Source organism: Pannonibacter sp. SL95, assembly GCF_026672425.1.
Lineage (GTDB): Bacteria > Pseudomonadota > Alphaproteobacteria > Rhizobiales > Stappiaceae > Pannonibacter.
Map to the genome: position 1 here is coordinate 1,198,383 of NZ_JAPPRC010000006.1, position 112,034 is coordinate 1,310,416.

General features: G+C 64.2%; 107 protein-coding genes, 1 tRNA gene and 1 pseudogene (2 of these 109 cut by a window edge). 50 read left to right on the plus strand and 59 right to left on the minus strand.

From position 1 onward, the window contains the following. On the plus strand, positions 1-22 hold the 3' end of the coding sequence (locus OVA12_RS22390; RefSeq protein WP_268141487.1) for a CreA family protein. 464 nt of this gene lie to the left of the window's left edge; 22 of the gene's 486 nt are visible here — the last part of the coding sequence; its start codon lies off the left edge, out of view; its stop codon occupies positions 20-22. Positions 23-234: 212 nt separating this feature from the next. Here the strand turns inward: OVA12_RS22390 and OVA12_RS22395 are convergent, their stop codons facing one another. The 3 genes from OVA12_RS22395 to OVA12_RS22405 all read right to left on the minus strand — a co-directional run bounded on the left by OVA12_RS22395 (position 235) and on the right by OVA12_RS22405 (position 2,778). Continuing rightward, positions 235-579: an ArsR/SmtB family transcription factor gene (locus tag OVA12_RS22395; protein ID WP_268140928.1), complete on the minus strand. Its 345-nt coding sequence runs from the start codon at positions 577-579 to the stop codon at positions 235-237. Positions 580-728: 149 nt separating this feature from the next. Beyond that, the gene (locus OVA12_RS22400; RefSeq protein ID WP_268140931.1) at positions 729-917 is read right to left on the minus strand and encodes a hypothetical protein; all 189 of its coding nucleotides are present in this window, start codon (positions 915-917) and stop codon (positions 729-731) included. A gap of 145 nt (positions 918-1,062) precedes the next feature. Continuing rightward, complete coding sequence (locus OVA12_RS22405) at positions 1,063-2,778, minus strand: L,D-transpeptidase family protein (protein WP_268140932.1); 1,716 nt, start codon at positions 2,776-2,778, stop codon at positions 1,063-1,065. Between the two features lie 299 nt (positions 2,779-3,077). On the opposite strand from OVA12_RS22405, the gene cysS reads away from it, so the two are divergent. From cysS to OVA12_RS22440, 7 genes are all read left to right on the plus strand, one after another. Next, on the plus strand, positions 3,078-4,541 hold the full coding sequence (gene cysS, locus OVA12_RS22410) for a cysteine--tRNA ligase (RefSeq protein ID WP_268140934.1): 1,464 nt from the start codon (positions 3,078-3,080) through the stop codon (positions 4,539-4,541). Between the two features lie 248 nt (positions 4,542-4,789). Beyond that, on the plus strand, positions 4,790-5,281 hold the full coding sequence (locus OVA12_RS22415) for a GFA family protein (RefSeq protein ID WP_268140936.1): 492 nt from the start codon (positions 4,790-4,792) through the stop codon (positions 5,279-5,281). A 3-nt stretch (positions 5,282-5,284) separates the two neighbouring features. Then, entirely contained in the window at positions 5,285-6,247 is a 963-nt protein-coding gene (gene pip / locus OVA12_RS22420) for a prolyl aminopeptidase (RefSeq protein ID WP_268140938.1), read from the plus strand. 30 nt (positions 6,248-6,277) lie between these two features. After that, a complete protein-coding gene (gene cimA / locus OVA12_RS22425; protein ID WP_268140940.1) occupies positions 6,278-7,873 on the plus strand; it encodes a citramalate synthase in 1,596 nt (531 codons plus the stop codon). A gap of 22 nt (positions 7,874-7,895) precedes the next feature. Further along, positions 7,896-8,813 (plus strand): EamA family transporter RarD, encoded by a 918-nt coding sequence (rarD, locus tag OVA12_RS22430; RefSeq protein WP_268140942.1) that lies wholly within the window; start codon positions 7,896-7,898, stop codon positions 8,811-8,813. Between the two features lie 758 nt (positions 8,814-9,571). After that, the gene (locus OVA12_RS22435; protein WP_268140943.1) at positions 9,572-9,931 is read left to right on the plus strand and encodes an ArsR/SmtB family transcription factor; all 360 of its coding nucleotides are present in this window, start codon (positions 9,572-9,574) and stop codon (positions 9,929-9,931) included. Between the two features lie 45 nt (positions 9,932-9,976). Beyond that, complete coding sequence (locus OVA12_RS22440) at positions 9,977-11,878, plus strand: ABCB family ABC transporter ATP-binding protein/permease (RefSeq protein WP_268140944.1); 1,902 nt, start codon at positions 9,977-9,979, stop codon at positions 11,876-11,878. A 73-nt stretch (positions 11,879-11,951) separates the two neighbouring features. Here OVA12_RS22440 and OVA12_RS22445 read toward each other — a convergent pair whose 3' ends face one another. Beyond that, positions 11,952-12,395, minus strand: coding sequence for a MarR family winged helix-turn-helix transcriptional regulator (locus tag OVA12_RS22445; protein ID WP_268140945.1), 444 nt, complete (start codon positions 12,393-12,395; stop codon positions 11,952-11,954). 67 nt (positions 12,396-12,462) lie between these two features. Between OVA12_RS22445 and OVA12_RS22450 the strand changes: the two genes are divergently transcribed. Beyond that, on the plus strand, positions 12,463-13,044 hold the full coding sequence (locus tag OVA12_RS22450; RefSeq protein ID WP_268140946.1) for a hypothetical protein: 582 nt from the start codon (positions 12,463-12,465) through the stop codon (positions 13,042-13,044). Positions 13,045-13,073: 29 nt separating this feature from the next. Here the strand turns inward: OVA12_RS22450 and OVA12_RS22455 are convergent, their stop codons facing one another. Then, complete coding sequence (locus OVA12_RS22455) at positions 13,074-13,997, minus strand: LysR substrate-binding domain-containing protein (protein WP_268140947.1); 924 nt, start codon at positions 13,995-13,997, stop codon at positions 13,074-13,076. Between the two features lie 182 nt (positions 13,998-14,179). Between OVA12_RS22455 and OVA12_RS22460 the strand changes: the two genes are divergently transcribed. The 3 genes from OVA12_RS22460 to OVA12_RS22470 are packed head-to-tail and all read left to right on the plus strand — an operon-like array spanning position 14,180 to position 16,613. After that, the gene (locus tag OVA12_RS22460; protein ID WP_268140948.1) at positions 14,180-14,941 is read left to right on the plus strand and encodes an isochorismatase family protein; all 762 of its coding nucleotides are present in this window, start codon (positions 14,180-14,182) and stop codon (positions 14,939-14,941) included. A 23-nt stretch (positions 14,942-14,964) separates the two neighbouring features. Continuing rightward, on the plus strand, positions 14,965-15,711 hold the full coding sequence (locus OVA12_RS22465) for an SDR family NAD(P)-dependent oxidoreductase (RefSeq protein WP_268140950.1): 747 nt from the start codon (positions 14,965-14,967) through the stop codon (positions 15,709-15,711). Between the two features lie 26 nt (positions 15,712-15,737). Beyond that, positions 15,738-16,613: a pirin family protein gene (locus tag OVA12_RS22470; RefSeq protein ID WP_268140952.1), complete on the plus strand. Its 876-nt coding sequence runs from the start codon at positions 15,738-15,740 to the stop codon at positions 16,611-16,613. Between the two features lie 146 nt (positions 16,614-16,759). On the opposite strand, the gene OVA12_RS22475 is transcribed toward OVA12_RS22470, so the two are convergent. Continuing rightward, the gene (locus tag OVA12_RS22475; RefSeq protein WP_268140954.1) at positions 16,760-17,863 is read right to left on the minus strand and encodes a saccharopine dehydrogenase family protein; all 1,104 of its coding nucleotides are present in this window, start codon (positions 17,861-17,863) and stop codon (positions 16,760-16,762) included. A gap of 142 nt (positions 17,864-18,005) precedes the next feature. On the opposite strand from OVA12_RS22475, the gene OVA12_RS22480 reads away from it, so the two are divergent. The 4 genes from OVA12_RS22480 to OVA12_RS22495 all read left to right on the plus strand — a co-directional run bounded on the left by OVA12_RS22480 (position 18,006) and on the right by OVA12_RS22495 (position 21,336). Continuing rightward, on the plus strand, positions 18,006-18,446 hold the full coding sequence (locus OVA12_RS22480) for an Lrp/AsnC family transcriptional regulator (protein WP_106752417.1): 441 nt from the start codon (positions 18,006-18,008) through the stop codon (positions 18,444-18,446). A gap of 258 nt (positions 18,447-18,704) precedes the next feature. Continuing rightward, positions 18,705-19,628: a LysR family transcriptional regulator gene (locus OVA12_RS22485; RefSeq protein ID WP_268140956.1), complete on the plus strand. Its 924-nt coding sequence runs from the start codon at positions 18,705-18,707 to the stop codon at positions 19,626-19,628. Positions 19,629-19,709: 81 nt separating this feature from the next. Then, positions 19,710-20,426 carry a phosphatidylserine decarboxylase gene (locus OVA12_RS22490; RefSeq protein ID WP_268141489.1) on the plus strand — a complete coding sequence of 239 codons (717 nt, stop codon included), beginning with the start codon at positions 19,710-19,712 and terminating at the stop codon, positions 20,424-20,426. A 10-nt stretch (positions 20,427-20,436) separates the two neighbouring features. Then, positions 20,437-21,336, plus strand: a complete 900-nt coding sequence (locus OVA12_RS22495) for a CDP-alcohol phosphatidyltransferase family protein (RefSeq protein ID WP_268140958.1) — start codon at positions 20,437-20,439, stop codon at positions 21,334-21,336. A 284-nt stretch (positions 21,337-21,620) separates the two neighbouring features. On the opposite strand, the gene OVA12_RS22500 is transcribed toward OVA12_RS22495, so the two are convergent. The 4 genes from OVA12_RS22500 to OVA12_RS22515 all read right to left on the minus strand — a co-directional run bounded on the left by OVA12_RS22500 (position 21,621) and on the right by OVA12_RS22515 (position 27,449). Further along, on the minus strand, positions 21,621-25,151 hold the full coding sequence (locus OVA12_RS22500; protein ID WP_268140960.1) for an efflux RND transporter permease subunit: 3,531 nt from the start codon (positions 25,149-25,151) through the stop codon (positions 21,621-21,623). Then, the gene (locus tag OVA12_RS22505; protein WP_268140962.1) at positions 25,148-26,251 is read right to left on the minus strand and encodes an efflux RND transporter periplasmic adaptor subunit; all 1,104 of its coding nucleotides are present in this window, start codon (positions 26,249-26,251) and stop codon (positions 25,148-25,150) included. Before OVA12_RS22505 ends, OVA12_RS22500 begins: the two co-directional genes overlap by 4 nt. Before the next feature lie 34 nt (positions 26,252-26,285). After that, the gene (locus OVA12_RS22510; RefSeq protein ID WP_268140965.1) at positions 26,286-26,879 is read right to left on the minus strand and encodes a PadR family transcriptional regulator; all 594 of its coding nucleotides are present in this window, start codon (positions 26,877-26,879) and stop codon (positions 26,286-26,288) included. Positions 26,880-27,170: 291 nt separating this feature from the next. Further along, the gene (locus tag OVA12_RS22515; RefSeq protein WP_268140967.1) at positions 27,171-27,449 is read right to left on the minus strand and encodes a hypothetical protein; all 279 of its coding nucleotides are present in this window, start codon (positions 27,447-27,449) and stop codon (positions 27,171-27,173) included. A 41-nt stretch (positions 27,450-27,490) separates the two neighbouring features. Between OVA12_RS22515 and OVA12_RS22520 the strand changes: the two genes are divergently transcribed. The 4 genes from OVA12_RS22520 (at position 27,491) to OVA12_RS22535 (ending at position 30,309) form a co-directional block, all read left to right on the plus strand. Continuing rightward, a complete protein-coding gene (locus tag OVA12_RS22520; RefSeq protein ID WP_268140969.1) occupies positions 27,491-27,862 on the plus strand; it encodes a hypothetical protein in 372 nt (123 codons plus the stop codon). 76 nt (positions 27,863-27,938) lie between these two features. After that, positions 27,939-28,850 carry an allantoinase PuuE gene (puuE, locus tag OVA12_RS22525; protein ID WP_268140971.1) on the plus strand — a complete coding sequence of 304 codons (912 nt, stop codon included), beginning with the start codon at positions 27,939-27,941 and terminating at the stop codon, positions 28,848-28,850. A gap of 72 nt (positions 28,851-28,922) precedes the next feature. Beyond that, positions 28,923-29,804, plus strand: a complete 882-nt coding sequence (locus OVA12_RS22530; protein WP_268140973.1) for a helix-turn-helix domain-containing protein — start codon at positions 28,923-28,925, stop codon at positions 29,802-29,804. A gap of 142 nt (positions 29,805-29,946) precedes the next feature. Continuing rightward, on the plus strand, positions 29,947-30,309 hold the full coding sequence (locus OVA12_RS22535; RefSeq protein ID WP_268140975.1) for a hypothetical protein: 363 nt from the start codon (positions 29,947-29,949) through the stop codon (positions 30,307-30,309). On the opposite strand, the gene pobA is transcribed toward OVA12_RS22535, so the two are convergent. From pobA to OVA12_RS22605, 14 genes are all read right to left on the minus strand, one after another. Then, entirely contained in the window at positions 30,303-31,472 is a 1,170-nt protein-coding gene (gene pobA, locus OVA12_RS22540) for a 4-hydroxybenzoate 3-monooxygenase (protein WP_268140978.1), read from the minus strand. The two genes, OVA12_RS22535 and pobA, sit on opposite strands and share 7 nt — an antisense overlap. A gap of 347 nt (positions 31,473-31,819) precedes the next feature. Beyond that, a complete protein-coding gene (locus tag OVA12_RS22545; protein ID WP_442793930.1) occupies positions 31,820-33,877 on the minus strand; it encodes an ASKHA domain-containing protein in 2,058 nt (685 codons plus the stop codon). Positions 33,878-33,917: 40 nt separating this feature from the next. Continuing rightward, positions 33,918-34,259, minus strand: a complete 342-nt coding sequence (locus tag OVA12_RS22550) for a hypothetical protein (RefSeq protein WP_268140980.1) — start codon at positions 34,257-34,259, stop codon at positions 33,918-33,920. Positions 34,260-34,304: 45 nt separating this feature from the next. Continuing rightward, entirely contained in the window at positions 34,305-35,261 is a 957-nt protein-coding gene (locus OVA12_RS22555; RefSeq protein WP_106752071.1) for a methyltetrahydrofolate cobalamin methyltransferase, read from the minus strand. Further along, complete coding sequence (locus tag OVA12_RS22560) at positions 35,258-36,151, minus strand: methylenetetrahydrofolate reductase (protein WP_268140983.1); 894 nt, start codon at positions 36,149-36,151, stop codon at positions 35,258-35,260. The genes OVA12_RS22555 and OVA12_RS22560 overlap by 4 nt, the downstream gene beginning before the upstream one ends. 14 nt (positions 36,152-36,165) lie before the next feature. Then, entirely contained in the window at positions 36,166-36,471 is a 306-nt protein-coding gene (locus OVA12_RS22565; protein ID WP_268140985.1) for a virulence factor, read from the minus strand. 131 nt (positions 36,472-36,602) lie between these two features. Then, positions 36,603-37,277, minus strand: coding sequence for a DUF1638 domain-containing protein (locus OVA12_RS22570; RefSeq protein ID WP_268140988.1), 675 nt, complete (start codon positions 37,275-37,277; stop codon positions 36,603-36,605). A gap of 4 nt (positions 37,278-37,281) precedes the next feature. Next, on the minus strand, positions 37,282-37,980 hold the full coding sequence (locus OVA12_RS22575; protein ID WP_106752075.1) for a corrinoid protein: 699 nt from the start codon (positions 37,978-37,980) through the stop codon (positions 37,282-37,284). Positions 37,981-38,098: 118 nt separating this feature from the next. Next, a complete protein-coding gene (locus tag OVA12_RS22580; protein WP_268140991.1) occupies positions 38,099-38,521 on the minus strand; it encodes a type II toxin-antitoxin system VapC family toxin in 423 nt (140 codons plus the stop codon). After that, positions 38,521-38,766 (minus strand): type II toxin-antitoxin system VapB family antitoxin, encoded by a 246-nt coding sequence (locus OVA12_RS22585; RefSeq protein WP_268140993.1) that lies wholly within the window; start codon positions 38,764-38,766, stop codon positions 38,521-38,523. Before OVA12_RS22585 ends, OVA12_RS22580 begins: the two co-directional genes overlap by 1 nt. Before the next feature lie 75 nt (positions 38,767-38,841). Beyond that, positions 38,842-40,512 (minus strand): formate--tetrahydrofolate ligase, encoded by a 1,671-nt coding sequence (locus OVA12_RS22590; protein WP_268140995.1) that lies wholly within the window; start codon positions 40,510-40,512, stop codon positions 38,842-38,844. Between the two features lie 98 nt (positions 40,513-40,610). Further along, a complete protein-coding gene (locus tag OVA12_RS22595; protein WP_268140997.1) occupies positions 40,611-42,593 on the minus strand; it encodes a putative bifunctional diguanylate cyclase/phosphodiesterase in 1,983 nt (660 codons plus the stop codon). A 30-nt stretch (positions 42,594-42,623) separates the two neighbouring features. Continuing rightward, a complete protein-coding gene (locus OVA12_RS22600) occupies positions 42,624-43,106 on the minus strand; it encodes an oxidoreductase (RefSeq protein ID WP_268140999.1) in 483 nt (160 codons plus the stop codon). 347 nt (positions 43,107-43,453) lie between these two features. Beyond that, positions 43,454-44,500 carry a GlxA family transcriptional regulator gene (locus OVA12_RS22605; RefSeq protein WP_268141001.1) on the minus strand — a complete coding sequence of 349 codons (1,047 nt, stop codon included), beginning with the start codon at positions 44,498-44,500 and terminating at the stop codon, positions 43,454-43,456. Positions 44,501-44,846: 346 nt separating this feature from the next. Here OVA12_RS22605 and OVA12_RS22610 point away from each other — a divergent pair, with 346 nt between their 5' ends. Further along, on the plus strand, positions 44,847-45,659 hold the full coding sequence (locus OVA12_RS22610; protein ID WP_106752082.1) for a ferredoxin--NADP reductase: 813 nt from the start codon (positions 44,847-44,849) through the stop codon (positions 45,657-45,659). 48 nt (positions 45,660-45,707) lie between these two features. Here OVA12_RS22610 and OVA12_RS22615 read toward each other — a convergent pair whose 3' ends face one another. The 9 genes from OVA12_RS22615 to OVA12_RS22655 form a co-directional block, all read right to left on the minus strand. After that, positions 45,708-46,388: a TylF/MycF/NovP-related O-methyltransferase gene (locus OVA12_RS22615; protein WP_268141004.1), complete on the minus strand. Its 681-nt coding sequence runs from the start codon at positions 46,386-46,388 to the stop codon at positions 45,708-45,710. Positions 46,389-46,417: 29 nt separating this feature from the next. Beyond that, entirely contained in the window at positions 46,418-47,539 is a 1,122-nt protein-coding gene (gene neuC, locus OVA12_RS22620) for a UDP-N-acetylglucosamine 2-epimerase (protein WP_268141006.1), read from the minus strand. 16 nt (positions 47,540-47,555) lie between these two features. Beyond that, the gene (locus tag OVA12_RS22625; protein ID WP_326493929.1) at positions 47,556-48,596 is read right to left on the minus strand and encodes an N-acetylneuraminate synthase family protein; all 1,041 of its coding nucleotides are present in this window, start codon (positions 48,594-48,596) and stop codon (positions 47,556-47,558) included. Further along, positions 48,593-49,348, minus strand: a complete 756-nt coding sequence (locus tag OVA12_RS22630; protein WP_268141008.1) for an acylneuraminate cytidylyltransferase family protein — start codon at positions 49,346-49,348, stop codon at positions 48,593-48,595. The genes OVA12_RS22625 and OVA12_RS22630 overlap by 4 nt, the downstream gene beginning before the upstream one ends. After that, the gene (locus tag OVA12_RS22635) at positions 49,309-51,171 is read right to left on the minus strand and encodes a tetratricopeptide repeat protein (RefSeq protein WP_268141010.1); all 1,863 of its coding nucleotides are present in this window, start codon (positions 51,169-51,171) and stop codon (positions 49,309-49,311) included. Before OVA12_RS22635 ends, OVA12_RS22630 begins: the two co-directional genes overlap by 40 nt. A 100-nt stretch (positions 51,172-51,271) precedes the next feature. Beyond that, the gene (locus tag OVA12_RS22640) at positions 51,272-52,711 is read right to left on the minus strand and encodes a globin-coupled sensor protein (RefSeq protein ID WP_268141012.1); all 1,440 of its coding nucleotides are present in this window, start codon (positions 52,709-52,711) and stop codon (positions 51,272-51,274) included. Between the two features lie 374 nt (positions 52,712-53,085). Next, positions 53,086-53,160, minus strand: a tRNA-Val gene (locus OVA12_RS22645). A gap of 230 nt (positions 53,161-53,390) precedes the next feature. Next, positions 53,391-54,071, minus strand: a complete 681-nt coding sequence (locus tag OVA12_RS22650) for an HAD-IA family hydrolase (RefSeq protein ID WP_268141014.1) — start codon at positions 54,069-54,071, stop codon at positions 53,391-53,393. 76 nt (positions 54,072-54,147) lie between these two features. Continuing rightward, on the minus strand, positions 54,148-55,842 hold the full coding sequence (locus OVA12_RS22655; RefSeq protein ID WP_268141016.1) for a methyl-accepting chemotaxis protein: 1,695 nt from the start codon (positions 55,840-55,842) through the stop codon (positions 54,148-54,150). A 283-nt stretch (positions 55,843-56,125) separates the two neighbouring features. Here OVA12_RS22655 and rpiA point away from each other — a divergent pair, with 283 nt between their 5' ends. The 3 genes from rpiA to gor all read left to right on the plus strand — a co-directional run bounded on the left by rpiA (position 56,126) and on the right by gor (position 58,889). Further along, complete coding sequence (rpiA, locus tag OVA12_RS22660) at positions 56,126-56,818, plus strand: ribose-5-phosphate isomerase RpiA (protein ID WP_268141018.1); 693 nt, start codon at positions 56,126-56,128, stop codon at positions 56,816-56,818. A gap of 66 nt (positions 56,819-56,884) precedes the next feature. After that, the gene (locus OVA12_RS22665; protein ID WP_268141020.1) at positions 56,885-57,400 is read left to right on the plus strand and encodes a DUF2059 domain-containing protein; all 516 of its coding nucleotides are present in this window, start codon (positions 56,885-56,887) and stop codon (positions 57,398-57,400) included. A gap of 112 nt (positions 57,401-57,512) precedes the next feature. Further along, positions 57,513-58,889 (plus strand): glutathione-disulfide reductase, encoded by a 1,377-nt coding sequence (gor, locus tag OVA12_RS22670; protein ID WP_268141023.1) that lies wholly within the window; start codon positions 57,513-57,515, stop codon positions 58,887-58,889. A 55-nt stretch (positions 58,890-58,944) separates the two neighbouring features. Here the strand turns inward: gor and OVA12_RS22675 are convergent, their stop codons facing one another. Both OVA12_RS22675 and OVA12_RS22680 read right to left on the minus strand, forming a co-directional pair. After that, positions 58,945-60,294, minus strand: a complete 1,350-nt coding sequence (locus tag OVA12_RS22675) for a flavin monoamine oxidase family protein (protein WP_268141025.1) — start codon at positions 60,292-60,294, stop codon at positions 58,945-58,947. Beyond that, positions 60,284-61,861 carry a diguanylate cyclase domain-containing protein gene (locus OVA12_RS22680; protein ID WP_268141028.1) on the minus strand — a complete coding sequence of 526 codons (1,578 nt, stop codon included), beginning with the start codon at positions 61,859-61,861 and terminating at the stop codon, positions 60,284-60,286. Before OVA12_RS22680 ends, OVA12_RS22675 begins: the two co-directional genes overlap by 11 nt. Before the next feature lie 411 nt (positions 61,862-62,272). Between OVA12_RS22680 and OVA12_RS22685 the strand changes: the two genes are divergently transcribed. The 3 genes from OVA12_RS22685 (at position 62,273) to OVA12_RS22695 (ending at position 65,214) form a co-directional block, all read left to right on the plus strand. Then, on the plus strand, positions 62,273-62,833 hold the full coding sequence (locus OVA12_RS22685; RefSeq protein ID WP_268141030.1) for a response regulator: 561 nt from the start codon (positions 62,273-62,275) through the stop codon (positions 62,831-62,833). 72 nt (positions 62,834-62,905) lie between these two features. Then, complete coding sequence (locus OVA12_RS22690; protein ID WP_268141032.1) at positions 62,906-64,588, plus strand: NAD+ synthase; 1,683 nt, start codon at positions 62,906-62,908, stop codon at positions 64,586-64,588. A 254-nt stretch (positions 64,589-64,842) separates the two neighbouring features. Then, positions 64,843-65,214, plus strand: a complete 372-nt coding sequence (locus OVA12_RS22695) for an endonuclease domain-containing protein (protein WP_268141034.1) — start codon at positions 64,843-64,845, stop codon at positions 65,212-65,214. Positions 65,215-66,202: 988 nt separating this feature from the next. Here OVA12_RS22695 and OVA12_RS22700 read toward each other — a convergent pair. From OVA12_RS22700 to pcaD, 10 genes and pseudogenes are all read right to left on the minus strand, one after another. Beyond that, positions 66,203-66,529, minus strand: coding sequence for a hypothetical protein (locus OVA12_RS22700; RefSeq protein WP_268141036.1), 327 nt, complete (start codon positions 66,527-66,529; stop codon positions 66,203-66,205). A 353-nt stretch (positions 66,530-66,882) separates the two neighbouring features. Continuing rightward, on the minus strand, positions 66,883-67,698 hold the full coding sequence (locus OVA12_RS22705) for a lyase family protein (RefSeq protein WP_268141038.1): 816 nt from the start codon (positions 67,696-67,698) through the stop codon (positions 66,883-66,885). A 52-nt stretch (positions 67,699-67,750) separates the two neighbouring features. After that, positions 67,751-68,206 (minus strand): annotated as a pseudogene (locus tag OVA12_RS22710) (lyase family protein); the annotation flags it as partial. A 3-nt stretch (positions 68,207-68,209) separates the two neighbouring features. Beyond that, positions 68,210-69,415, minus strand: coding sequence for a 3-oxoadipyl-CoA thiolase (pcaF, locus tag OVA12_RS22715; RefSeq protein WP_268141040.1), 1,206 nt, complete (start codon positions 69,413-69,415; stop codon positions 68,210-68,212). Further along, the gene (locus tag OVA12_RS22720; RefSeq protein ID WP_268141042.1) at positions 69,408-70,187 is read right to left on the minus strand and encodes a CoA-transferase subunit beta; all 780 of its coding nucleotides are present in this window, start codon (positions 70,185-70,187) and stop codon (positions 69,408-69,410) included. The genes pcaF and OVA12_RS22720 overlap by 8 nt, the downstream gene beginning before the upstream one ends. Position 70,188: 1 nt before the next feature. Beyond that, positions 70,189-71,052, minus strand: a complete 864-nt coding sequence (locus OVA12_RS22725; RefSeq protein WP_268141044.1) for a CoA transferase subunit A — start codon at positions 71,050-71,052, stop codon at positions 70,189-70,191. A 77-nt stretch (positions 71,053-71,129) separates the two neighbouring features. After that, positions 71,130-71,756 (minus strand): protocatechuate 3,4-dioxygenase subunit alpha, encoded by a 627-nt coding sequence (gene pcaG, locus OVA12_RS22730; protein WP_161673729.1) that lies wholly within the window; start codon positions 71,754-71,756, stop codon positions 71,130-71,132. 2 nt (positions 71,757-71,758) lie between these two features. Continuing rightward, the gene (pcaH, locus tag OVA12_RS22735; RefSeq protein ID WP_268141047.1) at positions 71,759-72,514 is read right to left on the minus strand and encodes a protocatechuate 3,4-dioxygenase subunit beta; all 756 of its coding nucleotides are present in this window, start codon (positions 72,512-72,514) and stop codon (positions 71,759-71,761) included. After that, entirely contained in the window at positions 72,511-72,924 is a 414-nt protein-coding gene (pcaC, locus tag OVA12_RS22740; protein ID WP_268141494.1) for a 4-carboxymuconolactone decarboxylase, read from the minus strand. The genes pcaH and pcaC overlap by 4 nt, the downstream gene beginning before the upstream one ends. 55 nt (positions 72,925-72,979) lie before the next feature. Next, a complete protein-coding gene (gene pcaD, locus OVA12_RS22745) occupies positions 72,980-73,774 on the minus strand; it encodes a 3-oxoadipate enol-lactonase (RefSeq protein ID WP_268141050.1) in 795 nt (264 codons plus the stop codon). 132 nt (positions 73,775-73,906) lie between these two features. Between pcaD and pcaQ the strand changes: the two genes are divergently transcribed. The 6 genes from pcaQ (at position 73,907) to cysN (ending at position 81,195) form a co-directional block, all read left to right on the plus strand. After that, positions 73,907-74,833, plus strand: a complete 927-nt coding sequence (gene pcaQ / locus OVA12_RS22750; RefSeq protein WP_268141052.1) for a pca operon transcription factor PcaQ — start codon at positions 73,907-73,909, stop codon at positions 74,831-74,833. Positions 74,834-75,024: 191 nt separating this feature from the next. Beyond that, on the plus strand, positions 75,025-76,053 hold the full coding sequence (locus OVA12_RS22755; protein ID WP_268141054.1) for a TRAP transporter substrate-binding protein: 1,029 nt from the start codon (positions 75,025-75,027) through the stop codon (positions 76,051-76,053). 94 nt (positions 76,054-76,147) lie between these two features. Then, positions 76,148-76,645 (plus strand): TRAP transporter small permease, encoded by a 498-nt coding sequence (locus tag OVA12_RS22760; protein WP_268141056.1) that lies wholly within the window; start codon positions 76,148-76,150, stop codon positions 76,643-76,645. After that, positions 76,638-78,026 carry a TRAP transporter large permease gene (locus OVA12_RS22765; protein WP_268141058.1) on the plus strand — a complete coding sequence of 463 codons (1,389 nt, stop codon included), beginning with the start codon at positions 76,638-76,640 and terminating at the stop codon, positions 78,024-78,026. Before OVA12_RS22760 ends, OVA12_RS22765 begins: the two co-directional genes overlap by 8 nt. Positions 78,027-78,349: 323 nt before the next feature. Continuing rightward, positions 78,350-79,255 (plus strand): sulfate adenylyltransferase subunit CysD, encoded by a 906-nt coding sequence (gene cysD / locus OVA12_RS22770; RefSeq protein WP_268141060.1) that lies wholly within the window; start codon positions 78,350-78,352, stop codon positions 79,253-79,255. A gap of 2 nt (positions 79,256-79,257) precedes the next feature. Then, positions 79,258-81,195, plus strand: a complete 1,938-nt coding sequence (gene cysN / locus OVA12_RS22775) for a sulfate adenylyltransferase subunit CysN (RefSeq protein ID WP_268141062.1) — start codon at positions 79,258-79,260, stop codon at positions 81,193-81,195. Positions 81,196-81,557: 362 nt separating this feature from the next. Here the strand turns inward: cysN and znuA are convergent, their stop codons facing one another. Then, on the minus strand, positions 81,558-82,622 hold the full coding sequence (znuA, locus tag OVA12_RS22780) for a zinc ABC transporter substrate-binding protein ZnuA (RefSeq protein WP_268141064.1): 1,065 nt from the start codon (positions 82,620-82,622) through the stop codon (positions 81,558-81,560). A gap of 106 nt (positions 82,623-82,728) precedes the next feature. On the opposite strand from znuA, the gene OVA12_RS22785 reads away from it, so the two are divergent. The 4 genes from OVA12_RS22785 (at position 82,729) to OVA12_RS22800 (ending at position 86,701) form a co-directional block, all read left to right on the plus strand. After that, positions 82,729-83,634, plus strand: coding sequence for an ATP-binding cassette domain-containing protein (locus OVA12_RS22785; RefSeq protein WP_268141066.1), 906 nt, complete (start codon positions 82,729-82,731; stop codon positions 83,632-83,634). Further along, positions 83,624-84,448, plus strand: a complete 825-nt coding sequence (locus OVA12_RS22790) for a metal ABC transporter permease (protein WP_268141496.1) — start codon at positions 83,624-83,626, stop codon at positions 84,446-84,448. The genes OVA12_RS22785 and OVA12_RS22790 overlap by 11 nt, the downstream gene beginning before the upstream one ends. Positions 84,449-84,464: 16 nt before the next feature. Further along, positions 84,465-84,953: a Fur family transcriptional regulator gene (locus OVA12_RS22795; RefSeq protein ID WP_268141068.1), complete on the plus strand. Its 489-nt coding sequence runs from the start codon at positions 84,465-84,467 to the stop codon at positions 84,951-84,953. 125 nt (positions 84,954-85,078) lie between these two features. Beyond that, complete coding sequence (locus OVA12_RS22800; RefSeq protein WP_268141069.1) at positions 85,079-86,701, plus strand: MBL fold metallo-hydrolase; 1,623 nt, start codon at positions 85,079-85,081, stop codon at positions 86,699-86,701. Here the strand turns inward: OVA12_RS22800 and OVA12_RS22805 are convergent. Genes OVA12_RS22805 through OVA12_RS22825 form a run of 5 tightly spaced genes read right to left on the minus strand, consistent with a single transcriptional unit; the run spans position 86,698 to position 92,197 of the window. Then, positions 86,698-87,471 (minus strand): polysaccharide deacetylase family protein, encoded by a 774-nt coding sequence (locus OVA12_RS22805; RefSeq protein WP_268141071.1) that lies wholly within the window; start codon positions 87,469-87,471, stop codon positions 86,698-86,700. The two genes, OVA12_RS22800 and OVA12_RS22805, sit on opposite strands and share 4 nt — an antisense overlap. Further along, entirely contained in the window at positions 87,468-88,622 is a 1,155-nt protein-coding gene (locus tag OVA12_RS22810) for a glycosyltransferase family protein (protein ID WP_268141073.1), read from the minus strand. Before OVA12_RS22810 ends, OVA12_RS22805 begins: the two co-directional genes overlap by 4 nt. Beyond that, positions 88,619-89,749 carry a glycosyltransferase family 4 protein gene (locus tag OVA12_RS22815; RefSeq protein ID WP_268141075.1) on the minus strand — a complete coding sequence of 377 codons (1,131 nt, stop codon included), beginning with the start codon at positions 89,747-89,749 and terminating at the stop codon, positions 88,619-88,621. The genes OVA12_RS22810 and OVA12_RS22815 overlap by 4 nt, the downstream gene beginning before the upstream one ends. Continuing rightward, positions 89,746-90,966, minus strand: a complete 1,221-nt coding sequence (locus OVA12_RS22820) for a glycosyltransferase family 4 protein (protein WP_268141077.1) — start codon at positions 90,964-90,966, stop codon at positions 89,746-89,748. Before OVA12_RS22820 ends, OVA12_RS22815 begins: the two co-directional genes overlap by 4 nt. A gap of 16 nt (positions 90,967-90,982) precedes the next feature. After that, complete coding sequence (locus OVA12_RS22825; RefSeq protein WP_268141079.1) at positions 90,983-92,197, minus strand: glycosyltransferase family protein; 1,215 nt, start codon at positions 92,195-92,197, stop codon at positions 90,983-90,985. 186 nt (positions 92,198-92,383) lie between these two features. Here OVA12_RS22825 and OVA12_RS22830 point away from each other — a divergent pair, with 186 nt between their 5' ends. The 5 genes from OVA12_RS22830 to OVA12_RS22850 all read left to right on the plus strand — a co-directional run bounded on the left by OVA12_RS22830 (position 92,384) and on the right by OVA12_RS22850 (position 98,731). Further along, positions 92,384-94,987, plus strand: coding sequence for an ATP-binding cassette domain-containing protein (locus OVA12_RS22830; protein WP_268141081.1), 2,604 nt, complete (start codon positions 92,384-92,386; stop codon positions 94,985-94,987). 47 nt (positions 94,988-95,034) lie between these two features. Further along, the gene (locus OVA12_RS22835; RefSeq protein ID WP_268141083.1) at positions 95,035-95,493 is read left to right on the plus strand and encodes a cyclic nucleotide-binding domain-containing protein; all 459 of its coding nucleotides are present in this window, start codon (positions 95,035-95,037) and stop codon (positions 95,491-95,493) included. 45 nt (positions 95,494-95,538) lie between these two features. Then, a complete protein-coding gene (locus tag OVA12_RS22840; RefSeq protein WP_326493930.1) occupies positions 95,539-96,330 on the plus strand; it encodes an MBL fold metallo-hydrolase in 792 nt (263 codons plus the stop codon). A gap of 69 nt (positions 96,331-96,399) precedes the next feature. Continuing rightward, complete coding sequence (locus OVA12_RS22845; protein WP_268141087.1) at positions 96,400-97,770, plus strand: adenylate/guanylate cyclase domain-containing protein; 1,371 nt, start codon at positions 96,400-96,402, stop codon at positions 97,768-97,770. Positions 97,771-97,963: 193 nt separating this feature from the next. Continuing rightward, a complete protein-coding gene (locus OVA12_RS22850; RefSeq protein WP_268141089.1) occupies positions 97,964-98,731 on the plus strand; it encodes an SDR family NAD(P)-dependent oxidoreductase in 768 nt (255 codons plus the stop codon). A gap of 205 nt (positions 98,732-98,936) precedes the next feature. Here OVA12_RS22850 and OVA12_RS22855 read toward each other — a convergent pair whose 3' ends face one another. Both OVA12_RS22855 and OVA12_RS22860 read right to left on the minus strand, forming a co-directional pair. Then, positions 98,937-100,202 carry a lytic murein transglycosylase gene (locus OVA12_RS22855; protein ID WP_268141091.1) on the minus strand — a complete coding sequence of 422 codons (1,266 nt, stop codon included), beginning with the start codon at positions 100,200-100,202 and terminating at the stop codon, positions 98,937-98,939. Between the two features lie 98 nt (positions 100,203-100,300). Then, positions 100,301-100,726, minus strand: coding sequence for an organic hydroperoxide resistance protein (locus tag OVA12_RS22860; RefSeq protein ID WP_268141093.1), 426 nt, complete (start codon positions 100,724-100,726; stop codon positions 100,301-100,303). Between the two features lie 146 nt (positions 100,727-100,872). Here OVA12_RS22860 and OVA12_RS22865 point away from each other — a divergent pair, with 146 nt between their 5' ends. Next, complete coding sequence (locus OVA12_RS22865; RefSeq protein WP_268141095.1) at positions 100,873-101,409, plus strand: MarR family winged helix-turn-helix transcriptional regulator; 537 nt, start codon at positions 100,873-100,875, stop codon at positions 101,407-101,409. Positions 101,410-101,444: 35 nt separating this feature from the next. Here OVA12_RS22865 and OVA12_RS22870 read toward each other — a convergent pair whose 3' ends face one another. Continuing rightward, positions 101,445-101,954 carry a hypothetical protein gene (locus OVA12_RS22870; RefSeq protein ID WP_268141097.1) on the minus strand — a complete coding sequence of 170 codons (510 nt, stop codon included), beginning with the start codon at positions 101,952-101,954 and terminating at the stop codon, positions 101,445-101,447. A 56-nt stretch (positions 101,955-102,010) separates the two neighbouring features. Further along, the gene (locus OVA12_RS22875) at positions 102,011-103,039 is read right to left on the minus strand and encodes an LLM class flavin-dependent oxidoreductase (protein ID WP_268141099.1); all 1,029 of its coding nucleotides are present in this window, start codon (positions 103,037-103,039) and stop codon (positions 102,011-102,013) included. Positions 103,040-103,142: 103 nt separating this feature from the next. Here OVA12_RS22875 and OVA12_RS22880 point away from each other — a divergent pair, with 103 nt between their 5' ends. The 5 genes from OVA12_RS22880 (at position 103,143) to OVA12_RS22900 (ending at position 108,512) form a co-directional block, all read left to right on the plus strand. Beyond that, a complete protein-coding gene (locus OVA12_RS22880) occupies positions 103,143-103,775 on the plus strand; it encodes a TetR/AcrR family transcriptional regulator (RefSeq protein ID WP_268141101.1) in 633 nt (210 codons plus the stop codon). Between the two features lie 108 nt (positions 103,776-103,883). Next, positions 103,884-104,984 carry an alkene reductase gene (locus tag OVA12_RS22885; RefSeq protein ID WP_268141103.1) on the plus strand — a complete coding sequence of 367 codons (1,101 nt, stop codon included), beginning with the start codon at positions 103,884-103,886 and terminating at the stop codon, positions 104,982-104,984. Between the two features lie 246 nt (positions 104,985-105,230). Beyond that, a complete protein-coding gene (ilvD, locus tag OVA12_RS22890; RefSeq protein ID WP_268141104.1) occupies positions 105,231-107,066 on the plus strand; it encodes a dihydroxy-acid dehydratase in 1,836 nt (611 codons plus the stop codon). 40 nt (positions 107,067-107,106) lie between these two features. After that, the gene (locus OVA12_RS22895; RefSeq protein ID WP_268141106.1) at positions 107,107-107,955 is read left to right on the plus strand and encodes a hypothetical protein; all 849 of its coding nucleotides are present in this window, start codon (positions 107,107-107,109) and stop codon (positions 107,953-107,955) included. 224 nt (positions 107,956-108,179) lie between these two features. After that, complete coding sequence (locus tag OVA12_RS22900; RefSeq protein ID WP_268141108.1) at positions 108,180-108,512, plus strand: hypothetical protein; 333 nt, start codon at positions 108,180-108,182, stop codon at positions 108,510-108,512. 162 nt (positions 108,513-108,674) lie between these two features. Here the strand turns inward: OVA12_RS22900 and OVA12_RS22905 are convergent, their stop codons facing one another. From OVA12_RS22905 to gstA, 3 genes are all read right to left on the minus strand, one after another. Then, entirely contained in the window at positions 108,675-108,884 is a 210-nt protein-coding gene (locus tag OVA12_RS22905) for a tautomerase family protein (RefSeq protein WP_268141110.1), read from the minus strand. A gap of 28 nt (positions 108,885-108,912) precedes the next feature. After that, positions 108,913-109,287 (minus strand): nuclear transport factor 2 family protein, encoded by a 375-nt coding sequence (locus OVA12_RS22910; protein ID WP_268141112.1) that lies wholly within the window; start codon positions 109,285-109,287, stop codon positions 108,913-108,915. Positions 109,288-109,361: 74 nt separating this feature from the next. Beyond that, a complete protein-coding gene (gene gstA / locus OVA12_RS22915; protein WP_268141113.1) occupies positions 109,362-109,973 on the minus strand; it encodes a glutathione transferase GstA in 612 nt (203 codons plus the stop codon). Positions 109,974-110,133: 160 nt separating this feature from the next. Between gstA and OVA12_RS22920 the strand changes: the two genes are divergently transcribed. After that, positions 110,134-110,523 (plus strand): winged helix-turn-helix transcriptional regulator, encoded by a 390-nt coding sequence (locus OVA12_RS22920; protein ID WP_268141115.1) that lies wholly within the window; start codon positions 110,134-110,136, stop codon positions 110,521-110,523. A gap of 40 nt (positions 110,524-110,563) precedes the next feature. Continuing rightward, positions 110,564-111,916, plus strand: coding sequence for an Nramp family divalent metal transporter (locus OVA12_RS22925; RefSeq protein WP_268141117.1), 1,353 nt, complete (start codon positions 110,564-110,566; stop codon positions 111,914-111,916). Between the two features lie 57 nt (positions 111,917-111,973). Here OVA12_RS22925 and OVA12_RS22930 read toward each other — a convergent pair whose 3' ends face one another. Beyond that, positions 111,974-112,034, minus strand: the 3' end of a protein-coding gene (locus OVA12_RS22930; RefSeq protein WP_268141119.1) for an ornithine cyclodeaminase. The gene runs 1,010 nt beyond the window's last position; the window shows 61 of its 1,071 coding nt (coding positions 1,011-1,071); the start codon falls outside the window, past its right edge; the stop codon is at positions 111,974-111,976.

Genomic DNA, 112,034 nt, shown 5'->3' on the forward strand with positions numbered 1-112,034 from the left:
CGGCGATTTTGTCACGAAGTAATGTTGCGGCTTTCCCATGTCAGGGACTGCTTGTGTATTTTCTGCGCGCCGTCCCGGCCTTGTGCCGGGACCCGTGATGTTACATCTGACGGTAGACGCGATTGCCGCTCTGCACCCTGAAACAGGTCCCGGCACAAGGCCGGGACAGCACTGTGTAGGATTGCTGCGGCTCAGCGCAACGCTGCTGTGATGTTCCAGTTTCTGGCTCAGCCCTCAGACCGTCTCGGCCTCGTCAACGGCAACGATGGGCAGGCCCTTGGCGTCGACGGCGCAGAAATGCTTGAACAGCACGCCCATGACTTCGCGTGCCGCCTCGCTGGCAAGCCGGTAATAGATGGTCGTGCCGTCGCGCCGGGTCACCACGAGCCCCTGAGCCCTGAGCAGGCTGAGCTGCTGCGACACGGTCGGCATCCGCATGCCGGTTCGTTCGGCGAGTTCCCCGACGCTGCACTCCTTCTCCGCCATCTGGCACAGCAGCAGAAGCCGCGGCGCGGATGCGATCATTTTCAGGAACTGGGCGGCCATTTCAGCCTTGGCCTCAAGCAGATCAGGTTTCATGAAATTGAAAATACCAGAGATTGCCGATACTGGCAACTTAGCCCAAGTCCCATGATTACTGAAGTGTTTGACGCGCGCTTACTGCTTGTTTTTTAAGCGTTCCTGCCGCCGCCGCACCGCCTGCTCAGGCGCGGTCGGGCCGGTGCGGCTTAATGCCTCGACAAGGCCGGCAGCAACATCGGACCGCTGCCACAGCCAAGGCCGGAGGTCAGGCACATGCTCTTCTGCACGCTGACGGCCGGCGGTACGGCCGGACCTGAGACCAGAACCGCCAATCCCATCATCGGGAACAGCAGCACCGACATGACGAACGTGAACGAAGCGATACGCGATACCATGGGAAGCTCCGCTGTCTGCCGGGCCGCGCCCGGTCCATGACGACCTGATAGCGCAACAATGGCAGGGCGGGGCTGAACCCATGCTGAGACCGGCTTTCAGCTGCCGTTCAGCTTCGTGAACAGACGGAAAGAGGCGCAGTTCCGGTCAAAGGTTCTCCCGCATGGCACGGGCAAGCGCCTTCAGCAGCGCTTCATCGCGCTCATAGATGTCCGGGCGGAAGTGGGTCGAGCCGTCCTTGTTCATCCAGGCTGTCAGATAGGTCAGATGCACCGGCACCGGCTCCTTCAGGGTGATCACCTGCCGGTCGCCGCTGTCGCGTATCTTCTCCAGCTTCGCCCGGTCAAAGCCTTGCGCCGCCAGAAGGACCTCACCCAGGGCAAAGGGATCCGACACCCGGATGCAGCCATGGCTGAAATAGCGCTCCGAGCGGTCAAACAGCGCTTTGGACGGCGTGTCGTGGATGTAGATGTTGAAGGCATTCGGGAACATGAACTTGATGCGGCCGAGCGCGTTCTTGTCGCCCGGGTCCTGCCTCAGCTGGTAGGGCAGGCCGGTGCCCTTGAACGACGCCCAGGCCACGCTCGCCGGGTTCACTTCCGTGTCGCCCTTGAACACGCGGATGTTCTGGCCGGACAGCGCAGAAGGATTCTTGATCAGCTTGGGCAGATACTCGTTCACCGCAATGGACTGCGGCACACTCCAGAACGGATTGACCTCCACATAGGTCATGTTGCGCGAGAACACCGGCGTCGCGTGATAGGGCTTGCCCACCACAACCCGCGCCGTGTGGATGGTCTTGTCGTTCTTCACGACCTTTAGCACCTGATCGGCCAGGTTGACGAAGATATAGGTCGAACCGAGATCGTCCGGCATCCAGCGCCGGCGCTCCATGTTGAGCTCCATCTGGATCAGGCGCTGGGTGATCGAGGCATTGATCTCGGCCAGCGTTCCCGGCCCGATCACCCCGTCCACGGTAAGGCCGTGATACTCCTGGAACTGCTTCACCGCCTCCACCAGCGCCCCGTCATAGACGTCGCCGGTATGTGCGGCCGCATCCAGATAGTCCTCCTCGGCCATGCGCTTGCGCAGGGCATCGAGGCGTGGGTCCGTCATGCCCGGCTTCAGCGTCTCGCCCGCCGGCACGTGGGTGAAGCCGCCCCGCGCGGCCTTGTCCCGGTAGTCCGCCAGCCGCTGCTTCAGCCGCGCGTAGGAGGGCGACTGCGGCGCCAGCCCCTCGAGATAGGCGCCGAAATCCGGCGACTGGCTGACTGCATTCAGGAGATCAGCCGGGTCCGGGATCTCGGGGAAGATGTTGAGCGCCTTGCTGACCACATTCGGCTGCACCCGGCCGGAGGCCAGATGCGTGCCGTAGCGCACGTAATTGCGCGTCAGGTCGATGTCGAGCGTGGCATAGTCTTCAGCCGTTGCAGCCGCATCGGCGCGCCGGGCCAGATCGATCGGGGCATAATTGTCCGGGTTGAGCGCATGGTCATTGGCTGCGGCAAAGGCGGCGATGGCCAAATGGCCGTTTTCCGAAAGTCCTGCCTCCGCTCCTTCCGACAACACCCACAGCGGCTGTCCGCCGCGCGCCGCGTAATAGGCCGCGATGGCGGGATCCGAGACCGTGCCGAGCCGCGCCAGGATCGCCTCGGCAATCACATTGCCGATGCCCTGATCGGTCGTCGCTGCGCTTGCTGTTTGCGCTGCCGCAGGTCCAGGCACAGTCACGAGCACTGCGCCTGACAGCATCAACCCGGCAAGCACCGCAGCTGCGAAGCCGCAAGCGGTGTGGCGACGCCTCGGCGATGCGGCGGTCTTTGCTTCGCCGGTGATCCTTGCAAGTCGATACGTGCCTGTCATGTCGCGCCCCCCGGCCGGCCGGGCGATTCCCGGCGGGCAAATCCTAGCGTGTTGGCAGCCCCAGTCCAGTTTTCTGCCCCGATTGTGCCGCAAAAGGCGAGGCCTGATGGTTTTGCATCTCCGCTTGACCGCTGCCCTGAAACCGGTCAAAGGTTTTGCCCATGAACACGGCCAACCGGACCCTCATTCCGATCACCATTATCTGCAGCTAGCGCAATCGCTGGCTGTGGCCGTTCCCTTCTTGCGTCATTTTTCCAAGAGACGGACGTCCCGGCCAGCAGGCCAGGAGATGTTTTGTCATGACCCATGCGAAGCCGGACGCACCCGTCCTGCGTCTGACCAACACGCTGACCCGGTCGAAGGAGGAGTTCTCCCCCATCGATGCCGCGAACGTGCGCATGTATGTCTGCGGTCCGACCGTCTATGACTTCGCCCATATCGGCAACGCGCGCCCCGTCATCGTCTTCGACGTGCTCTACCGCCTGCTGCAGCATGTCTATGGCGCAGATCACGTCACCTATGTCCGAAACATCACGGACGTCGACGATAAGATCAACGCACGCGCCTTGCGCGATCATCCGGGCCTGCCGCTCAACGACGCCATCGCGCTGGTGACGAAGACCACCGCCGACCAGTTTCAGGAAGATGTTGCTGCTCTGGGCAATCTCGAGCCGTCGGCCCAGCCCCGCGCGACCAAATACATTGAAGAAATGGTCTCGATGATCGAGACCTTGATCGCCCGTGGTCACGCCTATGTGGCGGCAACAGAAGAGGGCGGCGAGGTTCTGTTCGACACCGGCTCGATGCCCACCTACGGCCAGCTCTCCAAGCGCAATCTCGACGACCAGCTCGCCGGCGCCCGCATCGCGGTCGATGCGCACAAGAAGAACCCGGGCGACTTCGTGCTCTGGAAACTGTCGTCGCCGGAAGAGCCCGGCTGGGGCAGCCCCTGGGGCCGTGGCCGCCCCGGCTGGCACATCGAGTGCTCCGTGATGAGCAAGGAGCTTCTGGGCGAGGTCTTCGACATCCACGGCGGCGGGCTGGACCTCATCTTCCCGCACCACGAAAACGAAATCGCCCAATCCTGCTGCGCCCATGGCACGTCGGTGATGGCGAACTACTGGATGCACAACGGCTTCGTGCAGGTCGAAGGCCGCAAGATGTCGAAGTCGGAAGGCAACTTCTTCACCATCCACGACCTGCTGCATACCGACGTCTTCGGCGGCCGCAAGTGGCCGGGCGAAGTGCTGCGCCTTGCCATGCTGATGACCCACTACCGCCAGCCGATCGATTTCTCTGTTAAGCGGCTTGAAGAGGCCGAAAACATTCTAAAATCGTGGGCCGACGCTAGAAAGGTCGCTTCGAAGCATAACTGGCAAGCGGTTGCAAACCGGTTGGTTGAGCCAATCCCGGATGCAGATTTCATTGACCTGCTCTCAGATGACCTGAATACCGTTAGTGCAGTTTCCTATATCCAGGCAAAGGCAAAGCTGGCGGCGAAAGGCGATTTTGAAGCTGCGTTCTCTGCTTTGAACTGCACCGTCTTTTTGGGCTTCACACTTGATGAGTCTGAAGTAGCCAACGATCTCGACAGCGTCATGGTCGACGCGCTCGTTGCAGAGCGTCTCGCCTTCCTCGAGGCGAAGAACTTCGCCGAAGCCGACCGCCTGCGCGGTGAGCTCACCGCCATGGGCGTCCTGCTCAAGGATGGCAAGGACCCCACCACCGGCCAGCGCACCACCACCTGGGAGGTCAAGCGCTGATGTCCGGGGTTCCCCCCACCCCCAACCCCTCCCCACGAGGGGGAGGGGAGCTGAAGCGCCTGCGCTTGGGACGTCAGCCAGGCGGCCCGAGGACTTCAGCCAGGGGGCAAGGCCTCTCCGCCCCCCTCCCCCTCGTGGGGAGGGGTGAGGGGGTGGGGGGCTGGCGCTCGCACCAGCACTTGCAATTGAACCAGGCGGAGATGTCTGCGGGCACGCGGTGTTGAAACAGATCGAGGGGAGGAGACAGCATGACGGAAGAACGATCCGGTGGATGCCAGTGCGGGGCGGTGCGGTTCAGGGTGAGGGGCAAGCTCGGGCATGCCTCGATCTGCCATTGCCGCATGTGCCAGAAAGCTTTTGGCGGCTTCTATGCGCCGCTCGTCTCCGTGCGCGAGGCAGACAGCGTAGACTGGACGCGTGGCGAACCGGCCCGGTTCCAGAGCTCCAACGTGGTTGCGCGCGGCTTCTGTTCGGCCTGCGGCACGCCGCTGACCTATGAGGCACCGGACGGCATGGCGCTCTCGATCGCTGCCTTCGACAAGCCTGACGATATCGTACCCGTCATAGCCTATGGCGTGGAGCGCAAGCTGCCGTACACGGATCGCATGGCGGAAATCGCCGAGCGCAGGACCGAAGAGGACGCCGCCGCCGTGGCCTTCCTTGCCTCGGTGGTCTCCTACCAGCATCCCGACCACGACACGACCGACTGGCCGCCGCACGCCCCCGCCACAAAGGACTGATCAATGACCGTTCTGCGCGACCTCTACCCCGCGATCGAGCCCTATGCGTCCGGCATGCTCGACGTCGGCGATGGCCATTCGATCTACTGGGAGCGTTCGGGCACGCCGGGCAAGAAGCCGGCCGTGTTCCTGCATGGCGGCCCGGGCGGCGGCATCTCGCCGGCCCATCGCAGCCTGTTCCATCCCGAGCACTATGACGTGCTGCTGTTCGACCAGCGCGGCTGCGGCCGCTCTACGCCCCATGCGGAGCTGGAGGCCAACACCACCTGGCATCTGGTCGCCGACATCGAGCGCCTGCGCGAGATGGTGGGCGTTGATCAGTGGCTGGTCTTCGGCGGCTCCTGGGGCTCGACGCTGGCGCTGGCCTATGCCGAAACCCATCCCGGGCGGGTGAGCGAACTCGTGCTGCGCGGCATCTACACCCTGACGAAGGCGGAGCTGGCCTGGTACTACCAGTTCGGCGTCTCCGAGATGTTCCCGGAGAAATGGGAGCGCTTCCAGGCGCCCATTCCGGCCGACGAGCGTCACGACATGATGGCCGCCTACCAGCGCCGGCTGACCCATCCCGACAAGGCAGTACGGATCGCGGCAGCCAAGGCCTGGAGCCTGTGGGAAGGCGAGACCATCACGCTGCTGCCGAGCCCGGCCAACACCGACCACTTCGGCGAGGACGAATTCGCCCATGCCTTCGCCCGCATCGAGAACCATTTCTTCATGCATGGCGGCTGGCTGGAGGAGGGGCAACTGCTGGCCAATGCCGGGCGTCTGGCCGACATCCCCGGCGTCATCGTGCATGGCCGCTACGACATGCCCTGTCCGGCGCGCTATGCCCATGAGCTGCACAAGCGCTGGCCGCGCGCCGCGTTCCACCTCATCGAGGGGGCCGGCCATGCCTATAACGAGCCCGGCATTCTCGACCGCCTGATCCGCGCCACCGACCAGTTCGCCGGCCTTCCCAGCGTCTGACCTTCACTAACAAGCATCCGGTATCCAGCCATGACCCGCGAGAAACTCTATCTGTTCGACACCACCCTGCGCGACGGGGCCCAGACCAGCGGCATTGACTTCTCGGTGGTGGAAAAGATTGCGATTGCCGAGCTTCTCGAGCGGTTGGGCGTCGACTATGTCGAGGGCGGCTATCCGGGTGCCAACCCGACCGACACCGAGTTCTTTTCGCAAAAGCGCACGACGAAGGCCCGTTTCACCGCCTTCGGCATGACCAAGCGGGCAGGGCGCTCGGTGTCGAACGATCCCGGCCTGCAGCTGCTGCTGGAGGCGAAGGCCGATGCCAACTGCTTTGTCGCCAAGTCCTGGGATTACCATGTCGAGGTGGCGCTGGGCTGCACCAACGAGGAAAACCTCGACAGCATCCGCGACACGGTTCAGGCGGCCGTCGCTGCCGGCCGCGAGGCGCTGATCGACTGCGAGCATTTCTTCGACGGTTTCAAGGCCAACCCGGACTATGCGCTGGCCTGCGCCCGCACCGCCTATGAGGCCGGCGCGCGCTGGGTCGTCCTGTGCGACACCAACGGCGGCACGCTGCCGGGCGAGGTCAAGGAGATCGTCGCGAGGGTGCGCGAGATCGTGCCGGGAACGCATCTGGGCATCCACGCCCATGACGACACCGGCCAGGCGGTGGCCAATTCACTCGCTGCCGTCGAGGCCGGCGTACGCCAGATCCAGGGCACGCTGAACGGCATCGGCGAGCGCTGCGGCAACGCCAATCTCGTGTCGCTGATCCCGACCCTGATGCTGAAGGCGCCATATACGGATCTGGTCGAGCTGTCGCTGACGCCGGCGCATCTGCGTGACCTTACGGCCATCTCCCGCGCCTTCGACGAGATGCTGAACCGCGCGCCGAACCGCCACGCGCCTTACGTCGGCGAAAGCGCGTTCGCCACCAAGGCCGGCATCCACGCCTCTGCCTTGCTGAAGGACCCCAAGACCTACGAGCATGTCGAACCGGAACTTGTCGGCAACAAGCGCAAGGTCCTCGTCTCCGACCAGGCTGGCAAGAGCAACCTGCTCGGTGAGCTCGCCCGTCTCGGCGTCGAGGTCGACAAGGCTGATCCGAAGCTTGACGCGCTGCTGGTCGAGGTGAAGGAACGCGAGGCCAAGGGCTATGCCTATGAAGCCGCCGATGCCTCCTTCGAGCTGCTGGCCCGCCGCATGCTCGGCAAGGTGCCGCGCTTCTTTGACGTGAAGTCCTTCCGCGTCATGGTCGAGCGCCGCTTCAATGCCATCGGCGAGCTGGTCACCATGTCGGAGGCCGTGGTGAAGGTGGATGTGGACGGCGAGACCCGCATGTCGGTCTGCGAGGGCAACGGTCCCGTCAACGCCCTCGACGGCGCGCTGCGCAAGGATCTTGGCAAGTATCAGTCTGCGATTGAGGGACTTGAACTGGTGGACTACAAGGTGCGTATCCTCGACGGCGGCACGGGCGCGGTCACCCGCGTGCTCATCGAAAGCCATGACCGTGCAACCCACCGCCGCTGGTTCACCATCGGCGTTTCCTCGAACATCATCGATGCGTCCTTCCAGGCGCTCGTCGATTCCCTCACTTATGCACTGCTGAAGGCCGAAGTCGCCTGAGGCATCAGACAGGCTCGAACTCATGTCGACTGAATCCCGCGCGACTGCGGCGTCTGACGAGACGCGCCTTGGCGTTATCCTCGCCCTGGCGGCCTATGGCATGTGGGGCGTGCTGCCGGCCTATTTCAAGCTGCTCGACGGCGTCGCGCCGGATGTCGTCGTGGCCCACCGCATCCTGTGGTCGACGGTCTTCGTCGGCGGCTATCTTGCCCTGCAGGGCCGTATCCCGGAGATTATCGGCATCCTGAAGACGCCACGGCTTGTCGGCCTGCTGTTTGCCTCGGCAGTGCTGATTGCCGCCAACTGGCTCATCTTCGTCTGGGCCATCGGCCAGGCCAAGGTGCTGGATGTGAGCCTTGGCTACTTCATCAATCCGCTGGTCTCCATCCTGCTTGGCCTCGTCATCCTGCGTGAGAAACTCACGCCAGTTCAGGCGCTCGCCGTTGGCATCGCCACCCTTGCGGTGATCCTTAAAACGGTGTTCTCCGGCGGTCTGCCCTGGGTGGCGATCTCGCTGGCGGTCAGCTTTGCCTTCTATGGCTATATCCGCAAGATCACGCCCGTCGGCGCTGCGGCCGGTCTCTTCATCGAGATCATCCTCTTGATGCCCTTTGCGCTCGGCTATGTGGTGTTCTTTGCACCCGAAAGCCTGTCGCCAGCCTATTTCACCGGCACGGGCCAGATGCTGGCGCTGGCCGGCACCGGCATCATCACCGCCGTGCCGCTGATCCTGTTCTCTGGCGCCGCCCGGCGCCTGTCGATGGTGCTCATCGGCCTCATCCAGTACATCGCCCCGTCCCTGCATTTCCTGCAGGCCGTGTTCATCTGGGGCGAACCCTTGCAGATGGCGCAGCTTGCCACCTTCTCGATGATCTGGCTCGCCCTCGCCCTCGTCAGCCTCGATTCCTTGCGCCGCTGGCGGCAGTCACGCGCCGGGTAGGGGAGAGGGCTTAAGCGACGGCAGGTCGAGCACCCCTCTCCCCCCTTGAGGGGGAGATGCCCCCGTCAGGGGGCAGAGGGGGGTAATCTGCCTCTCCAGGCCGATTTGAGATGGATTGTGTTGCAACGCTGCGCCCCCCCTCTGTCTGCTGGCGCAGACATCTCCCCCTCAAGGGGGGAGAGGGGGCCGAGGCCCGTTTATCTACTCGAGAAAAGACTGACAGATTGCCAGCACTCAGCGTTGCAATAAGAACCACGGCTGTCCACCTTGCGCCCCTCTCCCCCCTTGAGGGGGAGATGCCCCCGTCAGGGGGCAGAGGGGGGTAATCTGCCTCTCCAGACCGACTTGAGCTGGTTTGTGTTGCAACGCTGCGCCCCCCCTCTGTCTGCTGGCGCAGACATCTCCCCCTCAAGGGGGGAGAGGGGGGCGAGGCCCGTTTATCTACTCGAGAACAAACTGACAGATTGCCAGCACTCAGCGTTGCAATAAGAACCACGGCTGTCCACCTTGCACCCCTCTCCCCCCTTGAGGGGGAGATGCCCCCGTCAGGGGGCAGAGGGGGGTATTCTGCCTCTCCAAACAGATTAGAGCTGGATTATGTTGCAACGCCGCTACCCCCCTCTGTCTGCTGGCGCAGACATCTCCCCCTCAAGGGGGGAGAGGGGCAAGAGCCGCATGTTCAACGCCCCGAAATTTGCCTCCTTGGCAAACCATCACAATGATCGTATTTATACGATGAATTCAACGCGGCCCTCGACATGTCCGACCCTGAAAGCACCACCGGCTGCTGCCGCGCGAAGGATCCTGAGGTCCAGCGGCTGGCCGAACTGTTCCGTGCCCTCAGCCATCCGGCGCGCCTCGGCATCCTGGAAGAACTGGCCGCGCGTCCCGACGCCTGCTGCGGTGACATCGTTGACTGCTTGCCGCTGGCCCAGTCCACCGTGTCACAGCACCTGCAGGTGCTTAAGGAGACCGGTCTGATCAGTTGCGAGGTGCGTGGCCGCACCTGCCGCTACAGCCTGGATCTGCCCGCCGTTGCGGAGGAGCTTACCGCCGCTGCCGCCCTTCTTGCCCGCCTTGCGTCTCTCGCTGGCGCATCCGCATCCGAAAAAGACTGAACCGACCGGCCAAGCCGGCACCAGAGATCACGCCAGAGACCGATGATGACCAGCAAGACCCCGAAATCCGCCGCGCCGGCCGCAAAGGTCAGCGCCGACGAAGGCTCCACCGGCGCCACGCTCGTGGCCCTGTGGCCCTACATCTGGCCGTCCGACCGGCCCGACCTGAAGATGCGGGTCGTCTGGGCACTGCTGATCCTGGTCGTGGCCAAGGTCGTCACGGTGTTCTCGCCCTATTTCTTCGCCTGGGCCTCCGATGCCCTCACCGGCGAGACAGCGGGCCTGCCGGCTTTCCTCGTTGCCCCCGTGATGCTGGTGCTGGCCTATAACGCCGCCCGCGTGCTGGCGGTTGCCTTCAACCAGTTGCGCGATGCGCTCTTTGCCCAGGTCGGCCAGCATGCGGTGCGCGAGCTCGGCAACATCACCTTCGCCCACCTGCACCGCCTGTCGCTGCGCTTCCATCTTTCCCGCCGCACCGGCGGCCTCAGCCGCGTCATCGAGCGCGGGGTGAAGGGCATCGAGGCCATCGTCCGCTTCACCATCCTCAACGGCATTCCGACCCTGCTGGAATTCGCCATCATGGCGGGGCTGATCTGGTGGCAGTTCGGCTTCTTCTATGTCGTCATCGTCGCCGTGATGATCGTTGCCTATGTCTGGTTCACGGTGAAAACGTCGAACTGGCGCATCGCCATCCGCCGCGAGATGAACGACAGCGACACGGACGCCAATTCCAAGGCCATCGACAGCCTGCTGAACTACGAGACGGTGAAGTATTTCGGCAACGAGAAGATGGAGGCCGCCCGCTTCGACGTCTCCATGGCCTCTTACGAAAAGGCCGCCGTGCGCACTTGGACCTCGCTCGCCTGGCTCAACTTCGGCCAGTCCGCCATCCTCGGCCTCGGCACCGCCGCCTGCATGGCGCTCTCGGCCATGGCTGTCCTCAACGGCACCCAGACCATCGGCGACTTTGTCCTGATCAACGCGCTCCTGATGCAGATCGCCATTCCGCTCAATTTCGTCGGCTTCATCTACCGCGAGATCCGTCAGGGGCTGGCTGACATCGAATCCATGTTCTCGGTCCTCGCCGTGCCGGCCGAGATCGAAGAAAAGCCGGGTGCCAAGGCCCTGGCCGTGTCCTCCGGCGCGATCCGCTTCGAGGATGTCACCTTCCATTACGATCCGGACCGCCAGATCCTGAAAGGCCTCACCTTTGACGTACCGGCGGGTCATACCGTGGCCGTCGTCGGTCCCTCCGGCGCGGGCAAGTCGACCCTGTCGCGCCTCCTGTTCCGCTTCTATGACGTCACCGGCGGTCGCATCACCATCGACGGCCAGGACATCCGCGACATCACGCAGGAGAGTCTGCGCTCGGTCATCGGCATGGTGCCGCAGGACACGGTGCTCTTCAACGACACCATCGCCTACAACATCCGCTATGGCCGCCCCGGCGCCAGCCTCGAGGAGGTGCAGGAGGCCGCCCGCATGGCCCAGATCGCGCCCTTCATCGAGACGCTGCCGAAGGGCTTCGACAGCGAAGTCGGCGAGCGCGGCCTCAAGCTCTCAGGCGGCGAGAAGCAGCGCGTTGCCATCGCCCGCACCATCCTGAAGGCCCCGCCGATCCTGATCCTCGACGAGGCCACCTCCGCCCTCGACACTCACACCGAACGCGAGATCCAGACCGCGCTCGACCAGGTGTCGCAGAACCGCACCACGCTGGTCATCGCCCACCGCCTGTCGACGGTCGTCAACGCCGACCAGATCCTCGTGCTGGAGGCCGGCCGCATCGTCGAACGCGGCACCCACACCGAACTCCTCGCCATGAACGGCCTCTACCACTCCATGTGGAACCGCCAGCGCGAGGCCGACGAAGCCGAAGAACGCCTGCGCGCCGCCCGCGAGGCCGACAAGCTGGGCGTCGTGGTGCGGGGACGTCCCGCAGGGGAGTAAGGGCAGGCAAGTGAGGCCAGGGGACAAAGGCTCGGACCTGACTTGCAGGGTGCCCCACCGCAACGCCCCCCAATCACCGTCCCATCTCATCCATCCGCGCTGTCAGCCGGGTGAGGTCGGTGATCAGGTGTTCCAGGCCGTCCGCCGTCCAGCCGGCCAGCAGCCGGTCGAACGCCGGGGCGAAGCTGCGCTGGACGTCGCCGACACGGGCAAGGCCGGCGGCGGTGATGCGGGCCGGGCGGTTGCGGCCGTCGTGGGCATCGCGCAGGATCTCGACGAGCCCGAGGCTTGCAAATTTCTGCAGGATTTTGGTCACGGCCGGCTGGGTCAGTTCCACCGCCGCTGCCACCTCCGACACGCGCCCGGGCTCCCCGCGCCGGGCCAGATGCAGCAGCACCGCGAACTGCGCAAAGGTCAGGTCATGCGGCGCCAGCAGGCGCTCGATCAGCGCCTGGTACCGGGTGGCGAAAATGCCCAGCTGCTGGCCGACGCGGGCGGGAAGGGGAGGCTCAGACATCGGTGCCCTTGAAATGCATTCCGGGGAATGTAATATACATTCCATGGAATGCAAAACGGGGGATCCCATGTTTGCCGCGCTGTCTCGCTTGTCCTTACCGGTTCATCTCTTGGCCGCAGGGGCGGCTTTCGCCGCCTTCCAGGCGATCAAGGTGCGGCTTGATGCCAGCTACGCGGCCTCCCAGCACCCGGTTGACTATGCCACCGGCCAGCTTGCCTTCGATGCTGAGGTCATCGAGGGCTACTATGCCCACATGACCAGCGCCGGCTCGCTGGACATCTACTGGCAGACGCAGATCCTCGATTTTGCCTTCATCGCGGCCGTGATGGTCCTGTCGGTCCTGCTCGGCACGCTGGCTGCCCGTTTGGGTGGGCGGATCAACCGTCTGGGGACCTGGGGCTGGCGGCTTGGGGTGGCTGCCGCGCTGACCGGAGTTTCCGGTGCGCTGTTCGATGCGCTGGAGAACCTGTTGTCCTTCGCGATGCTCGCCCGGCCGGAGGCCATCGCTCCGGCTCTGGCGCTTGCCTATTCCTCCGCCGCAGCCGCCAAGTTTGCCCTGCTCACAGCTGCGATGGCTGCCTTCGTCCTGTCGCTGCTGGCCGGCGGCACCGCGCGGCTCGTCAAGGCAATGGGCCGGTCAGCCGGATAGCGACCGGATGGCATTCTGCGCCAATGTGGTCACGTCACCACCTTGCCAAGGTTTGCCTTGAGGAACTCGACCAGGGTCCGGGCTGCTGCCGACATGCCTCGGCGGCTCGGGAACATCACCAGAAGCTGCCCGCTCCGCGGCCGCAACGACGTCAACACCCGCACCAAGCGCCCGGCGGCCAGATCATCCCGGCACAGATACAAGGGCAGCCCCGCGATCCCCAGTCCGCCAAGGGCCGCCTGCTTGATGACAGCCAGATCGTTGCTTTCCAGCCGGACGTTGGTCTGCACCGTGATTGCCCTGTCATCTGCGGTGAGCAGCTTGAGCGGCCCCGCCGCCTGCTTGTTCGGCACGTAGGACAGGTATTGCACGGATGAAAGGTCCTCCGGCTCGTCAAGCTTGCTGATCGTACTGCGATACGTCGGGCTGCTGACCATCACCCACTCCGTCGTACAGGCATGGGTCTGCACCAGGCTCGAGGCTTCCAGCCGGTTGTCGACGCCCAGCCCGCGCACCACCACGTCGATCCGGTCTTCGACCAGATCAAGGCTGCGGTTCGTTGCAAGGATCGTCAGGCGGATGCCCGGGTAGGCGGCCATAAAGCGCGGCAGCAGGCTGGCGGAAAACACCACAGCCAGTTCCACCGGCATGCTGACGCGCAGCTGTCCTGTGGGTTCGCTCTGGCGGACCTGCAACGCCTCCAGCCCGGCCTGTGCTTCGCTCAGCATGTTGAGGCAATGCTCATGCAGCGCGATGCCTGCGTCGGTCAGGCTGAGCTTGCGCGAACTTCGGTGCAGCAGGCGTGTGCCGGCCTGCTGTTCCAGTGCCGCAATGCGCCGCGATATCCGCGACTTCGGTAGCCCGAGCACGTCGCCGGCCATGGTAAAGCCGCCGTGCTCGACGACCTGTGAGAACAGGAAAAGATCGTTCCAGTTGAGTGTCGAATTCTGCATGTGATGTAGATAGCATTGAATAAAAACGAAGTCGAACCCGGATCGTTCCATAGGTAGAACAGTTCGTTGCTTGGCGGATCGTTGTTCAGTCTCGTGATTGCCTCCATATCCTCACTCGAAACACGCCAGTCAGCGATCGACCCTTCTGCCGATCGCAAGGTCTGGCGCTTGAGGATAGCCAAATGAACAGACGTCATTTCTTAAGCACTGGCACGGTTGGGGCCTTGACGCTTGCTCCCGTTGCCGCCGGCATGATGGCCGGGGCTGCCAGCTCCGCATCCGCCGCCGGAACTCCCTCTGCAGAAAGCACCGCCATGACCACAGCCGACCACAACGACTTTCTTGCCATGTTGTCCCGTGACACCACGGTCCTGTTGCTCACCGATCATCAGGTCGGCCTGTACACCGGCGTTCGGGACACCACCGTCGGCGAGCTGAAGCACAACGTCGTCGCGCTGGCCAAGGCCGCCAGGGTGCTTGGGGTTCCGGTCATTCTCACGGCCACCATGACCGATGGCATGTGGGGCCCGATCATCCCCGAGCTGCTCGCCGCCCTTCCTGATGTCGAGCCGATTGTCCGCAGCAAGATCAACGCCTTCGACGATCCGCGTGTTGTCGCCGCAATCGAGAAGACCGGGCGTCGCCAGCTGGTCGTTGCCGGCATCTCGCTCGAGATCTGCGCCGCCTATCCGGCGCTGTCGGCCAAGCGCGCCGGCTATGATGCCCGCGTCGTCCTCGATGCCTCGGGCACGTTCTCGCAGGACAAGCGCATCGCCGGTCTCGCACGCCTCGCCGGCGCCGGGATCCCGGTGATGGACTACGCCAGCGTTGCCGTCGAAATGCTCGGCGACAATGCAGATGCCAAGGCGCACGACGTCTACGGCGCGCTCGACATGCCGTTTGCCACCCTGGTGTGGCAGGTCACCAGCGCGGCGGCGAAGTAAATTCGGGCAACCGGAGGTCGATCATGGCTCAGCAGCCAAGGGTCGCAGTCGTCACGGGCGGGTCGCGGGGCATTGGCGCCGCGGTCGCCCGCCGGCTGGCGGCCGAGGGGATGACGACAGTCATCATCTATCAGAGCAACAGCGAAAGGGCTGCGGCTGTCGTCCATGGCATCCAGGCAACTGGTGGTGTTGCAATCGCCATCCCTGCCGATGTTGCCCAGGTACTCGACATGCGCCGCGCCGTCAGGGACGTGGTGGCGCGGTTCGGCCGCATCGATGTTCTGGTCAATTGTGCCGGCATTCTTGAAATGCACACGATCAACGACCTTGATGCCACCAACATCGCCGAGGCCTTTGGAGTGAATTTCAATGGTGTGGTCTATGCGGTCCAGGCAGCGTTGCCGCATTTCCCGCCAGAAGGCGGCCGCATCATCAATTTCTCCAGCAACCTGATCTACCAGCCAAGGGTCGGCACCGGTCTCTATGCCGCAACCAAGGCGGCTGTGTCGGTTCTCACCAATGCGCTTGCCAAGGAACTGGGGCCGAAGGGCATCACGGTGAATGCCGTGGCGCCGTCTTTGACGCGCACCGACATGACGTCTGGCACACCGCCAGCCCGCCTTGAAGCTGTGGCCGCCGCCACGCCGCTTGGCCGGATCGGTGAGCCGGAAGACATAGCTGACATTGTCGCGTTCCTGGCCAGCAGCCAGTCGCGCTGGATCACCGGCCGCACCCTCCTTGCCGATGGCGGCCTGACCGACGGATTATGACCTTGCAACGAACCACGAAGCACTCCATGCAGCCGACCGTCCTGTCGAAGGTGGTCAAGGGCGAAGACCTCCGCATCGGCGCTGGCTTTACCGCTGAACACTTCGCGGAGGACGCCTTCGCCGGTGCGATTGATCCCGTTGTCATGGTCGATCATTTCCGCATGACGGCACCGACCTTCGAGCCGCATCCGCATGCCGGGATCTCCGCCGTCACCTATGTGTTCGAGGATTCGACCTCGCCGCATGTCAACTATGACTCGCTTGGCAATCATCAGCCGATCGTTCCAGGCGCGTTGCACTGGTTCGCGGCCGGACGCGGCGCGATCCATACCGAGCAGCCCGAAGGGGTGAACCCCTTCGTCCACGCATTGCAGATCTTCGTCAATCTGCCGGCGAGCAAGAAGCAGATGGCCCCCTATGCGGTTCATCTTGAGCCCTCGCAGATCCCTGAGTTTCTTGCCGAAGGCGTCCGGGTGCGCGTGGTTCTGGGCGAAAGCAACGGTGTCGTTCAGCCGGCGACGTCCGATCTGCCGGAGCCGTTTACCTTGCTGGACGCGCAGCTCGAGCCGGGCGCCGGCTTCAGCCACGTGGTCCCCCCGGGCTGGAACGCCATGGTCTGTCTCATCCGGGGCCGTGTCAGCGTTGAGACGCAGGACGGCGCCTGTGAATTGACCGCCGGCGAGGGCATCGCTGCAACCGCCTTGGCCGCCGCGCCGCTGGGCAGCAGTCGCTTGCAGTTCGTCGCGGGTCCGCAAACCCAGCTTGCGATCCTGAGTGGTCCTGCCCTGCGCGAGCCATTGATCAAGCAGGGGCCATTCGTGATGAACACGCAGGAGCAGATGCAGGATGCAATCCGCGCGTTTCGCAGTGGCCAGTTTGGAGAGCTCCGGCTGCCTGCCTGATCGAGCCTGACCGACAGCAAAACTGCCGCAGTCCGAGATTGCGGCCAGCGCTCCGGTTCCAAGTCTGCTGGTTCGCCCCCCTAGGTAGCGGCAGAGTTTGGAACCAGAGACCGCAGCGGTGCTGGGAGGCACCGCTGCGGTTAATCTCACCCCGCCTTGCGATGCCCGGCTTCGCTCTGCGCATAGGCGCTGCCGAAGCGGTTGGCGAGGAAGCGGTCCAGCGGGATTTCCTCCTGCCGGATGAAGCCGGATGACGGCAGCGCGCCATCGGACAGCATGTCGAGCACGGCGCAGATGCCGCTGGCGGTGGTGATCTGGATGGCGCTGAGCAGCTTGCCGGCGACCACGCCGCTGTAGATCTTGTTGGCGTAGGTTTCCTGCACCAGCCGGCCATTCTGACGGCCGCTGACGGTAACAAACACGATCACCACGTCTTGCGTCGTCGTCGGCAGCGCATTCTCCAGGATGTCCTTCAGAACCTCGCGGCGATGCCGGAGGCCAAGGTCATTCAGCAGCGCCTTCATGATCGCCGCATGGCCCGGATAGCGGATGGTCTTGTAGTTGAGCGTCCGCACCTTGCCCTTCAGCGTCTCGCACAGGGTGCCGAGGCCGCCGGAGGTGTTGAAGGCCTCATAGGCGACGCCGTCGAGCGCGAATTCCTCGCGTTCCTCCAGCGCCGGCACCTCGATCAGGTTGCCTTCGACGATGGCCTCGCAGGGCTCGATGTATTCGTTGATGACCCCGTCCGTGCTCCAGGTCAGGTTGTAGTTGAGCGCGTTGGAGGGATACTGGGGCAGGGCACCCACCCGCATCCGCACCGCTTCGAGACTGTCGAAATGGCGGGCGAGATCATGCGCCACGATGGAGATGAAGCCGGGCGCGAGTCCGCACTGCGGAATGAAGGCGGTCGAGGCCGTTGCCGCGATCTCCTTCACCTGCCGGGTGGACTCCACGTCCTCGGTCAGGTCCATGTAATGCACGCCCGCTGCGGCCGCCGCCCTGGCGATGCTGACGGTCAGGTGGAACGGCGCTGCCGACAGCACCGCGAACTTGCCCCGCAAGACCTCGGTCAGACCCGCTCCATCAGCGATGTCGAGCGCGACGGCGGTCACCGCCTTGTGTGGCTCGATTCCGGCCAGATCTGCCAGCGTCCGGTCAATCACCGTGACCTGATAGTCGCCCGTCGCAGCCAGGATGCGGGTGATGGTGGAGCCGATCTTGCCGGCCCCGATGACGGCTACATGCTTCATGCTGTCCCCTCCAGGATCATTTCCTGTCAGGATGTGCGAAACGCTGGTCGATTCACAGCGTTGAAACGGGCATAATGACGCTCGACTTCGGGCAATATGACGAAGAGAATATGCATAGTGACGACAAGGGGGCAAAGTCGACATGACCACGGTGACGATCACCGACGCGGACCGCGCGCTTCTCGACCTCCTTGGCCAGAACGCCCGCATGCCCACCGCGACGCTGGCGCGACGGCTCGGTCTCTCGCGCACCACCGTGCAGGCGCGGCTGGAGCGGCTGGAGCGGGAAGGGGTCATCACCGGCTATGGCGTGCGCCTGTCGGACGAGTACCGCGGCGGCTTCGTCAAGGCGCATGTGCTGATCACGCTGGCGCCGAAGTCCCTGCCGCGCGTGACGGCGGAGCTGAACGGCATTCCCGAGGTGCGCACGCTGCATTCGGTCAGCGGCACCTATGACCTCATCGCCATCGTCTCCGCCGCCTCCATCGCCGAGCTCGACCACCTGATCGACCGCATCGGCGAACTGGAGGGGGTGGAGCGGACGCTGTCGTCCATCATCCTCTCGACACGCATCCAGCGCTGACATGCGCTCCGGCGACCGGTGCCACATGGGCCGGGCGGGGCAGGGGGTGCCGGGCGAGACCTGACAGCCAGTGCCATGCCTGACGGATCGCCGTTGCGCGTTCCTGCCTTGCCCGTTGTTCATGGTGATTGCCGGTGTGCATCATGGTCGTCGCTCCTCTTGCGTCCGGACTGGACGGGTGACGAGGCGACATTCTCACTTTCGATGAAATCTGATAATCTGGCCAAAATCGGAATAACCTTTCGAAGGTATCGGATAATGCGGCTTGAGGATCTGCGCTTCTTCGTCAAGGCGGTCGCCCTCGGCAGCCTGTCAGCGGCCGGCCGCGAGATCGGTCTGTCGCCGTCCGCTGCCAGCTCCCGTCTGGCCGCGCTGGAGCGGGATGTCGGAGCCCAGCTCGTCAACCGCACCACGCGCCGCCTGCAGCTGACCGAGGCCGGGGAACTCTTGATCAGCAACGGCAGCGACGCGCTCGACCTCATTGATGGCACCCTGCGGGAGCTGGAAGCCGGCGGCGAAACCCCGCGCGGAACGTTGCGCCTGTCGTCGAACATGTTCTTCGGCCGCAAGCATGTGCTGCCCTATCTTGCCGAATTCCGTGATCTTTATCCGGATCTGAAACTGCAGCTCGACTTCTCCGACCGGATCGTCGACCTGATGTCGGAGGGCTATGACCTCGCCCTGCGCGGCGCGCCGCTGGCCGATTCCAGCCTGCGCGCGCGCCGTCTTGCCGGAAACCCCCGTGTCCTTTGCGCAGCGCCCAGCTACATTGCGCGCAAGGGCGCGCCGCAGAGCCCGGACGAGCTGAAGCACCATGACTGCCTCACCTTCCGCTCCATGCCGACCTGGTACTTCACCGGCCCGTCCGGCGAGATCGCCGTTCCCGTCGAAGCCTCGATCAGCGGCGACAATGGCGATTTCGCCTATGACGCTGCGATGCTGGGCCTGGGGCTGGCCATCAAGTCGCTGGCCCATGTCTGGGAGGATCTGCGCGACGGCCGGCTTGTCGCGGTCATGCCGGATTATCCGGTGACGCGCGTTGGCGCCATCTGGGCCGTTGCGCCGCCAGGCCGCGCCATGTCGCTGAAGGCGCGTGTGCTCATCGATTTTCTGGCGGCCAAGTACGGAAGCCCGGCCTATTGGGAGGCCGATTACCGGATCGGCGGCACAACAGCGGCCTGAGGCAATTTCAGGGTTCAGTTGCAGCTCCAAAGGCTCTAAGAGTGAACCCGACTGCGGCCGCGATGGCCGCCCCACGCTCAACTGGAACGCCCCATGTCGCTTGTCGATTCCGTCACCAAGGCCCTCGTCCCGATCCACCGCGAAGGCTGGCCCTTCATTGCCATCGCGCTTGCCGCGACGCTGATCCTCGGCTGGTTCATCGAGCCGCTGTTCTGGATCGGCCTCTTCCTTACCGGCTGGGTCTGCTACTTCTTCCGCGATCCGCAACGGGTGACTCCTGTCCAGGACGGTCTTGTCATCTCGCCGGCTGACGGCGTCGTGAGCCAGGTCGGCCCCTGCCGCCCGCCGCTGGAGCTGGACCTCGGCGCCGAGCCGATGATGCGCATTTCCGTGTTCATGAACGTGTTCAACTGCCATGTGAACCGCGCCCCGGTCAGCGGCCGCATCACCCGCGTCGCCTACAAGCCGGGCAAGTTCATCAACGCCGAGCTCGACAAGGCCTCCGAAGACAACGAGCGCAACGGTCTCGTCATCGAGCATGACGGTGTGCACATCGGTGTCGTCCAGATCGCCGGCCTCGTCGCCCGCCGCATCGTCTGCTTCGTCCGCGAAGGCGAGACGATCAACGCTGGCGAGCGTTTTGGCCTCATCCGCTTCGGCTCCCGCCTCGACATCTACATGCCGATGGGCACCGTGCCCAAGGTCGCTCTCGGCCAGACCATGATCGCCGGTGAAACCGTGCTGGCGGACCTGAAGGCCGCCCCGGGCGCCGCCGCGACACTGACCCGGATCAACTGAGGAGATGAGCGTGACCCCGCCCTTTGCCAGTTTCGAACCGGGCGACGAGAACAGCAGCCGGCGGCGGCCAGGCCGGTTCTCGAAGGTCCCGCTCCGTCTCATCCTGCCCAATCTGGTGACGCTGCTGGCCCTGTGCTCGGGCCTCACCGGCATCCGCATGGCGCTGGAAGGCCGCTGGGAATTCGCCGTCGGCGCGGTGCTCATTGCCGCCGTGCTCGACGCGCTCGACGGCCGCGTCGCCCGCCTTCTGAAAGGCACGTCGAAGTTCGGCGCGGAACTGGATTCGCTGGCCGACTTCGTCAACTTCGGCGTCACCCCGGCCCTGATGCTCTATGTCTGGCTGCTGGACGAGGCAAAGTCGCTCGGCTGGATCGCCGCGCTCGCTTACGCGATCTGCGCTGCCCTGCGCCTTGCCCGCTTCAATGCCGCGCTTGATGACCCGGACAAGCCGGCCTGGTCGGTGCATTTCTTCACCGGCGTCCCGGCTCCCGCTGGCGCGCTGACTGTCTTGATGCCAATCTATCTCGAGTTTCTGGGCCTTCTGCCGCATTGGCCGGAGCTGGCCCCGCCGGTGGCGCTCTACACGGTCTTCATCGGCTTCCTGATGATCAGCCGCCTGCCGACCTATTCCGGCAAGAAGGTCGGCACGCGCGTCCGCCGTGATCTGGTGCTGCCGCTGTTCGTTCTGGCGGTGCTGCTGGTCGCGCTAACGGTCAGCTATCCCTACGAGATGCTCGCCCTCGCCTCGCTCGCCTATCTCGCCTCGATCCCCTTTGCCCTGCGCAGCTATCAGGCCCACAAGCGCGCCGATGCCATCGGCCATCCCTTGCCCGAGAACTCGCCGGATGAGGACGACACGCTGACCGACGAAGTCCAGCCTGACCCGTCTGTGGAACGCAAGCCGGACTGACCGCGCCTCTTGCAACATCATCGCCCAAACAAAAACACCGCCGGATTGCTCCGGCGGTGAGGGTAATGAAGCGAGAGTTGGAGTCCACCGGCGTCATCCCGGCCAAGCGCAGCGCCGAGCCGGGACCGGAGAGTCGAGGCCTCGAGTTTTCGGATGAATTAGCCCCAGAGAGACGTTGGCTCTCCGGTCCCGGATCTCCGCTTCGCTGCGTCCGGGATGACGACAGAGGGTTTGTCATCAACCGCGCACCGCCGGATTGCTCCGGCGGTGTTTTGTTGTCTGGCTCACTCCGCTGCCTGGGGCAGGTTCATCGGCGGGGCGGGCGGGTCCTTGCGCTGGGGCAGGCTGACCACGGCCGCTGCCGGCGTGGCCGCTGCCGGTGTGACCGGAGCCGCGGGTTCCGCCGCAACCGGTACCGCGTCGCTCTCTGCTGTCTTGCGCCGGGCAAACCGCTGCCAGGTGCGGACCCAGGTGCTGGGCGCGGCCACCATCACTGGCACCATCACCAGCGTCAGCACGGTCGAGAAGCCAAGTCCGAACATCACCGCCGTCGACAGCTGCACCCACCACACCGAGGTGATGCCGCCGATCGCCGTCACCTGGTTGACGAAGTCCAGGTTGATCTGCGTCGCCATCGGCACCAGGCCGATGATCGTGGTGATGGTCGTCAGCATGATCGGGCGCAGGCGTTGCAGCGACGTCTTGAGGATCGCATCCAGCGTCGCCATGCCGTCCTCGCGGAAGCGGTTGAACGTGTCGAGCAGGATGATGGCGTTGTTCACCACGATGCCCGCCAGCGCCACGATGCCCGTTCCCGTCATGATGATGGAGAACTTCTGGCCCGTGATCCACATGCCCAGCAACACCCCGAACACCGACAGAACCACGGTGAGCAGCGTGATGAAGGTCTGGTAGAACGAGTTGTATTCCGTCAGCAGGATGATGAACATCAGGAACAGCGAGGCGATCATCGCCTTCATCAGGAACTCGCCGCTTTCCTTCTGGTCTTCATCGGCGCCGCGGAACTTCAGGTGCACACTTTCCGGCCAGGTCTGGGTCTTCAGCCAGCTGTCCAGCTCCTGCACCTTTTCGTCCGGCAGCACGCCGGCCGCCTTGTCGACCGAGGCCCTGAGCATCATCGAATACTGGCCATCACGCCGGGTGATCGACGACACCTTCTGTGCCGGTTCGCGGGTGACGAAGTTCGCCAGCGGCACCAGTCCGAGCGGCGTCTGCAGCCGGAGTTCGTCGAACCGGTCCAGTGTGCGCTCGGATTCCGGCAGGCGAACGCGGATGTCCACTTCGTCTTCGCTGTCGTCGGGCCTGTACTTGCCGATCAGTACGCCGTTGGTCACGAGCTGCACCATGCTGCCGACCGAGGCAATGCCTGCCTGATAGCGGCCTGCCTGTTCGCGGTCGATGGAAAGCTGCCATTCGATGCCGGGCAGGGGGCGGTCATCCTCCTGGTCCATCAGCCCGTCCATCTGGTTCATGTGCGCCCGGATCCGCGCCACCGTCTCGACAACGGTGTCGTAGTCCGTCGAGCGCACTTCCAGCTGCACGTCCTTGCCGGTCGGGGGGCCGCCTTCGATCTTGCGCAGTTCTACCTTGATGCCGGGCAGCGGTGCTGTCCGCTCACGGATCTCCTGCGCAATTTCCTCATAGCGCCGGCGGCAGCAGAAGTCGGCCAGATCCATCTGGATTTCGCCGATGACATCAGCCGGCTTGCCCTGAATGCCGAGGGCGTTGCCGCCGCCACCGCCGCCGCCAGGTGCGAAGGCGGAGGTCACCGCATTCTGGATGCCGGGCGTCGAGATGACGACCCGCTCCACATCGGCGACTAGATCCCGGGCTTCGGCAGACGAGAGGTTGCCACGGCCGGAAATCAGCACGACGGCCTGATCAGGCTCCTCGTCCACGAAGAACTCGACACCGCTGCTGTTGGCCGAAAAGCCGATGAAGATCCAGGTGCACAGGGCGATCATGCCGCCGAAGGCGAGCAGGTTGCCGACCGGATTGCCGGCCAGGAACTTCAGCACCCGGACATACAGTCCGCCGATGCCGCCGACTTCGCGCACGTCAAAGGCATGCGACCCGGACAGGATTTCCGCCTGGGCCTTGTCTTCGGCAGCCCGGATGGCGGCCCGTGCCTGCGACCAGCGCACGACCGGACGCAGCACCAGGAACGACAACACGCCGGCGACAACGAAGGCAAGTGCCGCCAGCGGCGTCACAAGACCTTCCGGAACGCCAAGCCCGAGCACCGGAGCTTCAACAACCGTCGCGGCCGCCAGTCCGGCGAACACCAGCGCCAGAAGCGTGGTTGCATGCCGGGAAATGAAGCGGGAGACGATGGCGAAGATACCGCCGGTGACCGGAATGAACACGGTTGCGGTAATCGTGGCGGCCGTCAGGACGATGATCACCATGATTGGCAGGTAGCTCATGAACTCGCCCGCCACCCCCGGCCACATCAGCATCGGCAGGAAGGCTGCCAGCGTCGTTGCCGTGGAGGACATGATCGGCATGAACATCAGCTTGGCGGCCCGGATATAGGCCTCCAGGTCGTCCATGCCTTCCGCAATCTTGCGGTCGGCGTATTCCACCATCACGATGGCGCCGTCCACCAGCATGCCAACGGTCAGCACTAGGCCGAACATCACCATGATGTTCACGGTGTAGCCAAGGCCAGCCAGGATCAGGAAGCCGACCATGAACGAGGTCGGGATCGCCAGACCCACCAGAAGGGCCGAGCGCACGCCGAGTGTCGCGATGATCAGCACCATCACGAGGAAAATGGCCGTCAGGATCGAGGATTCCAGCGAGCCCAGCACTTCGAAGATGTTGGCTGACTGGTCGAGCATGAAGTCGACCCGGATCGTCTCCGGCCAGTCCTTCGAGGTCTCCTCGACAACCTTGCGCACCGCCTCGTTGTTGATGATGACGTTGGTGCCGATCCGCTTGGTCACGTTCAGCGCGATGGCCGGGTTGCCGTTGACGCGGGTGTAGGACGTCGCGTCCTTGAACGTGCGCCGGATTTCAGCCACGTCCCCAAGCGTGACGACGCCTTCCCCGAACTGCTTCAGCGGCAGGGAGTAAACGTCCTCGGCGGTCTCGACGAGACCGGGAACCTTGACGTTGAACCGGCCCGCGCCGCTGTCAATGAAGCCTGCGGGAACCAGCTGGTTGTTCTGCGTCAGCGACGTCAGCAGCTCCTGCTGGGTGATGGCGTAGGATTCCAGCTTGCGTGTGTCGATCAGCACTTCCAGCAGCTCGTCCCGGTGCCCGGCAAGATCGGCCGAGCGGACCGTGTCGATGGATTCGATCTGGTCCTTCAGCTTGCGTGCGTGGGTGTAGAGCGTGCGTTCCGGAACATTGCCCGACAGCGTCACGGTGATCGTCGGGGCGAGGGCGAAGTTGGTTTCGCTGATCGTCGGCTCATCTGCCTCGGTCGGCAGCTTGGCCTTGGCCTGATCCACCTTGTCGCGCACGTCCGACATGGCCTCGTCCTTGTTGAACGAGATGTCGAATTCCAGAATGATGCCGGCATGGCCTTCGGAGGCGATTGCCGTCAGTTCCTTCAGCCCGTCCAGGCTGCGCAGCTCGGTTTCCATCGGCCGCACAAGCAGCCGCTCTGCGTCCTCCGGCGAAATGCCCTGCTGGCTGATCGAGACATAGAACACCGGTACGTCAATGTCCGGGCTGTCTTCCTTCGGGATCCCGATGTAGGTCACCGTGCCGGCGATGACGAGCGCCATCATCAGCATGAAAACCGTTTTTGGGCGGCGCAGGACCGCTTCAAGCATCTCGATCATTGAGAAACCTCCGCAACATCCAGCACCGGCTCGACCGTCTGGCCATCGCCAACGTAGTCCTGGCCGACGATGATCAACTTCACCGTTTCCGGCAGGCCGGCGATCCAGACACCGTCGGCTTCACCACCAATGACAGTCACCGGCATGAACTGGGCGGTGTTGTCATCGCGCACGATCCGCACGCCGACACGGCCAGCGTCGTCCAGTGTCAGGATGGCTGGCGAAATCTTGTGCGCTTTCTCGGCCTTGAGCGGCAACCGTGTCAGCGCCGTGGTGCCGTCGCGGGCAATCCCGTCCGGATTGGGGAACTCGATCTCGACACGGAACGTCCGCGTGTTGGGGTCAGCAGCCGGCGCGACGTAGCGCACCTTGCCCTTCGGCACCTGGCCAGTGACGAGATTGACCTCGGCCGGCATTCCGACCTGGATGAGGCCGATTTCGGCTTCCGGCACCTGGCCAATCGCGATCATCGGATCGGTGTCGACCAGTGTGCCACAGGCCGCGCCAATCGACAGGTGATCGCCAACCTTGGCCATCGGGCTTTCGACGACGCCGGAGACAGGCGCGCGGATGACTGTGCGCTCCAGCTCCAGTTCAGCCTCGCGCAGGCGCGCCGTGGCTGCGTCAAACCCGGCCTTCAGGGCTGCCACCCGGTTCTCGGCCGCAAAGCCTTTCGAGCTGAGCTGGCTGGCGGCATCAAAGTCCAGCTTTGCCTGCGCCAGCATTGCCTCGGCTTCCAGAACGCGGGCCTCGCGGGTGCCGCGGTCAAGCACGCAGAGCACATCGCCCTTGGCGACGGTTCCGCCTTCCCGAGCCGGGCGCTCCTTGATCTGGCCGCTGGTCTCGGCCCGCACGGTCACCTTGGCTTCGGCCTCGGTGATGCCGCGGATTTCCAGCGTGGTGATCCGGTCGAGCGCGGTCATGTTCCGCACCTTGACCTTGAACGGCGCATCCTTGCGGCTTTCCTGCCGGGCTGCGGGGGGAGGGGCAGCGGTTTCGCTGTCAGCACGGCCGCCAACAACCACATCGCCGCTCCACATCCAGAAGCCCACGCCTCCGGCAATGAGGGCCGCGAGCACATAGGACATCTTCAGTTGCATGACCTGAACTCCGTCATACGGAAAAAGGGGTGTTTCATTCAGCTGCCGTCGGCAGCTTGCAGCGATCTTGCTCAACATGGGCCAGCGCCACGGCATCGCTGCCGCTCCTGACCTCGGCCAGACGTTCAAGCTCGCTGCGGTTCATTTCGAGGTATCTGAGGTTCTGTTCCATGCAGGTGATGCCGCAGTTGATCGTCCAGGCCGTGGCCGGATGGTCGCAATCGGCGGTCATCTGCTTGAGCTGGTCGATTTCGGCCTTGATCTGCTCCATGTGCCGGTCGATGGCCCGGCGCACGACAGTCCCGCCCACCAGATCGGCGCACATGGCCACGAGCAGGAAGGGCGAGCGGAACGTGTCCTTCGCCAGCGGCTCGGACAGAAGCGCGCGCAGCTCGTCGCGCCCCCCTTCGGTGATGGAATAGACCTTGCGCGCCGGCTTGCCGTCCTGCGCCTCATGGCGGAACGTCACCAGGCCCTCGGCCTCCAGCTTGGCCAAGGTCGGGTAGATCGAGCCGAAGCCGGCCTCTTCGAAGTAACTGAACTCGCCTTCGGTCGAGGCCTTCCGGATTTCATATCCGGTGGCATCACCAAAATTGAGAATGGCCAGGCAAAGTCTGCGCACGCTCATGATCCTGCTCTGCCCCGTGTCCGGCTGTGACAGGTGTCCCGCCCGTCAGCATCCATGTTTCGCCTTTGTCGGCCCTTGCGGGCACCGATGGCGACCGGGTCCGCCCGTGAGGACAGGTTTTGTCCGTCTGGGCGGTGCTCGACCGGCCGTGATGTTCTGGACTGGCGCTTGCGTCAGACCGTTTCGTGCTGCCTGATCCGCCGCTCTTTGCCGCGAGCTTGCGGGGGCCGTCTCTTGATTTCGTCGCCGGGAAGGCCATCTCTCGTCTGCGGCGTTCCCGCCGCAGTCGGCTCAGCCTGCCGCAACGATCCTTGTACGGTTCAATGCCAATATCGGATCGATATATATCAAAACAATATAGCTTGGCAAAATATTCAGGTGCTGCCTGGTTTCAGGTGCAGCCAGAGAGGAAGCGTTAGCCCTGCTTGCCGGTGTGATGGCTTCTGTGGTGGATCGCCGCGCATCTTGCGCCTTTTGCACCATTGCCGAAGTCAAAAAGCTGGCGCATGCTCTCATGGTGCTTCGCGGTCGGCTGGCCCGGACACCGACAAAAAAATCAGGCAGCGCCACGCGTCTGCCCCTGTGCGACCAGACCCGGATCTGGAGGTCCCATGATGACGACTGAGTTTTCCTTTCTGCAGCGCCAGGCTGATCGCCTCCTTCCGCAAAACCCGCTGTTCCGCCTGCTGGCAATCAATGGTGTGATCGGTTTCGGGGTGTCGATGCTGGCCTTCGGTGGCCTGCTCGTGAGCAACGCAGCGGGCCTGCGCGATCTCATCGCCAACGCCGAGGATCCGGTGGTCCCCCTCGTGCTGCTTGCCTTCGGCCTTCTGATCACCCTCGGCTCTGCCGTCATGGGCACCGCGATCATGTCGCTGTCCTCTGACGATGACACCGGGTCCGGTCGCCGGGACCGCATTGAGGGCGAGCTGATCCCGATCCGCGTGCACGCCACTGTGCGCCGCCCGCTTCCTCGCGACTGACAGCGCGCATCTGCGTCTTGCCAAAGCCGCGCGGGTCAGGTTCCATAGCCTGAATTTGCAGAAGGAATTCAGGCGCATGGACGCATCCTATCCCCGTGACATGGTCGGCTACGGCCGTGCCATTCCCCATCCGCACTGGCCGGGCGAGGCCAATGTGGCGGTGCAGTTCGTCGTCAACTACGAGGAAGGCGGCGAGAACAACATCCTGCATGGCGATGCGGCCTCCGAGGCCTTCCTGTCCGAGATCGTCGGGGCACAGCCCTGGCCGGGCAAGCGCCACTGGAACATGGAATCCATCTACGAATACGGCTCGCGCGCCGGCTTCTGGCGGTTGTGGCGCATGTTCACCAGCCGCAACATCCCCGTCACCGTCTATGGCGTCGCGACCGCGCTCGCCCGCAATCCGGACGTTGTCGCGGCCATGAAGGAGGCCGACTGGGAAATCGCCTCGCACGGCCTCAAGTGGATCGAGCACGCCGACATGCCGGAGGAGGTGGAGCGCGCCCAGATCCTCGAGGCCATCCGCCTGCATGAGGAGGTGACCGGCTCACGCCCGATGGGCTGGTACACCGGCCGCTGCTCCATGAACACCCGCCGCCTCGTCATGGAAACCGGCGGTTTCCTCTATGACAGCGACAGCTACGCCGACGATCTGCCCTATTGGGTCGAGGGCCCGAACGGGCCGCATCTGGTCATTCCCTACACGCTCGACGCCAACGACATGCGCTTCGCCACGCCCCAGGGCTTCAACACCGGCGACCACTTCTTCGACTATCTGAAGGACAGCTTCGACACGCTCTACCGCGAGGGCGAGGAGGGCAGCCCGAAGATGATGTCGATCGGCCTGCATTGCCGCCTCGTCGGTCGTCCGGGCCGGGCAGCCGCGCTCGCCCGCTTCCTCGACTATGTCGCCGGCCACGACAAGGTCTGGCTCACCCGCCGCATCGACATCGCCTGGCACTGGCACGCCCACCACTCCGCCGGGTGAGGGCATTTGATGGGGCTTTGGGCGGTTCATGCCGGATCGCCCGGCCCATATCCTCCAAACCCTGAGCCCGCCATGCCGTCGCCCGCGTCCCTTCCCAGTTACCACCTCTACGGCGAGACCGAGGGCGCGGCGGAGTTTGACTTCTTCCACATCGAGACCATCCGCGCCCGCTCCCGGGCGCTCGGCTGGCAGCTCGAGCCCCATGCCCACGCCCATCTGGCCCAGGTGCTGCACATCACGCGTGGTGGCGGGCGGCTGGTGGAGGAGGGGAGCGAGCGCGAGATCCGCCCCGGCGGCCTCTGCTTCACCCCGCCGCACACGCTGCATGGCTGGAGTTTCCAGCCCGACACCGAGGGCTATGTGGTCTCCTTCACGCCGGACTATCTCGTCTCCGGCGGCACAACCCGATCGGAAGCCGAGCAGCGCGCGCTGACCTCGAGCGGCAACACGCTGATCCATCCCGAGGCCGATGGCGTCCGCCTCGGCTTCTACTGCGCCGAGATGGCGGCCGAATTCGACACCGGCCGCCGCCGCCGCGCCCTGTTCCGCCCGCTCGTGGCCTTGACGCTCCTGGTGCTGTTTCCCGGCGAAGGCCCGGCCGTTGCCCCCGATGCCGCCCCCGGCTTTTCCCTGTTCCGCTTTCGCCAGCTGGTCGAGGAGCGCTACCGCCAGGACTGGAACGCAGAGCCCTATGCCGAGGCCATGGGCCTCACCGTGCAACGGCTCAACCGCTACTGCCGCCTGTTCATCGGCCGCACCGCGCCCCAGGCGGTGCGCGAGCGTCTCATCATCGAGGCGCGCCGCCTGCTCGCCTTCTCCGGCCTCAGCGTGTCCCAGGTCGCCTATGAGTTGGGTTTCGAGGATCCGGCCTATTTCTCCCGCGTCTTCCGCAAGGAGACCGGCGAGGCACCGGCCGATTTCCGTGCCCGTCACCGCGACGACGGCCCCGCCTGATCCGTCGCTTCCGAAATTAGCCAATCGTCAACATTAACGATGTTTTAACAATTTGAGTTAATTTCGCGTAAAGGGTGTGGGGTTGGCTGCCTGCCTGCGTTAATCAATAGGGCAGGAGATGAACTGACCGGACCGCCCTCGCATGAGCCGCCTGCTGACCCTGACGCCCCGCTACGCCGGGATCTATCTGACCGCGATCAATCTGATGCTCGTCGGCTGGCTCGTCGGCCTCGATCCGCGCGCGGTGAGTGATGTTGCCCACACCATCGTACCCTCGGTGGTCGGGCAGGAGACGCTCCAGCTCTCCGCCTCGCGCCTCATCCCCTTCAGCGAGCTGTGCCCGCCCTGCACCCGCCTCGTGCGCGATGTGATCGCCTTTGACCGGCAGATCACCGCCGATGCCCAAACCTACATGACCAGCCTTCTGTTCACTGCACAGGCCGATACTGAACAGGCCGATACTGCGCAGGCCGACCCGGAGCAGGCCGAGGCTTTGGTTCAGTAAGGCAGTCCAGCGTAGTTTTCCGCAAGGCTCGTCTGCGCCGCCTGCGATCCGGCGAGATAATCCATCTCCGCTTGCTGCATCCGCGCGTCGAAGGCGCCTTCCTCCGGAAACTGGTGCAACAGCCGCGTCATCCACCAGGAGAAGCGTTCCGCCTTCCAGATCCGTGCCAGCGCCCGCGCCGAATAGGCATCGATCCCGGCCCTCGATTTCTCGCGGTAGAACTCGATCAGGCCGTCCGAGAGATAGTGGATGTCGGATGCGGCCAGATTGAGCCCCTTCGCCCCCGTCGGCGGCACGATATGGCCCGCGTCCCCGGCCAGGAACAGCCGGCCGAAGCGCAGGGGTTCAGCGACGAAGCTGCGCAAGGGGGCAATGCTCTTCTCGATCGACGGTCCGGTTCGCATCCGCGCGGCCGCCTCCTCGCCCAGCCGGCGCTTCAGCTCGTCCCAGATCGCCGCATCCGGCCAGGCCTCCAGCGGCGTGTCGAGCGGCACCTGGATGTAATAGCGCGACAGGCTGTGCGAGCGCATCGAAGCCAGCGCGAAACCGCGCGGGTGGTTGGCATAGATCAGCTCGTGGTCCACCGGCGGCACATGCGCCAAGATGCCCAGCCAGCCAAAGGGATAGACCTTTTCGTAGTCGGTGATCGCCCCCTTGGGCACGCTCGCCCGCGCCACGCCATGATAACCGTCGCAGCCGCAGATGAAGTCGCAGGCGATCTCCCGCGTCACCCCGTCCTGCATATAGGTCACCCGCGGATGGTCGCCGTCGAAGTCGAGCGGCGTCACCGCCTCGGCCTCGTAAATGACCTGTGCGTCCCGCGCGTCATGCGCCTGCATCAGGTCCCGCGTCACCTCGGTCTGGCCATAGACCATGACGCTCCGCCCGGTCAGCCGCTTCAGGTCGATCCTGAGGGCTGTCTCGCCCACGGCAAGGCGGAACCCGTCATGCGGCAGCCCGATCTCGTGCATGCGCTGGCCCAGTCCGGCGCGTTCCAGCATGTCCACCATGCCCTGTTCCAGCACGCCTGCGCGGATGCGCGACAGCACGTAGTCGGCGCTCTTGCGCTCCAGCACCACGCAATCAATGCCGCTCAGATGCAGAAGCTGCGACAGCAGCAGGCCCGACGGCCCGGCTCCAATAATGACGACCTGCGTGCGCACGGGAATCTCCTCCTCACCCGGCCGCCCCTCCGCCGCCGGTGAAGGCCACTCTCTCCCATGCGCTGTTCTGTCTGAATGGACGATCCGGGCAAACGCTTGGACTATTTCGCCAGCGATGCCCCACCCGGCGTCTGACTCATTTCGTGAAGCCCCTGACTCAGTTTCACAACCACCGGACTCACCACATCAACTTGCGAAAGCTGTTGCGGAAACAGGGTCTTGTCCAATGAAACGGAATCGGATTGTGACCTGGCTGAATCAATCTGCGAGGCCCTGCAAGCAGATGCGGACGTGGATACGGCGCGCCCCGCTGGCAGCGCGGGGCGCCGATGCCAAGGGTCAGTCCTTCACCCCCGCCGCCGTCTCCGGCGGCCGCCGTCGGGGCCATCGTTGCCGCCTTTAGGTTCCGGCAGGGCCACGGCGGCGCGGAGTTTTTCGAACGGGTCGGCCTTGTTGGGCAGGGCCATGGCATTGACGAAATGCGCCTGGAAATCGGGCTCCAGCGCGGTCTCGATCTTCTCGATGCCGCGCACGATCTCTTCCACCTCGCGCCGGTGCTTGCGGCTGAGGAGGGCCATGCGCGCGCCTGTGCCGGCGGCATTGCCCACCCCGCTGACCGCGTCGAGGTCGCAATCCGGAATGAGGCCGATGACCATGGCATACATCGGGTCGATGTAGCTGCCGAAGGCACCGGCAAGACGGATGCGGTCGATGGGCGGATTGCCGAGCTTGTCGGAGAGCAGCTTCACGCCGGCATAGAGCGCGGCCTTGGCGAGCTGGATCGAGCGGATGTCGGTCTGGGTGATGGTGATCGCAATGCCGTCACCGGCGATGACATAGCTGTAGGTGCGCCCGTTCGGCACGATCCGCGCCGTGCGTTCGGCCATTGCCCCGTCGATGACGCCGTCCTCGTTGATGAGGCCTGAGAGATACATCTCCGCCACCGCCTCGATGATGCCCGAGCCGCAGATGCCGGTGACGCCGACCTGATCGACCTTCTCGGCAAAGCCCGGCTCGTCCGACCACTCGTCCAGCCCGATGACCTTGAAGCGCGGCTCCAGCGTCACCCGGTCGATGCGGATGCGCTCGATCGCGCCGGGGGCCGCGCGCTGGCCGCAGGTGATCTCCGCGCCCTCGAAGGCGGGGCCGGTGGGGGAGGAGGCGGCGAGCAGCCGGTCGCGGTTGCCCAGCACGATTTCCGCATTGGTGCCGATGTCGACGAGAAGCGTCAGCGCCTCGCCCTTGCCGGGCGCCTCGGCCAGCGTTGCGGCGGCCGCGTCGGCGCCAACATGGCCGGCAATGCAGGGCAGCATGTAGACGCGCGCGCCCGGCGCCAGTTCCAGCACCAGATCACGGGCGGGCAGCGTCAGCGCGTCGGAGACGGCGAGTGCAAAGGGCGCGCCGCCGAGCTCCGTCGGGTCGATGCCCAGAAACAGGTGATGCATCACCGGATTGCCGACGAAGGTGGCGTTGAGCACATCGCTGCGGCTTGCGCCGACGTCTGCGACAAGCTTGCCGACCAGCGCGTTGATTGCCTCGCGCACGGTGCGGGTGAGGTCCGGCAGGCGCGCCGGGTTCATCTGCACATAGGAGACGCGCGACATCAGATCCTCGCCGAAGCGGATCTGCGGATTGGACGTGCCGGCTGAGGAAACGGTGCGACCGGTCGTCAGGTCGCACAGATGCGCGGCGATGGTGGTCGAGCCGATGTCCACGGCAAGGCCGTAGGCGGTGGTCTTCTCGCCGGGCCACAGGCCGATGACGAGCGGCGGCTCGCCCGCGTCGTCATAAAGCGCGGCCGTCACCTGCCACTGTCCCTTGCGCAGGACGGTCTGGACGCTCGCCAGCAGCGGCGGATCGAAGCGCAGGCCGGTAAGGCCGGAGGCCGCTTCAAGCGCCTCGCGCAGGCGGTCGGCATCACCGCGCGGGGTCTCCATGTCCGGCTCTTCAACCCGCACGGTGACGAGGCGAACAGCCGGATCGGGATCGATGTGGCGGATCTCGGCGCGCTTGCGCACGATCTGCCGGTTGGTCTGGGCCTCCGTCGGCACGTCGATGACAAGATCGCCGAGGATTTTCGCCTGGCAGGACAGGCGCCGGTCACTGGCCAGCCCGCGCAGCTCGGCGTAGCGGCTTTCCTTGTCGGTCGCCGGCGCGAGATGCCCGGCGGCGCTCGACAGGCCTTCCTTGGCAAACTGGCCCTCGGACACCGAGCACTGGCACTTGCCGCAAATGCCGCGCCCGCCGCAGACAGATTCTACGTACACCCCGAGCGCCCTGGCGGCATCCAGCAGCGGCGTGCCGATGTCGAACGTCCCGCGCCGGCCGCTCGGCTGGAACACCACGCGGGCGGTGACCTGCGGCGCGGCAGGCGAGGAGGAAGAACCGGTGGCTGGCGTCGGCAGGCTGTCGTTCAAGGTGTCCTCAATGTGCGTTCGGGCGGTGTCAGGTCTTGGTCAGCCGCCGGGTGTTGGCGCGCACGCGCTTGGCAAAGGGCTTCACCGCCGCATGGGCGATGGGTTCGGGCTTCAGGGCCGCCGGCTTGCGGCCAAGCGCCACCTGGGTCATCGCGCGGGTCGCCTGCAGGGCCATGGCCTGCTGCGCGGCCAGCGTGCCTTCAACCATGGCGGCGGCCTTCTCGCCGATCATGCGGCCCATCTCGGCGTTTTCGCGGGTGGAGCCGGTGGCGGCGGCCAGCAGCATCGCTTGCGTGCGCATGGCGATGACGAGGGGAGCCTGAAACCACAGGCTGGCCAGATCATTGGTGAACTGCTTGGAACGGGACATGATCACTCCGACCGGCAGCGGGGAGAGGGGCGGTATGCCCGGGGCTCACCCCTGCCGCAGGCGAGCCTCGCGTCCACCGCGCCGGCGCGATGCGCCTGCAGCGGGTGCTTCCGGTCCGGCGGGCGCGCCTTCGGCCCCGCCGGGCTTGTAGTCGCGATAGTTCATGATCCATTCCTGACAGTTGGGGTCATTGCCGGCAAGCACATTCCCGGCGCGCACCATTTCCATCTCCTGCGGCCGGCAGGGGTTCATGATGGCGCTGGTCATGCCGCTGGCGATCACCATCGGGATGAAGGCCGAGTTGATGCCATGGCGATGCGGCAGGCCGAAGGAGATGTTGGAGAGGCCGCAGGTGGTGTTCACCTTCAGCTCCTCGCGCAGCCGGCGCAGGAGATGGAACACCTGGCGTCCCGCCGTTCCCATCGCCCCGATCGGCATCACCAGAGGGTCGACCACGATGTCGCAGGCCGGAATGCCATAGTCGGCCGCCCGTTCCACGATCTTCTTGGCAACCGCGAACCGCACGTCCGGATCCTCGGAAATGCCGGTCTCGTCGTTGGAGATCGCCACCACCGGTACGTTGTATTTCTTGATGAGCGGCAGGATCGCCTCGAGCTTTTCGTCCTCGCCGGTCACCGAATTGACCAGCGGCCGGCCCTTGGCCACCTTCAGACCGGCCTCGATGGCGGCTGACACGGATGAATCGATGGACAAGGGAATGTCGACAAGCCCCTGAACGATCTCGAGAGTTTTGACGAGGAGCGGCGGTTCCGTCTCGTTCGGATTGACCGCTGTCACGCCGGCATTGATGTCGAGCATCGTCGCGCCGGCGGCCACCTGCGCCAGCGCGTCCTTGATGACCGTGTCGAAGTTGCCTTCGATCATCTCGGCCGCCAGCTTCTTGCGCCCCGTCGGGTTGATGCGCTCGCCGATGACGCAGAACGGCTGGTCAAAGCCGATGACGATTTCCTTCGTGGCGGATGCGACAATCGTGCGGGTCATCGGGCAAGCTCCTGTGCGTCAAAAGGGGAGGCGGCGGCAGGCCCCCAGGACCCGCGCTGGGACAGCCATTCGGTCGTCTTGGCAAGGCCGCCGAAGGGATAGACATGGATCTGGGCGAGCGGGGTGGCCGGATGCGAGCGCACCCGCGCCTCGAGCGGCTCTACCATCGACGCGGGGTCGTAGCCGGTCAGCATCGACACCACGGCGCCACCGCGTTTCTTGAGGAAATTCAGCGAGTTCTCGACGCCGGCGAATGCGGCGAACTTCAGCAGCGTCGTCATCTTGGCCGGCCCCGCCACGCCCAGATGGACGGGAAAGGTGTTGCCCCAGGCCGTCAGTTCGTCCAGCCAGAGCGCGACCCGGTGCGGATCAAACCCGAACTGTGTGACGATCAGGAACGCCGCATCGCTGCTCGCGGCGAGCGCGTGCTTCTTCATCAGGAAGTCCCGGATCACCGGGGCCGGAATGTCGGGCGCGCCTTCCGGATGGCCGGCGACCGCAATGCTGCGGATACCGAGCTTGTCGAACAGTCCCGTCTCGATCAGGGCGACGGACGAGGTCAACGGTCCTGGCGTCTCGGCCTCGCCGGCAATCGCCAGAACGTCCGCGACGCCGGCTTCCTGCGTCAGGCGCGTGATGCGGCGCTCGAAGGCGGCAAGGCTGTCATAGCGCCGGGCCGCCATGTGTGGCACCGGCACCAGTCCGGCGTCCTTGACGCGCCGGGCGGCCTCCACGATCTGGTCCTCGGAGCAGTTGCCGAGATCCGTGACATAGACCCGCGTTCCGAGCGGCACGCCCGTCAGCAGGTCGGATTTTTCGCAGACCTGGCGCGGCGACACCTCGGTCGAGGCGGCAAGGCGTCCGGCAGCATTAAGGCGCGGGTCCGGCATTTGGGGCAGGTTCCTCAGGCTTGCGGCGCAAGGCCGCCATTGGCCGCCAGCGCCAGAACGCGCTCGCGGGGAAAATCGGCAACAAGCGTCGCCACGGCGCGGTCCGCTTCCGCCTCCAGGTCATCGCCAACCTCGACCGGATCGGCGCGGCGCCATTCGGCCAGATAGGCTTCGCTGTCCTTGGCGCCAACGCGCATGGCGGCGGCATCAACGGCTTCCATGAACACGGGCGGCAGTTCCCGGCGGGCAGTCTTGCGGCCGGACTTCACCAGCACCTGGGCCGGAATGTCGCGCCAGTAAACAACGATGAGCTGCGCCATGGATGTCCTTCCGACTGCTCAAGTGATGATCAATCTTGGCTGAAGAACAAGCAGCAGGACGGCAGAAGACGACACGGCACGGTGCGAAAGCGACGCCAGTGGAACGTAAGGGATTCTGCGGAATCGGGCGCTCAGACGGCCGCGCTGCCCTGAGGCGCCGGCTGCAGGAAATCCGCCAACAGTCCATAGCCGGTGGCGATGCGCACGAACGGCAGCCCAAGCGTCGCTGCCGCCTGTTCGGCGGCTCTCGTCAGGTCCGCGTCCTCGGTCTGTGCCAGATAGACAAGCCGGGTGTAGTTGCCGAAATACATGTCGCGCAGCTCGGGATGCCGGTCGAGGCCGAGCGGCTCGATCACCATCGTCTGAAAGTGGCGGGCTAGGAAATCGGTGAGATAAAAGCTGCCAAGCTGGTCGTCCTCCAGCCGGTCGAAGGCGGCGAGCCCGGCGAAGAAGGCGTAGCAGTGCGCGCCGTCGATGCGCTTTGCCTTCGGATGGGCCGCCAGCACCTTGTCGAGATGTCCGCCGGTGCCGCAATCGGCATAGGCCACCAGCACCTCGTCATAGCCCGCGCCCCGGTCGGCGAGTGCTGTAGCCACCGCCGGTGCGATCCGGTCCGGTGTGTTGTGCAATTGCGCGGGCAGGCAATGCAGGTCGAGATGGGAGAGTCCATGCTGGGCGGTCAGGGCGAGAATTTCCCGCGCCAGCGCGCCGCAAGCCAGCACGAGGACTGAAGGCTTGCGATCCGTTCCGCCGTCGTCAGGGACAGCGGGCGCGGCCGGGATCTGTGCTCCGGGCCGCGCGGCCATGATCTCAGGCCTTTGCCAGTCGGTTGTGCCGGCGGGCGATCAGGTCCTTGGCGGTTTCCACCGCCACGGCGGCGTCGCGGCAATAGCCATCGGCGCCAACCGCCTCGCCGAATTCCTCGTTCAGCGGCGCGCCGCCGACGAGCACGATATAGTCGTCGCGGATGCCCTTCTCGACCAGCGTGTCGATGACGACCTTCATGTAGGGCATGGTGGTGGTCAACAGCGCCGACAGGCCGATGATGTCCGGCTTGTGCTCCTCGATGGCAGCCAGATAGTTCTCGACCGGATTGTTGATGCCGATGTCGATCACTTCGAAGCCGGCGCCTTCCATCATCATCGAGACGAGGTTCTTGCCGATGTCGTGGATGTCGCCCTTCACGGTGCCAATGACCATCTTGCCGACCTTCGGCGCGTTGGTTTCGGCGAGCAGGGGCCGCAGGATGAACATCCCGGCCTTCATCGCATTGGCCGACAAGAGCACTTCCGGCACGAACAGGATGCCATCGCGGAAGTCGATGCCGACGATGCGCATGCCCTCGACAAGCGCCTTGGTCAGCACCTCATAGGGGGTCCAGCCACGATCCAGCAGGATGCGGACACCCTCCTCGATCTCTTCCTTGAGACCGTCGTAGAGGTCATCGTGCATCTGGGCGACGAGATCGTCGTCGGAAAGGGCACTGAGATCGATATCGTCGTCCGACATGGGCCATCCGTCATTGCTGGAAAAGCTGTCCCATCACACTGCGTGCGCCGCCTCCTGGCCGCTGTCTCCAATCCGACACGCCACGCCTTGACTGCGACAGGCTGGCGGTCGCCTGGGCTCAGCCGAGATCGGTGCGGGCGAAGTCCGCGCCCTTGTAGAGAAGCGTGAGCCCGCGTGACCTCGCGCAGGCATAGGCAAAGCAGTCGCCGAAGTTCAGCTCCGCCGGATGGCCGACCATCTTACCATAGGTGCTGGCGGCCTCGAGTGCTGCCTCGCCGACCTCGGTGGTGATCGGTATGTCGGAGCAGGCGAGATCCTCGATCAACGCGTCGACCGCATCCCGGGCCTGTGCCAGCGCGCGCCGCCGTGCCTCCGGCGAGCCTTCACGGCAGCGTGCCCGCGCCAGACCGGCGATGGCTTCGAAGCGGACCAGCGGCGAGACATGAAATCCTGTCCCTTGCGCGTCAAGGCGAGCCGTCAGGTCGCCCGCGTCAGTTTCAGGCAACAGCAGGGCAATGATCGCCGAGGCATCGAGGAACATCACGCCTCATCCCAAAGGTCAGCGCGGAAAGCCTTGAAATCAAAGTCCGGATCCGGCGTGCCGATCTCTGCGGCGAGCTGGCGGGATCGGGCGAGCCGCTCGGCAACCGGCAGCACTTGCCGTTGCCTGTCGATCTCGTTGCGCAGGGCCGTGCGCACGGCTTCCGTCTTGCTGCTGGCCCCGATGAGGGCCTGTAGTTCACGGGCAAGTTCGAGAACCTCGTCGTCCTTGACATAGAGCGGCATGGGATATCCTCCGGCAGGATATCCATATCACGTTACGGGATATTCGTCACGCGCAGCGCCGGCGAGACCGCCCGCTCAGAACAACCCCTCGATCTGCCCGTCGGCATTGAGGCCGATGCTCAGGGCGGCGGGCTGCTTGGGCAGGCCGGGCATGGTCATGATGTCGCCGCAGATGGCCACGACGAAGCCGGCACCGGCCGACAGGCGCACCTCGCGCACCGGCAGCTCGTGGCCCTCAGGCGCACCCAGCAGGGTCGGATCGGCGGAAAAGGAATACTGGGTCTTGGCCATGCAGACCGGCAGATGGCCGTAGCCCGCCTCCTGCCAGCGCTCCAGCTGCTCGCGCGCGGCCTTGTCGAACACCACGCTGCCGGCCCGGTAGATGCGCCGGGCGATGGTCTCGATCTTGTCGGCGAGCGGCAGGACGTCCTCGTAGAGCGGGGCGAAGCGGGCGCTGCCGCCTTCCACCAGTTCCACCACCTTGCGCGCCAGTGCTTCCGTACCCTTCGAGCCTTCGGCCCAGTGGGTGGAGAGGATCGCCTCGACGCCGAGGCCGGCGCAGAAGGCCTGCACGGCGGCGATCTCGGCGGCCGTGTCGCTGGTGAAATGGTTGAGCGCCACCACCACCGGCACGCCGAAGGACTTGAGGTTCTCGATATGCCGGCCAAGGTTGACGCAGCCGGCGGTGACGGCTTCCACGTTCTCCGCGCCAAGGTCCGCCTTGGCGATGCCGCCATTCATCTTCAGCGCCCTGACGGTGGCGACCAGCACGGCCGCCGAGGGGGCGAGCCCCCCCTTGCGGCACTTGATGTCGAAGAATTTCTCCGCGCCGAGATCCGCGCCGAAGCCCGCTTCCGTCACCACATAGTCGGCCAGCCGCAGCGCCGTATCGGTGGCAATCAGCGAGTTGCAGCCATGGGCAATGTTGGCGAAAGGCCCGCCATGCACGAGGGCAGGGGTGTGCTCAAGCGTCTGCACCAGGTTGGGCTGGAACGCTTCCTTGAGCAGCACGGTCATGGCCCCGTCGGCGCCAAGGTCCCTGGCTGTGACCGGCGAGCGGTCGCGCCGCGAGCCGACCACAATGCGGCCGAGCCGCTCGGTCAGATCGTTCAGGTCGCGGGCCAGGCACAGGATTGCCATCACTTCCGAGGCGACGGTGATGTCGAAGCCCGCCTCACGCGGCACGCCGTTGGCCGGGCCACCGAGCCCCACCACCAGATTGCGCAGCGCCCGGTCGTTCATGTCCAGCGCCCGGCGCAGGGCGATGCGGCGGGTGTCGATCTGAAGCGCATTGCCCCAGTAGAGGTGATTGTCGAGCAGGGCGCAGAGGAGATTGTGCGCGGCGGTGATGGCGTGGAAATCACCGGTGAAATGCAGGTTGATGTCCTCCATCGGCACCACCTGCGCATTGCCGCCGCCGGCCGCGCCGCCCTTCATGCCGAAGCAAGGCCCGAGCGAGGGCTCGCGCAGGCAGATCGCCGCCTTCTTGCCGATGCGGGACAGCCCGTCGCCGAGGCCGACGGTCGTCGTCGTCTTGCCCTCGCCGGCGGGTGTCGGGTTGATCGCGGTCACCAGCACCAGCTTGCCGCGCGGGCGGTCCTTCAGGGTCGCGATGAAGGACGCCGAGATCTTGGCCTTGGTCTTGCCATAGGGCTCCAGCGCATCTTCAGGGATCCCAAGTCGCGCCGCGACCTCCGGCATCGGCTTGAGGGTCGCTGCGCGGGCAATCTCGATGTCGCTGGCCATGATCTGGTTCCGTGGAATCGTTGGCTCTTGTGGGACTTCTTTCGTAGCGTGCCGTTACGATTGTGGGAACCGGTTTCGCCTGAAACCAACCGCCAAGATCAGCTCGCAGACGGGCTTTTGTCCACCAGCCGCAGATGCGCCCGGCGCCCGGCCGGAGCCGGTAACGCGGTCCCCAAAAGGCGCGCGGAGAGAATGTTCAGCGGTACAGCGGCCCCGAACAGATAGCCCTGACCGATCCGGCAGCCGACGTGGCGCAGCAGATTGCGCTGTTCTTCTGTCTCGACACCTTCGACCGTCACCTTGATCCCGAGCTGCGAGGCAAGACCGACCACCGCCTGGATGATCGACAGGGAGTGCGGATCCGAGCCAATCGAACGCACGAAGCTGCGGTCGACCTTCAGTTCGTCCCAGTCGAACAGGCGCAAATAGGACAGCGCCGAGTAGCCGGTGCCGAAATCATCAAGTGCGATTGCGACGCCCAGCTGCTTCAGCTTGCGCAGCGTGGCGATACAGCGATCAGTGTCCGACATGACGATGGACTCTGTCACTTCCAGCTTGAGCCGTGCCGGCGAAAGCCCTGTGCGTCCCAGGATCTCCTGAACGGTGTCGACCAGATCGTCCCGTACGAGCTGGGCGACCGACAGGTTGACGGAGACCTTCACGTCTGCCGGCATCAGCGTGGCTTCTGCACAGGCGCGTTCAAGGATCGCGCGGCCCAGTTCGACAACCTTGCCGGAGCTTTCGGCGATCGGGACAAATTCGTCTGGCCCGATCCGGCCCAGGATCGGATGCGTCCAGCGTGCGAGTGCCTCGACACCCACGATCCGGCCGTTCTCCATGTCGACCTGCGGCTGGTACTGCGGCGAAATCTCGCCGAGGGCGATGGCTGCGATAAGGTCGGACTCGATGCGCCGCCGCCGGGTCAGGTCAGCACGCATGGTCACATCGAACAGCTGCACGGTGCCCTTGTTGCGGGCTTTGGCATGGCTGAGGGCAAGATCGGCGTTGTCAGGCAGCTGCATCGGGTCCGGCGTCGCGGGCGTTGCGACCGCAAGGCCGATGGTGGCCTGGATGACCACTGTGCCATCGGGAAGGCGATAGGGCTCGGCGAGCGCGCGCCGCAGGTTCTCGGCTTTGTCGAGCGCCTCCGACACGCCATCCTCAACGCGCAGGATCACCACGAATTCGTCGCCGCCGAAGCGGGCGGCCGAGGCCTCGGGCCACAAGCTGACAAATTTCGACAGGCGGTCACCGACTGCGATCAGCAACGTATCGCCGGCGGTGTGTCCGAGCGTGTCATTGATGGCCTTGAAGCCATCGAGATCGATGGCGAGTACGGCAACGCAGCCAGGTCTCTGGCGCTCGATCTCCAGTGCGAAGGCATCATGGAACGCGAGGCGATTGGGCAGGGACGTCAGCGCGTCATGCCGGGCCAGAAAGGCGTGATTGGCGGCACAGGTTGCGGCCGTTGCATGCGCACGGCTGAGCCAGCGGTTCTGCAGCAAGAGGAAGACCACCAGCAGCGAGCCGAGCGACAGGAGAAGGCCGGTGATCCAGGTCTCGACCGTCAGCTGTCCGCGCAGGCTTTTGCGTACGGCCTCGGCTTCATTCAGACTGGCGCTGTAAGCTTCGCCGCCGATCCGGTCCATGGCAGTCGAGATCGCGATCAGGTCACGCATCAACTGTGCCCGGGCCTGAGGTTCCTCAAGTTTCTCGACCAGCGGCTCAAGGCTCGTCAGGTCCCGCACGAGACCTTCGAAGCGGGCTTCGCGCAAGGGCGAGGAGGCAATGAACTTGCCGAACTCACCGGCCCCCCAGGTGTTGAGGCGGCCAACAACGATCTGGAAGAACAGCTTCACATCATTGGCTGCATCCTGGTCTCCGGTCGCAGCAAACCGGGCCACCCGTTCGCGCAGTGACGTCACCTCCAGCCGGCCGTTGAAGCCAGTCCACGCGATGTCATAGCGCTTCGCCTGATCCACCGTTGACTGGTGCGAGACGATCAGGTGCGAATAGATGACTGCCGCCAGCCCGAGGCCAAGGACGGCAATGATTGCGAGGCGGCGAACCAGGGTAATCATGGTGACCAGCTTCCAAAGTGTCTCACGGCCTCAGCGCAACGCGATGCTGCGCACCTGCCAGACAGAACGCGAATAATGGACTTCGGTATTGAGAGCCGGGTCCGCGTCGAACGGATAGATGATGAACACCGGCCCCTTGTCGGACACGGGCATGTATTGACCGTCCCGTTTCAATGCCAGGATCGCCTTGTTCGTCACGAGATCGTCGACCGGAACGTCGATCGAATAGGCATTCAGCGCGGTCACTTCAGCGGTATCGCCCTGCGCTTTCAGGACTTCCATCAACCGGGCGAAAGCGACGCCCTCGAAGGTGACCTTGCCGTCGTGCCAGGGGGTCGAGGTGGTGAACGTCTGCGTTCCGAGTGCCTCCAGTTCGGCCAGGCTGAAACTGCGTCTGCCGCCGTCAAACTGGCCCTCGACCGTCAGAACCGTGGCTCCTTCGGCTGCCTGTACGGGCAGGCACAGGCCAGTGAGAACAACAAGCGATGCAAGGATGCGCTGGATGAAGGGCATGACAGTCTCCGTCGCGAAACTGCCCTTAAGGTACCCTGTGGCGGCGAACGACCCTTGAACCTTTCGTCTAAAATTTTAGCGAATTGCGAATTTCACCCAGCGGCAATAAAAAACCCCCGCCAAACGGCGGGGGCAGACTGCTGACAACCAGGAAACCTCTCCATCGTCATCCTCGGCCTTGTGCCGAGGATCTATGCAAATCAATGGCTTGCAGATGGTCGGGACAAGCCCGACCATGACGAAAAAGAAAATACCTACCGTGTCATCAAGCTGACGGCTCCCGCCAGGCGACGGGGGGCTTGTCGATCAGGTGACAGGCAACCAGCGGATGTCCTGCCGATGAATTGTCAGGCTGGCACGGCCGCCTTGGCAGCTTTCGGTTTGGCCGTCCGCGGTTCCCGGTTGCCGCCCTGATAGGAGTTGCGCTCCTCGGTCGGTGTCACGGAATAGCGCTCGCGGTAGCATTTGGTGAAATGTGACGTAGAGGCAAACCCGCAGGCAATCGCCACATCCAGCACCGGCCGGGACGTGCGGCGCAACAGGTCGCGCGCGGTCTCCAGCCGCAGTTTCAGGTAATACTGGCCCGGTGTGCAGTTGAAGTGGCGGCGGAACAGGCGTTCCAGCTGGCGCGGCGACAGGTTCACCGTCATTGCCAGCTGCTGGCACGACAGGGGATCCTCGATGTGCATGTCCATGATGCGGATGGCTTCGAGGATCTTGGCGTTGGAAATGCCGGTGCGCGCCTCGATGTCGTGGCGCTGGGCGCTCTCACCCGAGCGCATGTTCTGGTAGAGCGCGACCTCGGCCACTTCATGGGCCAGATAGGCGCCGTGCTGGATGGCAATGAGGCGCAGCATCATGTCGAGCGAGGCCATGCCGCCGGCGCAGGTGATGCAGTTGCGGTCGATGGCAAAGATGTCCGACGAAACCTCGACGCCTGGAAACTCCTCGCGGAAGGAGCGCAGGTTTTCCCAATGCAGGGTGCAGCGCCGCCCTTCCAGCAACTGATAGCGCGCCAGCAAATAGGCTCCGGTGCAGATCGCGCCGAAGGTCCGCCCGCGCGAGTTCAGCTTGCGCAGCCGCGTCCCGAGTTCCTTGTCGAGCGGTAGGCGCTCGACATCGATGCCGGTGCAGAGCAGGGTGATGTCCGCGTCTTCCAGGTCCTTGATGCCGTGCTGCACGGTGATCTGACAGCCGTTCGAGGCCGTGACCGGCAGGCCGTCGAGCGAATAGGTCGTCCAGCGGTAGTAGTCGCGCCCGATCAGCCGGTTCGCCAGCCGCAGCGGCTCGACGACAGACGAAAAGGCAATCATGGAAAAACGGTCGAGGACGACAAGCGCGATGGTCTGGCCATCGGCGTCCACCCGCGGCAGTTGCGGTTTGGTACTGGACATTTTGTCCGTGTTCCTTGCTCTGGAATGTTCTTGTTGTTTGTTTTGAAGTATCAGGCGCGAGCCGCCGGTTTCTGTCAATGGGCAACGTACATCAGCCAGGCTGGATCCACATTGCCGGTTAATCGCAGCGGGCTGGAATGCTGCCGTTTTGGAGCCGCAGCATAATTTTTCATGTAACCGGCCGTTTGCGGGTCGCATGTTGCTTCATATCAAGGCGCGGAAAGTGGTAGGTGATACACCACAATCGCTGGCCGGTTGCCCTGCTGACGCGGGACCGTGCCCTCAGCGCCACGCTTCACGAACCACCGGCCTGGCTGTTCTCGCCGGTACATGAGACTGGACCGACATGAACGCTCTTGCGACCCCCGCCGACCTTGAAGCCGCCGTTGCCGGCAGCGCCTTCGTGCAGGAAGTCACCGAGGTCACGCACTACACGGACCGGCTGTTCAAGTTCCGCACCAAGCGGCCGGCGAGCTTCCGCTTCCGCTCCGGTGAGTTCGTCATGATCGGCCTCCTGATCGACGGCAAGCCGCTGTACCGCGCCTATTCCATCGCCAGCCCGTCCTGGGACGAGGAGCTCGAGTTCTTCTCGATCAAGGTGCCGGATGGCCCGCTGACCTCGCATCTGCAAAAGATCCAGCCCGGCAACGCCATCCTGATGAAGAAGAAGCCGACCGGCACGCTGGTCAATGACGCGCTGACCCCCGGCAAGCGCGTCTACATGTTCTCCACCGGCACCGGCATTGCCCCTTTCGCCAGCCTCATCCGCGATCCGGAGACCTACGAGAAGTTCGACCAGGTCATCCTCACGCACACCTGCCGTGAAGTCGCCGAACTGCGCTACGGCGAGGAACTGGTCGAGGCGACCAAGAACGATCCGCTCATTGGCGAACTCGCCCAGGAAAAGCTGGTGCACTACACCTCGGTCACCCGCGAGGACTTCCCGCGCCAGGGCCGCATCACCGACCTGATGGCCAGCGGCAAGCTGTTCACCGACCTCGGTGTGCCGCCGATCGATCCGGCCATCGACCGCGGCATGATCTGCGGTTCGATGGAAATGCTCAAGGACACCAAGGCCCTCCTGGAGCAGTTCGGCCTCACGGAAGGCGCCAACAACAAGCCGGCCGAATTCGTCGTCGAGCGCGCCTTCGTCGGCTGATATCTGCGCCACCAGATCATACGGCAGACAGACGTCGTCCGGCCTCAATCAGGGCCGGACGATATACGCCGGCACCCGGTAATGCGGCAGTTTTTGCAGCCGCAGGGGCTTGTCGCTCAGAAACGCGTCGATCACCTCGGTGGCACCAGCGACCGCCGTGTAGTCATCGATGACGATGAGCCCACCGCGCACGACACGGTCATAGAGCTGTTCCAGAACGAAGCGCGTCGGCTCGGCCACATCCATGTCGAGATGCAGCAGCGACAGGCGCAGCTCTGGCCGGCTTGCCAGATAGCGGGGCAGGGTGTCGAACACGTTGCCCGCGACAAGCTCCACGTTGCCAAAGCCCTTGGCATTTAGCAGTCCGGCCAGCTCATCGCGGGACAAGCCGTCGCCGGCGGCCTCCTCGAACCGCGTCACAAAGCTTCGGTCCGCAGCGCGCTCAAGGCCCTCTGAGGGAAACTTGCCAAAGGCATCGAAGCCGACGATCCGGCGGGACTGTTCGGTCTCCAGCAGCGCGCGGAATTGCGCAAAACGGATTAGCGACAGCCCCTTGAACACCCCGAACTCGAACACATCGCCGGGCAGATCGACGATGCGCTGATACAATTCATAATGCGCCAGCAGCTTGTTGATCCGGGTCTGATCGGAAAACCAGTAGTACCCGTTCTCGTAGTCCCAGACGCTGTCCCTCGCGAGCCCGCGCAAATTGTCGATTTGCCCTGTCATGGTCCTACCGTCCTCGCTCGTAATCCGGTTCAGGTCTCGCCGTAGAAATGCTTCTGCAGCGGCACGTTCCAGAACGCATCCTGCGCCAGGATCTCGACAAACCGCGCTGCCGAATGCCCTTGCCCGAAACTGCGGTCTGACTCGAAACGCTGTCCCCACCGGGTCGAGAGAAACTCTTCGATCCGGGGCCGGTCGAAGGCGGAGGCTTCGGTGATCGTTGGCGCTGCCGAACGATTAAGCTGCCGCGTGCCGATGTTGAGGCTGGGAATACCAAGGAACGGCGCTTCACGGACGCCGGCGCTTGAGTTGCCGACAATCGCCGCAGCATTCTTCATCAGTTCCGAAAAATAGGCAAAGCGCATGTTCGGCAGATGGCGGAAGCGCGTCGGATCGAGCCGTTCGATCTCGGCAAAAATGTCCTCCGAGCCCGGATCGTTGTTCGGCGAGATCACGACGAAGGAGCGCCCGCTGTCGGACAGGGCAGCAAACAGATTGGCCGCCTGCGCACCGATGCTTTCACGTTCCGATGTCACCGGGTGAAACACGGCAATGCCATAGTCCGGGAAATGGATGTCATAGCGTTGACGCACTTCCTCCAGGCTGACGCCTGACGGGCCGCGGTGAAAGTCCAGCTCGGGCGAGCCGATGTTGAAGACCGCGCGCGGATCTTCGCCGAGCGACAGCACCCGGGCCCGCGCTGAATCCGAACTGACAAAGTGATAGGTGCACAGCTTGGTGTTGCAGTGCCGGTAGACCTCGTCGATGGTGCCGGACACCTCGCCGCCCTCGATATGGGCGCAGCGGATGTAATTGGTCGCGCAGACCAATGCGCCAGCCAGCGCCTCGATCCGGTCGCCATGCACGATGGCAAGGTCGGGCCGGTGTTCATGCACCCAGTCCGACAGCCCGAGAATGGTCTTGGACAGAATGATGTCCTGCGGATCGCCGATGCGCTGGTTGATGAACTCGGCCGTCAGCACCCCGTCCAGCCGCTGCACTTCAAAGCGCGTCGCCCCGTAGCGGCGCAGCATGTGCATGCCCGTCACAAAGAACGTGACTTCGTGCCCCGCGTCACGCGCAGCAATTGCCAACGGCTCCAGCTTGCCGAAGTCGGCTCGCGTTCCGGTCAGGAACAGAAGCTTGCGGCTCATGCGGCGCTCCCCGGTCTCATTGGTCAAGGTCACTCCAGCGCAGCTGCTCGTTGCGCCGCCGCGCGACCTTCAGCCGCCGGCCGACGACCGCATCGAACTGGCTGACGGCAATCTCGCCATTGCCAGGCCGCCGCGCCCAGATGTCAGCCTCGGTGATCACATGTCCTGCGGCCAGATCCCGGTCGGCGACCACCGAGCCGCGGGCAAAACGGTAGACGTCTTCTTCCGGCGCAGTGCGCTGCTTTTCGTTATGGAGCGCCGTGTGGATCTCGCGCGAGCGGTCGATGAGGAAGCGCAGTTCCGCCGGATCCATCGAACAGGAAATGTCGGGCCCCTTGCGATAGCGCGTGTCGGTGAAATGCCGCTCGAGGATCGAGGCTCCCAGCGCAACCGAGGCCAGAGCCATCTCGGGACCAATGCTGTGATCGGAAAAGCCGACGACGGCGCGCGGGAAGGCGGCGATCAGATCCTTCACGCCTTTCAGTGACACGATCTCGGGCGGTGAGGGATAGAGGTTGGTGCATTCCAGCAGCGCGTAGCTGATGGCTGCCTTGTCCAGAATGTCGACCGAGGGCCGGATGCTCTCCAGCGTCTGCATGCCCGTGCTCATGATGACCGGCTTGCCGAAGCGGGCGATATGCCGGATCAGCGGCAGGTGATCGCATTCGCCACTGCCGATCTTGAAGGCCGGCACGTCGATGGAGGCAAGAAAATCGGCAGCGGCGCGGGAGAAGGGCGTCGAGATGTAGATGACGCCAAGGCTCTCGGCATAGGCCTTCAGTTCCTTTTCCGCTTCCGGCGGCAGCGCGCAGCGGCGCATCACTTCAAAGATCGACACATCGGCATTGGGCGGGAAGATGCTCTTGGCTTCCTCCGTCATCTCGTCTTCGACAAAATGAGTCTGGTGCTTCACCATCTCGCAGCCGCTCAGCGCTGCGGCCTGCACCATCGCCTTGGCCACATCCAGGCTGCCGCCGTGATTGATGCCGATTTCGGCAATGACGAGCGGGGGATGCTGAGGGCCGATCTCCCGGTGGGCAATCTTCATGCCGGTCATGTCTCGGTCTTCCCGTTGTGGCTTAGGATTTCGCTGCAGCGGGCGAGATCGGCAGCCGTATCGATATCTTGCGCCTCGTCCTCAGGGATGGGAAGCACGTGGATGGCCTCGACGGAGTAATCGCCTTCGGTCAGGAACCGCCCGGCATCAAAGACATAGAGCGCCCCGTTGGGCCGCACGACATCCGGCAGGCTCTGTCGGTTTGCGAAGCAATACTCCGGCTTCACCAGCGGCACGAAGCGCTGACCATCAAGAAGGCCCCACTTCAGCACGCCGCGCTCGGCCAGCGACACGCTCATGACCATCGAGGCCCCTGAGTTCGCATAGAGCTGCAATCCTTGGCGGATCGTCTCCGGCCGTCGCAGTGGTGAGGTCGGCTGAAGCAGCACCAGCGTGCCTTCGGTCAGCCCGGCTCTGGGCAGGAGGTCCAGCAGTACTGCCGCCATCGGCGTATCGTCGCGGGCAAGATGCTCAGGGCGCTGATGCACCGTCACCCCGTCCGGCATCGGGCTATCGAGGATCTCGGCCATGTCGGTTGTGACATGGATGTCCGTTATGCTGGCCGCAAGCGCCGCGTCGATGCTGTGCTGGTACAGCGGTTTGCCGGCGAGCAGGGCAACATTCTTGCCTGGAAGCCCCTTCGAGCCGGCGCGTGCCGGAATGATGGCGAACACGCGGCCTGTCGGATCTGCAGAGGAGGCATGGGCCATGGTCAGAGCCCGAGCCTTGCCAGGCGCGTTGCCGGATTCCATTCGGTATCCCGCCAGGCCTCCAGCCGTTGCACCAGTTCGGGAACGAGGCTCACAACGGGTTCGCCCTGCGGAACCACCGTATAGCTGAAATGCGGATACCAGGGCGAGACTTCCAGCCCGAACAGGAAGTGTGGTTGGTCCTGACCAAAGGCCCAGCAGGGCAGGGCATGGCTGCCCGCGAGGTCGGACACGCTGGTGTTGGCGGTGATGATCAGGTCGCAGCAGCTGGCGAGCGCGGCCGCATCCACGAGGTTGTTGAACTGGTCGACATCCTCGAAGGGAAGGAAGTTCGCGCCCCGTCCCTTGATCAGGAAATCCAGCTCCTTTTCGATGGAGATGTACTGCAGATTGACGAAGGTAATGCCCGGCGTCTCGACGATGGGCGAAAACTCCGGAACGGAGAGATAGCTCTTCGCGCGCGCCGGAGCCAGGTTGCGCGAGCGCCAGGAGACGCCGACGACCGGCTTCTGCCGTGCATCAGGGATCCGCGCATGGAACTCCCGCGCCCGCTCCACATCAATCCGGTAGACCGGATGTTGGGCCTTCTTGAAGTCCTCGAACGTCGGGCGCAGGAAATGCGCCAGATCCGACAAGCAGATCTGGTAGTCATAGTCATGCTGCGTCGCATTCAGCGTGATCGCTTCGAATGTGGCCAGCCGGACGGTCGCCTCCGGGAAACTGCGTTCGAAGGGCGCGAGCAGTTTCTGGCTCAGCTCGATGATCACATGCCCGGCGCGCGCGATGATCTCCGGCACCATGGTGCCGCTGCGTATGGCATCGCCGACGCCCTGATCGTTCCACAGCATGATGGTCTTGCCGGTCAGGTCGGAGCCGTCCCATTCCGGCTTCTCGAACTTCCGGCACAGGGTCGAGGACAGGCCGGTCCGGAATCGCGCCTTGGCCAGCTTCCAGCCGAGCTCCAGATTGCCGAGGCCGAGATAGGCCAGCGACATGTTCCATTCTGCCGTCGGAATGTCTTCCGCCCAGTTGGCGCGGGCCTTGGCCAGCGCGTCGATGGCCTCTTTGGAGCGGCGCATGGCCTGATAGATGACGCCGAGGGTAACAAGCCGCCCCGGGTTGTTCGGCTGGGCGGCCACCGCCGCTTCCGCGAAGGGCAGGCCGAGGTGGGCATCGCCCGACTTGAAGTACAGCCTGGCGAGTTCGTGGCTGATGTCGCTGTTTTCGGGGAACAGCTTGTGCGCTGCCAGCAACTCCGGTTCGCTTTCGCTGAACTGCTCCAGTTCGAACCGCGCTCGTGCCCGCTGCACCCAGGCCTCCGAATTGCCCGGATCCAGCTGGACGGCCGCAACGAAGAACTCGAGCGCCTTGTGGTGGTCCTCTCGGTCACGCAGGATCACACCATAATTTCGATAGGCATCGGCATAGGCCGGCTGATCGGAAATCAGCTTCAGAAGCTCGGCTTCCGCCTCGTCCTCGCGCCCCAGTTTGGTCAGCGAGATGGCGCGCATGTTGCGCGCCTCGGGCAGGTTCGGCGAAAAGCTCAGCGCCTTGTCCGCGACGACCAGAATTTCATCCGGCCGGGTTTCGGGCAGGTCCGAGAGGGCGCGGGCGAGGTTGGCGTAGTAGGCCCCCCGATCCGGGGCGATCGCGATGGCCTTCCGGATGAATTCCACGGCCCGCTTGGGAAAGCCAAGCTGGCGATAGGTCACGCCGAGCAGGTTGTTGGCATCAGCCGACGACGGGTTCTTCTTGAGAACCGCCTTGTACAGGCGCTGCGCCTTTTCGATCTCGCCCGCCTGTTGCAAGGCGAGCGCCTTGCGCAAGGTTTCAAGGGTTCCGGCGGCGGCCGACTTCACGTTCATGCGGGCTCCGGGCAGGTTGGTGCGAGGAATCAGTCATGCTGATCTTACCAAGAAATGCCTGCCCGTTGGTGCCGTTGCTGCCGGACACTGCATCCGCCCGTCAGGCCGCCCGGTGACCTGCTTGTTGGCCAGCCTGCCCGGCCGTCCGCCGCTCCGGCCCGGAGTAAGAGGGATCTTGGCCCTTCCGGCGGTCCAGCGGACCGGTGCGAAGCTCCATGAAGAAATCGCGAACGTCCTCGGCGATCTTCGCTGAACAGGCTTTCAGATCGTCGGCAGAAACAAGGAAGTCGCGGGCAACCGCACCAGCAGCATTGATCGTCGTGCTGACCCTCGTCACATTTCCGGAGAGTGTCGTTGATCCAGTCGCGGCGCTCTGGATGTTGGCCGAAATATCGCGCGTGGCCGCCCCCTGCTGTTCGACGGCTGCGGCAATCGATGCTGTCATGTTGTCGACCGACCTGACGGTTTCCGAGATTGCGTTGATCGACTTCACGGCATTCTGTGTCGCCCCCTGGATCGCGGCGATCTGCGAAGCGATCTCTTCCGTCGCCTTTGACGTCTGGTTGGCGAGTTCCTTCACTTCTGCCGCGACAACAGCGAAGCCGCGCCCCGCTTCACCTGCCCGGGCGGCCTCGATAGTTGCGTTCAGGGCGAGCAAGTTTGTCTGTTCGGCGACAGCCTGAATCAGGTTGATGACATCACCGATCTTCTGGGCGGCGTCCGACAGCTTGCTGACCTCGGTCGAGGTCCGGTTGGTTTCATCATTGGCGCGCCGGGCAACATCAGATGCACCCGTGATCTGACGGGAGATCTCGGTGATCGAGCTCGACAGCTGTTCCGTTGCTGCCGCAATCGTCTGGATGCTGGCCGTTGTCTGCTCGGAAGCGGAGGAAGCGGACAGCGCTTCCTGCATCGCTACTGCCGACTGGGACGAGAGGTCTGTTGCCTGCGCCGTCACCTTCGCAGCACTCTGGTCGACCGTCGCCATGGAGGTCTCGACCTTGCGCTTGAAGCTATCGATGGCCGAGCCGATCTGCCGCGCCTGTTCCTGGCGCTGCTCCATCAGGACCTCCTGATAGGTGGAGATCGCGAAATCGAGGTCCATCATCACGGCCTTGTTGAGGGCAACAAGCTGGCGGTTGGCGCGTGAGGTCGAAAAGCGGTTGCGCTTCTGAATGAGCCCGATGAGCTCGTTGAGCACGTACTGATAGCCGGCAATGTACCACTTTGGCTCAAGGCCGATGCGCACATGCGCGCGGCCGATGCGGTCGATGCTGTCCACATAAGCCTGGTCAAAATTGCCCGAAAAAAGTCGCGCCCAATGGGTCTCCTGCGCCTTCTTCAGCTGGCTATCACGTGACCCGATCAGTTGGGCCATCGCCGGAAATGATTTTACATGTCTATAAAATCCATCAAGGACGGCTGGCAGGGCACCTGCCACTACAGGCCACAGCTCCTGCAATGTCTTCTGGGTGTCCTGATCAATCCGTGCGAAACGCAGGCGAGCAACTACGTCAGCTGAGGATGAGTGAGTGTGCATCGTGTCCCTCGGTCTTTGTGCCGTATAGGAATCCTGCGTTTACCAAATTAAAAAGAAATTAACTTGATGCGGGAGGCGGCAAATTAGAGATTTTATTTTGAAAATGGCCAGCAATCTTGTGTGGTTTGGTCAATATATTGGCAGTCGATTGTAAAAAAAGGCGATGCCACCTAATGATTATAGACTGTTTTACTATTGAAAAAAATACCAATGCCCATTGAAACTATGAAGGAGATATCGTCTGAATCGCAACCCGACTTGCTCCACACTTAACCATGATTGTTAAGGAAAAACCCGTACGCGGCCCAGGCGCCGAACGCCACGGCGATATCCGGAAGCGACCGTCCATAACCAGTAAGGTGATTTCAAGGGGATGGTGGGCGATGCAGGGATTGAACCTGCGACCTTTCCGGTGTGAACGGAACGCTCTCCCGCTGAGCTAATCGCCCGCGCCGCTTGGGCTGGTGGCGGGCTTTTAGGCGATTTCGAGGGGAGGTGCAACAGGGCGGCAGACATTTTTCTGTCATTTCGCGCGGACCGCCGTGACGAGGCCACGGGAGACGCCGTCGTATGAGCCGGCAGTCCGCACGCTTCAGCCACTTGTGTTCTGAAGCTGCCTCGCCCCTTTGGCTGCCTGTGCCTGTGGATTGTCCACATCACGTGAAATGGAAGGCCGGTACTACTCGGCGGCCTTCGCGCTCGATTGCAGTGCTTCCAACGCGGCTGGCAGTTCGCGGAAATGCGAAATCACCTTGTCCGGTCCCAGATCGCGCACCGGGACATTGGCGTAGCCGAAGTCGACGGCGACAACGGGCAGGCTAGCCGCGCGGGCAGCGGCAATGTCGGTCGCCGTATCGCCAACCATCACCGAGCCGACCGGTTCCCCGCCAGCACGGCGGATGGCGCCCAGAACAGGACGGGAGTCCGGCTTTGGCCGCGCATAGGTGTCGCCGCCGATGATGGCGCCGAACAGGGGAGTGAGGTTCAGCTCATCCAGAAGCTGGCGCGCCAGTGCCTCGGCCTTGTTGGTGCAGATCGCGAGGCGCCAGCCGTCGCCGCGCAGCGCCTCGAGTGCTTCGACCGCGCCCGGGTAGGGCCGGCTCACCAGCGAAATGTTGCGGGCATAGTGATCGAGGAACACCGGCCGCATGGCCGTCAGCACAGCCTCGTCCGGCACAATGCCATTTTGCTCCAGTCCGAGCCGCAACAGGGGCAGCGCGCCGAAACCGGCGTGCGGCCGCGCGATCGCTTCGTCGACCGGTTGATGGCCATGCAGCAGCATCGTTGCATTGAGCGCCCCGACAAGATCGCCGGCGGTGTCGACCAGCGTGCCGTCAAGGTCGAGTACGATAACGGTCACAGCTCTCTCCTTCTGGATCGTACTGCGAGCAATAGGCGAGGCTATTCCTGCCTGCAAGCTTGATAAATTGTCTTAGTTAGAGCTTGTAAGCTGTCCGGAAGCCACCCCAGTGCTTGCCGGCAACCACGATCGGAACGTCAACCTCCTGCATCCACACCACCGTACCGTTGCCCATGTCGCGGGCATAGGTCTGGATCAGGACCGGACGGGAGCTGCGCGCGGCGCTGAGGCCGGCGCGATCGTCGAAGATGCGCCGGTTGCGGCAGTTCGCGGCGTTCCACGTCGGGTCATCGGCCTTCTGCGGCTTGGAGTAGACCTTGTTGTGGACCGGAAGATAGCCGTTGCGGTCGACCGCCGCGCAGAACGCCATCGTCGGTTCGCTGGCAAGGATCGGTTCAAGGATCCCCGGCAGGACCTCCTCAAGTCGCGACAGGAATCGTGTCTCGAACTGGACCGGGTTGGTGCCGGCGATTGGCTTGTACTTCGTATCGAACAGGTCGCTCTGGGTCAGCTTGCGCGTGTCGAGGAGCTCTTGCAGGGCTGCACTGATCTTGGCCGCGCCGTCCTTGGCCTTCTGGACAGCATTGGAATAGTCGGCCTGCAGCCGGATGATCCGTTTGTCGAGGGCATCTGATGTGGCCTCGTCCATCTTGATGAATTGGCAATGCAGACCATTGTCGGAGCGGTTGACCACCCGCAGGGAGATATCGCCAATCCCGTCCAGGGCCAGAACGCCATCAGCAGGGTGCGGAACCCTGTCCAGTCCTTCCGGCTTCAAAAGAACGCCGGCATGAGAAATGTCGCGTGTTTCGATCCGGAACGTCTCACCGCGCAGCAGAAGCCGTCCGTTGATGCGTGCCGGAAGCCGGTCTTCCACACGGCGGTCGCCGATCGAGCTTTGCCTGATCATCATGGTGAAGCGCGGACCGAGCGCTGCGGCCGCCGCAGCCATTTTGCCCGCGGCCTCCATGGCCTGTGCGCCGCTCTCTTCGGCAACGGCCGTTGCGCTTTCGATCGCCTCGACGCGCGCAGCAACCTGCTGCACGAAGCGTGCGGTTTCGTCAGCGCGGGCGTTGATCTGGTTGGTGGCGCCAAGCTGCTCGCTGACGGCAAGCTCAACATCGGCAAAGGTCGGGCGCAATTCGCCGATCATGTCGATGATCCGGCTCACCGAGTTGATGCTGGTCTCCGCCGAGGCCTGCAGCCGGTCGATATTGGCGACGATCACGTCGGTCGCGCGCTGCGTCTCGACCGACAGGGACTTCACTTCGCTTGCGACAACCGCAAACCCCTTGCCGGCCTCACCAGCGCGGGCCGCCTCGATCGTGGCGTTGAGGGCAAGAAGGTTGGTCTGTTTGGCAACGTCCGAGATCAGCCGCACGACGCTGGCGATGTCGACAATCGCGGCTTTGAGGTCAAGCACGCCAGCGTTTGCCTCGTCGGCTACGGTCATTGCATCAACTGAAAGCTGCGTTGATCGCTGGACTTGCGAACTGATCCGGCCGGACGCAGCGGCGAGTTCGCCGATGGACGCTGCCAGTTCGGCGGCGTTCTGCGTGGCGATGGTCGACTGGCTGTGGAGTTCTGCCCCGTCGCGCCGAATGCCCTCCAGAACGGCAAACTGGTCCGAAATCTGATGACGTAGATCTTCTGCCTGCTTGCCGATTGCATTCGCAGCGGTGTGCAGATCAGATTCTATTGCGTCGAAAGTATGAGCCGCTTCGATCCGCTGCTGCTTGGCCTGATCCTCGTCATTCGGCGTTTGTACCACTCTCGTACTCTCGGTTGCCGCTCCTTGCGGTGCAACATTTGCGTCGCCAGCAGCACGATTTCGCTTCGAGAGGAAAGACATTGGCAGGTTTCCGGATGGAGAAATACTTCGGATTTACATTCTGGCCTCTGGTTCTGAATGGACCGTTAAAAAGCAGCTTATGATTGCAGAGACTTTGAGCGAACACCCTCGTTGGACAGATCGTCTTTGCCCTGTCCGGCCCTGCATGCTAAGCACCGCCAACACCCGGCTTGAGGCCGGATCGCACGATGATGAGGTGACCATGAGCGACGACTGGAAGCGTCTGGCGGCCGAGGCTGCCCTGCAGGAGGTCCGCTCCGGAATGAAGATCGGTATCGGCACCGGATCGACGGCCGAACACTTCGTTCGGGCCCTGGGCAAGGCCGTCGCCGACGGGCTTGATGTCATTGGTGTCCCGACCTCGGAACGCACCGCAGCGCTGGCGCGCGACCTTGGCATCCGCCTGGCAACCCTTGAGGACCTGCCGGTTCTCGATCTGACCATTGATGGCGCCGACGAGATCGATCCGCAGTTGCGCCTCATCAAGGGCGGCGGCGGCGCGCATCTGCGCGAGAAGATCGTTGCCGCAGCCTCGGGCACGCTGATTGTGATCGCCGATCACACCAAGCTGGTTCCGGTTCTGGGCAAGTTCCCGCTGCCGGTCGAGGTGGTGCCCTTCGGTCTTGGCGCCACCCGCAAGGCCATCGAGACCGTGCTGACGCGTCACGGGCTGCCAGCCGCCTTGACCTTGCGCGGTGGCAATGACCATCCTTTCGTCACAGATGGTGGTCACTACATCCTTGATGCTGCGCTGGGTGCAATCCCGGATCCGGACGGTCTTGCGGCCGATCTCGTCGCGATCCCTGGCGTGGTGGAACATGGCCTCTTCATCGGACTGGCAGGCAAGGCCTATGTCGCCGGTCCGGAGGGTGTTCGTGTGGTGACGGCTGCCTGACAGGCTGGATAGCCTTGGGCGCATGTGCCACCGACCCTTGTCATTTTTGAGCATTGGAGTTTGACGATGAAACTGATCCCCACCTTCAAGGCCCTGCCGATGCTGGCAGCGGCACTCATCGCTGGTGGCCTGACCATGCCGATGGCCAGCGCCCAGGAACTGACCGAAGCGCATCTGGCCGCCGCCCGCCGCGCCGTCATTGCAGCCGGTGCCCTGCAGAGCTTCGACGAGATCATTCCGATCCTTGCCGAGCAGACCAAGACCGTCTTCATCCAGTCTGACCCGTCCGTGACGCCGGTCATTGAGGAAGTGACGACCGATGTCGCTCTGAAGCTGATCGATCGTCGTCCTGAGCTGAACAAGATGGTCTTCGAAGTCTGGGCGCGCCGCCTGACCCAGGAAGAGCTGACCCAGATCGGTGACTTCTACGAAAGCCCGATCGGCAAGAAGCTGACCCAGTTCGGCCCCGAACTGACCGCCCTGTCCATTGGCGCGGCTCAGCAGTGGCAGGACCAGCTGTCGATGGAGATGGTGAGCGCCGTCCGCACCGAGCTGGAAAAGCGCGGTCTGGTCAAGCCGTAATCCGGCTCCTTCAGCTGCAGCGGCCCCGGTTTTCGGGGCCGTTTTCATTGGCAGGCTTGAATGCGGACGCCGGTCGGACAACATCAGGGACACGACAGGTCAGGACACAGTCATGAGCGAATTCGATTTTGATCTCTTTGTCATCGGCGGCGGCTCCGGCGGTGTCCGCGCGGCCCGCATCGCCGCTACCCATGGCGCACGCGTCGGCATTGCGGAGGAATACCGCTATGGCGGCACCTGCGTGATCCGCGGATGCGTGCCCAAGAAGCTGTTTGTCTATGCGTCACGCTTTTCCGAAGAGTTCGAGGATGCGGAGGGCTTCGGCTGGAGTGTTGGCGAGCACAGCTTCGACTGGTCACGCCTGATCGCCGGCAAGGACAAGGAAATCGCCCGCCTCGAGGGCATCTACCGGCGCAATCTCGAGCGCACCGGCGTCGAGCTGTTCGACAGCCGCGCGGTGCTGGAAGGCCCGAACACGGTCCGTCTTCTCGCCAATGATCGTCTGATCTCAGCCCGCTACATTCTGATTGCCACCGGGGCCACCCCGAACGTCGATCCGGAACTTCCCGGCGGTGAACACGTCATCACCTCGAATGAGGCTTTCCACCTTCCCGAACTGCCCAAGCGCGTGGTGGTGGCGGGCGGTGGCTACATCGCTGTCGAGTTTGCCGGCATCTTCAACGGCCTTGGCGCCGAGACGACGCTGATCTATCGCGGTGATGAAATCCTGCGCGGCTTTGACGGCGACATGCGCAAGGCCCTGCACGAGGAAATGGAGAAGAAGGGCATCCGTGTCCTGACCAACGACACCTTTGCCGCCATCGAGAAGGCCGAAGACGGTACGCTCACCGGCAAGACCCGCAAGGGTGAGGTGCTTCAGGCCGACCAGATCCTGTTCGCCATCGGCCGCCGGCCCAACATCGCCGGGCTTGGTCTGGAGAAGGCTGGCGTTGCGGTCACCGACGCCGGCGCCATCCAGGTCGGTGCGGACTCCCGGACTTCGGTCCCTTCGATCTACGCCGTTGGCGACGTCACCGACCGGGCCAATCTCACCCCGGTTGCCATTCGCGAGGGCCATGCCTTTGCCGACACGGTGTTCGGCAACAAGCCCTGGACGGTCGACCACAGCCTGATCGCCACCGCCGTCTTCTCCCAGCCGGAACTCGGCACCGTGGGGCTTTCGCAGGAAGATGCGCTGAAGCGGACGGGCAATCTCGATATCTACAAGACCAGCTTCCGACCGATGCGTCACACCCTGTCCGGCCGTGACGAGAAGATGCACATGAAGCTGATCGTCGACGCGGACACCGACAAGGTTCTGGGCGTACATATCCTCGGCCATGACGCAGGCGAGATGGCTCAGGTCCTTGGAATCACGCTGGAAATGGGCGCGACCAAGGCGGATTTCGACCGCACGATCGCCGTTCATCCGACGGCGGCGGAAGAGCTCGTCACCATGCGCGAGCCGACCGAACGTCTGAGCGCCTGATCGGCTCGCATCCGGTCAACGCACTGCCCGCCCGGCGCGGGGCCTCTGGCTGACTTCAGGTGGCCAGCACGTCCCGTGCCGCCGCTTCTCCGCTCATCCATGCCCCGTGTACGGTGGCGTGATGCGCAAAGAGGCAATGTTCTCCGGCGAAGAACAGCCGCTTTCCCTGCGGCTTTGCCAGCAGCTCAAAGTCCTTCGCTCCGCCTCCTGTGAGCGGGAACGAGTAGGAGCCACGGGCAAACGGATCGCGACTCCAGTCCGACGCCATCTGCCAGTTCCGCTTTCGGTCAATGCGCGGCAGTTGCAACCGTGCCAGCAGGGCGTCGGCGGCGGCCATCGCGCTTTCCATCGATGTCTGCTCCAGCGCCCGCCCGCCCTTGCCCCCCGCCACAAGCATGAGAGCTGGCCAGGGAGCCTGCCTGAGCGGATAGAGTGCCGTCCACGGCGCAAGCGCCGGATCGGCAGGAAGGATGACGTCCACCGCCGGCAATGCTCCGGTTACGGGAACGGCCAGCTTGAACAGCGTGCCAACGCCGATCCGCTCCATGGCCTGACGCCGCCGTCCAAGAGCAGCCTCGGGCAGGACGATGTCGCCCGACTTGAGAACGCCGAGCGGCAGGGCCACGACCACCTGATCGGCCTCATGCGTCGCCCTGTTTGTCGTCACACGCAGGCCATCCGCCCGCTCCTCGACGCTGACCACCGCTTCATCCAGCCGGATATCGAGACCGCGCGCCAGCAGGGCAGGGATCCTGTCGTAGCCCTCCACGATCCAGTGATCGCCGCCGTCCAGCGCCGCGTCATCATCAAAGCTGCCGGCGTCCAGATCCTCCGGGTCAGCGCCAAGGTCTCCCGTGATTTCCAGACGTAACAATGCGGCAACCAGTGGGGGCAGGACACCACCATGAGAGATCCGGACCAGCGCAGCGGCCAGCGATTGCCGCGCCGGACTGTCACTCTGTGCATCGACCTGCCGCAGCAGATCCATAAGTTGGGCATCAGCTGCCTCCAGCCGCGCCGGGGGAATTTTCATCCCCGTGGCGTCCAGTGCCAGGCTCATTCCCCGATCATAGGATGTTGCACGCAAGGACAGGCCTGCGCGCCGGGTCATGTCGATCAGCGGATTTCCCTGCGTTCCATGGATCCACCCCGCGCCACGCTCGACGGCAAACCCGGCGCTGCGGTCGGTCTCGATGCGCCCGCCGATCCGGGGCCGCGCCTCCAGCACGGTGACGGACTGACCCGCGTCAGCCAGATGGCGCGCCGCTGAAAGACCAGCCATCCCGGCTCCCAGCACCAGGACGTGCCGGCGGGCCGCTCCGTATGTCCGCAACGGTATGGCCTGGCTTGCGGCGAACGCTCCCAGTGCCAGCAGGATCCGCCGACGTGTGCCGTCAGCCGACATGGACCGACGGACCGCGGCGGCGACCGGACGGGTCGGGCCTGAGTGCCTCCGCCTTTGCCATGTCTCCTGCAGACTGCGCCTTTTCGGCGACGCTCTTCAGTCCTTCGACATCCGGGTCGCCGGCAAAGACAAAGGAGCCGACCCGCCGGGATTTTGCAGCGTAGAGCGCGGCATCGGCAGCCGCCAGAAGCACTTCGCTGTCGGTGCCAGCCGTTTGCGCCATGGCAATGCCAAGCGAGACACCGAAATGGGCGGATGTTGTCCGCGTCAAGGCAATTGGGGCGGGCACGGTCAACAGGATCTGCTGCGCCAGCCGGGTCAGCTGCTTGCGATCATGGCCTGCCGTCACCAGCACGATGAACTCGTCACCACCCAGGCGCCCCACCAGCCCTTGCTGCCCAACAGCATCCTCCAGGCGCCGGGCCACTTGCCGCAGCACCTCATCGCCGGCACCGTGGCCGAAGTTGTCGTTGATCGCCTTGAACCGGTCGAGATCGCAGCTGATGATGGCAAAGGGCTTGGCCGGTAACCCCGCCACAGCAGCCTCCAGTGCCGCGCTGATCTGCAGCCGGTTGGCAAGACCGGTGAGAATGTCATGCTGGGCAAGGTGGTTGGCTTCGCGCTCCCGCTCTTCCAGCGCCTTCGTCAGTCCGCTGATCTTCCAGGCGATCACCAGCGCCGACACCGCAATGACGCCGCCCAGGAACACGATGGCCGGAATGATCATCTGCCAGACATGCTGCCCAGGCGTCTCACTGACCCACTGAAACTTGCCAAGCTGGCTGCCATCGGCGGCGGTCACCGGAAGATTGGTCAAGCCGGTCGTCAGCCGTGTCTCGCGGACAAACCGCAGGTCTCCGAACGACAGCTGCGAATTGATGTCGGCCACAAACGCCTCGTCCAGTGCCTTGGAGGACACCAGGATGACCGGCGGGCCATTGGGCAGCGAAACCTCGTCGTCATCCGGCACGATCGGCATGGCGACCAGCAGCGATACGACGCCATTCACCTCCGCAAAGGAAAAGACTGCGCTCTCCTCGACGCGGGTTGCAGCCAGCGTACCTGGCGCATCCAGCGCCGCGCCCTTTTCGGCATGGCGACGCGTGGTGGCCTGCGCGATCTGCATGAGGGGAGAGGAGGCCGGCAGCGGCTTGCGCCTGAAGCTCGCCTCGCCAGCGCTGGATTCGGCGAGCAGGATCCCGCCCGGATCGATCAGGAAGGTCTGTTCGTGACCGAAATCATACCAGAGCGAATCCAGGAACTCGTAGCGCACAAAGCCCGAATTGAAGCGGATCGAGATGTTTTCGACCGAACGGTTCCAGCGCGCCAGGGTGAACTGGTCGCGGGCAATCAGCATGCTGCGGTCATTGAGCGCGTTTTCCAGCAGGCGCAGCTCGTTGCGCTGGGCTTGCTCGTCGGCCGCACGCGAAGCGATGTAGCCGACAAACACGAGCGAGAGTGTCGCCAACGCGATGAGCACTGCGGCCAGCAGATAGACCTGCCGTGTCAGGCTCCAACCCGACCGCTTCTGCGTCAAGGCCATGTCTCTCGCGTTCGTCGTCGGCACTGGCAGGCGGTCTCCGCTCGCGGGACGTGGTGTCCCGTCAGGGGCTGCATTTTTCTGTTCGGGGAGGATAAGTCACCCTAATTAATTTCCCATACGGAAGATTGGCAAATTTCCCGTTAAGGCGGCCCTGTCAGGCGACATCTGTTCCTGCCCCGCGGCGTGCTCCGGTCATGGAGTCTGGACCCGGCTCATGGGCCCGCGAGGGCCGATGTTCGGTGCGCTGGCCATTCTCCCCACTCGCCACATGTCACAGGGCAATGCTCTGATATCGCGGCGTTAGATAGGCAGTTTTCCCTATTTTTCACAAAAGGCAGCCGTTTTTTGCGATTGATATTTCCAACAGTATGGATCGTAAGACTGCCTTAACGGAAGATCGCATAGGACACCGCAGCAACACCTCGGGAGGGTGACATGCGCACGCGGATAGACCTCAGCAATCTGTCGTTCCTGATTCTCGACGACAACATGCACATGCGCCAGATTCTGCGCTCGATCATGGCCGGCTTTGGCGCCCGGCGAATCTTCGACGCGGGCGATGGTGCCGACGGTCTCGAGATCCTGATCGACCGCCGACCGGACCTCATCATCTGTGACTGGGCCATGACCCCGGTCTCCGGCGCGGATTTCCTGAAGCTGCTGCGAGGCGACAAGGACAAGACCCTTGCAACGACGCCGGTGGTCATCGTCACCGCCCATGCCCGCAAGCCTGTCGTCCTGGAAGCAATCCGGATCGGCATTCATGGCTTTGTCGCCAAACCGGTCGCTCCAGCGGTTCTCCTGAACCGGATCGAGACCGCGCTGGTGCAGCAGGATCTCCATGGCCGCAGCCGTGGTTCGCTCAGCCTGCCAGGGCAGCGCGCGCCGCAGCGTGCACCGCAACGCCGTGCAAAGCCGACCGAGATCATCGACCTGTCCCAGCCCTCCGCGCGTCCGCTCCCGGTCGACGATGCCATGGGCCTTGCCTTCCTCTGAGGCCCAGGCCGAAGATACCAGACCCGCTGGCGCTGATTGCCAGCTTGCGGCCGGTGCGGTACTGATTTGCCCATGACCGACGCCTCCCTTGCCTCCGCCTCCCGCCTTCGCCTCGCCACTGCCCAGCTCAATCCCGTCGTGGGCGACATCAAGGGCAACGCTGCCCTCGTCCGCGCCGCGCGCGCTGAGGCGGCCGCCAGCGGGGCGCATCTCCTGCTTCTGTCAGAGCTGTTCCTCGCCGGCTATCCGACCGAGGATCTGGTGCTGAAGCCCGCCTTCGTCCGCGCCTGCCGCGAGGCGGCCGAGGATCTGGCCAAGGACACCGCCGACGGCGGCCCGGCCGTTCTTGTCGGCCTGCCCTGGTCCGACGGTGAGGGCGTGCACAATTCCGTCGCCCTGCTCGATGGCGGGCGCATCGCCGCTGTCCGGCACAAGGTCGACCTGCCCAATTACGGCGTCTTTGACGAGAAGCGCGTCTTCACCCCGGGGCCGCTGCCGGGGCCGGTCGAGTTCCGCGGCCTGCGCCTCGGCCTGCCGATCTGCGAAGACGCCTGGGCCGACGAGGTCATCGAGTGCCTGACCGAAACCGGCGCCGAGATCCTGCTGATCCCCAATGCCTCGCCCTACTGGGCCGGCAAGGCGGAAGAGCGGCTGCAGGTCATGGTCGCCCGCGTGGTCGAGAGCGGCCTGCCGCTGGTCTATTGCAACCAGTTCGGCGGCCAGGACGAGCTGGTCTTCGACGGCGCCTCCTTTGCCCTCAACGCCGACCGCAGCCTCGCCTTCCAGCTGCCGCAGTTCGCAAGCCTGATCTCCGTCACCGACTGGGAGCGGGACGGGGAGGGGACGCTTCGCTGCGTCTCCGGTCCCGTTCATCCGCTGCCGGCCCGCGAGGAAGCCAACTGGCTCGCCTGTGTCCAGGGTCTGCGCGACTATGTCGACAAGAACCGGTTCCCCGGTGTCGTGCTCGGCCTGTCCGGCGGCATCGATTCGGCCGTCTGTGCCGCCATGGCCGTCGATGCGCTGGGCGCTGACCGTGTGCATGGCATCATGATGCCCTACCGCTACACCTCGACCGACAGCCTGCGCGATGCCAAGGCCAGCGCCGATGCGCTCGGCCTGCGCTACGACATCGTCCCGATCGAGGCGCCGATGACCGGCTTCAGCGAGGTTCTCGCCCCGCTCTTTGCCGGCCGCGCCCCGGACATCACGGAAGAAAACCTGCAGTCGCGCAGCCGCGGCGTCATTCTCATGGCTGTGTCCAACAAGTTCGGCGCCATGGTGCTGACCACCGGCAACAAGTCGGAAATGTCGGTCGGCTACGCCACGCTCTACGGCGACATGAACGGCGGCTACAATCCGATCAAGGATCTCTACAAGACCGAGGTCTACCGTCTGGCCGCCTGGCGCAACCTGAACCGCCCGGACAGCCTGAAGGGCCCGGCCAGCGAGGTCGTTCCCGCCGCCGTCATCACCAAGGCGCCCTCGGCGGAGCTGCGCGAGAACCAGACCGACCAGGACAGCCTGCCGCCCTATGACGTGCTCGATGCCATCCTTGAGGGCCTTGTCGAGAACGAGCTGTCCGTGGCCGAGATCGAGGCCAGGGGCTACGACCGCGCCACAATCCAGCGCGTCGAGCACCTGCTTTACATCGCCGAGTACAAGCGCCGCCAGGCCCCTCCCGGCGTCAAGATCACCCGCCGCAATTTCGGCCGCGACCGCCGCTACCCCATCACCAACCGCTTCCGCGACCGCTAAGCGGGCCGGTTGTCCGCCCGCCGGCCGGATTCATCGTCTCAAGCCGCTGACTCAGTCTCTGAACCACCGGATCCGGCACTTGAACGGGTCAAAGTCGCCACGAAAACAGGGTCTTGTCCAATGAAACGGACTCAGGTTCTGATCCGGCTGACTCGATTTGCGAGCCAGTTCAAGTGGATGCGGTGACGGATTCGATCGGCTGGGAAGGCCTTGTCGCGTCATGGAACAAGGTCGGCTGCAGGGAGGGGGACCGGATGAGTCGGATCACGGATGGGACCCGGAAGCGAGCCAAGGACCTGCGCCGGGACCAGACCTTTCAGGAACGCGCCCTCTGGCCGCATCTTCGCGGCCTGAAAGCGCACGGCCTTCATGTCCGCCGGCAAGCTCCCATTGGCCCCTACATCGCCGACTTCGCCCTCTTGTCCCATCGCCTCGTCATCGAGATTGACGGCGACAGCCACGGTGCCCCCGGTCAGTCCCGGCACGACGCCACCCGCGACCAGTGGCTCGCGTCCCAGGGCTTCACGGTCTGGCGCTTTTCCGCCCGCGACATCGAACACAATCTGGAAGGCATCGTCGAAACCATTCTTCTGCGCCTTGGATTGTTCGGTCCGGAGAACGATTGAGGTTTGAACCCTTTGTTTTCCGCAGAGCCCCCCACCCCCGACCCCTCCCCACGAGGGGGAGGGGAGCAGAAGCGCCGAGCCCGGATTTCCTGCCACGTCGAATTCAGAATATTGGTGTCTGCGATTACGGCGTCACGGCAAAGCCTCTCCGCCCCCCTCCCCCTGGTGGGGAGGGGTTAGGGGTGGGGGGAGCCCCACGCTCAGGCCTTCACAGAAGTACGCAGCGAGCCAGCCCAGAGGCACTTTCGATCACCGAGCCCCTCCGCCCCGCCGAGCCCCCCACCCCCGACCCCTCCCCACCAGGGGGAGGGGAGCAGAAGCGCCGAGCCCGGACTTCCTGCCACGTCGAATTCAGAATATTGATATTGGCGATCTCGGCATGATGGCACGACCTCTCCGCACCCCTCCCCCTGGTGGGGGCCGAAGGCGGGGCGAGACCCGTGGCTCGACCCCGGTAGGGTTAGGGGTGGGGGGATGTCCCGCACAGTGCCATGAGTTTGGTTGAACAGAATTTCGGCTCGTTAGAACACGAACCTCGAAAACCAACTAGACCCCGCCTAGCTCCAAACCCTCACCCCCGCCTCAATTCCTCCAGCGCCCGGTCAATCAGCGCATCGGCGGCGCCCATATGCCGGGCGGGGTCCTTGAGGGTGTCCCAGTCGATCGGGGCGGACCTCTGGGTGCGCAGGACGTCGATGAGGGGCTGGCCACTGGCGAGCGTCTCGGAGCGATTTGACCTCGCGCATTACAAACTGGAGCATGATTGAGCTGCCTGTTCAAAGCTAGATGCGCAACAACGGTGGAGCAATGTTCAGGCTGAGGGCTTCATCTAAACATAATAAGTGAAAAATATAAACAAACTGCAACTCGAGAAAATTCAATAACACTCAATAATCTATAAAATAATATTTTACTAAAACATATGATGTGAACATCAATGCAAAAAATTCATTTTATGCCAAGTTGAGATCTTCTGACAGAAGATCAATTATTGCTCTCGACTTTGCTCGGTGACTCCTATCGTGTCAAGGATGCCGGAAACATCAACCCAAATGGTGCGGCCTGTTTCAATCCACAGCTTCATACCATCCTCGGGTTCTCCCCTAAAGATGTGTGGGGCGCCATGTCCAAAAAATCTAACAAACCCATCATTCGGTGTACCTACTGTTCTGCGGCCAATCTCTTTGGCCTCCTGATTGAGAAAAACCTCATGAACAGCGACGATCTCACCATTTTCGTCAGTCACCGAAAAAACAGTAGAATTATTTTTAGGGTTGAACCTTACGCAGTCAGGGTATCGGTTACTTTCTGGCATAGTCGAGCAGTCCTTGAATCCTAGGTTCAATTCCTCTTTGACAGGCTTAAGAAGTCGTCAATCACAAATATAGCGAAAATCCTGGTGCACTCAAGCGGACGCTTTCGGGTGTGTTTAAAAATTTATCATTCAGATAAAAATTTTATCAAATACTCAGGTGAGCCTGTTAAACAGATTACATATGAAGGTCAAAATTTTGATGCCAATTTGCAAAAAACTATTCTGTTAAGTTATATCTGGCTGATTGCTCTACGCGCTTGAAGAAGTGTCGTTCGAGGAACAAAGTGGGAATAGCTGTGTAAGTTTTGCACGTCATGCGCGTCCCCACTGGCTGTCGTTTTTGTAGCCACCCCTCACCCCCGCCTCAATGCCTCCAGCGCCCGGTCAATCAGCTCATCGGCGGCGCCCATGTGCCGGGCGGGATCCTTGAGGCTGTCCCAGTCGATCTGGGCGGATGTCTGGCTGCGCAGGACGTCGATGAGGTTCTGGCCGGAGGCGAGCGCCTCGGCGCAGGCGGTCTTGACGAGAGCTTGCGCCGCGCTGCGCGGCATGTGGTCGGCGAGGGCGAAGCTGGCCGCCTCGGCCAGCATCAGGCCTTGTGCTGCCTCGAAGGTCGCGCGCATGGCCACTTCGTTGACGCTGAGGCCGGCAACAAGCTCGGCCGCCGTGGCAAGGGCAGCGCCCGTCTGCAGCAGCATGTCGGGCAGGTGCAGCTGTTCGATCAGCCAGGCCGCGCCGCTGCGTTCCTGTTCGGCAAGGGCAGCCTGATTGAGCACGCCGGCAAGACCGCCGGTGCTGCGGGCGAGCGCGATCAGCACTTCGGCCGCCACCGGATTGGCCTTGTTCGGCATGGTCGAGGAGCCGCCCGCCCCGGCTAGGCTGACCTCGCCGATCTCGTTCTGGGCGAGCAGCACCACATCTTGGCCCATCTTGCCGAGACTGCCGGTGATGAGCGCCAGCAGGCTGCCCAGTTCCAGAATCGTGTCGCGCGCGGTGTGCCAGGGCAGGGCCAGGGTCGTCAGCTTCAGCCGGGCGGCGAGCCGCGCCTCGACGGCAAGCCCTTTGTGTCCAAGTGCCGCCAGATTGCCCGAGGCCCCGCCGAGCGAGACGGCGAGCAGCCGGGGGCGCAACTCGGCGAGCCGGTCGAGATGCCGCGTCAGCGGCAGCATCCAGCCCGGCGGCCTTGAGGCCGAAGCTCGTCGGCGTCGCCTGCTGCATCCGCGTGCGCGCGGCAATGGGCGTTGCCCGGTGCGCCTCGGCCAGCGCGCCGAGCGCAAGGGCGAGCGCTTTCAGCCGCGTCTCGAACAGATCGAGGATCCGGGCGAGGCGCAGCACCAGCGCGGTGTCGACGATGTCCTGGCTGGTCGCGCCCCAATGGACGTAGCCGGCATCCGCCGCCGGCACCGCTTTGCGCAGGTCGGCGACGAGGGCGGGAACGGGGACGCCGTCGCGCCCCATGCCTGCCTTGAGCGCCTCAAGGTCCGGCGTCAGGAGCCGGGCGGCGTCCGCGATCCGCGCCGCCGCCTCCGCCGGGATCAGGCCGCAATCGGCCTCCGCCAGCGCCAGTGCCGCTTCCACCTCCAGCAGGGCCGCGACCTCGGCCGTCGCCCCGAGCAGGGCTTCGGTCTCGGGATCGCGGATCAGTCCGGCAAGGAGGCAATCGCGGCTTGGGGACATGGCTCAGACCGCCTCGATGGCGATGGCAATGCCCTGGCCGACGCCGATACACATGGTAGCCAGCGCCAGCTTGCCGCCGCGCTCCTTCAGCTCCAGCGCCGCCGTGCCGGTGATGCGGGCGCCCGATGCGCCAAGCGGATGGCCGAGGGCGATGGCGCCGCCGTTCGGGTTCACCTGCGGCGCATCATCGGCAAGGCCGAGATCACGCAGCACGGCAAGGCCCTGCGAGGCGAAGGCCTCGTTCAGCTCGATCACGTCGAAGCTGGCCGGCGACAGGCCGAGCCGGGCGCAGAGCTTGCGTGTCGCCGGGGCCGGGCCGATGCCCATGATGCGCGGCGGCACGCCGGCGGTCGCCCCGCCAAGCACGCGGGCAATCGGCGTCAGGCCGTATTTCTCCACCGCCGCGCGCGAGGCGAGGATCAGCGCAGCCGAGCCGTCATTGACGCCCGAGGCATTGCCGGCCGTCACCGAGCCGCCCTCGCGGAACGGCGCCTTCAGCTTGGCAAGGCCGTCCAGCGTGGTGTCGGCGCGCGGGTGCTCGTCCTTGTCGATCAGGATCGGATCGCCCTTGCGCTGGCTGATCGAGACGGGAACGATTTCCCTGGCGAGCCGGCCGTTCTCCTGGGCGGCGACGGCCTTCTGCTGGCTCCGGAGCGCAAAGGCGTCCTGGTCGGCGCGGGAAATGTTGAATTCGGTGGCGACGTTCTCGGCCGTCTCGGGCATCGAGTCGATGCCATACTGCTTCTTCATCAAGGGGTTGACGAAGCGCCAGCCGATCGTGGTGTCGTGGATCTCGGCATGGCGCGAAAAGGCGGTGTCGGCCTTCGGCATGACGAAGGGCGCGCGCGACATGCTTTCCACGCCGCCGGCGATCATGATCTCGGCCTCGCCGCACTTGATGGCTCGGGCTGCCGTGATCACCGCATCCATGCCGGAGCCGCAGAGCCGGTTCATGGTGGTGCCCGGCACGGTGTCGGGCAGGCCGGCGAGCAGGGCGGCCATGCGGGCGACGTTGCGGTTGTCCTCGCCCGCCTGGTTGGCGCAGCCGTAGATCACCTCGTCCAGCACGGCCCAGTCCACATCCGGATTGCGCGCCATCAGCGCGGCGATCGGCACGGCCGCCAGATCGTCGGCGCGCACGCCGGACAGGCTGCCGCCAAACCGGCCGATCGGGCTGCGCACATAGTCGCAGATGAAGACATCACGCATCAGAACCTCCTCCATGGGCAGCCTTGGTGCGCGCATGCAGGTCGCGCAGCACCTCAAGCTCCTCTTGCGTCGGGGCAGGGGTCTCGCCCACCTCCGCCGCGAATCTGGCTTTCCAGCCGACCGTATCCGCGACCATGTCGCGGGTCACGCCCGGATGAAGCGAGGTGACGGTGAATTCTTTCGTTTCGGCGTCCGGTTGCCAGATGGCCAAATCGGTGATGAGCCGGGTCGGGCCCTTGGTCATCACGCCATGGTCGGCCCGGTCGCTGCCGCCCTTGCCGTGGCCGAGCGAGGTGACGAAGTCGAGCTTCTCGACAAAGCCGCGGTTCGACTGTTTCATGGTGATGAAGATCTCGCGGCAGGAGATCGCGATCTCCGGCGCCCCGCCGCCACCGGGCAGGCGCACCTTCGGCTTCTCGTAGTTGCCCACGACGGTGGTGTTGAGGTTGCCGAAGCGGTCGATCTGCGCCCCGCCGAGAAAGCCGATGGTGATCCGCCCGCCCTGCAGCCAGTAGCGGAACATTTCCGGCACCGACACGGTGCAGAGCGCGGTCTCGCAAAGTTCGCCGTCACCGATGGACAGGGGCAACACGTTCGGCGCGGTGCCGATGGTGCCGCTCTCGTAAATGAGGGTTATGTCCGGCGCATGGGTCAGCCGGGCGAGGTTGCAGGCGGCCGAGGGGGCACCGATGCCGACGAAGCAGACGTCGTCGTTGGTCAGCGCGCGGGCAGCGGCGATGGTCATCATCTCGGTCGGGGTAAAGCTGGTCATCTCACGCGTCTCCTGTCTTGAGGAGCGGGGCAACCCGGCTGGCGAACACGTCAGGGCTGACATTGGTCACGTTTTGGGTCATCCAGGTCAGGAAATTGTCGCGGTCTGACGCGATCTTGTCCCATTCGATATAGGCGGCGTTGTCGCGCGGATAGACGCCCTGCACATAGGAGGGATGCGCCCCGCCAGGCACCTTCACCACCGAGGTGACGGTCCAGGACGGCAGGATGCAGGCATTGGGGCTGGGGCTTGCCAGGTCGTCGACGATCTCCTCGACGGTCACAATGGCGCGCCTTGCCGCCAGCACGGCTTCCTTCTGCACCCCGACAATTCCCTCCAGCAGCACGTTGCCCTTCCGGTCGGCCCGCTGGGCATGGATCACGGTCACGTCCGGCCGGAGTGCCGGAACGGCGGCCAGTTCCTCGCCGGTGAAGGGGCACTTGATGAAGCGGATGTTGGGGTTGACCCGCGTCAGCTCCGCGCCGCGATAGCCGCGGAAGATGGCGCAGGGCAGGCCCGACGCGCCCGCCTCATAGGCATTGGCCATGGCCGCGTGGCTGTGCTCCTCGATCTCGATCGGGTGCGGCCAGCCGTTCTCCACCGCATCGCGCAAGCGGCGCAGGAGGCCGACGCCCGGGTTGCCGGCAAAGGAGAAGATCAGCTTCTTCACGCAGCCCATGCCGATCAGCTGGTCGTAGATCATGTCCGGCGTCATCCGGATCACGGTCAGATCCTTGCGCCCCTGACGGATCACCTCATGCGCGGCCGCATGCGGGATGAGATGGGTAAAGCCTTCAAATGCAACGGAATCTCCGTCGTGGATGTTCTCCGCAACGGCGTCGTGCAGGGACTGGATTTTCGCCATGGCTGGTCGCTTCAGCTCTTCGGATCAAGTGAAAAGGGAAGGGGCCAGGTGGTGGGAACCCGGCCCCGACAGGGCGGTCAGATGTCGAAGAAGACGGTTTCCCGATCGCCCTGGAGATGGATGTCAAAGCGGTAGACAAGGCCCTCCGGCGTCTCCTGCCGCTCTGCGATCAGCGTCTTGCGGCGGACCTCCTGCTCGATCAGGCGCAGCACCGGGTCATTCGCGTTGGCGGCTTCCTCGTCGGAGAAGTAAAGCCTTGTATTCAAACCGATATTGATGCCGCGCGCGACGATCCAGAGGCTGATGTGCGGGGCCTGCGGCCTGCCGTCGCGCCAGGGCACCGAACCCGGCTTGATGGTGTCGAGGAGGAAGACGCCGGTGTCGAAATCCGAGCAGGAGCGGCCCCAGCCGCGAAAGTCCGGGTCGAGCGCCTTGGTCTGGGTGTCGTCCGGATGGTTGAACCGGCCCTCGCTGTTGGCCTGCCAGCTCTCGACCAGCACGTCGCGCACCGGCGTGCCCGTGCCATCCAGCACGCGGCCCTCGATGCGGATGCGGGTGCCGCGTGTCTGAGGTCCTGCAACCACATGCGAGAAATTTTTCTCGAAGATATCGAAGCCGGCGGCGGCCGGTGCGAGGCCGATATGGACATAAGGGCCGGCCGTCTGGCTGGTCGTCTCGGAGAGATAGTTGAGCGGCTGCACCATGGTCAGTTTCCTTCCAGCCGGTTCTCGAACAGGGTGGACCGGCGCCCGCGCAGGACGATGTCGAACTTGTAGGCGCGGCAGTCGAGCGGCACGGTGGCGCGCAGGTCCAGCGGCGCGATCAGGCGCTTGACCGCCTCGGGATCCGGGATCGTCTTGACGATCGGGCAGACGTCGATGAGCGGATCGCCCTCGAAATACATCTGCGTGATCAGGCGCTGGGTGAAGGAGCGGCCGAAGATCGAGAAGTGGATATGGGCCGGGCGCCAGCTGTTGACATAGTTGCGCCAGGGATAGGGGCCCGGCTTGATCGTGCGGAAGTAGTAATAGCCGTTCTCGTCCGTCAGGCAGCGGCCGCAGCCGCCGAAGTTCGGGTCGATCGGGGCGAGATAGGTGTCCTTCTTGTGCCGGTAGCGGCCGCCCGCATTGGCCTGCCAGAACTCGACCAGCGTGTGCGGCACCCCGCGCCCGTTCTCGTCCAGCACCCGGCCATGCACGATGATCCGCTCGCCGATGGGCTCGCCGGTCTTGGCGTAGTTGAGGATCAGGTCATTGTCGAGCGGACCGAGGTCCTCGGCGGTGAAGACCGGCCCTGTGATCTCGCCGATGCCCTGCTCCAGCGACAAGAGCGCCTTCTGCGGCGAGCGCGTGACCGAGGTCTTGTAGATCGGGGTGAAGGCTGGCGGATGCACAGTGAGATCGCGCTGGTAATAGTCGCCCTCGCGGGGCCCCGAGGGGCGGTTGGTGCCGAAGCTGCTCACGGCTGCTCTCCCTTGTGGCGAACGGCGTCGCCGTCCTCAGGTTCCCTCATTTCGTCGTCCAGCCGACCTGCCGCAGCCAGCGCGTCCCGGGCAATGCGGAAGGCCGTGTTGGCAGCCGGAACCCCGGCGTAGATGGCCACGTGCATCAAGGCTTCGCGGATGTCGCGGGCTGAGGCGCCGGTGTTGATGGTGGCTCTGACATGCATCGCCAGTTCCTCATGATGGCCGAGCCCGGCCAGAAGCGCGATGGTGACGAGGCTGCGTTCGCGGCGGCTCAGCGTGTCGTCGCTCCACACCGTTCCCCAGGCGCTCTCGACGATCAGGGTCTGGAAGTCGGCGTCAAAGTCCGTCATGTTGGCGACCGAGCGGTCGACATGGGCATCGCCCAGCACGGCGCGGCGTGTCGCCATGCCGCCGGAGTGGCGCGACCCGGGCGAGCGGACCTTGGGGGCTGCGGGCACGGGATCAGACAACGGCGGTCTCCTCAAGAAAGGCATCAAGGGCAGCGCAGAAGGCATCCGGGGTCTCGATGCAGGGCAGGTGGCCAGCGCCCGCGATCAGGGTGAAGCGGGCGCCCCGGATCAGCCGGGCTGTGGCCTCGACCAGAGCTGGTGGTGTCGCGCCGTCCTCGCCGCCTGCAATCACCAGCGTCGGCATGGGCAACTGCGATGTGCTGTGTGTCAGGTCGGCGGCGGCAAGGGCGGCACAGGTGGCGAGATACCCTTGGCGCGGCGTGCGCGTCAGCATCGCGCGCCAGCCGGCAAGCGCGACGGGCTCAGAGCAACGGAAGCCGGCCGAGAACCAGCGCTCCAGGATCGGATCTGCAATGGCCTCGATCCCGCCCGCCTCGATCAGGCGGATGCGGTCCTGCCAGGTCTCGGCCGTGCCGATGCGGGTGGCGGTGTTGCTGAGGACAAGCGCCGGCACCCGGTCCGGATGCCGCGCCGCAAAGCCCTGCGCTACAAGGCCGCCTACCGACAGGCCGACGGGAATGCAGCGGTCAACGCCAAGCTGCGCGAGTACCGCCGTGAGGTCATCGACCAGATCGTTGATGGAGTAGGGGCCTTCGGGACATTCGGAGAGGCCATGGCCGCGTGCATCGTGACGGATGACACGCATGCGGCCCCTCAAGTGATCTGCGACCGCATCCCAGCTGCGCAGGTCGGTTCCAAGCGAATTGCACAGCACGACTGCCGGCAAATGCGTCTCGCCGCTGTCGTCCACATGCAAGGCCAGACCGTTTGCCGCGATCATGCGCATGGTTTGTTCCTTGGGGCTCCCGGCTGATGCGGTGTCCGATCAGCCTGTTCTTGTGCTTGCCTCATATTTCATCCATGCTTCGGTTATGTAAAATGAGAAATCAGGTCATTTGTATAACCGAAAGGAATGAAAGTGATCGATCCGCGGGTGAAATACCGGCACATCCAGTGCTTCCTCGAGGTCGCGCGTCTGCGCAGCCTGGTGAAGGCGGCAGAGGAATTGTCGATCACCCAGCCCGCCGTTTCCAAGACCCTGCGCGAGCTGGAGGAGATCCTTGAGGTTCGTCTCTTCGACCGCTCCCGCAAGGGCGTGGTGCTGACGCAGTTCGGCGAAGTGCTGCTCCACTACGCCGGCGCCAGCCTGGCGGCGTTGAAGCAGGGGCTGGACAGCGTGGCTCAGGCGCGCATGTCGGGAGAGTCCTATCTCAACATCGGTGTGTTGCCGAGCGTGGCGGCGCGAATCGTGCCGACTGCGGTGCAGCGGTTCCTCGCCGAAAGCGTTGAAACCACCCTGACGCTGATCACCGGGCCGAACACGTTCCTGCTCAGCCGGCTTCGGTTGGGGGAACTGGATCTGGTGGTCGGCCGCCTGGCTGACCCGGAACAGATGGCCGGCCTGTCCTTCACCCATCTCTATTCGGAGAGCGTGTCTTTTGTGGTGCGCAAGGGGCATCCGTTGCTCGATCGCAAGCCGCTCGATATTCGCCGTCTTGCCGATCATGTTGTGCTCTATCCGACGCAGGAGGCGATCATCCGGCCTTATGTGGAGCGCCTGCTCATCGCAGCCGGCGTCACCAATCTGCCGCGCCGCGTCGAGACGATCTCCAACACGTTCGGCCGCAGCTTTACCCTCGACACCGATGCGGTGTGGATCATTTCGTCCGGCGTGGTCTCGCGCGATGTCGCAGCGGGCGATCTGGTCGAATTGCCGATCGAGACCACGGGCACGACCGGCCCGGTGGGGTTGACGACGCGGGCTGACACAGCACCGACACCAGCCCTTGTCATGTTGCAGGCCTGCCTGCGGTTCGCTGCGGACAAGGCGGCGGTTCGTTTGTGATCTGGGAGCAAAGCTGCATAACCACAGGTTATTCAGCTTCGATAATTGTTCATTTTACATAACGAAAGTGGATGGGTAGCGTGAGGATCAGACCCTTGTCCGACAGGAGGAGCGGCACGCATGTGCCGACTGACGGCAGGGGCAACGCAGGGGCGCGGTCCGCTGGCCCCTCGACAAAGGGAGGACCACAGATGAAGCGTATTCTCGCAGTGGCGACCGGGCTGGTAACGGCCTCGATGATGATCGCCAGTGCCTCGGCGCAGGAAGTCAAACTGACCCTGCATCATTTCCTCGGGCCAAAGGCTCCGGCTCAGACCCAGATGCTGGAGCCCTGGGCCAAGAGCGTCGAGGAAGCATCGGGTGGCCGTATCAAGGTCGAGATATTCCCGGCCATGTCGCTCGGCGGCAAGCCGCCGGAGCTGTATCGCCAGGCCCGTGACGGCGTTGTCGACATTGTCTGGACCGTACTTGGCTACACGCCGGGAACCTTCCCGCGCAGTGAAGTCTTCGAGCTGCCGACCGTGCACAAGGGATCTGCCAAGCAGACCACCATCGCCTTCACCGAAGCCTTCGACATGGTCGCCGATGACTTCAAGGACGTGAAGCCGATCCTGCTGCACACCCATGGCGGTCAGGCCTTCCACATGGTGAACAAGCCCGTGCGCAAGCCGGAAGACCTCGCCGGCCTGAAGGTTCGGACCCCGTCGCGGACGGGCAGCTGGACGCTGGAAGCCTATGGCGCCGAGCCGGTTGGCATGCCGGTTCCAGAAGTTCCCGAAGCCCTGTCCAAGGGCGTTCTTGATGGCACGATGGTGCCGTTCGAGATCTTCCCGGCCCTCAAGCTGCACGAGCTCACCAAGTATTCCACGGAAGGCGCAGGCGGCACCCGCTTCGGCACGTCCACTTTCATGATCGCCATGAACAAGGACCGGTATGACAGCCTGCCGGATGACCTGAAGAAGGTTATCGACGACCATTCCATGGGCAACATTGCTGCCAAGTACGGTGCTGTCTGGGATGGCATCGAGAACGGCGGCAAGGAGCTGCGCAAGAAGAATGGCGAGCTGATCGAGCTGACGGCCGAGGAAACCAAGGCCTTCGACGACAAGGGGCAGGTTGTGGTTGATCGCTGGATCAAGGAAGCGTCCGGCGCAGGTCTCGACGCGGCCGCCATGGTCGAAAAGGCTCGCGCGCTCGTCGCCAAGTCGCCGGCTCAGTAAGCTTGGGTATCGAGCTCAAGGCCGGGGACGTCAGGCGTCCCCGGCCTTTTGTCCCCTTGCGGGGACAGGCAGTGATCAAACACAGGGAGGCAGCATGGCATCGCTGCTGCGCAAGGCAATCTCGGCCTGGGCGCTCTTCGGAGCGCTGTTCATTCTCGCCATCGTTCTGGTCACGACCGTGAACGTCTCGGCCTTCACGGCCAACCGGATCGCGGTGCTGTTTGGCAGCACGGTGGCTGGCATCTCCGGCTATGAGGATTTTGTCCGCCTGGCGGTCAGTGTCACGGCCCTGTCCTTCATCCCCTATTGTCAGCTCAAGCGTGGTCACGTGGTCGTGGACCTGTTTGTCCAGTCCATGCCGAAAGCCGTCCGCGCCGGGCTGGACAAACTCTGGCTGGCGACAACGGCCGTACTCGCCGTGTTCCTGGCCTACTGGATGTGGGTCGGCCTCAACGAGACCATGGCCGACCAGACGCGCACGGCCATCCTCGGCTGGCAGGAGTGGCCCTGGTACGGCCCTGGCGTGGTTTCGATGATCCTGTGGGCGCTTGTCTGCGTGATGCAGTTGTTTGAAGGTGAAGCCCATGGGTGAGGCAGAACTGATTGGCCTGATCGGCCTTGGCCTGTTGTTCGGGCTCCTGATCCTGCGCGTGCCGGTTGGCCTTGCCATGACGATTGTCGGCATCGGCGGCATGTTCGCGCTGTCGCTGGCGCTGCCGCATGTGCGGTTCGAGCCCTATCTGAAGCAATTCAAGTCGCTGCTGTGGACCAACATGGCGAGCTACGACCTATCGGTCGTGCCGCTGTTCGTGTTCATGGGCTATCTCGCCAGCCACGCCAATCTCAGCCGCGACCTGTTCCAGGGCATGAATGCGCTGATGGGGCGGGTGAAGGGCGGCGTGGCGATCTCGGCCATCGGGGCTTGCGCCGGCTTTGGCGCGGTCTGCGGCTCGTCGCTGGCCACAGCCTCCACCATGGGCCGGGTGGCGCTGCCGGAGCTCCGGCGGCTCAACTATTCGCCGCGACTGGCCACCGGCACGCTGGCGGCTGGTGGGACACTTGGCATCCTCATCCCGCCTTCGGTCGCGCTGGTCATCTACGCGGTCATCGTCGAGGCCTCGATCATCGAGATGTTCCGGGCGGCGGTCATTCCGGGGATGATCGCGGTCGCTGCCTTCATTGCCGTCATCGCCATTCAGGTGCGCCTCAATCCCGCGCTTGCCCCGGCAACGGCCAGCCTGCCGAGAGAGGAGCGCAACCGCGCGCTGCTGCGCCTCATTCCGGTGATCCTGATCTTCGGCTCGATCATTCTCGGCCTCGGCATCGGCCTGTTCACCCCGACGCCGGCGGCGGCCATCGGCGTGTTCATCATCCTCGTCTACGGCTTTGCCCAGAGACTGTGGGGTGCTGAGGGGCTGACGGTCGGCAAGACGAAGGACGCCCTGCTGGAAACGGCGGTCACCAGCGGCATGATCTATTTCATCCTGTTCGGGGCCGAGGTGGTGAAGGGCTTCTTCACCCGTGCCGGCCTTCCCTCAGGCCTTGCCGAATGGGCAGGCAGCAGCGGCCTTGATCCCTGGGTCGTGCTGATTGCCATGCTGATCATCCTCGTCATCCTCGGCTGCTTCATGGAAAGCCTGGCGATGATCCTGGTGATGGTGCCGTTCTTCTGGCCGGTGCTGGTCGATCTCAACGGCGGCGATTATGCCACAGCGGCAACGGCGGCCTACGGCCTGTCAGCGGACGAGCTGAAGATCTGGTTCGGCATCCTGACATTGATCGTGGTGGAGCTGGGGCTGATCACACCGCCGGTGGGGCTCAATGTCTTTATCATCAACGCGCTCGCCAAGGACGTGCCGATGACCGAGACCTTCAAGGGGGTGATGCCCTTCTTCGGCATGGAGATCGTGCGGGTAGGGCTTTTGCTGCTGTTCCCGGCGATCGTCCTGTTCATTCCAAGGTTCTTCGGTTAGCCCTTTCTTCGATCGACAGCACAGGCTGCATCCATCAGCGCCCCGGGGTCTCTGGCCATCCGGGGCGTTGACGCATTGATGCAAAGCATTTGCGGGAGGAGGGCTGGATTCCCGGCAGGGATCTGCGGCCATCCGGGGCGATTGATCCCCTGCCGAAGGGATTTCTCCGCTTGGCGAGAAAAACGAACCGGAAAAGCCGTTCCTCCCAAAAGCCCGCAAAACCGTTTCTTATGTGAACCGGCCCGCTTTTGTAGGGTTGCGCCATGATCGCCCCAGCCGCCGAACCGCGGTGAGACCCCGGGGCGCGAGGGAAGAAGTGGCGCATGTCTGATCGGCTCAGCAATCTCCGGCGGCTTGAAGCGGAGAGCATTCACATCATCCGCGAGGTGGCGGCCGAGTTCCGCAACCCGGTGATGCTCTATTCCATCGGCAAGGATTCGTCGGTCATGCTGCATCTGGCGATGAAGGCCTTCTATCCTTCGAAGCCGCCTTTCCCGCTGATGCATGTCGATACGGGCTGGAAGTTCCGCGAGATGATCTCCTTCCGCGATGAGACCGTGAAGCGGCTCGGGCTGGACCTGATCATCCACACCAATCCGGAAGGGCTGGCCCAGGGCATCAACCCGTTTGATCACGGTTCGTCGGTCCACACCCACATCATGAAGACCGAGGCACTGAAGCAGGCGCTGACCAAATACGGCTTCGACGCAGCCTTCGGCGGCGCGCGCCGGGACGAGGAAAAGAGCCGCGCCAAGGAGCGTGTCTTCTCCTTCCGCACCGCCTCGCACACCTGGGATCCGAAAAACCAGCGTCCGGAACTGTGGAACCTCTACAACGCCCGGGTGGCCAAGGGGGAATCCATCCGCGCCTTCCCACTGTCCAACTGGACCGAACTGGACATCTGGCAGTACATCCTGGCCGAAAACATCCCGATGGTGCCGCTCTACTACGCTGCCCCGCGTCCGGTGGTCGAGCGCGACGGCATGCTGATCATGGTCGACGATGACCGCATGAAGATCCGCCCCGGCGAGACCGTCGAGGAAAAGACGGTCCGCTTCCGCACCCTTGGCTGCTACCCGCTCACCGGCGCCATTGAGTCTGATGCCGCGACCCTGCCGGCCATCCTGCGCGAGATGCTGATTGCCCGCACCTCCGAGCGCTCCGGCCGCCTGATTGACCACGACGACGCTGCCTCGATGGAAAAGAAGAAGCGCGAAGGATACTTCTGATCATGGATTTCACGGATCACCTCGCCTCCGAAGAGGTTGTGCTCGATTACATCCGCGCGCAGCAGAACAAGGACCAGCTCCGCTTTCTGACTTGCGGCAGCGTCGATGACGGCAAGTCGACCCTGATCGGGCGGCTGCTCTATGACACCAAGCTGATCTTCGAGGACCAGCTTGCGGCACTTGAGCGCGACAGCCGCCGGCATGGCACGGTTGGCGAGGACATTGACCTCGCGCTGCTGGTCGATGGCCTTGAGGCCGAGCGCGAGCAGGGCATCACCATCGACGTCGCCTATCGCTTCTTTGCCACGGACAAGCGCAAGTTCATCGTTGCCGACACGCCCGGCCACGAGCAGTACACCCGCAACATGGCGACCGGCGCTTCCACCGCCGATCTCGCCGTTCTGCTGGTCGATGCCCGCCACGGGCTGATGACGCAGACCCGCCGCCATGCCTTCATCGCCTCGCTGCTTGGCATCCGGCACATCGTTCTTGCGGTGAACAAGATCGACCTCGTTGACTTCTCGCAGGAGCGCTTCGACGAGATCGAGCGCGATTTTGCAGCGCTGGGCGGCAACTTCCGCTTCGAGACCGTGGTCTCGATCCCGATCTCGGCCCGCTTTGGCGACAATGTCACCAGCCGCTCGGGCCGCATGCCCTGGTATCAGGGCCCGACGCTGCTTGAGCATCTGGAGACCGTTGACGTCGGCGAGAAGGAAACGGCCGCCGAGTTCCGTTTCCCGGTCCAGTGGGTCAACCGTCCGAACCTCGACTTCCGCGGCTATTCCGGTACGCTCGCCAGCGGTCTCGTCACCGTCGGCAGCAACGTGACGGTTGCCGCCTCGGGCAAGAGCTCGACGGTCACCCGCATCGTAAACGGCTTCTCTGACGTGGACAGCGCCAGGGCAGGGGAGGCGGTCACGCTGGTCCTGCGCGACGAGATCGACATTTCCCGCGGCGACGTGCTGTCGCGCTCCGACGAGCGCCCGGCGGTGGCCGACAGCCTGTCGGCGCATGTGATCTGGATGGCCGATGCAGCCCTGCTGCCGGGCCGTTCCTATCTCCTGAAGATCGGCACAAGGACCGTAACGGCCACGTTGACGGCGCTGGCGCACAAGATCAACGTCAACACCTTCGAGGAAGCCCCGGCCGAAACGCTGGCGCTCAACGAGATCGCGCTGGCCGAGTTCAGCCTGTCCGCGCCGATCGCCATCGACGCCTACGCCGCCAACCGGACCACCGGCTCCTTCATCCTGATCGACCGGATGAGCAACGCCACGGTCGGTGCCGGCATGGTGGTGAAGGCGGAGCGGCGGGCCAGCAACATTCACTGGCAGGCGCTGGACGTTGACAAGGAAGCCCGGGCCGAAAGCCTGCGGCAGAAGCCGGCGGTGCTGTGGTTCACCGGCCTGTCCGGTTCCGGCAAGTCGACCATCGCCTCCATCGTCGAGAAGAAGCTGCATCTGGAAGGCCGCCACACCTATGTGCTCGACGGCGACAACATCCGCCACGGGCTCAACAAGGACCTTGGTTTCTCCGACGCCGACCGGGTGGAGAATATTCGCCGTGTCGCGGAGGTCTCCCGGCTCTTCGTGGATGCTGGCCTGATCGTGCTCGTGTCCTTCATCTCGCCGTTCCGCGCGGAACGGCAGATGGCGCGCGACCTGCTGGGCGAGGGTGAATTTGTCGAGATCTTTGTCGATACGCCCATCGACGAGTGCCGCAAGCGCGACCCGAAGGGCCTCTATGCCAAGGCCGACGCTGGCGAGATTGCCAACTTCACCGGCATCGACAGCCCCTACGAAGCGCCCGAGACGCCGGAACTGCGGGTGGCCACCGTCGGCCGCGATCCGGAAGCTGCGGCCGAGGACGTGCTCAACCATCTGCGCCGCGCCGGCATCATCGCCGCCAACGGCTATGTCTTCGGCGGCGAGGGCATCTGACCGCTTGTGGAACGCGAAGTGCACCGCCCGGCTGTGAGGCCGGGCGGTGCGTTGACGTCGGGAAGTCAGATGGCTTGATGTCTGTTCCGGCGTTGAATGGTCGCACCCCTCTCCCCCCTTGAGGGGGAGATGTCTGCGTCAGCAGACAGAGGGGGGTGCCAACGCTTCAGCGCATGACCACCACCGAATGTCACGAGAGGCTGTATACCCCCCTCTGCCCCCTGCCGGGGGCATCTCCCCCTCAAGGGGGGAGAGGGACGCGGTGCCGCTGGGGCAAACACAAATACAGCTTCACCGCGAAGCGGATTCCGTCACAGCCAACACCGCCCGGCATGATGCCGTGCGGTGTTGTTTCAGGGCACTTACTTCGCCAGGCACCCCTTCAACGACCCGGCCATGTCGCGCAGGAGTTGCTCGTAGAGGCCAGGGCCATTGGGCAGGTCCGTACCGAGGGGGTCCAGGACGCCGGTGCCGACGGACGTGCCTTCGATCAGCATGCCGACCAGCTTCGGTTCGAACTGCGGTTCGGAGAAGACGCAGCCGGCCTTGAGGCCCGTGATCTTGCCGCGCAGTTCGCTGACCCGCTCGGCGCCGGGCATGACTTCCGGGCTGAGGGTGATCGAGCCGGCGGCCTGGATGCCGAAGCGCTTCTCGAAATACTGGTACGCATCGTGGAAGACGATGAAGGGCTTGCCCTTGACCGGCTCCAGCTCCTTTGTCAGCTCTGCCTCGAGCGCGGTCAGCCGTGCGGTGAGCGCTTCGGCATTGGCCTTGTAGGTTGCCGCGTTGGCCGGATCGGCCTCGGTCAGGTGTTCTTCGATCTCGTGCACCATCGCGCGGGCATTGGCCGGATCAAGCCACAGGTGCGCGTCGAACGCGCCGTGCTCGTGCCCGTGGTCGTGCCCATGGTCGTGCCCGTGGTCATGCTCGGCTTTGGCGTCCTTCGTGCCTTGGCCAGCCGTTTTGGCCGCCTCAGCGGCGTGGTCATGACCTTCGTCGCCATGGTCATGTTCGTCAAAGTCGCCGCCTTCGCGCACCGGAAGGAGGGTCAGGTCATGCGCCTGCGAAAGTTCCACCGCCTCGGCTTTCTCGCCCAGGGTCTCGATCGGCTTTTCGAGGAACGCTTCCAGTTCCGGGCCGACCCAGAACACCAGATCCGCGCCAGCCAGCACCCGGGCCGTGGACGGCTTCAGGGCGAAGGTGTGCGGCGAGGCGGCGCCATCGACGATGATGTCCGGCTCGCCAACGCCCTGCATCACGGCGGCAACGAGGGAGTGAACCGGCTTGATCGACGCGACCACCTTTGGGGCCGCTGCGGCCTGCAGACCAGAGAAAGGCAACAGCACGGCAACCGTCGTCAGCAACGCCGCAACGTGACCGAAAGGCCGGCTGCGTCGCACGGTTGAGGGGGAGGGCGCTCGGGTCATCTGACACTCCTTCAAGGTTGTAATGTTATAACAAGAATTGCGTTACCCTATAACGTGTGACATAAGCAAAGGCAATCCGCTGTTTTGCGGGATCAGGAATCAAGCGGTGCTTACATCCCAGAAATCCCTCGTGCGCCTGACCGGCGCAGGCGTCTTCAAGGACGAACGCTGGCTTGTGCGCGGCGTTGATCTCGCGGTCTCTCCGGGCGAAATCGTCACGCTGATCGGCCCCAATGGCTCAGGCAAATCCACCACGGCCAAGATGGCGCTGGGCATCCTGAAGCCGACTGAGGGATCTGCCGATCGCCTGGACGGCCTGCGGGTCGGCTACGTTCCGCAAAAGCTTGCAATCGACTGGACCCTGCCCCTGACCGTCGCTCGTTTCATGCGGCTGACCGGCCCGCTCGTCGAGGCGGACAGCCGGGCGGCGCTGCGCATGACGGGCGTCGAGCACCTGGGCAAGTCAGAGATGCGCAACCTCTCCGGCGGCGAGATGCAGCGTGTGCTGATTGCCCGCGCCATTGCACGCAAACCGGATCTCCTCGTGCTGGACGAACCGGTCCAGGGCGTCGACTTCAACGGCGAGATTGTCCTCTACGACCTGATCAAGGCGGTGCGTGACGAGATCGGCTGCGGCATCCTGATGATCTCGCATGATCTGCATGTGGTGATGGCGGCCACCGACCAGGTGGTCTGCCTCAACGGGCATGTCTGCTGCCGTGGCACGCCGGTGAGCGTCGCGCGGTCAGCGGCCTACCGCGACCTGTTCGGCCCGCGCGCGGCCGGTGCGCTGGCGGTCTATGAGCACAGCCACGACCACGAACATCTGCCCGATGGGCGCGTCCGGCATCAGGATGGCTCGGTGACGGACCATTGCCATCCGGGCGACGGGCACCATCACGATCATGCGCATGATCATGGCCATGCCCATGATCATGATCACGCTCATCATGACCACCACCACGGGCAAGACCACCCGGCGCGGCGCGGGGAGACCACGGATGCTCGATGATTTCTTCCTGCGTGCGATTCTGGCCGGAGTAGGCGTCGCCCTCGTTGCCGGGCCGCTCGGCTGCTTCATTGTCTGGCGTCGCATGGCCTATTTCGGCGATACGCTCTCCCATGCAGCCCTGCTCGGCGTGGCACTGGCGTTCCTGCTGGAAATCAACATCACGCTGGCGGTCTTTGCCGTCTGCACGATCATCTCGCTGCTGCTGCTGGCCTTGCAGAAGCGGGGTGGGCTGTCGTCCGACGCGCTCCTCGGGCTGCTCGCCCATTCCTCGCTGGCGCTTGGCCTCGTCTGCCTCGCCTTCATGACCTGGGTGCGGATGGACCTGATGGGCTTCCTGTTCGGTGACATCCTGTCTGTGTCGCGGCTGGACATTGGTCTCATCTATGGCGGTGGGGCGGCGGTCCTTGGCGTGCTGGCGATGATCTGGCAGCCGTTGTTTGCCGCGACCGTCAGTGCGGATCTGGCCGAAGCCGAGGGCTTGAAACCGGCCCGTGCCAACCTGATCTTCATGGTGCTGATGGCCACCGTCATCGCCATCGCGATGAAGATCGTCGGCGTGCTGCTCATCACCGCGCTGCTGATCATCCCGGCCGCCACCGCCCGGCGATTGGCGACGGGTCCGGAGCAGATGGCCGTGCTGGCGGCCATTGCGGGAGCGGTGGCCGTGCTGGCCGGCCTGTTCGGCTCGCTGGAATTCGATACACCCTCCGGCCCCTCCATCGTGGTGGCGGCGATGCTGCTTTTCGGTGTAAGCCTGACGCCGGTCGCAACAGGCATCGGCAGCCTCATGCGCCGAATGGGCAAGGACGCCTGAACAGAGGAACGAGGACATGGCTGAGCACTCGCATGATCACGCGGCTTCCGGTCATGACCATGCCCATGACCATGGTCACGATCACGACCACACGCATGACCATGGCAGCGCACCGGCCAAGCTGACGCGCAACCAGACGCTGGTTTTCGGCGCCCTGTCGCGGGCCGGTGGGCCGCTCACGGCCTACACGATCCTGGACCAGCTGCGCGACGACGGCTTCCGCGCCCCGCTTCAGGTCTACCGGGCGCTGGAAAAGCTGGTCGAGTTCGGCATGGTGCACCGGCTTGAGAGCCTCAACGCCTTTGTCGCCTGCAGCCATCCGCAATGCGTCGACCACGAGACCATGGCCTTCGCCATCTGCGAGAGCTGCGGTTCTGTCAGCGAATTTGCCGATGCGGCGATCACGCGCCAGCTCAAGGGCTGGGCCGGCGACAATGGCTTTGCCTTGGCCAAGACCACCATCGAGCTGCGCGGCACCTGCCGCACCTGCCAGGCGGCCGTCTGACCCGGCGCGCAGACTGCCGCAACGCGATCCGCATCCTTGCGACTTGACGGGCTTTCTGCGCCTTGGCGCTGGTCACGGGCCGACAAGCGGCTATGCTCGCCTTCCAACGAAGTGAGGAGGGAGCAATGGCGGTTCGACTGACCTTCTGTGGCGCAGCCCGCATGGTGACGGGCTCTTCCTACCTGCTGGACATCGCCGGGCAGCGCCTCCTCATCGACTGCGGGCTGTTCCAGGGCTCCAAGGCCGTGAAGGAGCTGAACTACCGGCCCTTTCCCTTTGCCGCCGACAGCCTCGACGCGGTGATCCTCACCCATGCCCACATCGACCATGCGGGGTTGATCCCGAAGCTCTGGAAGGCCGGCTATCGCGGGCCGGTGCACATGACCGAAGGCACCCGCGATCTCCTCACCTTCATGCTGCCGGACAGCGGCCACATCCAGGAAATGGAGGTCGAGAACCTCAACCGGCGCAACCTCAGGCGCGGCAAGGACACGGTGACCCCGATCTACAGCCAGACCGACGCAATTGCCTGCCAGGCGATGTTTGCCGCCCATGACTATGACATCTGGCTCGATGTGTTGCCCGGTGTGCGGGCGCGGTTCTGGAATGCCGGGCATATCCTCGGCTCGGCCTCCGCCGAGCTGGAGATCGCGGCGGCCCATGTGGACGACAGCCTCGATCCGTCCGCACCACCGATGCGGCTCCTGTTCTCCGGCGACATCGGCCCGGACAACAAGGCCTTCCATCCGGATCCGGATGCGGTGAGCGGGGTGGATCATCTCATCTGCGAATCCACCTATGGCGGGCGCGAGCGGCCGCAGCTTGATGAGGAGCAGCGGCTTGCGGTGCTGGCCGGCGAGGTGCGCCATGCGCTGGACCGGGGCGGCGTGCTGCTGGTGCCCGCCTTTGCCGTGGAACGCACGCAGGAACTGATCGTCGACCTGATGCGCCTGATGGAAAGCGGCAGCATCGGCCATGCGCCGATCTTCCTGGATTCGCCGCTGGCCATTGCCGCAACGGAGGTCTTCAACCGGCATGCGGCGGATCTCGAGCAGCTCAGCACGCATCCGCATCTGCTTGACAACCGCTGGATCAGCCTGTGCGAGAGCGTGGAGGACAGCAAGGCGCTGAACCGCATCTCCGGAGGCGCGATCATCATCGCCGCCAGCGGCATGTGCGATGCCGGCCGCATCCGCCACCACCTCAAGAACCGGCTGTGGAAGCCGGCGACCACCGTGCTGCTCGTCGGCTATCAGGCGCCGGGGACGCTGGGCGCGCAGCTGCTGGGCGGCCAGCGCAACGTGCGCCTGATGGGTGAGGAGATTACCGTGCGCGCCGACATCCGCTCGGTCGACATCTACTCCGGACATGCCGCCCGCAGCGACCTGATCGAATGGATCCTCGAGCGGCGGCCGGTGCACGGGACCCTATTCCTCACCCACGGCGAGGAGGGCCAGGCACTGGCGCTCTGCAAGAGCCTGGTGGCCAAGGGCTTTGCCGATGGCCATGTGGTCGTGCCGGCGCTGGATGCGATCTACGACCTGATGCCGGGCAGGGCGGTGCTTCGGCGCGACGGTCCGCCGCCGCGCGCGGAGGCAGGCATTGCCGAGCGGCGCGACTGGACCGCCGACTATCCGCAGCTTCTCCTCGACATCCAGTCAGCCCTCGAAGGCGCGGCGGACGAGAAGAGCCGCTCTGTCCTCCTGCGCCGCCTCAGGCGGGCGCTGGACGAGGAAAAGCCCGGTTAGGCGGCGGCAGCCACCTCGGCAAAGAGATCGGCGATGCGTGGCCAGGCCGCGCCCGGATGGTGGGCGGCGATGGCGAGGAATTCCTCGACGAAGGCCTCGCAGCCCGCATCGTGGTCGAGGTGATGGGTCAGGATGCCGAGCGGCTCGCCGCCGGTGTTGCGGCGGCGCAGGAACTGCAGCTCCAGCCGCTCGCTTGCCGACGCCCAGCCGATGAAGCGGCGGTCCTTCTTCCACTTGATGATGTCGAGATGCGTCTGCACCTGCGCCGGGATCAGGGTTTCCCAGGTGAAGGTCGACAGGCCCTTCAGCCCTGCGTCCGCCAGCTGGCGGGCGACCGGCGGGGCGATCCGGTTCCAGGGCGGCACGAAGGCGGGCACGAAGGCTGCCGGGAACAGGGCCTCGAGCCTTTCGCGTCCGGCAACCAGCTCGGCAAGGGCGTCGCCCGGCGCACGGCGGTCGCCGAACTCGGCTGCCTTTTCCCCCAGGTCCTTGCGCTGATGGTTGAGATGCTGCCAGCCATGCTGCAGCACGACGGCATGGGGCTCGTCGCGCAGCCGGTCGGCGAGGGCCTCAGTCGTGGTCTTCGGGATAACGGCAAGCCCGACATCGACGTCATGGGCGTTGGCCGCAGCAAGCAGCCGCTCCAGCGCCGGTGTCGGCGCGATGGCGTCATCGTCGCGCCACCAGAAGCGAACCTTGGTGCCGCGCTCGGCGAACCAGTCGAGATGGGCGGTCAGATGCGCACGAAAGGCGGCAAGATCGGACGTCACCGGTGGATCTCCTCAAGATCGGTCAGGAGCTGGTGGGCGCTTTCGGCTGCACCGTTCATGGCGACATCAGCTTGCGCGACGGGCCGCGACAGGGCGGCATCAACGGCGGCGGCAAGGCCCTGTGCGGTCAGTCCGGCTTCCGGCACCATGACCGCCCGGCCATGGCGGGCCAGCGCCTCGGCGCGCTGTGTCTGCTCGGTCTCGTCGCCCTGGGCAAAGGGCACCAGCACAGCCCGAACCCCGGCAGCCAGCACGTCGAGCACGGTGTTGTAGCCGGCCTGGCTCACCGACAGGCGCGCGCGGGGCAAAAGGCCCGGGAAATCGGGCCGCGCCCGCTCCACCAGGACCCCGACAGGCGCGGCAGCAACCAGCGCTGAAAACTCTGAATCCGGTACGTCGTGACCCACCAGCAGCCGCCAGCGGCAATCGCCGGCCTGCTGCGAAAGTTCCCGCGCGCCAAGGGCGGCCTCAAGCAGGGCCCGGGCCACCGCGCCGCCACCGCAGGAGACGATCACCTCGTCCGCGCCGTCACCGGCCGGCGGTTCCGGCCTGGCCCCCCCACCGACATAGCCGGTGTAGCGCACCAGATGCGCGACCCGGTCGGCAAAGGGGAAGCTGTCCTCAAGCCGCGTGAAGGCGGGATCGGAATGCACCAGCACCCGGTCATAGTGGGCGAGCGCCCGCTCTGCCATCCAGGCTTCCTTGGCGGGATCCTTCTTGCGCACGAGGATGTCGCGGATCGAGGCAGCAATTAGCGGCCGCCTTGGCAGCGCGCGCGCCGTCTCCAGCAGCGGCTCCAGCTCATGGGCAAATTGCCGCCGTCCGAAAGGGTAGGTCTCGGTAAGGAGCAGGTCGACGGGCTCGGCCAGGAACGCGGCCAGCGTCGCTTGACGCCGTGTCTCCTCGAAGCCGGAGGGCAGGGGGCTGCCGTCCGGCGACACGAGCGTGCGGAAGCTGGCGTCGAGCGCGCGCACCGGCGGCAGCGCGATCACCTCGAGACCCGAGGTGTCCAGCGTCGGCGGCAGCATGTTGCCGGTCGCTAGCCGTACTGTGACGCCTTCGCGCGCAAGCGCCTTGCCGATGGCCACCGCCCGCACCGCATGGCCGGTGCCCAGCAGATGCTGCACATGGATAAAGGCACGACGGGTCATGAGGAGCGCGCTCCGACCTTGCTGTGGGTGGCGATGGCAGCTTCCAGAAAGGCCGTCACCCTCGTGGCGCCAGCCTCCAGCGTGTGCCGTTCGCGGATGTGGCGGCTGGCGGCGACGCCCATCTGCTGGCGCAGGCCCGCATCCGCCAGAAGGCGCTGCAGGGCCGCTGCGAAGCCTTCGACGTCGCCTTCCGGTGCGAGCAGACCGGTCACCCCGTCCGCAACCACGTCCGGAACGCCGAAGGTTGCTCCGCCGACAACCGGCAGGCCGCTGGCCTGCGCCTCGAGGAACACGAAGCCGAAGGCCTCGCGGATCGCCGGCCAGACGAAGAGGTCATGGTCCGCATAGACTGCCGGCAGATCCTCAGGGGGCAGTGCCCCCAGGAAGCTGCAGCGGTGCGGCGGAAACAGCGCCTCGATCTCCGGCCGAGCGGGGCCGTCGCCGACAATGGTGAGATGCCAGTCAAAAGCCGGCACGAGGCGTAGCGCTTCGGCCAGCACCTGATAGGAGCGCTCCTTGTCGCCATGCCGCATCATGCCGACGGCCAGCAGGCGCACAGCTGCTGTGCTGCTCGCATCCGGTTGAATCCGGTGCTGCGCCTGGAACGGCGCGGCATCCAGGAACGGGGGCAAGAGATAAAGCCGGTCCGACGGCAACGCGGCCGCAAGGCAGCCCATGTCGGCCCGGTGAATGGCCCCAACGGCATCGGCTTGGCCCAGAGCGGCATCGGCAGCGGCAAATCCGAAGGCCCATTCGCCCGTTACCCGCTTGGGCGCGCGGCTTGCTTCCATCACGGCGTAAGGAATGTCGAAGGCGTTCGACAGGGCAGGGCCGATCCAGTCCGGCGCCTTGTGATAGAGGTGATAGGTCAGGAAGACGTCCGGCCGGTAGCCCTCCGCCCGCCAGTCCGCCTCGACCCGTGCCGCCTCGGCAAGCGCTGCCGCCTCGGCCTCGGGAAGCTCGCTCCCCGATTTGCGCCAGGAGGCCAGGCGCGAGGCAATGCGGACAGTGTGGCCGGCGTCTTCCAGCGCCCGCACGATCAGCCGTGCAAATGTGCGATCACCGGACGGACGCGGATCGTCCAGCGGCTTCATCGGGGCAGTGAAGGCGATCTTGAGGCCGCTCACAGCACAGGCCGGAACTTGGCGGCAAGCCGGTCGATGCCGGGCTCGGTCGAGAAGTCGCGGCGCACCTTGGCAGCAGCCGCCAGGCCAAGCGCGATGCGGCGATCCGGATTGCCGATCAGCTCTGCCATGGCATCGGCCAGTGCCTGCGGATTGCCGGGCTCGACGAGGACGCCGGTCTGCTGGTCGTCGATCAGCTCCGGGATGGCCGACACGCGCGTCGACAGGCAGCACAGGCCCATGGACTGGGCCTCCATCAGCACGTTCGGCAGCCCGTCGCGGTCACCGCTTTTCGCCAGTTTCGATGGCAGGATGAAGAGATCGGCGCGGCGGCAGGTCTCGATCACCGCCTCGCGCGGCTGCGCCCCGCGCCAGACGATCCGGTCGCTGATGCCCAGCTTGGCGGCCATGTCCTTCAGACGGTTCGACAGCTCGCCGCCGCCGATGTGGGTGAATTGCCAGTTGAGCCGTGCGGGCAGACGCGCGAGCGCCTTCAGAAGGTCGTCATAGCCCTTCTTCTCGACTGCCCGGCCGACGGACACGAGCCGCACCGGCGCGCCCCCGCCGTCGCGCTTCTCCTCCGGAGCCGCAGGCGCCGGGAACGGGGAGAAGTCGAGGCCATGGTAGACAAGCTCGACCTTGTCCGGCTCGGCGCTGAGGCTGCGCAGATAGTCAACATTGGTCCGCGTGCAGGTGACACCCCAGGCGGCATCATCCAGCTTCGTGCGCAGATCCCACTCAGGGCTGGTCCAGATGTCCTTGGCATGGGCCGAGAAGGACCAGTGGCGGCCCGACAGATGCGCGGCATAGCGGGCGACCGAGCAGGGCGTGTGCAGGTAGTGGGTGTGGATCCAGGTCACATCCTCGGGCAGCTCATGCGCGAAGACACAGGCCTGACCCCAGCGGCGATGCCGGCCGATGTTGTTCTCATGGGCCAGATCGGCCTCGAACAGTGCCCGGGCGGCGGCGTAGGTCGGCTGCTTTTCGGCCCAGCGGCGCGCCCGCGCCACCCGCTTCGGGTCATCCTTCAGGTATTCGGGCAGGTAGAGGACATCGGCCGTGATCTGCCGGTGCAGGTCGTGGATATAGGGGTCGTAGGGCTGGCGCAGGGCAACGATCAGCTGACCGATTCCGCGTGTCTGCAGCCCGAGGATTTCCTGGGCGATGAAGGTTTCCGACAGGCGTGGATAGCCTTTGACCACAACGGCGATGCGGGACATGGCGCGCGCGGTTCCTTCAAAGTCCGGCGCGTCGAAGGACACGCGACCGGTTCGGCGCCGACAGGATCTGCCCGACCCGCTTTTCAATGACATCAAGGCCACCGAGCAGGTTGTCGATACCAGCCGCCGAGGGCGGGGCCGCATGCGGCAGCGCTGACAAGGCATCAAGCATCTGGTCAGGATCCGGATACTGCTCGATCGGCAGCACGGTCAGAAGGCCGGTCTCTGCCGCCCGGTCCGCGCGGATGGCCTGCTCGCGGCGCGGAATGACGCGCGGCACCAGCAGGGTCGGTTTGTCAAAGGACAGGATCTCGCAAAAGGTGTTGTAGCCGCCCATGCCGACAATGGCGGTGGCTGCCTGCAGATAGGGCTCCATCTGCGGCGTGAAGCGCATGATGTGGACATCCCGCAGATGCTCGGCGCGGGCCATGAACTCGCTCACCGATGCGGCCGGCATGAACGGCCCCAAAACGATCAGTGCCGGAAACAGCGGCTTGGCATGGGATTCGTATGCCCGCATGACCCAGTCGACCATTTCCACCCCGTCGCCGCCGCCACCGGGCGTCACCAGAATGAAAGGCTCCTCGCCGAAGGGCAGCGGTTCGCTGAGCCTTGCGCCCTTGGGCATTTCACGGCGCAGGAAACCTGTGTACAGCAGCTTGTCATGCACGCTCTGCGGCAGATCGATGCCTTCCAGCGGATTGCACATGCCTTCCGGCCCATAGACCCAGATCTCGTCGTAGAGTTCCTCAAGCGCCGGGCGGACATTCTTGCGGTCCCACTCCTGCTGCAGCACCTGCGGATCATCAAGAACATCGCGCAGGCCAAGGATGAGACGTGTTCCGGCCTTCTTGAGCTGTTCCAGCGTCGGCAGAACTTCGCCGCGCAATCCAAGCGGCTCCTTGTCGACGATGAAGATGTCCGGCTCGAACACCTGCGCCGTGTGCTCGATGATCGAGGAGCGGATTTCCAGCGTATGGTCGATGTTGAGATGCAGCGACAGCGACGTATATTCTCCGTCGCGCAGCTTGATCACGCCGGGGATGCGCACGAAATCCACGCGGGATCGGAACTCGAAACTGCCGATGATCGGTGAACCTGACAGAATCAGGACCGACAACGTGTCGAACGAACCGACGAGAGCCTGGGCGATCGCGCGGCAACGTCGCAGATGGCCGAGCCCGAAGGAATCGTGGCTGTAAATCAGGATGCGCGGCGATTCGGATCGCATGATGCCCCGTTGGATGCCCCTGGGTCGTGTCTCGAGGAACATGCCTCGGGGCAACCCCCAAACCTCAGTAACAATTGCGGCCTTCTCGACCGTCTATCCCCCTCTATGGCACATCCGGCGTTGCGAGTTAATACGCAACGTCTTACGACTACTGCGATGGCAGAAGGTGCCTGACTGGAACGGGTTATGGAAAAAAGCCTCTTTCGCTTCATCTGGAAGTTCAGTGCCCGTCAGCAGCTCATCATTCTGTTCGTAACGGTCCTGTCCTATCCGATCAGCTATATCCTCCTCGAACTGCCCAAGCTGATCGTCAATGATGCGGTCCAGGGCGATGGCTTTCCCCGGGTCATCCTTGGCTTCGAATTCGACCAGATCTCCTATCTGTTCCTGCTCTGCATTTCTTTCTTGGGCCTCGTGATTGCCAGCAATGGCATCAAGCTCGGCATCAATGTGTACAAGGGCCGGCTTGGCGAGCGCATGCTGCGGCGTTTGCGCTTCGAGCTGTTCCAGCGTGTGCTGCGCTTCCGCCTGCCGCATTTTCGCAAGGTCAGCTCCGGCGAAATCATCCCGATGATCACGGCCGAAGTTGAAGACGTTGGTGGCTTCATCGGTGAAGCGATCGCGCTTCCGGCCTACCAGGGCGGCCTCCTGGCGGTGCAGCTTGGCTTCATCTTCATGCAGGATCCGCTGCTGGGCCTTGCCGCGATCAGCTCCTATCCGATCCAGGGCTACATCATCCCGAAACTGCAGCGCAAAGTGGTGCTTTTGTCGCGCGAGCGGGTGAAGAATGTCCGCGTCATCTCGGACAAGGTCGGCGAAGCCATCGGCGCGGTGCCGGAAATCCACGCCAACGATGCATCGGCCTGGCATTCCGCCGACGTGGCCGAGCGGCTCTACGCGAACTTCAAGATCCGCTACGAGATCTACAATCGGAAGTATTTCATCAAGTTCCTGAATAATTTCATGAACCAGCTGACGCCGTTTTTTTTCTACATGATCGGCGGTTATCTGGTGATTGAAGGAAGTCTCAGCATCGGTGCGCTGCTGGCTGTGATCGCAGCCTACAAGGACCTTGCTGGTCCCTGGAAGGAGCTGCTGGACTACTACCAGCTCGTTGCCGACGTGAATGTGAAATACCAGACCGTGGTCGAGAACTTTGATCCGGCTGACATCTATCCTGTTGAGCGCCTCACGGGTGACGAGCGCGTGTCGCTGGATGGCGATGTGGTTCTGAACGGTGTCAGTTTCTCCGGCGGCGTGGCCGGGCAGGAAGTTTTCGCGGCGAACCTCGTGGTTCGCAAAGCCACGACCGTTGCGGTGGTTGGTGCCGATGGCTCAGGCCGGACGGAGCTGTTGCAGCTTGCAGCCGGCTTGATCAGCCCCAGTTCAGGCCGGGTGGAAATCGCCGGGCATGATCTGGAGCGCCTGACCGAATCCACCCTGGGACGCGAGATTGCCTATGTCGGCGCATCCGTGCACGTGTGGACCGGATCGATCCGGGACAATCTCTATTACGGCCTGCGGCACCGGCCGTTGTCGGAAGTCCAGCGCAGCGGCAAGGACGCCGACGAGCGCAAGCGGGCCCTGCGCGAGGCGAAGGAAACCCGCAATCCGACCTTCGACATCCGGGCCGTTTGGGAAGACCTGGAGGCGGCCGGGGCTGGGTCCAAGGCCGAACTGGATGAACTGGCGCTGCAACTGCTGACCGTTGTGGGTCTTGACGCCGACATCTACCGCCTCGGCCTGCAGTCGCGCTTTGACCCGTCCATGGATGACCGCTTTGCCGAGCGCATTCTGGCGGTGCGTGGCAAGCTGGCGGACCGTATCGCCGCCGACCCGAAACTCGCCGGTCTGGTCGAGATGTGGGACGCGGCCGCTTTCAACCAGAGCGCCACGCTGGCGGAAAACCTGTTCTTCGCCGTGCCGACCGATCCGTCGATCACCATGGACCAGATGCCGGCGCTGCCTGAAGTGCGGGCCTTCCTCAGCCGCACCGGGCTCAACGCCGAACTGCAAGGCATCGGCCTGAAGATCGCCGAGACCATGGTGGAGCTGTTTGCCAACATCTCCGGCGACTCCGGCCTGCTCGGCACCTATTCTTTCATCACCCAGGACGACCTGCCCGAGTTTGACCGGATCATCCGCCAGGCAAGGTCGACCAGTCAGAAGGCTGGCCTGTCGGAGGCTGACCGCGAGCGGCTGATTGCGCTGGCCTTCAAGCTGATCCCGGCCCGCCATCGTCTCGGCGTGCTCGACGATGCCATGCGCGGCCGCCTGATCGAGGCACGACAGGAGTTCCGCAAGCAGGTGGTCGACGGAAATCCGGCGTTCATTGCCGTTGATCCGAAGGCCTATCTGCCGCCGCTGCCCATCGAGGACAACCTGCTGTTCGGCCGTGCGCGTGTTGACCGGCGCGACGCCCGCCAGCGCATCGATGCCGTCATCCGGACCGTGGTGGAGGAGGAGGGGCTGCGTGAACCGATCATCTTCACCGGCTTCGGCTACCACGTCGGTGTCAGCGGTTCGAAGCTGTCGGCGCACCAGCGGCGCAAGCTGGCGCTGGTGCGTGCGCTCCTGAAGAATGCCTCTGTCACAATTCTGGACGATGTTGCTGCGGGCACCGGTGATGACGACGTGGCGCTGCGCCGCCGGCTGATGATCCTGCTGGATGGCCGGACGGTTCTCTTCGGCACGGCGCATTTGAGCGTTGCCCAGGAGTTCCAACATGGTGTTGAAATGGATCAAGGCCGTATCATTCGGGTGGATGGTAGCGATCCGGCAGCCGGATAGGGAAAAACGGAAGCACTTGTCCCGGGCGCCGGGCATAGGAGGGTATCGTGTCTTTGGAAGTTGAAGTCGACGCCTTGCGGAAAGTGCCGCTGTTTCGCGGGATCGACGAAACCAAGCTCCGGTTGCTGGCGTTCATCAGTGACCGGATGCAATATCAGACCGGCGAACACCTGTGCGAACAGGGGGAGGAGGGCGACACGGCCTTCATCATCCTGAAGGGCGAGGCAGATGTGCGCGTGCATACAAGGGATGGCGACCGCACGGTGGCGACGGTGCGCGAGCACTCGATTGTCGGCGAGATCGCAATCCTGTGCGACGTGCCGCGAACCGCAACGCTTGTTGCCAGAACCGACATGGATGTGCTCACTGTCACCAAGGACGACTTCCTGAAACTTTTGAAAGAATTTCCGGATATGTCACTGGAGGTGATGCGCACCCTGGCGCAGCGTCTCGAACGCACCACGCGCGATCTGGCTGCGGCCCGGTCCGGCGGGGCGGCGGCATGAGGGAGAAGCCGTTTGGCGGATGATTTCTGGCTCCGGTGCTGGGGCGTGCGTGGATCGACACCGACACCGGGCGTGGACACCCTGCGCTACGGCGGCGAAACCACATGCTTCGAGATCCGGGCCGGCGATGCGCTGGTGCTCGTTGACTGCGGCTCCGGTGCCCGCAATCTCGGCCTGCAGCTGGTGGCCGAAGGGCCGCGCCATTTCGACCTGCTGTTCACCCACACCCACCTCGATCACATCTGCGGCCTGCCGTTTTTCAAGCCGGCCTATTTCCCGAGCTTTTCGATCGATGCCTGGGCCGGGCATTTCACGGATGAGACCGAGCTGGTCGACATCATCTGCCGCATCATGTCGCCGCCGATCTTTCCTGTTGCGGCGAATACGCTGAAGGGTGTGAATTTCAAGACATTCCGGGCTGGCAGTTCGATCGAGCGGACCGACGGGCTGTCGATCCGTACCATCCGGCTGAACCACCCGGGCGGAGCCTGCGGCTATCGCTTCACATATGGCGGACGCTCGATCTGCATCATCACCGATCACGAGCACGGCGATCCGGACATCGACGCTGCGCTGATCGACTTTGTCGCGGGCGCGGAAGTGATGATCTACGACGCCATGTTCACTGACGCCGAATACGAGACCTATCGCGGCTGGGGCCACTCCACCTGGCAGAAGGCGGTCGAACTGGCCACGCGGGCCGGCGTGCGCACCCCGGTGCTGTTCCATCACGATCCGCGGCGCAGTGACGATGAGCTGGACGAGATTGGCTTGGCCGCAGACGCTGCCCACCCTGGCACGCTGGTGGCCAGCGAAGGCATGATCCTGCGACCGTAAGGCCTTACGTCCGTTAAACGCGAGGTTGCCTGCTGCCAGACAGCGCTTGATCTTCGTTGGAGACAGGAGATGGCGGAACAACCAGATCGGCCTGATCGGGTGGGCAAGCGGCGGTTTGGCTGGATGGCAGGCCCTGCCTTGGCAGACTTGCCTGCCCGTGTGCGCCTTGATGTGCAGCGCCGGGAGCTGGAGGCCGAACGGCTGATTGGTTGGGTTCAGCTGTCCATCGTGTTGCTGTTTTCGCTGCTCTACGCCATCGCCCCGAGAGCCGAAGGCTCCGATGGCACCAATTTCGTCCCCTCGATCCTTGCGGCCTATCTTGCGTTCACGCTGGTGCGCCTGATCCTCTCGTATCGGATCGAGCTGCCGCAATGGTATCTGTTCGTGTCGATCGCGGTGGACGTAGGGCTTTTGGTCGGGCTGATCTTTTCGTTTCACATCCAGTATGCGCAGCCCCCGTCCTTTTACCTCAAGGTTCCGACCTTGATGTATGTCTTCATCTTCATCAGCCTGCGTGCCCTGCGTTTCGATCCCCGTTTTGTCATCGTCTCCGGGCTTGCGGCAGCAGTCGGCTGGATGGGACTGGTCGTCTATGCGGTCACCGGCGACGATGGCCGCATGCGCATCACCCGGAATTACGTCGAGTATCTGACCGGCAATTCGGTGCTGCTTGGGGCGGAGTTCGACAAGATCCTCGTCATCCTGACGGTCACCGGTCTTCTGGCCGCAGCGCTTTACCGCGGGCGGGGGCTTCTGGTGACCGGCATGCGGGAGCAGGGCGCGGCCAATGACCTGCGACGCTTCTTCGCTCCGGAAGTTGCATCATCGATCACATCGGCCGACAGGCGTCTGAACGCCGGGGAAGGCGTTCTGCGCGATGCGGCGATCCTTTATGTCGACGTGCGCGGCTTTACCCGCCAGGCTGCGAACCTGCCGCCTCAGACGGTGATGCAGGTCCTTGCCTGCTATCAGGAGACCGCCATCGACGTGATCGAGGCGCATGGCGGCAGTGTCGACAAGTTCCTTGGCGACGGCATTCTGGCAACATTCGGGGCGCTGTCGCCTTCTGCAACCTACGCCGCCGACGCGATCGGCGCTGCGCAGGCGATAGTTGCGCGGCTCAGTGCTGATGCGGGCCGTCTCGCCAGCCTCGGCTGGCCGGGCTCTTTTCGCGTTGGCACCGCCGTTTGCTGTGGCACCGTGGCCGTCGGTCTGGTCGGTGGGCAAGACCGGCTCGAGTTCACCGTCATCGGCGATGCCGTCAATCGCGCGGCCAAGCTGGAGAATGCCAACAAGACGGAAGGCAGTTCGATCCTGACCGACGTTGCCAGCTTCGAGCTCGCCAGTGCTCAGGGCTATGCGGGTGGATCGGGTGTCGTCAGGCGTTCCGTTCCGGTCGCAGGTCTCGAGGCGCCGGTCGATCTCGTCATTCTGGGCTGAACCGCGCGACTGTCGCGGGCAAAGGTCTCCTCCCTTTGGTGGAAGGCCAAACCGAAGGCGCAAGCCTGTGTGGAGCTTGACCGGGCACGGCTTTGGCATCAAAGTTCGATCCGGATGACGTTTTCGTCAATTTAACTGATGAAAACAAAATAAATCAATGACTTGAATAGATTGCAAGTCTTGGGAGGCAACAATGCAACTGACCGCAGGGATTTCGGCCGTCGTAACGGGTGGAGCCTCGGGCCTTGGGGCGGCGACGGCGCGCCTGCTGGCCTCTGCCGGCGTGAAGGTGGCGCTGTTTGATCGCAACGCCGAGCAGGGCGTCGCTGTTGCGGCGGAGATTGGCGGACTGTTCGTCGATGTGGACGTGACCAGCGAGGACAGTGTCGTCGCGGGCTTTGCCAAGGCCCGCGCCGCGCATGGCGCGGAACGCATCCTGGTCAACTGCGCCGGCATCGCCCCAGCCGCCAAGACCACTTCGCGCGGCGAGCCGCATTCGCTCGCCCTGTTCGAGAAGGTGATCGCGGTCAATCTGGTTGGCTCGTTTCGCTGCATCGCCCATGCGGCAACCTCCATGTCGGCGCTGGACCCGGTGACCGCGGATGGCGAGCGCGGCGTCATCGTCTCGACGGCCTCGGTTGCCGCCTTTGACGGCCAGATCGGCCAGGTCGCCTATGCCGCTTCCAAGGCGGGCATTGCCGGCATGACGCTGCCGATTGCGCGCGACCTGTCGAAGTCCGGCATCCGCGTCATGACCATCGCCCCAGGCATTTTTGAGACACCAATGCTGCTTGGCTTGCCGGAGGACGTGCAGAAGTCGCTTGGCGAGCAGGTGCCGTTCCCCTCGCGTCTCGGCAAGGCAACGGAATACGCCCAGCTGGTCCGCGCCATTGTCGAGAACGGCATGCTCAACGGCGAAACCATCCGCCTCGACGGCGCCATCCGCATGGCCCCGCGGTAAGCTCTTGAGGCCAACCTTTTGGCTGATATCCACACTCCGGCGTCATCCCGGCCAAGCGCAGCGCCGAGCCGGGACCGGAGAGCCGGGGCATCGATGTTTCAATGAGTTAAGACTAGAAGGACCATGGCTCACCGGTCCCGGGTCTCCGCTTCGCTGCGCCCGGGATGACGATGGAGGGGGGCATCCGCAATCTGGTCCTGTTACCTCACAGCCGACCCAGCAGCGCCGCCGTCGGCCAGCCGTCGGCGGGCAGGCCGAGGCGGGACTGTTCGGCTTGTACAGCCTGACGCGTGCCGGAGCCGAGGATCCCGTCGACCTTGCCGACGTCATGGCCAAGCGCGGCGAGCTTCTTCTGCAGCGCCTTCATCTCGTCCACGGAAAGACCCGTCTCCGGTGAGCCAGGCGTGAGCTTGGGGACGCCGGCAAGACGCGTTGCGAAATACGCGGCGCTGGTCGTGTAGACGAAGGACTGGTTCCAGCGCAGATAGATCGAGAAATTCGGGAAGACGAGGAAGGCCGGGCCCTTGCGGCCCTGCGGCAGGATCAGGCTTGCCGGCAGGTTGGCCGCGGGCAGCGCGCCCGAGCGGGCGGCGACACCGAGGCGGGCCCAGTCGGCGACAGTCCGCTCGCGCCCCAGTCCGGTCTCTGCCCAGGGCAGATCGGAGGGCAGCGCCACTTCAGCCAGCCAGGGCTGGCCCTTGCGCCAGCCGAGGGAGGCGATGAATTTTGCAGCTGTCAGGATCGCATCCGGCGATGAGGTCTTGAGGTTGACGTGGCCGTCGCCGTCGCCATCGACGCCGTGGCGGATGATGTCTTCCGGCAGCATCTGCACCTGGCCGATCTCACCGGCCCAGGCCCCGGTCGTCGTGGCCGGATCCAGATCGCCATGAGCGATCATATGCAGCGCGGCGATGAGCTGGGGGCGGAACAGCTGCGGCCTGCGGCAGTCATGCGCCAGCGTTGCCAGGGCGTTGAAGGTGTTGAAGTCACCCTGAACCGCGCCAAAGTCGGTCTCTAGGCCCCAAAAGGCGGTGATGACCGCAGCCGGTACGCCAAACTCCTTTTCCGCCCGCTCGAAGACCTTGGCGAACTTCGCCATGTTGTTGGCCCCGTGTTTCAGCCGGGCCGACGAGACGGAGCGGTCGGAGAATTCGAGAAAGGTCTGGCGGAAGACGCCCTGGCCGCGATCGCGGGAAATGACCTGCTTGTCGAGATGCGCCTGCGCCAGCGCCCGTTCGGCGACCGGCGCCGGAACGCCATCGGCCACGGCCTCGGCCTTCACGCCATCAAGGAACGCCTTGAAGTCACCGCCGCAGGGGGCGTTGGCTTCCACCGAGGCGGCGGACAGAAGCAGGGCCGACAGGCCAGCAACCAGAAGGCCGGGCAGGCTGGTTTTGCGTCCGGAATGGCGCGCGGCAACAGGGGCGAGGGACAAACTGCACTTGGAAACAAGGCGATGTGAAAAAGGCATGGCGGGCACCGTCAATCGCGCGAAAGTCATGCGCAGTTGACGGCACCCGGCCACACCCTGTCAACCGCAGCCAGCGGGGATGGCTGACTGGTCGGGCATCAAGCCACAGTCAACTTGACGTCGATGTTGTTGCGGGTGGCGTTGGAGTAGGGGCAGACCTGATGCGCCTTGGCGACCAGGTCGTTGGCAGCCGCGCTGTCCATGCCCGGCAGGCTGACCTCTAGTGCCACTTCCAGGCCGAAGCCGCCTTCCGAGCGCGGGCCGATGCCGACGGTGGCCTGAACCGACGTGTCAGCAGGGATCTTCACGCCCGACTGACTGGCGACGAACTTCATGGCACCAAGGAAGCAGGCCGAATAGCCGGACGCGAACAGCTGCTCCGGATTGGCGCCTTCGCCACCGGCGCCGCCCAGTTCCTTCGGCGTGGCCAGCTTGACCTTGAAGGTGCCATCCAGCGTTTCGGCTGCGCCGTCGCGGCCACCGGTTGCGCGGGCGGAGGTGGTGTAGAGAACATTCACGGGCATGAGACGCTCCTCTGACGGGACGTGATCTGAAGAAAATTTATCGTGTGCGATTTAATCGCAAGCGATGTATCGCTGATCGGGCGCTTGTTGTCAATCCATTGTCAATGGCTCGCGTGCGATCTATCTCTGGTGCAAAGGAGCAACGCATGAGCGACACAAAGGGTTCCCGCGAGACGTCTGCAGCTACGCCTGCCGCCGAGGCCACGTGCGAGGACCTCTTGAAGCTTGGAAACTTCCTGTGCTTCTCGGTCTATTCGGCCGGGCATGCCTTCACGCGGGCCTACAAGCCCATTCTCGACAAGCTCGGACTGACCTATCCGCAGTACCTCGTCATGGTGGCCCTGTGGGAAGCGGACGGGCAGACCATCGGCGGACTGGGCAGCCGGCTTGGGCTGGAGTCCAACACGCTGACGCCGCTGGTCAAGCGGCTCGAAGCGATGGAACTGGTCAGCCGTCATCGCTGCACCGAAGACGAACGTCAGGTGCGGGTGCGTCTCAGCGACAAGGGAAGCGGGCTGAAGGCGATGGCGGCAGGCATTCCGCTCTGCCTCGGTGCGGCGACCGGCATGACCCACGAGGACGCCCGCAGGATGCAGGCGGATCTCGATCGCCTGCGCGAAGCGCTGGAAACCGCCGCGCCGCGCCTCTCTGAGGTTTTCGAGGCAACCCGCGCCAAGGGGTGAGCGACTTCCTGCCCCAATACGACGTCACTGTGCAATCAGCGGCAGCCCGTCGCCCCTGACCCTGCGGAAAGGGTGCCGCCACCGGATGATCCGACAACACCCGCGCGCGACCGGCAGCCTTGCGAGGTCGCCCCGGTTCCGACCTGGGATCCATTGGTGGTGACGGACGAGCCGGCACCGGAAGCCGACTTGCCTGCAGTACAGGTCTGGTAGGCCGTGTCATAGAGCCCCTGCCAAACGCGCGGATCCTGCGCCATGGTGCCGGCATAAGCCTTTGCCGCGCCGGCTCGCGCGCCTCGGTCGGCACCGTTTTCCGAGCCGAGCCAGGCGCCACCGGAAACCGCACCTGTAATGCCGCCTTCGACAAGCTTGGTCATTGCGTCCTTGTCGCCAACAAAGCGGTCAGCGAAAGCCTTTGCCTCTGCGGCGCAGTCCTTAGGGCCGGAAGCCGAGCCAGCCTTGGCGCTGGACAGGCCAGTCTCACAAACCAGAAGTCCGGTTCCGGCGGCAAGCAGCAGGGTGAGGGCGGCAACGGTCATGCGCATGCGGGATCTCCTGACAAGGTCCGGATGCACTCTATCGTCGCCCGGTGCCTGACGGGTTAATGGCTGAGGGCAGGGGCGGCCTTGGCCGTCTCCCCCTTCTGCAACGCCTGCAGCGCCTCGACTGCCCGCGTGAACGAGGCCTTGCGTGCGGCGTGGTCGTGGATCATGCCCGTCAGCATCACCTCATCCGGCCGGTAGCGCGCGATCAGCTCGCCGAGCTGGCGCTGCACCCGGTCAGGGCCTCCGACCGCCGAGACGGAGAGCGCCATGTCGACCATGGCCAGAACCGGCGGTTCGATAACGGAGGTGATGTCCTCCACGGGAGCGGGCAGGGGGCCGGGGCGCCCGGTCCTGAGGTTGGCGAAGGCCTGCTGCTGGGAGGAGCGCAGGTAGGCGCCTTCCGCGTCATCAGCCCCCGCATGCACGTTGATGGCCATCATGAACCAGGGCTTGTCCAGATAGGCGGAGGGCTGGAACCGGGAGCGATAGATCGCGACCGCCTCGCCGAGTGCCTGCGGCGCAAAATGCGAGGCAAAGGCGTAGGGCAGGCCCAGGTGGGCGGCAAGCTGCGCGCCGTAGAGGCTGGAGCCCAGGATCCACACCGGCACATGCGTGTTCTGCCCCGGCACGGCGCTGACCCGCTGGTCGGGCTGCGGCTTGCCGAGGTAGCCCATCAGTTCCACCACATCCGCCGGAAAGTCGTCGCTGCTCTCAAGACTGCGGCGCAGGGCCCGGGCGGTGACCATGTCGGTCCCGGGCGCACGGCCCAGGCCGAGGTCGATGCGATCCGGATAGAGCGTGGCAAGGGTGCCGAACTGCTCGGCGATGACGAGCGGGGCATGGTTCGGCAGCATGATGCCGCCGGCCCCCACCCGGATGCGCTGCGTGCCGCCGGCGACATGCCCGATCACCACGGCTGTCGCCGCACTGGCGATGCCGGGCATGTTGTGATGCTCGGCCAGCCAGTAGCGGTTGAAGCCGAGCGCTTCGGCGTGCCGGGCAAGGTCGAGCGTGTTGGCAAGGGCATCGGCAGCGCTGCCTCCGGCGGGGATCGGCGAGAGGTCGAGGACACTGTAGGGCAGCATGGTGCCTCCTTGGGGCTGAGGGCGATCGGATGCGAAACTTAGCTCTTGAATTACGGACTGATCGGTCCATATTCAAGGGCGTCACTGAAATGAAGCTGGACCCATGACCCCGCGCCCCGAAACACACCGCCATGCCGCCGCCCACTCCGGGCCAGGCCGCCCGCGCGCCTATGACGAGGCGGTGGTGCTGCTTGCGGCGCTGGAAGTGTTCCGCCGCCAGGGCTTCGAGGCAACATCGCTGGATGATCTGACCGCCGCGATGGGCATCAGCCGTTCGTCTCTCTACGCGGCCTTCGGGTCGAAGCAGGATGTGCTGCTGGCAGCGCTAAAGACCTATTCCGGCCGCGCGCTGGAGGCCCTGCGCGAAATCGCTGCAGCCCCCGGCGGTGCGGCCGTTCCGGCGATGCTGGCAGCCCTTGCCAACCCCTCCGGCGGCAAGCACGGCTGCCTTCTCGTCAACTGCATCACCGAACTCGCACCGCAGAACGAGGATGTCGCCGACCTTGGCCGCCGTCACATCGAGGCCATCGAGCAGATGATCGCCGAGACCCTGTCACCGGACGCGCCTGCATTGGCGCTCGACAGGGCACGGGCGCTGACGGCGCTGGCCATCGGGACGCTGACCCTGCGCAAGTCCGGTCTGCCCGCCGACCATATCGACGCAGCTCTCGGCCAGGGCCTGGCTGCACTGCTGCAGAGCCCGCTGGACGCCGCCGCCCGCCCTCCCTCCGGCTGACCCTTTCCAACGCCCTGCAAGCGCCTCCGGTCCTGCAAGGGTGTGGATAATATTGGACTGAACAGTCCAGAACATGATTGAAATCGAACACGCAAGAAGGAACTGCCGATGTCTGACAGCAAGCTGTTTTCCCCGCTCAAGGCCGGTGCCATCGATGTGGCGAACCGCATCGCCATGGCGCCGCTGACCCGCAACCGGGCACTGCCGGAAGGTGACATTCCGCACGCGCTCAACGCCGAGTACTATGCGCAGCGTGCCAGCGCTGGTCTGCTGATCACCGAAGCCTCGCAGATCTCGCCCCAGGGCAAGGGCTATGCCTGGACGCCGGGCATTTACTCCGATGCGCAGGTCGAAGGTTGGAAGAAGGTCACCGAAGCGGTTCACGCCAAGGGCGGCAAGATCGTGATCCAGCTCTGGCATGTGGGCCGCATCTCGCACAACGTGCTGCAGCCGGGCGGCGTCGCACCCGTCGCCCCCTCTGCCATTGCCGCCAAGTCCAAGACCTTTGACGGCACCGCCTTTGTCGACACCCCGATGCCGCGTGCGCTGGAGACCTCGGAAATCGCGGGCATTGTCGCGGACTACGCAAAGGCCGCGAAGAACGCCATTGCTGCCGGCTTTGACGGTGTCGAGGTCCACGCGGCCAATGGCTATCTCATCGACCAGTTCCTGCGCACCGGTTCCAACACCCGCACGGATGCTTATGGCGGCAGCCTGGAAAACCGCACCCGCTTCCTGCGCGAAGTGATGGACGCGGTCGTCGGTGCCATCGGCGCAGACCGGGTCGGCATCCGCCTCAGCCCCTTCTCCAACGCCAACGACATTTCCGACGAGAACCCGATGGAAACCTTTGGTGCCGCCATCGACATCCTCAACGGCTACGGCCTTGCCTATCTGCACATGGTCGAGGGCCAGACCGGTGGTGCGCGCGAGCTGGCACCGGGCCATGACATCAACGCCCTGCGCGCGCGCTTCAGCGGTGTCTACATCGCCAACAATGGCTATGACCGTGACAGCGCCATGGCTGCCGTCGAGAGCGGCCGCGCCGACATGATCGCGTTCGGCCGTCCGTTCATTTCGAACCCGGACCTGGTCGAGCGCCTGAAGCAAAACGCACCGCTCAACGAGCCGGACCGCACCACCTTCTATGGTGGCGGTGCCAAGGGCTACACCGACTATCCGGCCCTTGCCGGCGGCCAGGCGGCCTGAGCCTGACTTCGTCTTCCGGCCGGCGCGGTCCTCTCTCTGCGCCAGCCGCCACGGCCTCGCGGTTTCCCCCAGCCGCGAGGCCGATCTGTTTCGAGCGATCAAAACCGTACCGCAGCGTACTCTTTTTTTGCTTTCTGCCCTTTTCCCCCTTTGCAAAAGCTGGCACACCCTCAATATCACGTCATGCCGCAACGCCGGCCGCGGGAGGACGCCCCCGCAGACGACAAAACCCTGAGGGAGTTCCAGATGCCCCCCTATCGTTCCAGAACCACCACCCACGGCCGCAACATGGCGGGTGCGCGCGGCCTTTGGCGCGCCACCGGCATGAAGGACGAGGATTTCGGCAAGCCGATCATTGCCGTGGTCAACTCCTTCACCCAGTTCGTGCCCGGGCATGTGCACCTGAAGGATCTCGGCCAGCTCGTCGCGCGCGAGATCGAAAAGGCGGGCGGCGTCGCCAAAGAATTCAACACGATCGCGGTCGATGACGGCATCGCCATGGGCCACGATGGCATGCTCTACTCGCTGCCGTCGCGCGAGATCATCTCCGACAGCGTCGAGTACATGGTCAACGCCCATTGCGCCGATGCCATGGTCTGCATTTCCAACTGCGACAAGATCACCCCGGGCATGCTCTCGGCCGCCATGCGGCTCAACATCCCGGCGGTCTTTGTCTCCGGTGGTCCGATGGAAGCGGGCAAGGTGGTGCTGCACGGCAAGACCGTCGCGCTTGATCTGGTCGATGCCATGGTCGCGGCCGCGGACGACAAGATTTCCGATGAGGACGTCAAGGTCATCGAGCGCTCGGCTTGCCCGACCTGCGGCTCCTGCTCGGGCATGTTTACGGCCAACTCGATGAACTGCCTCACCGAGGCGCTGGGCCTGTCCCTGCCGGGCAACGGCTCGACGCTGGCAACCCATGCCGACCGCAAGCGCCTGTTCGTCGAGGCCGGCCATCTGATCGTGGATCTGGCGCGCCGCTACTACGAGCAGGATGACGCAAACGTCCTGCCGCGCACGATTGCCTCGAAGGCTGCATTCGAAAACGCCATGGCGCTCGACATTGCCATGGGTGGCTCCACCAACACGGTGCTGCACATCCTGGCAGCTGCCCATGAGGGCGGCGTCGACTTCACCATGGACGATATCGACCGTCTGTCGCGCAAGGTGCCGTGCCTGTCGAAGGTCGCGCCGGCCAAGCAGGACGTGCACATGGAAGACGTCCACCGCGCCGGCGGCATCATGCGCATCCTCGGCGAGCTGGATCGCGGCGGCCTGATCAACCGGGACTGCCCGACGGTTCATGCCGAGACGCTGGGACACGCCATCGACCGCTGGGACATCACCCGGACCAACTCGGAGAGCGTGCGCGAGTTCTTCAGGGCAGCGCCGGGCGGCGTGCCGACCCAGGTTGCCTTCAGCCAGTCCTCGCGTTGGGACGAGCTGGACACCGACCGCGAAGGCGGCGTGATCCGCTCGGTCGAACACCCGTTCTCCAAGGATGGTGGTCTTGCCGTGCTCTATGGCAACATCGCGCTGGATGGCTGCATCGTGAAGACGGCGGGCGTGGATGAATCCATTCTCAAGTTCACCGGTCCGGCCGTGGTGTTCGAAAGCCAGGACGCTGCCGTCAAGGGCATCCTTGGCAATGAGGTCAAGGCAGGCGACGTGGTGGTGATCCGCTACGAAGGCCCGAAGGGCGGCCCCGGCATGCAGGAAATGCTGTATCCGACCAGCTACCTGAAGTCGAAGGGCCTCGGCAAGGCCTGTGCGCTCATCACCGACGGCCGCTTCTCGGGTGGCACCTCGGGCCTCTCGATCGGCCACGCATCACCGGAGGCGGCTCAGGGCGGTGCCATTGGTCTCGTCCGTCAGGGCGACACCATCGAGATCGACATTCCGAACCGCACCATCAACCTGCTGGTCCCGGAAGCCGAACTCGCCACACGCCGCGCCGAGCAGGACAAGCTGGGCTGGAAGCCGGCCGAGTTCCGCAAGCGCAACGTCACCACGGCGCTGAAGGCCTACGCGGCCTTCGCCTCGTCGGCTGACAAGGGTGCGGTCCGCGTGCTGCCGGAGTAAACGGCCCGATTGATCGGAAGGACCGACCGGCAGCAGTCACATGTTGACAGCCCAGTCCATCGCGGATCATCCAGACCTGAGGCCTCTGCTCCGGCAGCAGGCCTCAGCTTTTCTCGGCGTCCAGCAGAGTGCGCCAAAGGCAGCGGCTGTATTTGCAACCCTGCAGCGCTACCTTCTGGCTCAGCTCGCGGCAGCCATGGCGTTCGAGAGTGGCAGCAGCTCATTCCTGCTCGCCGGGTTTCTGGAGAAGGTGCGCGAGCATCAGCTCGCAAGCCGGAACACCGCGCATTCCTTCATCAAGGAAATGCTGCACTACGGCCTTTGCACCGAAGAGCAGCTGCCCGGGGATCGGCGCAAGAAGCCAATCGTCCTGTCACCGTCAGCCCGGCAGCTGCTTGGAACATGGGTGTCCATTCATCTGGCGACGCTCGACGGGCTGGACGGCGGCGCACGCAGCGCCTGGCTCGCTGGTCAGGCGGACCATCTCGCCCGCCTGCATCCCCGCATCGTCAAACGCATTCTTGCCTCCAAGCTGACGGTTCGTCCCGAAGGTGTCTTTGCCTTGTTCACCTGGATGAACGATGGCGGACTGGCGATGGACAAGCTCGTGACAGAGCTGGACAGCGAGGCCCAGGCAGAAGACAGGGTCCTGACGTCGATCACGACCTTCGACCAGCTCTGCGCGCCGCTGCGGATCACCCGCACCCATCTTGCCCGCAAGATGTCGGATCCTCTGGCGGCCGAACATATCGGCTGGACAGGCCGTCCTGGGGCTTCAAGGCTTTGGGTCTCGCACGAGTTCATCGGCAGCTACTACCGGTATCAGTGCGACAAGCTCGCCCATGTCGAGGGAGCCTTTGAGGAAGCGCGAACAGCTTCTCCCCTGTGACCTTCGCCACATCATCCCAAAAATGTTTTCCCGCAAAGCTTTGATTTGTGGGAGTGATCTGCTCGCAAAGAGCCTTTGCCAAGCGCGGCACCGTCACAAGGATCACGCCTGTTTTAGGGTAGATGAGCCGCTGGTGGTGCCGGGGGGAGCAGCTGAGGCGCTTTGCAAGGCCTGATCTCGCCGGGCGCTCGCAAGCCGAGCGCAATGGGGAAGGAAGAGTGATGATGAGAAAGTTCATTTTTGCCGTTGCTGCGACGATCATTGCAGGCAGCCCGGCTGTTGCCAGTGACTACGCATTCCGCCTGCATAACAAGGCACAGGGATACTCGATCAACGGCTTCTACACGTTCCAGGACGGCCAGTGGAGTGACAACTGGCTGAACTCACGCGTCAACCCGGGCGAAGCAGTCCAGATGGACTGGAACAGCAACGAAGGAAACTGCGTTGTGCCTTTCCGGGTGAGCTGGGACAACTATGGGTCGGAAGATTTCAAGCTGGATTGGTGCAAGGGCGTGTCCAACGTTTACATGAAGGACAAGGGCTTTAGCTGGGACTAAAGCCTTCTTGCATTGAACCTGGAATGCGGCCGATCAATCAGTCGGCCGCATTTTTTTATTCGACGGCTCCCGGTTCCGGATCCTGGCGCAGCCATTCCGGGGACGAGCGACGCCGGTCTCTTCAGCGCCACGCCAGCTCTAGGGGGCTTGCTTGCCGGCTGATCAGGTCTTTGCCTGCCGCTGCCGGAATTCGGTCACGGGCAGACCGCCGATGCCCCAGTTGTCGAGGTCGACTTCGTCGATCACCACGAATGTGGTGTTGGGGTTCTTGCCAAGCACGTCGGACAGCAGCGTGGTGACGCCTTCGATCAGCTGGGCTTTCTGGGCTGCCGTGACGCCCTCGCGGGTCACCTTGATGTTCACATAGGGCATGTCAATTGCCTTTCTGCGCTGAAGCCGGTCAGGGCTTGGGGGTGGAATCGAAAACCTTGGCGGCGATCCGCCAGCGCCCGTCCTGGCGCACGAAGGACAGGATGTCCGTGTAGTCCCGGCCGAGCAGTGTCATCTGGACGATGGCGGTGGCGGCATCGGGACCTGCAATCGTCATCGAGACGATGCGGCCGTTGTTGACCTCCCCGCGGCTCGCCGGGGCTGGCCTTGCCGCCACGATGGGAAGGTAGTGTTCCATCGACCAGAAACGGATGTCACCGCCTGTCGTCGATGCATAGAGCGCCTTGTCGTGAAAGACCGAGCCGAGCAGCTCCGCATCACTGCGATGGAGGGCGTCGAAATAGGAAAGGATGACCGCTTTCAGGTCTTCCAGCGTCTTGTCCATCTGAGCAACCTGTTGTTACGGGGGATCTGCAGGAGAGGAGGCACCGGACGGGGGGAGCCGGTGCCTCAGACGCATCAGGCGGCGACGAGGCCTTCTGCGACCAGTGCGTCCTGCACCGGCTTGCGTGCGCCAACGCGCTCCAGATAGGCAACCAGGGTCGGCCACGGCGACAGGTCAACCTGAACGAAGCGGGTCCAGTTCAGCACGGTGAAGAGATAGGCATCCGCCACCGTAAAAGTGTCGCCCATCACATAGGGGCGGCCATCGGCCAGCAGGCGTTCGAAATGCTTGAACTTGACGCCCAGCGTTTCGATGGCTGCCGTGCGAGCATCGCCTTCAGCGCCACGGAACAGCGGCGAGAAGGACTTGTGCAGCTCGGCGGCGATGAAGTTCAGCTGGCGGTGCAGCTGGGTACGCTCCCAGGAACCCGGCGTCGGGGCCAGCTTCGACTGCGGATGCTGGTCAGCCAGGTACTGCAGGATCGCGGCGCCTTCGGTAACGATTTCGCCGTTGTCCAGCTGCAGGGCCGGCACATAGCCGTCCGGGTTGATGTCGTAGAAATTGGCACCCGTCTCGGTCACCTTGGTCTTGGTGTCGACACGTTCGCTGTCAAAGCCAAGACCGAGTTCGCGCAGGACGATATGCGTGGCAAGCGAGCAGGCGCCGGGGGAGAAGTAAAGCTTCATCTGGTACTCCGTGGGGTTCGGATGCGGACGAAACGCTGTCCGCCGGCGGTATTTAGGGTTCGTAAGTTACTTTTGTAAACCTGAGTACGATAGGTTACGGTGAGAATGGGCTTACTAACCGGTAACCCCGTGCATCGTCATCTGTCAGGGGAGGTTCAGGATGGCCCTGAAGCTGCGCAAGAACCGGACACCGCACCCACCGGGCAATTGCCCCTTGAGTGACTGCATGTCGCTGCTTGGCGGTGCCTGGACTCCCAACATCATCTGGTATCTGGCCGGTGGACCACGCCGGTTCAACGAGTTGCGCGTGGACATTCCCCCGATCTCGGCCAAGGTCCTGACCGAGCGTCTCAGACAGCTTGAAGAGCAGGGCGTGGTGCAGCGCACCGTCATGCCGACCTCGCCGCCTTCGGTTGAATATGCGCTGACCGATCTTGGGGCCGAGTTGCTCCCGGCGATCAAGGCGATTGCCGCCGTCTCGAAGAAGCTCCGGCAGCGCAAGACGCAAGACGGGGCTGCTACGGCTTCCGAGAAACAATTGGAAATGTAGCGCTCGACATCTTCGCTCGCTTCTGCAAATGATAATGAGAATGATTTGCAAGAAGGGGGCCGGCATGTTGGAGCGGCAAGACGCATGGCTTCGCCACGGTGGCGAACCGTCGATGGCAGAGGTCCACCGGTCAATCCCGGTTCCGGCGGTTGCAGGGCGGTTTCGGCGCTTCCTGGCGTTTCTCGGCCCGGGATATCTTGTTGCCGTTGGCTACATGGATCCCGGCAACTGGGCGACGTCGATCGCTGGCGGGGCCCGTTATGGCTATACCCTGCTGGTCGTGGCGCTTGTGTCCAACCTCATGGCTGTCCTGCTGCAGGCACTTTCTGCAAGGCTCGCAATCGCGACTGGACGCGATCTGGCCCAGGCTTGCCGGGATGCCTACCCGCGCTGGACCACCTTGCCACTTTGGATCCTTGCGGAAGTTGCGGTCATAGCAACAGATCTGGCGGAAGTGATCGGAACAGCCATTGGCCTCAACCTTCTCTTCGGTTTGCCGCTGGAAGTCGGTGTCGCTGTAACCGCGGTAGACGTGTTCCTGATCCTCTGGCTGCAAAACAAGGGTTTCAGATGGGTCGAGGCGGTCATCATCGCTCTGCTCATCGTCATTTCAGTCTGCTTTGCTGTCCAGATTGTTCTTGCCGATCCCGACTGGCAGGCTGTGTTGCAGGGATTTCTGCCAGAGCGGCAGATTATCGAGGATCCCGGCATGCTCTATCTCGCCCTTGGTATTCTTGGGGCGACTGTCATGCCGCATAATCTCTACCTGCATTCAGGTCTGGTACAGACGCGCGCATATGGTGGCTCGCTAGCAGATCGCCGTGAAGCGCTTCGGCTGGCAACGTGGGACTCCAGTCTTGCGCTGACATTTGCCTTGGCAATCAACGCCTCGATCCTGATCCTTGCCGCCTCCACCTTCAATCAGGCGGGCGAGACTGCTGTCGATGAGATCGACAAGGCGTATCTGCTGCTGCAGCCATTGCTGGGATCGGCGATTGCGCCGGTCCTGTTTGGGATCGCGCTGCTTTGCTCGGGGCTGAATTCGACGGTAACGGCCACGCTCGCTGGACAGATCGTGATGGAGGGCTTCATCCGCATCCGGTTGAAGCCCTGGCTCCGGCGGCTGCTGACGCGCATCCTCGCTATTGGCCCGGCGCTCTTCATCATCCTGTACATGGGAAGTTCCGGCGCTGGCCGCCTGCTGATCCTGAGCCAGGTTGTGCTGAGTTTCCAGCTGCCCTTTGCCGTGGTGCCCCTCGTCTGGCTCACGGCCAGCCGGGCGAAGATGGGTGAACTGGTCGCCCCGCGCTGGGTCACCGTGCTTGCGGCGGCAACGGCCATCGTGATCATCGGCCTGAACATCAACCTGATCGGTTCGATCCTGTTCGGATAACACTTGGGTACGCCCTCAAAAAGGGGCGTGCCCTTGCCTGGACCGCCGCCAAGTCGGTCAGGACGCCAGGTCCTTCAGTTCGGTGCGGGCCCGGAGCACCATGCCGAACAGGTCACGC

What these genes read in the sequence shown, in the direction of transcription:
- OVA12_RS22905 (WP_268141110.1), bottom strand. Translation starts at nt 108,884, where the DNA reads ATGCCCTATGTGAACATCAAGGTGACCCGCGAGGGCGTCACGGCAGCC.
- OVA12_RS22610 (WP_106752082.1), top strand. Translation starts at nt 44,847, where the DNA reads ATGAACGCTCTTGCGACCCCCGCCGACCTTGAAGCCGCCGTTGCCGGC.
- OVA12_RS22575 (WP_106752075.1), bottom strand. Translation starts at nt 37,980, where the DNA reads ATGTCGGACGACGATATCGATCTCAGTGCCCTTTCCGACGACGATCTC.
- cysD (WP_268141060.1), top strand. Translation starts at nt 78,350, where the DNA reads ATGTCTGATCGGCTCAGCAATCTCCGGCGGCTTGAAGCGGAGAGCATT.
- neuC (WP_268141006.1), bottom strand. Translation starts at nt 47,539, where the DNA reads ATGAGCCGCAAGCTTCTGTTCCTGACCGGAACGCGAGCCGACTTCGGC.
- OVA12_RS22400 (WP_268140931.1), bottom strand. Translation starts at nt 917, where the DNA reads ATGGTATCGCGTATCGCTTCGTTCACGTTCGTCATGTCGGTGCTGCTG.
- rarD (WP_268140942.1), top strand. Translation starts at nt 7,896, where the DNA reads ATGTCGACTGAATCCCGCGCGACTGCGGCGTCTGACGAGACGCGCCTT.
- rpiA (WP_268141018.1), top strand. Translation starts at nt 56,126, where the DNA reads ATGAGCGACGACTGGAAGCGTCTGGCGGCCGAGGCTGCCCTGCAGGAG.
- OVA12_RS22760 (WP_268141056.1), top strand. Translation starts at nt 76,148, where the DNA reads ATGGCATCGCTGCTGCGCAAGGCAATCTCGGCCTGGGCGCTCTTCGGA.
- OVA12_RS22765 (WP_268141058.1), top strand. Translation starts at nt 76,638, where the DNA reads ATGGGTGAGGCAGAACTGATTGGCCTGATCGGCCTTGGCCTGTTGTTC.
- OVA12_RS22695 (WP_268141034.1), top strand. Translation starts at nt 64,843, where the DNA reads ATGAGTCGGATCACGGATGGGACCCGGAAGCGAGCCAAGGACCTGCGC.
- OVA12_RS22910 (WP_268141112.1), bottom strand. Translation starts at nt 109,287, where the DNA reads ATGGACAAGACGCTGGAAGACCTGAAAGCGGTCATCCTTTCCTATTTC.
- puuE (WP_268140971.1), top strand. Translation starts at nt 27,939, where the DNA reads ATGGACGCATCCTATCCCCGTGACATGGTCGGCTACGGCCGTGCCATT.
- OVA12_RS22810 (WP_268141073.1), bottom strand. Translation starts at nt 88,622, where the DNA reads ATGACCCGTCGTGCCTTTATCCATGTGCAGCATCTGCTGGGCACCGGC.
- OVA12_RS22665 (WP_268141020.1), top strand. Translation starts at nt 56,885, where the DNA reads ATGAAACTGATCCCCACCTTCAAGGCCCTGCCGATGCTGGCAGCGGCA.
- OVA12_RS22865 (WP_268141095.1), top strand. Translation starts at nt 100,873, where the DNA reads ATGAGCGACACAAAGGGTTCCCGCGAGACGTCTGCAGCTACGCCTGCC.
- OVA12_RS22790 (WP_268141496.1), top strand. Translation starts at nt 83,624, where the DNA reads ATGCTCGATGATTTCTTCCTGCGTGCGATTCTGGCCGGAGTAGGCGTC.
- gor (WP_268141023.1), top strand. Translation starts at nt 57,513, where the DNA reads ATGAGCGAATTCGATTTTGATCTCTTTGTCATCGGCGGCGGCTCCGGC.
- OVA12_RS22755 (WP_268141054.1), top strand. Translation starts at nt 75,025, where the DNA reads ATGAAGCGTATTCTCGCAGTGGCGACCGGGCTGGTAACGGCCTCGATG.
- OVA12_RS22450 (WP_268140946.1), top strand. Translation starts at nt 12,463, where the DNA reads ATGTTTGCCGCGCTGTCTCGCTTGTCCTTACCGGTTCATCTCTTGGCC.
- OVA12_RS22560 (WP_268140983.1), bottom strand. Translation starts at nt 36,151, where the DNA reads ATGCCGGACCCGCGCCTTAATGCTGCCGGACGCCTTGCCGCCTCGACC.
- OVA12_RS22445 (WP_268140945.1), bottom strand. Translation starts at nt 12,395, where the DNA reads ATGTCTGAGCCTCCCCTTCCCGCCCGCGTCGGCCAGCAGCTGGGCATT.
- OVA12_RS22405 (WP_268140932.1), bottom strand. Translation starts at nt 2,778, where the DNA reads ATGACAGGCACGTATCGACTTGCAAGGATCACCGGCGAAGCAAAGACC.
- OVA12_RS22395 (WP_268140928.1), bottom strand. Translation starts at nt 579, where the DNA reads ATGAAACCTGATCTGCTTGAGGCCAAGGCTGAAATGGCCGCCCAGTTC.
- OVA12_RS22690 (WP_268141032.1), top strand. Translation starts at nt 62,906, where the DNA reads ATGACCGACGCCTCCCTTGCCTCCGCCTCCCGCCTTCGCCTCGCCACT.
- OVA12_RS22520 (WP_268140969.1), top strand. Translation starts at nt 27,491, where the DNA reads ATGATGACGACTGAGTTTTCCTTTCTGCAGCGCCAGGCTGATCGCCTC.
- pcaG (WP_161673729.1), bottom strand. Translation starts at nt 71,756, where the DNA reads ATGGTGCAGCCGCTCAACTATCTCTCCGAGACGACCAGCCAGACGGCC.
- OVA12_RS22565 (WP_268140985.1), bottom strand. Translation starts at nt 36,471, where the DNA reads ATGGCGCAGCTCATCGTTGTTTACTGGCGCGACATTCCGGCCCAGGTG.
- OVA12_RS22675 (WP_268141025.1), bottom strand. Translation starts at nt 60,294, where the DNA reads ATGTCGGCTGACGGCACACGTCGGCGGATCCTGCTGGCACTGGGAGCG.
- OVA12_RS22920 (WP_268141115.1), top strand. Translation starts at nt 110,134, where the DNA reads ATGGCCCTGAAGCTGCGCAAGAACCGGACACCGCACCCACCGGGCAAT.
- pcaF (WP_268141040.1), bottom strand. Translation starts at nt 69,415, where the DNA reads ATGCGTGATGTCTTCATCTGCGACTATGTGCGCAGCCCGATCGGCCGG.
- OVA12_RS22640 (WP_268141012.1), bottom strand. Translation starts at nt 52,711, where the DNA reads ATGCACACTCACTCATCCTCAGCTGACGTAGTTGCTCGCCTGCGTTTC.
- OVA12_RS22885 (WP_268141103.1), top strand. Translation starts at nt 103,884, where the DNA reads ATGTCTGACAGCAAGCTGTTTTCCCCGCTCAAGGCCGGTGCCATCGAT.
- OVA12_RS22830 (WP_268141081.1), top strand. Translation starts at nt 92,384, where the DNA reads ATGGAAAAAAGCCTCTTTCGCTTCATCTGGAAGTTCAGTGCCCGTCAG.
- OVA12_RS22500 (WP_268140960.1), bottom strand. Translation starts at nt 25,151, where the DNA reads ATGATCGAGATGCTTGAAGCGGTCCTGCGCCGCCCAAAAACGGTTTTC.
- OVA12_RS22535 (WP_268140975.1), top strand. Translation starts at nt 29,947, where the DNA reads ATGAGCCGCCTGCTGACCCTGACGCCCCGCTACGCCGGGATCTATCTG.
- OVA12_RS22635 (WP_268141010.1), bottom strand. Translation starts at nt 51,171, where the DNA reads ATGAACGTGAAGTCGGCCGCCGCCGGAACCCTTGAAACCTTGCGCAAG.
- OVA12_RS22555 (WP_106752071.1), bottom strand. Translation starts at nt 35,261, where the DNA reads ATGACCCGCACGATTGTCGCATCCGCCACGAAGGAAATCGTCATCGGC.
- OVA12_RS22720 (WP_268141042.1), bottom strand. Translation starts at nt 70,187, where the DNA reads ATGACCAGCTTTACCCCGACCGAGATGATGACCATCGCCGCTGCCCGC.
- OVA12_RS22480 (WP_106752417.1), top strand. Translation starts at nt 18,006, where the DNA reads ATGACCACGGTGACGATCACCGACGCGGACCGCGCGCTTCTCGACCTC.
- OVA12_RS22595 (WP_268140997.1), bottom strand. Translation starts at nt 42,593, where the DNA reads ATGATTACCCTGGTTCGCCGCCTCGCAATCATTGCCGTCCTTGGCCTC.
- OVA12_RS22900 (WP_268141108.1), top strand. Translation starts at nt 108,180, where the DNA reads ATGAGAAAGTTCATTTTTGCCGTTGCTGCGACGATCATTGCAGGCAGC.
- cimA (WP_268140940.1), top strand. Translation starts at nt 6,278, where the DNA reads ATGACCCGCGAGAAACTCTATCTGTTCGACACCACCCTGCGCGACGGG.
- OVA12_RS22825 (WP_268141079.1), bottom strand. Translation starts at nt 92,197, where the DNA reads ATGCGATCCGAATCGCCGCGCATCCTGATTTACAGCCACGATTCCTTC.
- ilvD (WP_268141104.1), top strand. Translation starts at nt 105,231, where the DNA reads ATGCCCCCCTATCGTTCCAGAACCACCACCCACGGCCGCAACATGGCG.
- gstA (WP_268141113.1), bottom strand. Translation starts at nt 109,973, where the DNA reads ATGAAGCTTTACTTCTCCCCCGGCGCCTGCTCGCTTGCCACGCATATC.
- OVA12_RS22845 (WP_268141087.1), top strand. Translation starts at nt 96,400, where the DNA reads ATGGCGGAACAACCAGATCGGCCTGATCGGGTGGGCAAGCGGCGGTTT.
- OVA12_RS22605 (WP_268141001.1), bottom strand. Translation starts at nt 44,500, where the DNA reads ATGTCCAGTACCAAACCGCAACTGCCGCGGGTGGACGCCGATGGCCAG.
- OVA12_RS22795 (WP_268141068.1), top strand. Translation starts at nt 84,465, where the DNA reads ATGGCTGAGCACTCGCATGATCACGCGGCTTCCGGTCATGACCATGCC.
- OVA12_RS22705 (WP_268141038.1), bottom strand. Translation starts at nt 67,698, where the DNA reads ATGCTGCCGCTGACGCGGCATCTCGACCGGCTCGCCGAGTTGCGCCCC.
- OVA12_RS22925 (WP_268141117.1), top strand. Translation starts at nt 110,564, where the DNA reads ATGATTTGCAAGAAGGGGGCCGGCATGTTGGAGCGGCAAGACGCATGG.
- OVA12_RS22700 (WP_268141036.1), bottom strand. Translation starts at nt 66,529, where the DNA reads ATGCCAGAAAGTAACCGATACCCTGACTGCGTAAGGTTCAACCCTAAA.
- cysN (WP_268141062.1), top strand. Translation starts at nt 79,258, where the DNA reads ATGGATTTCACGGATCACCTCGCCTCCGAAGAGGTTGTGCTCGATTAC.
- OVA12_RS22485 (WP_268140956.1), top strand. Translation starts at nt 18,705, where the DNA reads ATGCGGCTTGAGGATCTGCGCTTCTTCGTCAAGGCGGTCGCCCTCGGC.
- OVA12_RS22870 (WP_268141097.1), bottom strand. Translation starts at nt 101,954, where the DNA reads ATGCGCATGACCGTTGCCGCCCTCACCCTGCTGCTTGCCGCCGGAACC.
- OVA12_RS22415 (WP_268140936.1), top strand. Translation starts at nt 4,790, where the DNA reads ATGACGGAAGAACGATCCGGTGGATGCCAGTGCGGGGCGGTGCGGTTC.
- OVA12_RS22880 (WP_268141101.1), top strand. Translation starts at nt 103,143, where the DNA reads ATGACCCCGCGCCCCGAAACACACCGCCATGCCGCCGCCCACTCCGGG.
- OVA12_RS22475 (WP_268140954.1), bottom strand. Translation starts at nt 17,863, where the DNA reads ATGAAGCATGTAGCCGTCATCGGGGCCGGCAAGATCGGCTCCACCATC.
- pcaD (WP_268141050.1), bottom strand. Translation starts at nt 73,774, where the DNA reads ATGCGCATGATCGCGGCAAACGGTCTGGCCTTGCATGTGGACGACAGC.
- OVA12_RS22465 (WP_268140950.1), top strand. Translation starts at nt 14,965, where the DNA reads ATGGCTCAGCAGCCAAGGGTCGCAGTCGTCACGGGCGGGTCGCGGGGC.
- OVA12_RS22855 (WP_268141091.1), bottom strand. Translation starts at nt 100,202, where the DNA reads ATGCCTTTTTCACATCGCCTTGTTTCCAAGTGCAGTTTGTCCCTCGCC.
- cysS (WP_268140934.1), top strand. Translation starts at nt 3,078, where the DNA reads ATGACCCATGCGAAGCCGGACGCACCCGTCCTGCGTCTGACCAACACG.
- OVA12_RS22685 (WP_268141030.1), top strand. Translation starts at nt 62,273, where the DNA reads ATGCGCACGCGGATAGACCTCAGCAATCTGTCGTTCCTGATTCTCGAC.
- OVA12_RS22505 (WP_268140962.1), bottom strand. Translation starts at nt 26,251, where the DNA reads ATGCAACTGAAGATGTCCTATGTGCTCGCGGCCCTCATTGCCGGAGGC.
- OVA12_RS22895 (WP_268141106.1), top strand. Translation starts at nt 107,107, where the DNA reads ATGTTGACAGCCCAGTCCATCGCGGATCATCCAGACCTGAGGCCTCTG.
- znuA (WP_268141064.1), bottom strand. Translation starts at nt 82,622, where the DNA reads ATGACCCGAGCGCCCTCCCCCTCAACCGTGCGACGCAGCCGGCCTTTC.
- OVA12_RS22615 (WP_268141004.1), bottom strand. Translation starts at nt 46,388, where the DNA reads ATGACAGGGCAAATCGACAATTTGCGCGGGCTCGCGAGGGACAGCGTC.
- pip (WP_268140938.1), top strand. Translation starts at nt 5,285, where the DNA reads ATGACCGTTCTGCGCGACCTCTACCCCGCGATCGAGCCCTATGCGTCC.
- OVA12_RS22725 (WP_268141044.1), bottom strand. Translation starts at nt 71,052, where the DNA reads ATGGCGAAAATCCAGTCCCTGCACGACGCCGTTGCGGAGAACATCCAC.
- OVA12_RS22435 (WP_268140943.1), top strand. Translation starts at nt 9,572, where the DNA reads ATGTCCGACCCTGAAAGCACCACCGGCTGCTGCCGCGCGAAGGATCCT.
- OVA12_RS22530 (WP_268140973.1), top strand. Translation starts at nt 28,923, where the DNA reads ATGCCGTCGCCCGCGTCCCTTCCCAGTTACCACCTCTACGGCGAGACC.
- OVA12_RS22440 (WP_268140944.1), top strand. Translation starts at nt 9,977, where the DNA reads ATGACCAGCAAGACCCCGAAATCCGCCGCGCCGGCCGCAAAGGTCAGC.
- OVA12_RS22585 (WP_268140993.1), bottom strand. Translation starts at nt 38,766, where the DNA reads ATGCCGCTCTATGTCAAGGACGACGAGGTTCTCGAACTTGCCCGTGAA.
- pcaC (WP_268141494.1), bottom strand. Translation starts at nt 72,924, where the DNA reads ATGGCGACACGCCGCGCCGTGCTGGGCGATGCCCATGTCGACCGCTCG.
- OVA12_RS22875 (WP_268141099.1), bottom strand. Translation starts at nt 103,039, where the DNA reads ATGCTGCCCTACAGTGTCCTCGACCTCTCGCCGATCCCCGCCGGAGGC.
- OVA12_RS22860 (WP_268141093.1), bottom strand. Translation starts at nt 100,726, where the DNA reads ATGCCCGTGAATGTTCTCTACACCACCTCCGCCCGCGCAACCGGTGGC.
- OVA12_RS22470 (WP_268140952.1), top strand. Translation starts at nt 15,738, where the DNA reads ATGCAGCCGACCGTCCTGTCGAAGGTGGTCAAGGGCGAAGACCTCCGC.
- OVA12_RS22630 (WP_268141008.1), bottom strand. Translation starts at nt 49,348, where the DNA reads ATGGAATCCGGCAACGCGCCTGGCAAGGCTCGGGCTCTGACCATGGCC.
- OVA12_RS22570 (WP_268140988.1), bottom strand. Translation starts at nt 37,277, where the DNA reads ATGGCCGCGCGGCCCGGAGCACAGATCCCGGCCGCGCCCGCTGTCCCT.
- OVA12_RS22590 (WP_268140995.1), bottom strand. Translation starts at nt 40,512, where the DNA reads ATGGCCAGCGACATCGAGATTGCCCGCGCAGCGACCCTCAAGCCGATG.
- OVA12_RS22460 (WP_268140948.1), top strand. Translation starts at nt 14,180, where the DNA reads ATGAACAGACGTCATTTCTTAAGCACTGGCACGGTTGGGGCCTTGACG.
- OVA12_RS22850 (WP_268141089.1), top strand. Translation starts at nt 97,964, where the DNA reads ATGCAACTGACCGCAGGGATTTCGGCCGTCGTAACGGGTGGAGCCTCG.
- OVA12_RS22600 (WP_268140999.1), bottom strand. Translation starts at nt 43,106, where the DNA reads ATGCCCTTCATCCAGCGCATCCTTGCATCGCTTGTTGTTCTCACTGGC.
- OVA12_RS22550 (WP_268140980.1), bottom strand. Translation starts at nt 34,259, where the DNA reads ATGTCCCGTTCCAAGCAGTTCACCAATGATCTGGCCAGCCTGTGGTTT.
- OVA12_RS22800 (WP_268141069.1), top strand. Translation starts at nt 85,079, where the DNA reads ATGGCGGTTCGACTGACCTTCTGTGGCGCAGCCCGCATGGTGACGGGC.
- OVA12_RS22625 (WP_326493929.1), bottom strand. Translation starts at nt 48,596, where the DNA reads ATGACCGGCATGAAGATTGCCCACCGGGAGATCGGCCCTCAGCATCCC.
- OVA12_RS22820 (WP_268141077.1), bottom strand. Translation starts at nt 90,966, where the DNA reads ATGTCCCGCATCGCCGTTGTGGTCAAAGGCTATCCACGCCTGTCGGAA.
- OVA12_RS22455 (WP_268140947.1), bottom strand. Translation starts at nt 13,997, where the DNA reads ATGCAGAATTCGACACTCAACTGGAACGATCTTTTCCTGTTCTCACAG.
- OVA12_RS22580 (WP_268140991.1), bottom strand. Translation starts at nt 38,521, where the DNA reads ATGTTCCTCGATGCCTCGGCGATCATTGCCCTGCTGTTGCCTGAAACT.
- OVA12_RS22510 (WP_268140965.1), bottom strand. Translation starts at nt 26,879, where the DNA reads ATGAGCGTGCGCAGACTTTGCCTGGCCATTCTCAATTTTGGTGATGCC.